The organism is Pseudomonas sp. FYR_2 (genome assembly GCF_043106425.1).
In the GTDB taxonomy this organism is placed as follows: Bacteria; Pseudomonadota; Gammaproteobacteria; order Pseudomonadales; family Pseudomonadaceae; genus Aquipseudomonas; species Aquipseudomonas monteilii.
In genome coordinates, this window is sequence record NZ_JBICMM010000024.1 from 1 (window position 1) to 109,113 (window position 109,113).

The window sequence follows — 109,113 nt, forward strand, 5'->3', positions numbered from 1 at the left end:
CTGATAATCTTTTTGACTATCAGTCCGTACTCACAAGCACCCACACGAATTGCTTGATTCGATTTGTTAAAGAGCGTTTGGTTAAGAGCTTTTCGTCTCAACCGAGGCGCGCATTCTACGCTTTCCTCAGAGCCTGTCAAGCGTTTATTTTGAAGTTTTTTGCGAGAAACTCGTTTAGCTTCAAACACTTGACTCAACAGGGTCGCTAGCTTTGCTTCGCTACCGCGTTGGAGTGGTGCGCATTATAGGGCCGCCTTCAAGGAGGTCAACCCTTAATTTCAATGTTTTGAAATATTTATGCCGAAGGCGCTTCAGGGCTACCACGCGCCCCATCAATTGCGCACTATATTGCTCATCACCCACCCCGCCCAAGGATCGCCGCGCAGAAATGAACACCCAGCCCCGCAGCCTGGCCGCCACCTTCTTCCCGATTGGGCTGCTGCTTATCGCCATGGCATCGATTCAATCGGGTGCCTCCCTGGCCAAAAGCATGTTCCCCATTATCGGCGCACAAGGCACCACCGCCCTGCGCCTGATATTCGCCAGCATCATCATGCTGCTTATATTGCGCCCGTGGCGGGTACGCATGACCGCCAACACCCTGCGTAACGTGGTCATCTATGGCATGGCCCTGGGTGGCATGAACTTCCTCTTCTATATGGCGCTGCAAACGGTGCCCATCGGCATTGCCGTTGCACTGGAGTTCACCGGGCCGCTCGCCGTGGCGATCTTCTCTTCACGCCGGCCAATCGACTTTCTGTGGATTGCCCTGGCCATCGCCGGCCTGCTGCTGTTGCTGCCAGCAGGGCACAGTGGCCAGGCACTCGACCCGGCCGGTGCTATCTACGCGCTGGGGGCTGGCGTGTGCTGGGCCCTGTACATTCTGTTCGGCCAGCGTGCCGGGGCCGAACACGGCATCCAGAGCGCCGCGCTCGGCGTGGTGGTCGCTGCACTGTTCGTCGCCCCCATCGGCATTGTCCACGCGGGCAGTGCGCTGCTCACGCCCGCTGTCATCCCCATGGCGTTGGGCGTGGCGATACTGTCCACCGCACTGCCCTACAGCCTGGAGATGGTTGCCCTCACGCGCATTCCGGCTCGGACCTTCGGCACCCTCATGAGCATCGAACCGGCGTTCGGGGCGTTGTCCGGCCTGCTCTTCCTGGGCGAAGTGCTGACGGTTACCCAATGGCTGGCGATTCTGGCAATTATTACGGCCTCTGTCGGCACCACGCTCTCCATGCGCAAGGAGCCCGCCCCAGCCGTCGCAGCAGACTGATATGAGAAATATTTTCATTTGAGACAGGATTAAAGATTGTAGCGATCCGTCTCGCTGATTAAGCTGTCACAGAATCATCATCTTTACGCTATCTACTGAACCGAACAGGGACGCTGGGGAAATTTCAGGAAGAACCGAAGCGATAACGACAGGGCCAGACGACAGCTGATCGGCCCTGCATTTAAGGACAGGAATGAAACGTATTTTTCTCATCCTGGCCATCTTGGCTATTGCTGGATGTGCCGCCACGGCCAAGACTGAGGTCAAGAGGGGCAAGAAGGGCCTGCATATCAACTGCTCCGGCCTCTCCTCTTCGTGGGACAACTGCTACAGCAAAGCCGCGAGCTCTTGCAGCACACGCGGCTACCGGGTCATCGCACGCTCGGGCGACAGCGATGAAGAAGCCGGCGATTACTTGTTCGGCATCAACCCGGCGGGTTACACCAGCCGCAGCATGATCGTCATCTGCAAGTAGAAAAAAGGGCAGCTCACAAGCTGCCCTTTTCATTTGCCGTTACAGCGGCGCGGTACGCGTCTCTAGCCAGGCCAAGGCGTCACCCTTGAGCAACGGCGCCAGGCGCTCACGCACCGTGGTGTGATAGCGGTTCAACCACTCCACCTCTTCTTTTGACAGCTGTTCGGCTAGCAGGCAGCGGGTGTCGATCGGGCACAATGTCAACGTCTCGAAGTTCAGGAAGCCGCCAAATGCGCTGTTGCCGGCTTCGCGATTGACCACCAGGTTCTCGATGCGTACACCCCATTGCCCCGGGCGATACGTACCTGGCTCGATCGAGCTGATCATGCCCGCCTGCATCGCCGTCTGCGGTGCAGGTGCCGCCTGGTAGGCAATGACCTGTGGCCCTTCATGCACATTCATGAAGTAACCTACCCCATGCCCGGTACCGTGGCCGTAATCCACCTGGTCTGCCCAGATCGGTGCACGAGCAATGGCGTCGAGCAACGGCGACAGCACCCCACGCGGAAAGGTGGCACGCGACAGGGCAATCATGCCCTTGAGTACCCGGGTGCAATCCTGCTTCTGCGGGTGGCTGGGGTTGCCCACCGGCACCATGCGTGTGATGTCGGTGGTGCCGCCCAGGTACTGCCCGCCCGAATCGATCAGCAAAAGCCCGTCGCCCTCGATGACCGCGTGCGACTGCTCGGTAGCGCGGTAATGCGGCATGGCACCGTTGCCATTGAAGGCAGCAATGGTCGAGAAACTCAGCGATACGAAACCCGGGCGCCGAGCACGGGCGGCACTCAGTCGCTCGTCAATCATCAGCTCGGTGATAGTCTCTTTGCCCAGGCTGGCCTCGAACCAGGCGAAGAATTCGCACAAGGCCGCACCGTCCTGCTCCATGACCTGACGGATGTGAACAAGGTCTTCATCACCTTTGCATGACTTGCTCAGGGTGGTGGGGTTGATCCCCTCGATCAGCACAACCTCTGCCGAACGGTTTTCCAGCAGGCCACAGGTGACCCGTGCCGGGTCCACCAGCAACCTGCTACCGGCCGGTACGGCACCTAAAGCCTTGCCAGCCTCGCTGTAGTCGCGCACCTCGATGCCGTCGACTGCCAGCACTTGGCGCAAATGCGCATCCATCTTGTCCTGGCCAACGAACAGGATGGCCTGCTGCTGATTGATCAAGGCAAAGGCCAGGAACACCGGGTTGTAGGAAACATCGCTGCCACGCAGGTTGAACAGCCAGGCGATGTCATCGAGGGTCGCAATGAAATGCCAGTTCGCGCCCTTGGCTTGCATGCCTTGGCGCAACTGCGTGAGTTTTTCCGCCCGGCTCACCGTGGCATGAGGTGGCAAGTGCTGGTACACCGGGTTGCCGGGCAACGCCGGGCGCCCATCCCAGACCTGCTCCAGCAAGTCCTTGTCAGTCACCAACCGCGCACCACGCACTTTCAACCGTTCGACCAACTGGCGTGCCGAAGCCAACGCCATGACCGCACCATCCACCGCGACACTGCCGTTGAGCTCGACGTTTTCACCCAGCCACTCCAGTGCCCCGGGTTTGCCCGGCAAAAGCTTCATCAGCTCAATACCGCTGCCAGCCAACTCATGTTCCGCCTGCTCCCAGTAGCGGCTATCTACCCACAAGCCGGCAAACCCCGGGGTAACTACCAGTGTGCCGACCGAGCCGTGGAAACCCGAGAGCCACTGACGCCCCTGCCAGTAACCGGGCAGGTATTCGGAAAGGTGGGGGTCGGCCGAAGGCACCAGCAAGGCATCGATGCCCTCTGCCGCCATGGCCTGGCGCACGCGTGCCAGGCGCTGTGGCACGCTTTGCTCAAGGGTGGTCTGGACGTTCATGCGCTCTCCTGCGGCAACATCACGGTTGATCCAATGTGCCGATAATGGAACAGCCGCCAGAACCCTGCAATCGCGACGACCAAGACACGGCATGCATTGCCCGCCACGCCTTGCACTAATCAGACACTTCATACAAGGCGCTCAGGACCACCGATCAAGTCCCGCTGAACTTCCGCAAAGGGGCGGCTTCACACACAGTACACTCACTGCCCACAGGCAAATGACCATGCCCAGTGCCTGGCATTCGAAAACCGGCGTGGTGCTGCTCGACACCCGCGAGAAAACGCCCGAGCATGAGCACGCCGTGCACCTCAAGCTTGCCGACGGCCTCGCCCGCCTGCTGGGTTGCCCACATGTGCTCAGGCAGCAGGCCAACACCAACGATAACTACTACTTCGTGCCCACCGAGACCCTGATCGACCACAGGCGCTATGCCGCCCTGGGTATTCTTGGCGAACAGGATCTGTTTGGCGGCCTGGTGTCCTACCCCCACATGGCGACCAAGGCAATCTCCCACCCGCTGCCGGCCAAGGCCAGCTTCCCACCGGGCTGGACCGATGCCTTCGCCCAACAGGCTTGTGATGCACTGCTGCGCGGCTACACCGTGTTCAGCAAAGCCGATGCGCGCACTGCCGCACAGTTGCTGCTGCTCGACGGCCCGCTACGGGTCAAGCCGGTACTGGCGAGCGCAGGCCGCGGACAACATGTCATCAGCACAGCGGACGCACTGGAACCCCTACTGGACGATATGGACGAACAGGCGCTGGCCGTGTGGGGGCTGGTACTCGAAGAAGACCTGAACGACGTAAAAACCTTCAGCGTCGGCCAAGTGCGCGTCGCGGGGCTGACATGCAGCTATCACGGTACCCAACAGCTGACCCATGACCACCAGGGCATCGAGGTGTATGGCGGCTCCGACCTTGTGGTGGTACGTGGCGACTATCAAGCGCTGCTGGAACTCCCCCTGGAAGACCACCTGCGCCTGGCGATCAACCAGGCCATGACCTACGAGCAGGCTGCCGAGCAGCACTTCCCTGGCTTCATCGCCTCACGGCGCAACTACGACATCGCTCGCGGCATGAGCCCTCAGGGCCACCTGCGTAGCGGTGTGCTCGAGCAATCCTGGCGCTTGGGCGGTGCCAGCAGTGCCGAGTTGCTGGCCCTGCAGGCATTTGCCGATGACCCGGCATTGCAGCAGGTGCATGCCTCCACTCACGAAGTGTTCGGCACGCCCGACCTGCCCGCTGATGCCACCCTCTTCTACCAAGGAAACGACAGTGAACTCGGACAATTCAGCAAATTTGCACGGATTCGCGAACATGGCCGTTCAGAGTGAAACCGTTGAACTGCAAGTCGACAACGACAGCATTGTCGGCACCCTGGTCAGCCCCGGCAGCAAGATGCCGGGCATCCTCTTCGTGCACGGTTGGGGCGGAAGCCAGCAGCGTGATCTGGCCCGGGCCCGGCACATCACCGGGCTGGGCTGCGTGTGCATGACCTTCGACCTTCGCGGGCACGAAAAGACCGAAAGCCAACGCCTGACAGTCACGCGTGAACAAAACCTGCATGACCTGATGGTGGCCTACGACCGGCTGCTGAGCCATCCAGCCGTGGACAGTAGCGCCATCGCCATCATCGGCAGCAGTTATGGTGGCTACCTGGCAACGCTGCTGACCCGCCAACGGCCAGTCAAATGGCTGGCCCTGCGGGTACCCGCCATGTATTGGGACGACGAATGGAACACCCCTAAGCAAACCCTCGACCGCCAACGCCTGAACGCCTACCGGCAGCAATCGCTTGGCCCGGCGGACAACCGTGCACTGGCAGCGTGCGCCGAGTTCGACGGGGACGTTTTGCTGGTAGAGTCCGAACAGGACGACTATGTACCGCACAGCACACTGATGAGCTACCGCTCGGCATTCATCAGCGCCCATTCACTCACCCATCGCATCGTCGACGGGGCCGACCACGCGCTGTCCAGCGAACAGAGCCAGAAAGCCTACAGCTCAATCCTGGCAGCCTGGATCAGCGAAATGGTCATCGGTGCCCGACTGGACCGCTACCCGCATTACGCGCCTTGGTATGCCTGAAGCTCGCCTACCTGACAATGCAGGCCGCCATCGGCGCCGCGCACCAGACTGCGCAGCGTCTGGTAGGCTGCAAAGTTCACCCCGCGCGCCTGATGCTGCCCCAGCAGCTCAAGGAAGGGCTCCTCAACGAAGTACACGGCCGCCGCCGACCAGGCCTGGCGTGACCGCCATTGCAGGTATTGCAGCACCCGGCTGCCATCGTCACTGGCCTGGACACTGACACCCTGCAGCCCTTCACAGCGCGCAGCAAGCGCTTCGCTGCGCGCCACCAAGGCCTGAGCCAATGCTTGTTGGCACATGCTAGGCACTTCGTACTCGATCATCTGGGTGAACCAAAGGGCATGAGGGATTGCCGACATCGGCGGTCTCCTGGTAACGGACGCATGCAGCGCGATGCCGAGCAGGGTAAAACCTCAAGTAAAGTCAAGGTCAAGTGGTTTATGCGTCCCCTCACCTGATACCGCAAAACGCCGCCGGTAGTCACTCGGCGTCAGGCCGGTAATGCGCTGGAACACCTTGCGAAACGCACCCGGGTCCTGGTAACCGACACCCCAGGCAATCTGTTCGACGTTGCGCCGGGTGAACTCCAGCAAACGGCAGGCTCGCCCTACCCTCACCTGCTGGCAATACTCGGTCGGCCGCAGCCCGGTGGCGGCACGAAAGCGCCGCAGGAAGGTGCGCGCTTCCAGCCCCGCGCACGCAGCCATCGCCGCAAGGTCAGCATCCTGCCCGCCATTGCCCTGCAACCAATGTTGCACCTTTAACACGGCCTCGTCGCCGTGGTCCAGGCGCGGGCTGAAGAGTGCTCCGGGCAAGGGCACTGTCGTCGGCTCGACTGCCAGGTAGCGAGCGGTCTCTCGCGCCACCGTCGCCCCAAGAAATCGCTCCAGCAGACGCAAGCCCAGGTCAGTCCAGGCCATCAACCCTGCCGAGGTCACGATATCGCCGTCGTCCAGCAACGGCTGCCGGGCCTCTACCCGCACCTTGGGGAAGCGCTGGGCCAGGGCATGTACGTAGTTCCAGTGGGTGCAGGCCGGGCGCCCGTCGAGTAGCCCACTGGCGGCAATGAAAAACACCCCGATGCAAACCGAAGCCAGCACCGTACCGCGCCCGTGCAACTGGCACAGCGACGCGCGGTGACGGTCAAGCAGCTCGGCTTGCGGGGCCGACTCAAGGCTTGGTGGAATGATCAATACACCCAGGCCCGGTGCAGCGGTCGCTGAGCTATCCGGGGTTGGCAGCAACTGCCCTGCTTCATCGGCCTGCCAGAAGCTGACCCGAATGTGCGGCAGCTCGACAGCCCCCAGTTCGGCCGCAACCCGGTTGGCCACCAGGAACAGGTCGGCCAGGCCGTATACGGCCGCGCGCTGCACGCCGGGGTACAGCAGCAGACCGATGTCCAGGCTGGCGGGGATGTCAGTTTTTGCCCGCATAGTGTCGTTCGCGCCAATCCTCAGGTTCGTGCACACAGCCTATAACTAACGCCTACCAACGACTACTGCCACAGGAGGCAGCATGAGCAAGCAGGCGCTGATCATCATCGACATCCAGAACGACTATTTCCCGGGCGGCAAATGGACCCTCGATGGCGCCGACGAGGCGGCCGACAACGCTGCCCGGTTGCTGGCAGCCGCGCGCCAGCGCGGCGACCTGGTGGTGCATGTACGCCATGAGTTCGACAGTGCAGATGCACCCTTCTTTGCACCGGGCTCGCAGGGCGCGGCCATTCACGCCAAGGTCGAACCGGCAGCAGGCGAGCCGGTGGTGCTCAAACACAAGGTCAACGCCTTCCTCGGTACCGACCTTGAGCACACGCTGGACCGGCATGGCGTCGAGGCCCTGACCATCGTCGGCAGCATGAGCCATATGTGCATCGATGCCGCCACCCGTGCTGCGGCCGACCTGGGTTACGAGGTGACCGTGGCGCACGATGCCTGTGCGACCCTGCCGCTGGCGTTCGACGGCAGACAGGTACCGGCGGCGCAGGTTCATGATTCGGCGATGGCGGCGCTGGCATTTGCCTATGCAAAGGTCGTGAAGACCGATGAGTTGCTTGAAGGCTGATCGGCTCGAAAGCTTTGGGGCTATGCATCAGCCCCAAAGCTTGCAGGCTCAAATCACCACATTACGCACGAACCGCACCGCCACCGCCCCATCATTGCGGTATGCATACCGGCAGTTGCTGGGAAACACATGGAACTGCCCAACCAGCAAACGACGCTCGACCCCTTCGATGATCAACGTCAGCTGCCCTTGCGCCACATAAATCTGCTCGCTCCAGCCTTCGGCATCGGCCTCGCTGGAATAGCACTCGCCAGGCGCCAAGGTCCACTCCCACAGCTCCACCTCACGCCGCGCCGGGCTGGTGCCAAGCAACACTGCGCGACTCTGCGGATGCTTACCCGCCCAGGCCAGCTCTTCGATACGCCCGGGATCACGCCGATCAGGCGCCTGGATCAAGGTACTGAATGCCACCCCAAAGGCTTCGGCGATCAAGTCCAGCGTGGTCAGGCTGACGTTCTTTTCCCCCGCCTCGATCGCCACCAGCATGCGCCGGCTAACCCCGGAGCGCTCGGCCAACGTCGTCTGGCTCATGCCGGCCGCGTTGCGCAGGCTGCGCACATTGAGGCTGACATGTTGAAGCACCGATGCGCGGTGCGCGGAATCTTTGTGCACTATATTGCTCACTGGTCGAGATTGCGCAGTATACTGCCCACTTTGCGGCGATTGTGCGCCGCCCCCTTCGAGTGCGCAAGACCATGAGCCAGGCCAGCAACAAACCGACCCCCACCGTCACTTTTCGACTCAGCAAGGCTGAACTGGTACTGGTGTTCATCACCATGCTGTGGGGCGGCACCTTCCTGCTGGTGCACAACGTGATGACCGTCAGTGGCCCGATGTTCTTCGTCGGCTTGCGCTTTGCTGCAGCTGCACTGTTCGTGGGCGTGGTCTCGGCGCGGGCGTTGCCAGGGCTGACCTTCACCGAGCTCAAGGCCGGCATGCTGATCGGCGTATCGATCATGCTCGGCTATGGCTTGCAAACCATGGGCCTGCAAACCATCAGCAGCAGCCAATCGGCGTTCATCACTGCACTGTACGTGCCGTTCGTGCCACTGCTGCAGTGGCTGGTACTGGGCCGACGGCCAGGCCTGATGCCCAGCATCGGCATTTGCCTGGCGTTCATCGGCCTGATGCTGCTGGCCGGGCCGGAAGGCGGCAGCCTGCATTTCAGCGAGGGCGAGGTGGTCACCTTGGTCAGCGCAGTGGCCATCGCCGGCGAAATCATCCTGATCAGCCGCTACGCCGGCCAGGTCGACGTGCGCCGGGTTACCGTGGTGCAACTGGCGACCGCGTCGTTGCTGGCATTTCTGATGATCGTGCCCACCCAGGAGCGTATCCCCGACTTCTCCTGGCTGCTGCTGGGCAGCGCCGTAGGCCTGGGCGCCATGAGCGCAGTCATCCAGGTGGCGATGAACTGGGCACAAAAGTCGGTTTCCCCCACCCGGGCCACGCTCATCTACGCCGGTGAGCCAGTGTGGGCCGGAATCGTCGGGCGCCTGGCGGGCGAACGCCTGCCGGGCGTGGCACTGCTCGGTGGCCTGCTGATCGTGATCGCGGTGGTGGTGAGCGAGCTCAAAGTACGTCGAGCACGCGCCACCGAGGCACGCGATGTACAGAATGAAGGCGAACGCCAGGCGGAGCTGTGAAGTCGCTAACAGCAGCTATGCTTTGTAAACAAATGTTATAAAAAAACAGCTTGTCACAGCCTGTTTGTAGGATTCTGCGACAGCTTGCGTGTTGGTGATCACCCCCTCGGCACGTATGATCTTTGCAAACTTCTCCAGAATAGGCCGCTATGTCATTGATAGTGCTATTGCTTCTGCCGTTCGTGGGCAGTTGCCTGGCAGCCGTGCTGCCGCACAACGCACGTAACGCCGAGTCCATTCTTGCCGGGCTCGTAGCCCTGGTCGGTACCGTCCAGGTAGCACTGCTGTACCCCCAGGTTGCCCATGGCGGTGTGATTCGCGAAGAGTTCCTGTGGCTGCCCAGCCTGGGGCTCAACCTGGTACTGCGCATGGACGGCTTCGCCTGGCTGTTCTCGCTGCTGGTACTGGGCATCGGCACGCTGGTGTCGCTGTACGCGCGCTACTACATGTCACCGCAAGACCCGGTACCGCGCTTCTTCGCCTTCTTCCTGGCCTTCATGGGCGCCATGCTTGGCCTGGTGATCTCCGGCAACCTGATTCAGCTGGTGTTCTTCTGGGAGCTCACCAGCCTGTTCTCCTTCCTGCTGATTGGCTACTGGCACCACCGCGCCGACGCCCGTCGTGGTGCCTACATGGCGCTGATGGTGACCGGTGCAGGCGGCTTGTGCCTGCTGGTCGGGGCCCTGCTGCTCGGCCATGTGGTCGGCAGCTACGACCTGGACAAGGTCCTGGCTGCCGGCGATACCATCCGCCAGCATGCGCTGTACCCGGTGCTGCTGCCCCTGATTCTCATCGGCGCCCTGAGCAAGAGCGCACAGTTCCCCTTCCAGTTCTGGCTGCCCCACGCCATGGCAGCGCCCACGCCGGTATCGGCCTATTTGCACTCTGCCACCATGGTCAAGGCCGGGGTGTTCCTGCTGGCGCGGCTGTGGCCGGTGCTTTCCGGCAGCGAAGAATGGTTCTGGATCGTCGGCGGTGCCGGTGCCCTCACCCTGCTGCTCGGCGCGTTCGCCGCCATGTTCCAGAACGACCTCAAGGGCCTGCTGGCCTATTCGACCATCAGCCACCTGGGCCTGATTACCCTGCTGCTGGGCCTGAACAGCCCACTGGCTGCCGTTGCAGCGGTGTTCCACATTCTCAACCATGCCACGTTCAAGGCCTCGCTGTTCATGGCCGCCGGCATCATCGACCACGAAAGCGGTACACGCGACATCCGCCGCCTCAGCGGCCTGATCCGCCTGGTGCCCTACACCGCGACCCTGGCCATGGTGGCCAGCGCCTCGATGGCTGGCGTGCCGCTGATGAACGGCTTCCTGTCCAAGGAAATGTTCTTCGCCGAAACCGTATTCATCAGTTCCACCGCGTGGGTCGAAGCCACCCTGCCCGTGATCGCCACCCTGGCTGGCACCTTCAGCGTGGCGTATGCCCTGCGCTTTACCGTCGATGTGTTCTTCGGGCCGACCGCCCAGGACCTGCCCCACACCCCGCACGAGCCGCCACGCTGGATGCGTGCGCCGGTCGAACTGCTGGTGCTCACCTGCCTGGTAGTGGGGATCTTCCCTGCCCAGTCGGTCGGCCCACTGCTGGCCGCTGCGGCGCTACCGGTGGTAGGCGGCACCCTGCCGGAGTACAGCCTGGCGATCTGGCATGGCTGGAACGCACCGCTGATCATGAGCCTGGTAGCCATGAGCGGCGGTATCGTGCTGTACCTGTTGCTGCGCAAGCAGCTGCGCCTGGGCCGCTTCCCCTACCCGCCGGTGATCGAGCGCTTCAACGGCAAGCGCCTGTTCGAGCACGGGCAGGTTCACCTGATGGTGCTGGCGCGTCGCGTCGAGCGCCTGTTCACCTCTCGCCGCCTGCAATCGCAGCTGTTCATGCTGGTGGTCGCCGCCTTTCTCGCAGGCCTCACGCCCATGCTCTACAGCGGGCTGAGCTGGGGCGACCGGCCGAAAATTCCGGGCTCGGGCGTGTTCGTCGCACTGTGGCTGATCGCCATTGCCTGCGCCATCGGCGCCGCCTACCAGGCCAAGTACCACCGCCTGGCGGCACTGATCATGGTCAGTGTCTGCGGCCTGATGACCTGCATCACCTTTGTCTGGTTCTCCGCGCCTGACCTGGCCCTGACCCAGCTGGTGGTGGAAGTGGTCACGACTGTGCTGATCCTGCTGGGCCTGCGCTGGCTGCCACGGCGTATCGAAGGCGTATCGCCACTGCCGGGTAGCCTGGAGCGCGCGCGCATGCGCCGCCTGCGCGACCTGCTGCTGGCCGTGCTGGTGGGTGGCGGCATGGCCGTGCTGTCCTACGCCATGCTGACCCGGCCAACGCCCAACGACATCTCATCGTTCTACCTAAGCCGTGCGCTGCCCCAAGGCGGCGGCACCAACGTGGTCAACGTGATGCTGGTGGACTTCCGCGGCTTCGACACCCTCGGTGAAATCACCGTGCTGGTGGCCGTGGCGCTGACCGTGTTCGCCCTGCTGCGCCGCTTCCGCCCACCCAAAGAGAGCATGCAACTGCCGGCGCAGCAGCGCCAGCTGGCACCCGACGTGGTCACCGACCTGATCAACCCACGGCATGCCACCGACACCGCCCTGGGCTTCATGATGGTGCCTGCCGTGCTGGTGCGCCTGCTGCTGCCCGTCGCGCTACTGGTCTCGATGTACCTGTTCATGCGGGGTCACAACCAGCCGGGCGGCGGCTTTGTCGCCGGCCTGGTGATGTCGGTGGCGTTCATCCTGCAGTACATGGTGGCCGGTACCCAGTGGGTCGAAGCGCAGATGAGCCTGCGCCCGCTGCGCTGGATGGGCACCGGGCTGCTGTGCGCGACCCTGACCGGGGTCGGCGCCATACTGCTGGGTTATCCGTTCCTCACTACCCATACTGCCCACCTGCACCTGCCACTGCTGGGTGATGTGCATGTGGCCAGCGCGCTGTTCTTCGATGTCGGCGTATACACCGTGGTGGTCGGCTCGACCTTGCTGATCCTCACGGCCCTGGCGCACCAGTCGGTGCGCGCTTACCGCCCGGGCAACCCGGCGAAAACCAGCCAAGCAGGAGCCGCCTGATGGAAGAAGTGATTGCAGTCGCCATCGGCGTGCTCGCCGCCTCGGGGGTGTGGCTGATCCTGCGCCCCCGTACCTACCAGGTCATCATGGGCCTGTGCCTGCTGTCGTACGGGGTCAACCTGTTCATTTTCAGCATGGGCAGCCTCTTCATCGGCAAAGAGCCAATCATCAAGGACGGCGTCACACAGGACCTGCTGCACTACACCGACCCGCTGCCGCAGGCGCTGGTGCTTACCGCCATCGTCATCAGCTTTGCCATGACCGCGCTGTTTCTGGTGGTGTTGCTGGCCTCACGCGGCCTGACCGGTACCGACCACGTGGATGGCCGGGAGCGTGACGAATGAATGGAATGAGTCAACTGATCGTTGCACCTATCCTGCTGCCGCTGGTCACTGCCGCAGTCATGTTGTTGCTGGGTGAAAAGCACCGGCGGATCAAGGCCCGCCTAAACCTGCTGTCAACCTTCGCCGGCCTGGCAATCGCCGTCAGCCTGCTGCTGTGGGTGCGCACCCAGGGGCATGCAGCGTCGATCGGCGTTTACCTGCCGGGCAACTGGCCGGCACCGTTCGGCATCGTGCTTGTCGTGGACCACTTGTCGGCCCTGCTGCTGACCCTGACCGGGGTTATCGGCTTCAGTGCGCTACTGTTCGCCCGCGCCCGGTGGGACGGTGCCGGGGCAAGCTTCCATGCGCTGTTCCAGATCCAGCTGATGGGCCTCTACGGCGCCTTCCTCACGGCCGACCTGTTCAACCTGTTCGTGTTCTTCGAGGTGCTGCTGGCCGCGTCCTATGGCCTGCTGCTGCATGGCTCGGGCCGCGCCCGGGTGCGGGCCGGCCTGCACTACATCGCCATCAACCTGTTCGCCTCGTCGCTGTTCCTGATCGGCGCCGCCATGCTGTATGGCGTGACTGGCACCCTGAACATGGCCGACCTGGCCCTGAAGATTCCCCTGGTACCAGAGGCCGACCGTGGCCTGCTGCACGCCGGTGCGGCGATCCTGGCGATGGCGTTCCTGGTCAAGGCCGGTATCTGGCCGCTGAACTTCTGGCTGGTGCCCGCCTACGCTTCGGCCAGCGCACCCGTGGCTGCGCTGTTCGCCATCATGACCAAGGTCGGCCTGTATGCCGTGCTGCGCCTGTGGACATTGTTGTTCTCCGGGCAGGCCGGGGCCTCGGCGCATTTCGGCGGCGAATGGCTGGTATACGGCGGCCTGGCCACCCTGGCGGTGGCTGCGGTATCGATCCTGGCTGCACAGCGCCTGGAGCGCATGGCGGCCCTCAGTATCCTGGTCTCGGCTGGCACCCTGCTCGGCGCGGTTGGCTTTGCCCAGGCGCCGCTGACCGGCGCGGCGTTGTTCTATCTGGTCAACTCCACCCTGGCCCTGTGCGCGCTGTTCCTGCTCGCCGAACTGGTCGAACGCTCACGCTCGGCCAATGAGGCGCCCCTGGACGAAGAAGAAGACATGATGCCGCCCCCGCTGGAGTCGCTGCACCCGCCCAAGGGTATCAACCTCGACGACGAGCAAAAGGCGGTGATCGGCCAGATCATCCCGTGGACCATGGCCTTCCTGGGCCTGAGCTTCATCGCCTGCGCGCTGCTCATCATCGGTATGCCGCCACTGTCGGGCTTTGTCGGCAAGCTCAACCTGATCAGCGCGCTGTTCAACCCGCAGGGCCTGGGTGTGCCGGCCGAACAGCCGTTGAGCCCGGCAGGCTGGGGCCTGGTGGCACTGCTGATTCTGTCCGGCATGGCGTCGCTGATCGCCTTTGGCCGCGTGGGCATACAGCGCTTCTGGAAGCCCGAAGAGCGCCCGTCACCCGTGCTGCGCCGCTATGAGTGCCTGCCCATCGTCATCCTGCTCGGCCTGTGCATGGTCCTCAGCCTCAAGGCCGAGCCTTTGCTGCGCTACACCCAGGACACCGCCGCCAGCCTGCAGGCACCGGACGCCTACATCGAAGCCGTGATGGCCGCCCGGCCGATTCCTGGCCCCACCTCGCTCGACGTACAGGTGCAGCCATGAGCCGACTGTTCCCCGCCCCGCTGCTATCGGTTTCGCTGTTCGGCCTCTGGCTGTTGCTGAACCTCTCGGTCAGCCCCGGCAACCTGCTGCTGGGTGCCGCACTGGGTGTGCTGGCACCGCTGCTGATGGCACCGCTGCGTCCGCAGCATGCCCACGTACGTCGGCCGCTGGTCATTGCCCGGCTGATCGGCCGGGTCGGCATTGATGTGATCGTCTCCAACCTGCTGGTGGCTCGCGGCGTACTGCGTGCCGGCAAGCAGCCGCCACGCTCGGCGTTCGTGCACATACCGCTGGCATTGCGCGACCCGCACGGCCTGGCGGCACTTTCGATGATCACCACGGTGGTGCCCGGCACCGTCTGGTCCGAGCTGGCGCTGGACCGCAGTGTCTTGCTGCTGCATGTGTTCAACCTGGACGATGAAGCGGCCTTCATCGAGCACTTCAAGGACACCTACGAACGCCCGCTGATGGAGATCTTCCAATGACAGGCCTGCTCGCCAATGCTGTCCTCGCCAGCCTGTTCATCTTCGCCTTGGCCATGGGCCTGGCGCTGATCCGGCTGTTCCGTGGCCCGTCCGCCCAGGACCGGGTGCTGGCGCTGGACTACCTGTATATCCTGGCCATGCTGACCATGCTGGTGCTGGGGATCCGTTACGCCAGTGACACCTACTTCGAAGGTGCCCTGCTGATTGCGCTGTTCGGCTTCGTCGGCTCGTTTGCCTTGGCCAAGTTCCTGCTGCGCGGAGAGGTGATCGAATGACCGAAACCTTGGTACTGCCCTTCTGGCTGGAGGTGGTCACTGCCGTGCTACTGCTGACCGGCAGCCTGTTCGCCCTGGTGGGTGCCATAGGCCTGGTACGCCTGAAAGACTACTTCCAGCGGATGCACCCACCGGCACTGGCCTCGACCATTGGCGCCTGGTGCGTGGCGCTGGCCTCGATCATCTACTTTTCCTGGCTCAAGGACGCGCCTGTGCTGCACGCCTGGCTGATTCCGATCCTGCTGTCGATCACCGTGCCGGTCACCACGCTCTTGCTGGCACGGGCGGCGCTGTTCCGTAAGCGCATGTCAAAAGAGCCAGTGCCCGAAGAGGTCAGCAGCGGTCGCGACTGCGGTAACTGAAGGTTGCGTCTCACGTTTGGCTGAGGCGCTGCAGCTGCCGCCGGACCATGGCGACATAAGGCGGTGGGCCGAGCCGGTAGAGCTCACCCGCCACCCAGCTCAACCAGGTGCTTTGCAGTTCCTCGCGCCTGGCCAGCAAACGTTCGGCCTCGGCCACGGCATCCGCCTGACGCTGCCGATGAAATTCAGCCCGCGAGGCAGGTGCACCGTCAGCGCCGGTCACTCACTGGCCTTGAAGGTGGTCAGTTCACCCTTGCGCCATTTGGCAACCTTGCCGGTCACCGCCTTGAGCAACTTGCCCAGGCCTTCCTGCACTTGCTGCTGTGCGGCGAACACCAGCATCACGCCCTGGCCCTCACGAAACACGATGCCCTCGCCTTCCGGCACCGAAACGAAGGCGTAATCGCCCACGCCATACACATTCAACTTGATTTCGCGAAAGCGCATTTCCAGCTTGCCACCCTCACGGCTGGGCAATACAGCAGCGCGGAAGTGGTCGCCTACTTTTAGCTCCAGACGTTGCTTGTCATCGACCACCAGTGCACTTTCGGTGTCGATTTCGGCCATGTAAAGGCCTTCTGGATTCTGTTCGGTGACATAGATGAAGCGGCCCTGGAACAGTTGGGCCAATTTACCGCGCAAGTCGCCCAGGGCGAACAATGCATGGGTATCAAGAGTGCTGACTGCCAATGAAGTAATCCTCAACCGGTTACAACCCGCCCTCACCCAAGCTCGGGGAGGCACGGCCATTTCTTATCGATAGGCGAAAAGAGTAATAAAGCGATATACGAAATGTCTGTGCCCGCTGGCGATGCAGCGTGCAGGAATCTTTACTCTGGTTTGCCAGATTCGCCCTCAACCGAAGGCGTTTGGCTCATTCCCGGCGTGGGAAGCGTGATGCCTGAGATCACTCGCCAGAAAGCGCAACCAAGGAAGCGGGCCTGCGAGAACACAAGGCTTGCCATCCCGATGCGCATTACTGTAGGACAAATATGCCCGAAAACACCGAAACCCGTCGAGAGGCAATAAACATTTTCAGGCAGCCAGCCCTTTCTTCAGCTGTTGCTGCCAGGCGGCCTGACATTCCAACGCCTCTTCACGGGTGGCAAATGCAGTACCACGGCGTTCGCCATTGACCAGCACCACCCAGCAGATGCGTTTGCCCAGCGCTTGCAGGGTGGCCGGCACCCCCGAACCAATCATCACGGCTACATCGACTCGGCTATTCATCATTCCCTCCGGAACTTAATTAGCAACCTAACGATATAGCCATGATACGCCTGCTCGTGGCGAGGAAACAGCGCATGCCGGTACAGCAGTGTTACGCACGGGGCAACAAAAACGGCGCCAACGAGAAACGCAAAAAGCCCCAGGGATTGCTCCGTGGGGCTTGGCACCGCGCGCGGGGTTATACCTGGCGCTGGTGGCGGTCGAGCTGCTCGTGGCGCTCCTGGGCTTCGATGCAATACTTGGTGGTCGGGCTGATCAGCAGTCGCTTCAGGCCAATCGGCTCACCGCTGTCATCGCACCAGCCGAAGCTTTCGTCGGCAATACGGTCCAGGGCCATTTCCAGCTGTGGCAGCAGGCGCTGGTCGCGGTCGATGGCATTGACCAGCCAGCTACGCTCTTCTTCGACCGAAGCCACGTCGGCAGGGTCCGACGGAGTGTCCAGGCCTTCGATGGTGGTGCGGCTGAGCTCGATGCGCTCATGGGTTTCGACTTTCATCGCCTGCAGCAGCTCAGTGAAGAAGGCTAGCTGGTCGGCGTTCATGTAGTCATCGGCCGACATGGCCAGCAACTGTTCCTTGGTCATCGATTTCTCTATGAAAAAATGTGCATTTGGGCGATTCATGTGCCGCCGACGCCTTGGCATCGGCAGCGGAATTCTTCAAGCGCCAACCGGCACTCTTTTACAGGGGGCGGCAGTCTAAGGCGCCACGTCGCGTGGAGCAACTGCAAATGGGGCTGAATTTGCCTCAGGTGCTTACAATCCGCTGGTCGGTGCCAGGGAGGTAGCGTTGGGAAAGGCCGTGCTGGCCTGGCGCCGGGCTTCTCCAGGCATGCACCTGGAGGCCCGGCTAAAATCCCCTGCCAGTATTAACGGTCCTTGAACTGCGCCTCGCGCTTGGCGATGAACGCGGCCATGCCTTCTTTCTGGTCTTCAGTGGAGAACGCCGCATGGAACACTCGACGCTCAAAGCGCACACCCTCGCTAAGGGTAACTTCGAACGCCCGGTTGACGCTTTCCTTGACCATCATGCTCACCGGGATCGATTTGCTGGCAATGGTCGCTGCCACCTTCAGCGCCTCTTCCACCAGCTCAGCCTGCGGCACAATCCGCGCCACCAGGCCAGCACGCTCGGCCTCTTCGGCACCCATCAGGCGGCCAGTCAGGCACAGTTCCATGGCCTTGGCCTTGCCCACCGCACGGGTCAGGCGTTGGGTACCGCCCATGCCCGGCAACACGCCGAGGTTGATTTCCGGCTGGCCGAACCTGGCGTTGTCGGCGGCCAGGATAAAATCACACATCATCGCCAGCTCGCAGCCACCGCCCAGGGCAAAGCCAGACACCGCAGCAATGATCGGCTTGCGGCGGTTGGCAATGCGGTCGGCATCGCTGAACAGGTCGTCAACGTAGATCTGCGGGTATTGCAGCCCGGCCATTTCCTTGATGTCGGCGCCAGCGGCAAAGGCCTTGGCCGAACCTGTCAGCACCACGCAGCCGATATTCGGGTCACGCTCCAGCTGGTCCAGGGCCTGGTTGATTTCACCGACAATCTGCGCGTTCAGCGCATTGAGCGCCTGCGGGCGGTTGAGGGTGATCAGGCCGACCTTGCCGTGGATGTCCAACAGGATGGTTTCGAATGCCATGCAGTCTGCTCCTTCAAAGATTGCGCGCAATAACCATGCGCTGAATGTCGCTGGTGCCTTCGTAGATCTGGCAAACCCGAACGTCTCGGTAAATCCGCTCCAGCGGGAAGTCACTCAGATAGCCATAACCGCCCAGGGTCTGCAAGGCATCCGAACAGACCTTTTCGGCCATTTCCGAGGCAAACAGCTTGGCCATCGACGCTTCCACCAGCGCTGGGCGCCCGGCATCACGCAGTGCGGCAGCGTGCAGCACCATCTGCCTGGCTACGGCGATTTTCGTGGCCATGTCGGCCAGGCGGAACGCCACGGCCTGATGCTCGATCAGCGCCTTGCCGAAGCTTTGCCGTTCGTTGGCATAGTCGCGGGCCACTTCGAATGCGGCGCGGGCCATACCCACAGCCTGCGAAGCAATACCGATGCGACCACCCTCAAGGTTGGCCAGGGCGATCTTGTAGCCTTCGCCCTCCGCGCCCAGGCGGTTGGCCACGGGCACACGCACATTGTCGAAAACGATCTGGCACGTGTCGGAGGCATGCTGGCCGAGTTTGTCCTCGACCCGTGCCACCTGGTAGCCCGGCGAATCGGTCGGCACGATGAAGGCGCTAATGCCACGCTTGCCGGCGTCCGGGTCGGTCACGGCAAACACAATCACTACCCCGGCGTTTCGCCCAGAGGTGATGAACTGCTTGCTGCCGTTGAGCACGTAGTGGTCGCCATCAAGCTTTGCACGGGCTTTCAGGCTGCTGGCATCAGAGCCTGCCTGCGGTTCGGTCAGGGCGAAGGCACCGAGCATCGCGCCCGTGGCCAGGGGGGTGAGAAACTGCTCTTTTTGCTGCTCGCTGCCAAAACGCAGAATCGGCACGCAACCTACCGAATTGTGCACGCTCATGATGGTCGAGCAGGCGCCATCACCGGCAGCGATCTCTTCCAGGGCCATGGCATAGGCCACATAACCGGTATCGCTGCCACCCCACTGCTCCGGCACCAGCATGCCGAACAGGCCAAGCTCGGCCATCTCGTCGATGGCCTCTTTCGGAAAGCGGTGTTCCTTGTCCCATTGTTCGGCAAACGGTTTCAGGCGCTCCTGGGCGAAAGCGCGCACGGCGTCGGCGATCTGTTGTTGCTCGTCAGTTACCAGCATGGTTCACCTCAGTACAGGCATTCGACAGCCATGGCCGTCGCTTCGCCGCCGCCAATGCAGATGGCCGCTACACCCCGACGCAGGTTGTTCTGGCGCAGGGCTGACAGCAGGGTGACCAGAATGCGCGCGCCAGAAGCACCGATCGGGTGACCCAGGGCGCAGGCGCCGCCGTGAATGTTGACCTTGTCGTGGGGCAGGTCGAGGTGCTTCATGGCCGCCAGGGTGACCACCGCGAAGGCCTCGTTGATTTCGAACAGGTCGACCTCGGCCAGGTTCCAGCCGGTGCGTTTCATCAGTTTGTCGATGGCCCCGATCGGCGCGGTCGGGAACAGCGCCGGGGTGTCGGCGAATGCGGCGTGGCCATGGATCACCGCCAGCGGCTTGAGGCCACGTTTCTCGGCTTCGGAGCGGCGCATCAGCACCAGCGCGGCAGCACCATCGGAAATCGAGCTGGCGTTGGCTGCCGTCACCGTGCCGCCTTCGCGGAAGGCAGGCTTGAGCTGCGGGATCTTGTCCAGGCGCGCCTTGGGCGGCTGCTCGTCATCCTTGATGACGCGTTTTTCCTTACCCTCGGTGACTTCCACCGGCACGATCTCGGCGGCAAAGCGGCCGCTCTTGATCGCGTCCTGGGCACGGGTCAGCGAGGCGATGGCGAACCGGTCCTGGGCTTCGCGGCTGAAGGCATTGGCTTGGGCGCAGTCCTCGGCGAAGGTGCCCATCAGGCGGCCTTTGTCGTAGGCGTCTTCCAGGCCGTCCATGAACATGTGGTCGATGATCTTGCCGTGGCCCATGCGGTATCCGCCACGGGCTTTGTCCAGCAGATAGGGGGCGTTGGTCATGCTCTCCATGCCACCCGCTACCACCACGTCTGCGGTACCGGCCAGCAGCAAGTCATGAGCCATGATCGCGGCTTGCATGCCCGAGCCACACATCTTGTTCAGGGTGGTGCAGGTGGTGTGCTTGTCCAGCCCGGCGCCCAGCGCCGCCTGACGCGCCGGTGCCTGGCCCTGGCCGGCAGGCAGCACGCAGCCGAACAGCACCTGCTCGACGCTGGCAGCGTCGATGCCGGCGCGCTCCACGGCGCCGCGAATGGCCGCACTGCCCAGTTGTGGCGCGGTCAGGCTTTTAAGGTCGCCCTGCAGGCCGCCCATGGGCGTGCGCACGGCGCTGACGATTACGATTGGGTCATTAGCGAGGGTCATGTTCGCTCTCCTTACTTGGCTGCCATGCGCAGTGCGCCGTCGAGGCGGATCACCTCGCCGTTGAGCATGCTGTTCTCGATGATGTGACGGGCCAGTGCAGCGTATTCCTGTGGGCGGCCCAGGCGTGGCGGGAATGGCACACCGGCCGCCAGCGAAGCACGCACCTCTTCGGTCATGCCGGCCATCATCGGTGTTTCGAAAATGCCCGGGGCAATGGTCATCACGCGGATGCCAAAGCGCGCCAGTTCACGGGCGGCCGGCAAGGTCAGGCTGGCGATGGCGCCCTTGGATGCCGCGTAGGCAGCCTGGCCAATCTGCCCGTCATAGGCGGCAATCGACGCCGTGTTGATGATCACGCCACGCTCCCCACCCTCATCGGCAGACCCTTCGGCCATGGCCGCCGCAGCCAGTCGCAGCAGGTTGAAACTGCCGACCAGGTTGACGTTGATGACCTTGGCGAAGCTGGCCAGGCCATGAGGCCCCTGCTTGCCCAGCACCTTCTGCGCACCGACGATGCCAGCGCAGTTAACCAGCCCATGCAGGCTGCCAAAGCTGCTGACAGCCGCATCGACAGCCGCTTGGGCCGCCTGCTCGTCACTGATGTCAGCCACGGCGAAACGGGCGTTGTCACCCAGCTCCCGGGCCTTGGCCTCGACAGCCTGGGCATTGAGGTCGACCAGCATGACCTTGGCGCCGGCCTCGACCAGCATCTGCGCAGTCGCGGCACCCAGCCCGGAGGCGGCGCCGCTGACGATGAAGTGTTTGTTGGCTATCTGCATGATCGGTTTCCTTTCAGGCGCTGGCAGGGGTGGCCTGTTGCGCGTTTTGTTTGGCGACTTCCTGGTTACGCAGGATGAAGCGTTGCAGCTTGCCGCTCGGGGTTTTGGGCAGCTCGCTGACGAATTCGATTTCTCGGGGGTAGGCATGCGCGTACAGCCGCTGGCGTACGTGCTGACGCAAGGTTTCTTCCAGCTCGGCACTGCCGTTGTAGCCACTGGCCAATACCACGAACGCTTTGATCAGCTCGGTACGCTCCGGGTCGGGCTTGCCGATCACCGCCGCCTCGATCACCGCCGGGTGCTCGATCAGCGCGCTTTCCACATCGAACGGGCCAACCCGGTAACCGGAGGTGGTGATCACATCATCGCTGCGGCCAACGAAGCTGATGCTGCCGTCCTGGTTCAGCTCGACGGTGTCACCGCTGAGGTAGTACTTGCCAATGAAGGACTTGGTCGGCAACCCGTGGTAGCCACCGAACCAGCACAACGGCGATTGCTCACGGTCGACAGCAAGGATGCCCGGCTGGCCGGCCGGCAGTTCGTTACCCTGCTCGTCCACCACCACAATGCGGTGGCCAGGGATGGCAAAGCCGGCCGAGCCCAGGTGCACCGGGTGCTTCAAACCATGGTGGTTGCACAGCACCATGCCCAACTCGGTCTGGCCGTAGTGATCGTGAATGGTCACGCCCAGTTCGTCGGAGAACCAGCGGATCACCTCCGGGTTAAGCGGTTCGCCAGCACTGCTGACCACCCGCAGGCGGCCCTTGATCGGCGCCGAGAATTCATTGCCCGCCGCAATCAGCAAACGGTACGCGGTGGGAGAGCCGGCCAGGTTGGTGATGCCCAGCTTGTCGATCACCCGGGCACAGCTTTCAACACTGAACGGGCCATCGTAGAAGGTGGTGGCGTGCCCCAGTGACAACGGGCCGGTAACGGCGTAGTACAGGCCATACGCCCAACCCGGGTCGGCCAGGTTCCAGAAGTTGTCCTCTGGACGCAGTTCGATGGCATCGCGCATGTAGCCCTGGAACGCGACAATCGCCCGCAGTGGCACTTCCAATGGTTTCGCCGGGCCGGTGGTTCCGGAGGTGAACATCAGCAGGAACGGATCGTTGCCCGAGCGCATCACCGGCTCGCAGGCATCCGCTGCGCGCTCCAGGCATTGCTGGAAGTCCAGCTCACCGCTGCGGGCCCTGACGGTGATGATGGTCGGACAGGCCTGCACATCGTCCAGCTTGGCGCGGTTCTGGCTGTCGGTGACGACCACTCGGGCATGGGATTGCTCAAGCCGGTGCTCGATAGCCTTGGGGCCGAACGCCGTGAACAAGGGCTGGTAAACCGCCCCCAGGCGCCAAGTGGCGAGAATGGTGACCAGCAGTTCGGGCGTGCGCGGCATCAACCCGGCCACCCGGTCTCCGGCCCCCACCCCCTGCGCCTTGAGCACATTGGCAAAGCGGGCTGCCTGCGCCTTGAGCTGATCGAAGCTGTAGCGCGCGCTGTTGCCATCGCGGTCTTCGTAAATCAGCGCCAGCTTGCCGTTTCCGGCATGCCGATCACAACATTCGACACAGGCATTGAGGGCTTCGAGGTTGCCATGCAATGCCGCCGTAACAGCATTGGCATGGTCGAACGCACGGGCGGCCTCGGCGTAATCGCGCATCGTCAGACTCCTGGCTTCTTGTTTTTGGAGTTAAACCATCGGTCCAACGATGTTCGCGCCGCTCAAGCGCGGCGGCAATGGCCAAAGTTGTCAATCTGGATGACCGGTTTGGCCGCCACTCGTTACCCTTGCCCGCGCTCGGCTGCACGCAGGTAGGACTGGGTGAGCGCCACGACCAGGCGCTCGATATCGACGCCCTGTTGCTCTCGTAGTCGCGTTTGCTGCTGCTCAAGGGCCGTCGCCGACAAGGCAGGCCGCTGAGCCTGCAGCCGAAGCAGGCGCTGCGAGTAGTCTGCACGGATGGCATCAAACATGCGGCCATGCTGCTGGCGCAGGTAACGGTTCCAGAACGCGCGCTGACTCAGGCTATCGGCCAAATTCTCGAGGATCTGCGCGTGGTTAACCCGCCGAAATGCATCCTCTATCCGGGCCTGTGCAAGCGTGACAGCGTCGGGATAGCGCATGGCGTACGGCTGACCAGGCAGCTGCAAACGGCTGCGAAGGCGGATCCTGTAGGCAAGTCCCAATGCCAGTTCATCAACGGGCTCACCGGCGGCCAGACGCTGCCGGTAATCCTGGCGGGCAATTCCTTCCACCTGATCCAGCCGGAACAGTTGCCGGCCCAGTTCCAGCAGCTGGTTGCCGCTTTCAGGATTGACCGCGTTTGCCTCAGCCTGCGCCTGGCTGGCCTGTACCCTCAATTCACTGAACCGGCTGGCGACAGCATCCGAACACGACAGCGGCGCGTCAGCCCGTTCAAATATTCGCCGGCAGAGCACGGGATCGTTGTCCAGCGCGCCCAGCAGCACCCATACTCCGTCAACCAGCGCAACACGTCCGTCGCCAGCGCCCGTGTAGTCAGCCGTCATTTCCAGGCGAGCCAACAACCTGAAGAACCCACTGCTATTCGCTTGCGCCAGCAAACGCTGCCACAGGGCCTCTCGCGTCGCCCGAACCGCCGTATCGTCATGCTCGGCCAAGAGCGTGCGAGTCCGGGCCAGGTCAAATGTCCATGACGGCTCAGGCGAGTGCCGATGCTCCTCAATCACATCGAGCGCGTAAAATCTACGGAGCTGCATGGACGACAAGGGGTTGCGCTCTATCAGAATGGAACGCCGAAACGCATGAGGCATCTGCTGGATTTGCGCCGGCACCTCACGCAATTGGTTGTCGCGCAGGTCAGCACACTCAAGCAGGCCACACAGCTCCAGGCGTCGCGGCCAGGCGCCGAGACGGCAATGGCGCAGGTTCAGGTTTTTCAGTCGGGAGAGTTGATCGAAGCTCATGTCCAGCGCTTCCAGCCGGTTGTAGCTCAGATCAAGAAGCGTAAGGTTTGGCAGCCCATGCAGAATACCGATTGCCTGGGCGTCAAGCCGTAGCTGGTTACGCGCCAATCTGAGCGCTTGAATACCTGGGAGGTACGCAAGCCCCGTCGGCATGCGCATCAAACCGTTGTTGTTGAGATTCAGGTGCGTCAGTGCAGTGAAAGGACGAAGGAAATCGACCGGAATGTCAGTGACCAAGGTGTCGTTCACGCTGAGCAGGGTAATGCGATGGAAGTCGATTTGTGGTGGCAGTTCCGGCAGCGTACGCAAGTGCAAACCGCTCAGCGACAGGCGCTGCTCCTGTGTTTGCGCTTGACCGGTCGAGACAGGCTCGCCCTGCAATCGCCAGGCGCGCAATATGCTGTCGGCCGTCAACCTGCGTGCGGCTTGCCGCCCCTCCCCCAACTCGGCACTGACCCAGCGGTTCAGGTGCTGCATCAGCTGATCATGGTCATCCTGCAGCGCCACGAGGCGCTCCAGCACGGGCTGCGCGCTTTCCTGCAAACGCGCCAGCTCCACGTCAAGCGCGGCCTCATCCAGGCCAGGATAAAGCGATCGCAGCTGGTTACGAGCGATTGCCCGCTCATCGCGGGGCGCAGCTGAAGCGCGGCCACTGAGCGTGTAACCCACGCGCCCGTCCTCCAGGCGGCGCCCCGGATTGAACCAGGCACCTTGCTCCGGCCAACCGAGCATGCGTGCAATACCCCAATGGGTACCGGGTAACCGCTCCAGAAGCTGCGTACGCAGTTGGCCGGCCAAACCACTGCCCGTCAACTGCATCGCCGCGCGCTGTTCAGACGTGAGGGCGGCAACGAGTGCCTCGAAGATACAGCCAGGCTCGCCGGGCGGAGCCGCTTGTTGCTCACCTAACCCGTTGTAGACCTGAAACCTGCCTTCATGGCGAACCAGTACCCTTTCCGCCTCGCTCTGCCCGCCGCTACCGAGGTGCTTGACAGACCGCCCATCCAGCGCGCTGTCACGCAAGTCGATGTCGAGCTGGTCAAGCTCGAAGGAATCCAGCAACGCAAGGGCCAGCTCGCCGGTGACGTCACTATAGGCTGTACTCAGATACAACCCGGCCAGCCCCCGGTTCAACCGCGCCAGGCGCAGGAGCGAACGGGCGTGCTTCGCGCACGACAAAGGCAAGCGCTGCTCGACCCGCGCCATTTCGTGCTCAAGCTCACCTGCCTGGCCGACAAGCTCGTTTATGTAGGCGGCAGGCAGGCCGGGGAAGTCGCGCTTGACCAACAGGCTCAAGGGGCCTTGCACAAGCGGCTGGTCTGTCAGGTGGGCAAACAGTTGCGGGCGCAACTCGGCCTCGTGCGCCAGTAACGGCTCCAGCCCCACCCCAACATCTGGTCGGCCTTCACTCCAGGTCAACAGCTCACTGTCGGATGGCATCAATGCCTTCAGCCGAACGCGCTCGAAAAATGTCTGAATACGCGCATGTGCCTGGAAGGCGCGCAGGGTTTGCCCGAGGTTCACGGGGGCCGCTCGGTTCTCCACCAGCACCGCGCGTAACTCATCTTCATCCATATCAGCGACCCGCAGTATCTGCTCGGCCTGATGCGCATCGACAGCGGGATGCTGTGGCCACAACGCATCCAGCATGCGCGCAGGGTCCTGCCAGCCAAGCGGTTGCTCGCGCATTAGGCACCAGCCACGCTCACCGTTGTGCAACACGACCGGCCCGTAGCCACCCTCACCCGCGGCATGACGCAAGCGATAGGGGCCGCCAGGGACCGGCTGATGCACTTCGTGATAGCGCCCGTCGATACGAACCCAGCGACGCGCATCCTCACCATACCGTCCCTCTTCCAGCAGACCGATAGAGCCCGGCATGGAGCGATAATTCGCGGGATCGAAATGCCATAGCCGACCGCGCCCATTCCCAAGGCTTACCGGCTCAAGGCGCGCGACAAACGCACTGCGCACAAAACTGACCGCCGCCACTGTCGCAGCCGTGGCCGCCAAGGTCTCGGCCACCCCTAGCAAATGCTCCAGCGCTTCATGTTGGTGCCCGCTCGACCAGTCCCTTATCCCTTCGAACACGTCCGAGCAGGTCTGGGCAACCAACTGACCCAACAACAAGGCGCCCACGACGGGAATGAACAATCCGGCGAGGTTTATCAGGTCCAGACCCGCAGCCTTCCATTGCGCGTGTCTGGCGCTTATGGCCTGGCTATCAGCATCGGCGGTTGGTACCAGCAACAAGCGGGCATCATGCTTGACCCTTTGCACTTGCCGGGTAGCCAGTTCCGTGAAAATCCCCCCGCCCGGTGCCGTGCCTTCAAGCGCCAGGTCCGGTAGTGCATCCTTCAGGCGCTTGCCAAGGGTGCTGACAAACGCGGCGCGGTGCTCAATGCTGATCAGCTGCGTGAAGTACTGCCTATACGATGGCTCCTTCAACAGCGATGCCAGCCTGCTGTTCATGGATGGCGCATCATCGAAAAAACGCAGCGCTTGCCGAGGATCACTCGCCAGGTAAAGGACGATGCCCCGTTCATTCCCTGCCTTGTCACGCAGGCGAATCAGCAACCCATCGGCCACAGGTTGCCCTAGCGCCTTCAGCAGCATGGGGTCGCCCGTCAACCCTTGCTGTCGGTGCGACTTACCGTGGTCCACCACCTCACGCAAGGCGATCTGTACATCGGCGCTTATGTTTCCCTGCAAAGCTGCAATTTCGGTGGCCAGTTTCAACCCCGAACGTTTGTCTGCAGCCAGCATCGCTTGAGTAGCCGGATGAAAGATCCTTTCCAGCTCGTCCTGATATTTCTGGCCAACGTCCAGATCGCGACAAGCCGCAATCAATGCGTCCAGCGATGCATTCAAGGGCTTATCGCTGCCGGGCAGAACCAGCCCGGTACCTATGTAATAGCTTGTATTCGCAGCGAAGTTGCGCATCAGCCGCAGCAACCCGTTTTCACGTGTCTGGCTGTACGCGTACGTCTGCTGCAATGTGCCTGGCAGAGTGCCGAACCGCGGAGCAACCCTCAGCCATTCGAGCTGGGCAAACGCCTGCCCATCAGGCAACGGTGCATCCAGCAGTGCCAGCAGGTGTTTCTCGGCAAACGGCTGGAGCGGCAGTAGCTCGACGGTGAGCCCACGCAGGCGCGCCTGGCTGGCATGATGCGCGTTCAGGCTGGTACGCAAGGTATTGATCTGGCCCTTTGAAGCACGTTTGAGCCACTCAGGTAATCTGGCAGCCATGAATTGATCGTGGCCAGTCGCGTTGGTGGTCATGGTTGGTTCCCCAGCTATTGGACGAAGCCAACCATGTTGCTCAACTGCCTGACCAGGATGCAGAGGGAACGGGTGCGGGCAGCTCAGACGCCTTGGTGCGGCTGCCCCTGCAACGGCAGGTTCAGTTCCTGCTCGGTAAGCTGCAAGGCAAGCGCCTCGAACGCCTGTTCCGTTTCCCGTTTAAGCTGCTCACAGCGGTGCACATACTCACCACTGCCGGGCTTCCTTTTCCTGACCCAGGGTATCCATCCGCGTGTCGAAATCGTCGGAGATACGCGCATACGCCTCGGGATACCTGGCACCCAGGTACGGCGCCCAGAAAAATGTGCCGTCATGCAGGCCCGCAGCAACGCCAGTGGTTTTGGTCCGGCACCCCTCAGCCAGGCGGGCAACTGCTCGGCGATATCATGCATGATTCGACCTGCCACCTTGCCCTTACCGCTTGCCGCGCTACAGCCGGAAGCGTTAGTCCCTCAGTGCCCTGCCCCGCGCGCCTGAATCAATGCCCGATAATGCCCAGGGTTGCAGCCAAACCATTTGCGAAACGCCTTGTAGAACGAACTGTTGTCGGCAAACCCCAACTGCTCGGCAAGCTCGCCCATGGCCACGTCTTCCCGGCTTAGCCAGGCGATCGCCAACTCTCTGCGTACACTGTCCTTCAACCCCTGGTAGTTCTGCCCCTCTTCGGCCAGGCGCCGGCGTAGAGTCGAAGGCGACAGGCACAGCTGCCGTGCCAGGCTGTCGGCATCTGGCCAATGTTCAGGGGCCAGGCCCAGCAGGTCGGTACGTATGCGTCGCCCGAGGCTGGCCGGATCACGGTACTTGACCAAGATATTGCCCGGCGCTTCGGCAAGAAATCGCTGCAGTTCCTCCTCGTTGCGCTTCAGCGGCAGGTCAAGGCACGCCGAGGCAACGATCATGCGTGTGCGCGGGCGCTCAAAATGCAGGTTTTCCGAAAACATCACCCGATAGTCGTCACAAAAGGGTGGCTCGGCACAACGCAGGTCAATGCTCAGGATCGGGATACGCCGCCCAGCCAGCCAGCACGCCACCCCATGCACGATCATCCAGAACGTGAAATAGGTGAACGCGCGGCGCGGTTCGTCACGCGGCTCATTGATGACAATCTCGGCCAGACCTTCCTGGCGCACCAGGCTGGGCTGCATGTCCTGAAGCATCAGCGAAAGGAATGCCAGCGCGGTTTCCAGCCCCGCGCCCAAGGTCGGTTGGCCCATGCTGGCACGGCACATGAACGCCAGGCTGCCACTGCGAAGGCCGCGTGGGTCCATGGCGAAGAACTCGTCGTTGCAGCGGCGTGCCAGCAGGCGCCACAACCGGGCATAGGACTCTGCACTGACACGCGCCTCTGGCAATTGCAAGTGTTCAACGGCGATTCCCGCCCGGGCCAGCAAGGCGCTATCGGGCTCACCGGCGGGGCAGGTCTGCAACAGCGCTTCACGAACCAGCTGCATGGAAATAGTGTCTTTTTCGCTCATCGACGGTCCTGTCGGCGGGTTGCCGGCCATCTTAGGCCGCCTTGCTGAAAACAGCCATCACAGCCCCACCGCCAGGCCCAGGAACGCCTGGATCAGGCGCAATTCGCGACGGCGCTCCAGGCAACCGATCAGGTGTTGGTTGACCAGGCCCTCGCCAGACAATGGCCGTGCCACCACCCGCGGATCATTGGCCACTTCTGTAGAAGAAACAACACCAATACCCAGCTCCGAAGCCACCGCCTCGGTCACCGCCTCACGGCTGTCCAGTTCCAGCAGTACACGCGGCTGCACGCCCGCCGTGATGCAGGCTTTGTCGAAGGTGCGCCGCGTGGTGGAGCTGGGCTCGCGCAGCACCATGATCTGCTGGTGCAGTTCGGCCAGGGGCAAATCGCCGTCGCCGTGGGCCCAGCCATGCCCCGCAGGCAACAAGGCACACAGGCGTGATTCGCAGAGGTTCTGCAGGTACAGGCCCTTGCGCGGCTCGATCTCGGTCAGCACCGCCACGTCGGCATGCTCGGACAACAGCGCAGCCAGCGTCTCCTGAGCATTGCCCAGCCGCAAGTTGACAGTGATGCCGGGGTAGCGCTCACGCAGCTGCGCCAGCATGGGCATGACCCGGTGCGGGCCATCGGCCGCCACCTCCAGCCGCCCGGTCAGCAATTGCCGGTTGGCTTCGAGCATGGCCTGTGCTTCTTCGGCGAGGCCGAACATGGCGCGGGTGATGGCCGCCAGCCGGGTGCCCTCTTCGGTCAATTCCACCCGCCGTGCGGTGCGCCGCAGCAAGGTGATCTGGTAGTGCTCCTCCAGCGCCTTGACGTGCCCGGTCACGGCCGGCTGGCTGATGAACAGCCGCTCGGCGGCACGGGTAAAGCTGCCCTCGCGGGCCACGGCATCGAAGGCGCGGAGCTGGAACAGGTTCATTTCTATCGGCCTGACTTATAGCTGAGATAACAACAAACAATTTGATTGATAGCAGCGCGAATTGCAACCTAGGCCCCGTCGTTTCAGCCCACCGCTTGTGAGGAATAACGGAATGAGCAACGCCCCGATTCTGCTGACCCCAGGTCCACTGACCACATCAATCCGCACCCGCCAAGCCATGCTGGTGGACTGGGGCTCCTGGGACCGCGATTTCAACCAACTGACGGCCAGCGTGTGCGAGCAGCTGCTGGCGATCATCGACGGCAGCGCCAGCCACCACTGCGTGCCCCTGCAAGGCAGCGGCACCTTCGCCGTGGAAGCGGCCATCGGCACTCTGGTACCACGCGATGGCAAGGTTCTGGTGCTGATCAACGGCGCTTACGGCCAGCGTCTGGCAAAAATCTGCAAAGTGCTGGGCCGCACGTACAGCACCTTCGAAACCGCCGAAGACCAGCCAACTACCGCCGCTGATGTCGACCGCCTGCTGGCTGCCGACCCGTCCGTGACCCACGTGGCATTGATTCACTGCGAAACCAGCACAGGCATCCTCAACCCGCTGCCCGAGATCGCCCAGGTCATCAAACGCCACGGCAAACGCCTGATCATCGATGCCATGAGCTCGTTCGGCGCCTTGCCAATCGACGCCCGCCAAATCCCCTTCGAAGCACTCATCGCCGCCTCCGGCAAGTGCCTGGAAGGCGTACCCGGCATGGGCTTCGTCTTCGCCGAAAAAGCAGCCCTGGCCGCCGCCGAAGGCAATGCCCACTCGCTGGCCATGGACCTTCACGACCAGCACGCCTACATGGCCAAGACCGGTCAGTGGCGCTTCACACCGCCCACCCACGTGGTCGCGGCCCTGCATGAAGCACTGCAGCAATACAACGAGGAAGGCGGCCTGCCAGCGCGCCACCAGCGCTACGCCGACAACTGCAAGACCCTGCTCGACGGCATGGCTGCCATCGGCCTGCGCAGCTTCCTGCCGGCCGAGATCCAGGCGCCGATCATTGTCACGTTCCATGCACCCAACGATGCCCGCTACCAGTTCAAAGACTTCTACGAGCGGGTCAAGGCCAAGGGTTTCATCCTTTACCCAGGCAAGCTGACCCAGGTCGAAACCTTCCGTGTCGGTTGCATCGGCGTGGTCGGAGCCGACGGCATGCAAGCCGCCGTGAATGCCGTGGCCCAAGTGCTGCGGGAAATGGAAGTGCTGGACATCTGACCCCTTTGCCCACCCGACTTCAGGAATTAGCCACATGAACTACAACAACCCTACCCAGCTGCAAGCCGCCATCCTCGACTGGGCCGGCACCGTGGTCGACTTCGGCTCCTTCGCGCCGACCCAGATCTTCGTCGAGGCGTTCGCCGAATTCGACGTGCAAGTGACCATCGAGGAAGCCCGAGGCCCGATGGGCATGGGCAAATGGGACCACATCCGCACCCTGTGCGACGTACCGGAAATTGCCGAGCGCTACCGCAAAGTGTTCGGCCGCACCCCCACCGACGATGATGTCACCGCCATCTACAACCGCTTCATGCCGCTGCAGATCGAGAAAATCGCCGTGCACTCGGCATTGATCCCTGGCGCCCTGGAAACCTTGACCAGCCTGCGCCAGGACGGCCTGAAGATCGGCTCCTGCTCGGGTTACCCGAAAGTGGTGATGGACAAGGTGGTGGAGCTGGCCGCGCAGAATGGCTACGTGGCCGACCATGTGGTAGCCACCGATGAAACCCCGAACGGTCGCCCATGGCCAGCCCAGGCCTTGGCCAATGTGATTGCCCTTGGCATCGACGACGTAGCGGCCTGCGTGAAGGTGGACGACACCGTGCCGGGCATTCTCGAAGGCCGACGCGCCGGCATGTGGACCGTGGCCCTGGTGTGCTCGGGCAATGCCCTGGGGCTGACCTGGGAAGGCTACCGGGCACTGAGCGCCGAGAAGCTGGAAAGCGAGCGCACGCGCATCCACGCACTGTTTGCAGGCTCCCGCCCGCACTACCTGATCGACACCATCAACGAGCTGCCCGAAGTGATCGCCGACATCAACCGGCGCCTGGCCAAGGGTGAAATGCCGCAATCTTTCTGATCCGGCCAGTGGGGCTGCTTTGCAGCCCCCGTGCACGTTCTACTGCGGCAACTGCACTTGCGGTTTGGTCGAGGCAAAGATTGCCCAGCTGGACACGAACAGCGCCGCAATCAATGGCCCGATTACGAAGCCGTTGAGCCCGAACACTGCCAGCCCACCCAGCGTCGACACCAGGATCAGATAGTCCGGCATACGCGTGTCCTTGCCCACCAGGATCGGCCGCAGCAGGTTGTCCACCAGGCCGATCACCAGCACACCGAACGCGCTCAGAATCACCCCCGGCAATATGGCCCCGGTCAGTAGGAAATACGCTGCAACCGGCGCCCAGACGATGCCAGCGCCCACTGCCGGCAGCAGCGACAGAAACGCCATCAGCACCGCCCACACCAACGCACTGGGGATATCCAGCGCCCAGAAGATGAAGCCGCCCAGCGCCCCTTGGGTAATGGCCACCAGCACGTTGCCTTTCACCGTCGCCCGCACCACCCGGTTGAATTTCAGCTGCAAACGGCGCTTCTGGTGTTCGGGCAGTGGCACGGCCAGGCGCACACGGCGGGCCACCTCGGCGCCTTCTCTCAGGAAGAAGAACAGCAGGTACATCATGATGCCAAAACTGATCACGAACTCGAATGTACCCTGACCGAAGCTGAACGCCTGGCTGGCCAATACCTGGCTACCCTGGGTTGCCCACTTGGTGATTTTTTCGCGCAACCCGTCGAGGTTGCCCATGCCTATGTTGTCCAGGCCATGCTGGGCAAACGCCGGGAGCATGTCCTTGCCACGCTCGATGTAACCGGCGATGTCCAGTTGCCCGCTTTCGATACGCTGGTACAGCGTGGCCCCCTCCTGCACCAACAATGCACTGGTGATGATCACCGGCAGGATCGCCACCAGCAGGCACACCAGCGTCGTGGTGGCAGCGGCCAGGTTGCGCCTGCGCCCAAAGCGGATCAGCAGGTGCCGCTGCAGCGGGGCAAACAGAATGCCCAGTATCACCGCCCAGAAGATCGCACCGTAGTAAGGCAGCAATATCCAGAAAAAGGCGATGGTCACCAGCGCCAAAAGTACGGCCAGGGCTTTGTTCTGTAGCGCAGCTTCGTTCATCGCAGGTCCTCGAATGGCTTCTGGGATATTAGTGCGCGCCGCTTGGGTAAAAGTGCCACCACTCCCTTGATGTAAATCAATACGTGTATTTTCCGCCGGCTATAGCATCCGCGCCTTTTGCCCCGGTGCGCACATGAACCCGACCGCCAAGCCCGAACTGCTGGCCCCCGCCGGCACCCTCAAGACCATGCGCTATGCCTTTGCCTACGGTGCCGACGCAGTCTATGCAGGACAGCCGCGCTACAGTTTGCGGGTGCGTAACAATGAGTTCGACCATGCCAACCTGGCGCTGGGCATCCAGGAGGCGCATGCGTTGGGCAAGCGCTTTTACGTGGTGGTCAACATTGCCCCGCACAACGCCAAGCTCAAGACCTTCCTCAAAGACCTGGCGCCCGTGATCGACATGGCGCCGGATGCACTGATCATGTCCGACCCCGGCCTGATCATGCTGGTGCGCCAGCACTTCCCGCAGATGCCGGTGCACCTGTCGGTGCAGGCCAATACGGTCAACTGGGCCAGCGTGCAGTTCTGGCAGCAACTGGGCCTGAGCCGGGTCATCCTGTCACGCGAGCTGTCGCTCGAAGAAATCGAGGAAATCCGCCAGCAGGTGCCGGGCATGGAGCTGGAGGTGTTCGTCCACGGCGCCCTGTGCATGGCCTACTCCGGCCGTTGCCTGCTGTCGGGCTACCTCAACAAGCGTGACGCCAATCAGGGTACCTGCACCAACGCCTGCCGCTGGAAGTACGACGCCACGCCGGCCACCGAGAACGCCACCGGCGACATCGTACGCGAAGTGCAGCCCACCCTTGGCCTGGGAGCCCCGACCGAGCAGGTGTTCCTGCTGCAGGAAAGCAACCGCCCCGGCACTGAAATGCCCGCTTTCGAGGATGAACACGGCACCTACATCATGAACGCCAAGGACCTGCGTGCCATCCAGCACGTCGAGCGCCTGGCCACCATGGGCGTGCATTCGCTGAAGATCGAAGGGCGCACCAAGTCGCATTTCTACTGTGCCCGCGCGGTGCAGTCGTATCGCCAGGCCATCGACGACGCGGTGGCCGGGCGGCCGTTCGACCGCACCTTGATGGGCAACCTGGAGTCCCTTGCGCAACGAGGCTACACCGAAGGGTTCCTGCGCCGTCACGTACACGATGAGTACCAGAACTACCAGCGCGGTAATTCGGTCTCGGAGCGCCAGCAGTTCGTTGGCGAGCTGACCGGCGTGCGTGTCGATGGCCTGGCCGAGGTCAAGGTGAAGAACCGCTTCGCCGTGGGTGACCACCTGGAGCTGATGACCCCGCGCGGCAACTACCACTTCGACCTGCACCGCCTGTGCAACCGCCAGCAGCAGGCCATCGAGGTGGCGCCGGGCGATGGCCATGTGGTGTACCTGCCCATTCCGGAGCAGGTCGCGCTCGAGCATGCTCTGCTGATGCGCGACCTCGGTGCCGACGAGGCAGCAAGCTGACAGTAGTGTAACGTGCAACTCAGCGACCAGCCGCTTACGCTATGCTGCTGAACCCATGCTGGAAGGAGTGCTTTACCATGCTGCGCAAACACCTGCTGACCCTGGGGCTGCTGGCCATCACCGGCCTGGCCCAGGCCGCCGAGACCATCGATGTCTACCGTGACCCCAACTGCGGCTGCTGCAAGGCCTGGATCAGCCACCTGCGTGACAACGGGTTCACCGTCAATGACCACGTCGAGCCGAACATGAGTGCGGTGAAGCAACGCCTGGGCGTGGCGCCACGCCTGGCGTCGTGCCACACGGGGGTGATCGACGGCAAGTTCGTCGAAGGCCACGTTCCGGCCGAGCAGGTACGCCTGCTGGCCAAACGCAATGACCTCAAGGGCCTGGCCGTACCGGGCATGCCCATGGGTTCGCCAGGCATGGAAATGGGTGACCACAAGGACGCCTACCAGGTTATTGGTATGACCCAGGATGGGCAGGACACCGTGGTCGCCACCTACTGATGCTCAGCCTGTGGGCGCTGTTTCTCAGCGCCTTTGGCGCCGCCACCCTGCTGCCGCTGCAATCGGAGGCCGTGCTGGTCGGCCTGTTGCTGCGCCAGCCCGAGGCCTGGGCGACCCTACTACTGGTGGCCACCTTGGGCAACGTGCTGGGTTCGGTGGTGAACTGGCTGTTGGGCCGGGCCATCGAGCACCTGCGCGACAAGCGCTGGTTCCCGTTCAGCGCAGCCCAGCTGGCGCGTGCGCAGGAGCGCTACCAGCGCTGGGGCCAGTGGTCGCTGTTGCTCAGCTGGATGCCAGTGATCGGGGACCCGCTGACGCTGATCGCCGGGATCATGCGCGAACCGTTCTGGCGCTTTCTGCTGCTGGTCACCCTGGCCAAGGCTGGCCGCTATGCAGTGCTGGCGATGATTACCCTGGGCTGGTTTCACGCCGGCTAACACTGAACCCGTGCGGTGGGGCCGCTTTGCGGCCCTTGCACCATTCAGCCAAACCGCTGCAGTTGCATCTCCCGCAGGCGGCTGAGGGTTCGTTGGTAGGGAAACGCCAGATACCCCTGCGTATACAACGCTTCAAGCGGTACCTGCGCCTCCAGGTACAACGCCACCCGGCGGTCGTAGCACTCGTCGACCAGGGCAATGAAGCGGCGCACTGCGTCGTCCTTGGGCGACAGTGCCGGCAGCTCGCGATCACCGGCCACCACCCGTGCGGCAGCATCTTCAGTGCCACGGGCAATGCGCCCGGCCCGCTGCTCGCCACCCAGCGCAGGAATGCCCGACACCAGGACGGCGGGATAACGATCGCACAGGGCCATGAACTCCATGGCTGCCAGCGGTTGCTCACACAGGTCGGCGAAACGGCACCAGATCGCCTGCTCGCTGCGCCGCACGACTTGAATGTGCCTGGAGCCAATAACCAAGGGCTGATCAGTGCCGGCGTCATCCGGGCTAAGCTGGCGGAAAACCTCGGCCAACTGGCTGGTCTGCCCCACTTCGGCCACCCAATAGCGCTGCCGCGCTGCACCAGGGTGCAGGCGGTGGTCCTGTTCGCCCGCCACTGGCAGCACCTGCATATGCCGCTGGATAGCGGCGATGGCCGGCAGGAACCGCTCGCGGTTGAAGCCGTCGCGGTAGAGCTGCTCGGGTGGCTGGTTGGAGGTGGCGACGATCACCACGCCCTGGTCGAACAGCACCTGGAACAGGCGGCCGAGGATGATCGCATCACCGATGTCGTTGACGAACAATTCGTCGAAGCACAGCACGCGGATCTGCCCGGCCAGTTCCCGGGCCAAGGCCAACAGCGGGTCGGCCGTGCCGTTCAGCTGGAACAGGCGCTGATGGACCCAGGCCATGAAGTGGTGGAAGTGCTGGCGCAGGCTGGGCAGGCGCAGGCAGCGGTGGAACTGGTCCATCAGCCAGGTCTTGCCGCGACCGACCGGGCCCCAAAGGTAGATGCCCTGGGTGGAGCGGCCCTGTTCGACGGCCAGGAAGCACGCTTGCAGCGCCTCGACGGCGCGGGCCTGTGCAGGGTCGGCGACATAGCCCTGAGTGGTCAGGGCTTGCTGGTAGAGGGATTGGGGATCTATGGCCATAACGAATTCTACACGGCTAACGCTATCCGTGTAGGAGCGTCAGTTGGCCAGGCCTACCTTCAGCAACGCGCCGTCCTTGTCATCGGTCAGCACATACAGGTACCCATCCGGCCCTACCCGCACATCGCGGATGCGGGCCTTCAGGTCCCCCAGCAGGCGCTCTTCATGCACCACCTTGTCGCCGTCCAGCTGCAAGCGAATCAGCTCCTGCGTTGCCAGCGCACCTATGAACAGGTTGTGGTCCCAGGCCTTGAACGTGGGGCTGTCGTAGAACGCCATGCCGCTGATGCCTGGCGACTTCTCCCACACATGGTGTGGGTCGACCATGCCGTCCACATGCTTGCCCTTGGCCTCGGGGATCGGCAGGAGCGAGTAGTTGATGCCGTGGGTCGCAATCGGCCAGCCGTAGTTCTTGCCGGGCTCGGGGATGTTGATTTCGTCGCCACCTCGCGGGCCGTGCTCGTGGGTCCACAGCTTGCCGGTCCATGGGTTGAGCGCGGCGCCTTGCTGGTTGCGGTGGCCGAACGACCAGATTTCCGGTCGCACGTTGTCGTTGCCTACAAAGGGGTTGTCCTTGGGTACATCACCATCGGGAAGGATGCGCACGATCTTGCCTTGCAGCTTGTCCAGGTCCTGGGCAGTGGGGCGCTGGTTGTTCTCGCCCAGGGCGATGAACAGGTAGCCGTTGCGGTCGAACACCAGCCGCGAGCCGAAGTGGTTACCCACCGACAGTTTGGGCTGCTGGCGGAAGATCACGGTGAAGTTTTCCAGCCGGGCCCGGTCTTCGGACAGCTGGCCACGGCCGACCGCGGTGCCGGCCTTGCCGTCACTGCCCTCCTCGGCATAGGACAGGTATACGGTACGGTCTTTGTCGAACGCCGGCGACAGCACCACATCCAGCAGGCCGCCCTGCCCCTCGGCCCAGACCTTGGGCACACCGCTGATCGGCGGGCCGACCTTGCCTTCGGCGTTGACCAGCCGCAAATTGCCGGCACGCTCGGTCACCAGCATGTCCTTGCCGCCCGGCAGAAATGCCAACGCCCAAGGGTTGCGCAGGCCGTCGGCCAGGGTACTGACTGTCAAGGTGCCTTCTTCACTGCGAAACTGTTGCTCGGCCGCCGCCTGTGCCAACAGGGGCATGAGTGCGGCGGCGGTCACGGTGACCAGCCAGGTTGCTCTGGGCATGCAGGATTCCTTTCGTATGGGCTTAGGGCGCACGCGTGCTGTCGCGCGGCGGCCGGGTAGGTTCCAGGTTCGGGGTTTGCTGCTGGCGGCGCAGGTTGTCGCCATTGCCAATGCCCCGGTTGTCCAGGCTGGGCGTGCGTTGGTACGGGTCGGTGGAGGGGCCACGCACGGGCGGCGCGGTAGGCATGCTGCCTTGGCGGCTGTTGGGGTTGGCGCGCTGGATCGGGCTGTTGTAGGGGTTATTGTTGCCGGCAGCGAGCTGCAACGGTGGCTGCGGAGCAGCGTGCGCGGGCAGGCACAAGGCCAGGCCAAGCGCCAGGATGGGCAATGACGGGTTCATGCTTCACCTCCTGTACGAAAATGCCGCGCCTTGGGGGTTTTGATAGCCTAAGGCGCGAAGGGTTCGCGGCAAAAGTGTGAATGCGGGTCGAGTTGATTCCTGATATTTCAGTATGGACCTTGAGGCCGCTTCGCGGCCCCCGATTACTGGCCTTTGTCTACCTTGTGCCGCGCCGCATACAAGCACAGCATCTCCATCGCCAACGTCGCCCCGGCCAATGCGGTGATATCGGCATGGTCATAAGCCGGTGCCACCTCCACCAGGTCCATGCCCACCAGGTTGATACCACGCAGCCCGCCCAGAATTTCCAGCGCCTGCACCGTGGTAAGCCCACCACACACCGGAGTACCCGTGCCAGGCGCATAGGCCGGGTCAAGGCAGTCGATATCGAACGTGAGGTACACCGGCCGGTCGCCCACCCGCTGACGAATTGCCGCAATGATCGCCTCGGTGCCCTGGCGGTGTACCTGCCGGGCATCCAGGATGGCAAAGCCCTGGCTGTCGTCGTTGGTGGTGCGCAGGCCGATCTGCACCGAACTGCCCGGGTCTACCAGGCCTTCACGGGCGGCATGCCAGAACATGGTGCCATGGTCGATTCGCTTGCCCTCCTCGTCCGGCCACGTATCGCTGTGGGCATCGAAGTGAATCAGCGCCAGCGGGCCATGGCGGCGAGCGTGAGCTTTGAGCAGCGGGTAGCTGATGAAGTGGTCGCCGCCCAAGGTGAGCATGGCGCAACCGGCCTGAAGGATGTGCTCGGCATGGGCCTCGATGCTGTCCGGCACCGACTCCGGCGTGCCGCTGTCGAAGGCGCAGTCGCCGTAGTCGATCACTGCCAGGTGGTCGAACGGGTCGAACGCCCACGGCCAGTGCCGGGCCCAGGCCTGCTGCACCGAGGCAGCGCGGATCGCGCGCGGGCCAAAACGTGCGCCAGGGCGGTTGCTGGTGGCGGTATCGAACGGCACACCGCTGACGACCACATCCACACCACGCAGGTCGCGGCTGTAGCGTCGGCGGGAGAAACTGGTAATGCCGGCGTAGGTACTTTCTGCGGCAGTGCCGTACAGGCTGTCGCGGGTCATCGCCTGGTCATTGCTTGCGGCTTGGTCCACGGTCGGGCTCCTGGGTTGTTATGCGTTATTGCCGGGTGCGGAAGGCCGTCCACAGGCGGTTGCGCTGGCGCAGGTCGGACAGCGCCATGCTGCGGTCGGCGAACAGCCGCTGGCGCACTTCGGCCGGCGGGTAGATGTCGGGGTCGTTGCGCACCGCTTCGTCCACCAGCGGCGTGGCCGCCCGGTTGGCGTTGGCAAAAAACAGCGTGTTGGTCAGCGCAGCCACCGACTCTGGCTTGAGCATGAAGGCGATGAACGCACGCGCTGCCTCGGGGTGCGGGGCGTCTTTGGGGATGACCAGGTTGTCCTGCCACACCAGCGTGCCTTCCCGGGGAATACGGTAAATCAGCTCGAACGGCTTGCCGGCACGGCGCGCCTGGTCGGCGGCCATCGCCGCATCGCCGTTGTAGGTCAGCGCCAGGCACACACTGCCATTGGCCAGGTCGCTGATCTGCCGGCCATTGGCGACGTAGCTGATCGAGGGTTGTAGTTGGCTCAGCAGGCGCTGCGCAGCCGCCAGATCATCCTTGCTCTGGCTGTACGGGTCCTTGCCCAGGTAGTTGAGGGCCACGCCAATCACCTCCTGCGGTGAATCGGGCATGGCAATGCCGCAATCCTTAAGGCGGCTGGCGTATTCGGGCTTGAACAGCAGGTCGAGGCTGTCCAGCGGCACATCACCCAGGCGCTGGCGCACCGCTTCCACGTTCACACCCAGGCCCAAGGTGCCCCAGGTGTACGGCACAGCGTGGCGGTTCCCGGGGTCGGCCTCGGCAAGCTTGGCCAGCAGGTCCTTGTCGAGGTTGCTGTAGCCGGGCATGGCCTGGGGGTCGAGCGGTTGCAGGGCGTTGGCCTTCAGCGCCCGGGCCAGTACGGTCGACGATGGCACCACCACGTCGTAGCCACTGCCACCGGTCAGCAGCTTGGTTTCCAGTACTTCGGTGGTGTCGAAGGTGTCGTAGCGCACCTTGTAGCCGGTTTCCTGCTCGAAGCGCTTGAGGGTTTGCGGGGCAACGTAGTCGGCCCAGCTGTAGAGGTTGACGACCTTTTCTTCGGCTTGCAGCGGCAAGGCCAGAACCAGGGACAACAGGCACAACGATCGACGCATGGCGGACACCTCGGCAAATGGGTGGATGCCGCGAGCATGCCAGCCGGGTTACATTGCAGGAATGGCAAGTTTGCAAAGCTGACATTCAACAGGAGCAATGTAATGCTCGGACAAGTGCACGACCCCGACCTGCACCTGCTGCGGCTGTTCGTCACTGTAGTCGAGGCCGGCGGCTTCAGCGCCGCACAAGGCGTGCTAGGCCTGAGCCAGCCCACTATCAGCCAGCGCATGGCACAGCTGGAAGCACGCCTGGGTTATCGCCTGTGCAGCCGGGGCAAGGGTGGCTTTCACCTCACGGAGAAAGGCACGTTGCTATTGGAGGCGGCGCGCGGGCTGCTGCTGAACATCGAGCAGTTTCGCCAGCAGGCCAATGGGGTTGCCGGGCGGTTGCTGGGGACCGTGCGCATCGGCATGGCGGAGAACCAGGACAAGGCGGTGAGCCTTAAGCTGGCCGCAGCCATTTCGGCATTTCGCACACGAGAGGAAGCAGTGCAACTGGAACTGATCAGTGCGCCGCCAGCGGAGCTGGAACGGCTGTTGCTGGAGCAGCGGCTGGACTATGCCATCAGCTACTTCTCCGGCAACCAGGCGGCCTTTGATTACCAGCCACTGTTCGAGGAGCGACAACGGCTTTATTGCGGGAAGCAGCATGTGCTGTTTGGTGTTAAGGACGTTGAACATGAGCGGCTGCTGGACATGGATCAGGTGTGCCACCCGTACCGGTTTCTCAAAGGCGGCGAACCGTTTCAGAGCCGGCGCAGCATGGCCGTGGCGGAGCAGATCGAGAGCGTGCTGACGTTCATTTTGTCGGGGCGGCATATTGGCTATCTGCCACGCCATTGTGCGCTGGGGTGGGAAGCCGAAGGGTTGTTGTGGGCGCTGGACCCGGGGCTGGATTTTGTGGTGCCGTTTACCCTGGCTCGGCACCGGGCACAAGCGGTGGGCGAGGCCCAGCAGGCGTTTGCGCAGGATTTGCTGGCCGCGTTTGCCTGAACCGGCCTCTTCGCGGGGTCACCCGCGAAGAGGCCAGAACAGACAACATCAATCAGTAAGCCATGCTCCAGGTCAAGGTGTAGGTACGCCCACGCCCTTGATAGTCATACAGATACGCCGGCCCATAAGTCGGCGAATAGAACAACGTCGCACGCTGGCCCCAGACCGTGCTGTACTGCTTGTCCAGCAGGTTCTGGATGCCGGCGCTGAAGGTGCCGAAGCCGGTGTCCTGGCTACCCAGCAGGTCGAAGGTGGTGTAGCCGTCAATCTCGTGGTCGGCATCGTCCTTCAGGCTGAAGGCATGGTTGGCCTGCAGCCGCGCACTGCGGCCATCGCCCTTCCAGCCGACAAATGCAGTGGCCTTGGACAACGAGGCATACCGGGCATCACGCTTGATCCAGCCACCGTCGGCAGCCTCTTCCTCGGAGCGCGTCAGGTGCAAGGTACCACCCGCCTCCCAGCCGGTCTGGAAATGCCGGGTCAGCTCACCTTCAAAGCCAAAGTCGCGGCTCTTCTGCTCTTCCACGTTGATGGTCAGCGTTTGCGAATCGACGTTGATGATCTTGTCCGACCAGATGTAGTACAGCGCCGCCTGGGCATCCCAGTCCAGATCTGCATAGCGCCAGCCCAGTTCCACCTGGCGGCTCTTGATGCCGGCCAGCGGGTTGTCGGCCACACTCAGGCCTGGCTTGCCGTAGTACTTGGCCGGGTCCGGCAGGTCGAAGCCTTCGCCGTAGTTGGTCCACACCTGATGGCCGTTCTTGAAGTCGTAAATGGCACCGACGTTGAACAGGTTGACTTGGTAATCGTTGCTGCCGCCCGGCACGCCCTTGAAGTCGCTGACGTCCACGTCCATCTGCTGGCGGCGGGCGCCGCCGGAGAAGGTCAGGTTATCGGTGGCATGCCAGTCCAGCTGGGCGTACGCCGACACACCATCAACCCGGTAGCTGGGATAGCGCGCGGCCTTGCTGTCCTTCTCCATCTCCAGACCGCCCGACTCGGACGAAGTCAGGGCATTGAACGTGGTCTGCTCGGCGTTGAAACGCTCACGGTCCAGGTCGACGCCGTAGGTCAGCTTCAGCGTGTCCCACTGCTTGGCGAACAGGCCCTTGAGGCTGGTGACCTCGAAGTTTTGCTGCGAAGCGGCGAAGTACACCCCGCGCGACCCGGTGGGCGTGGCGCGGTTGTAGTAGGGGAACGGATAGAAGTTGTCGTCTTCCTTGCGGTACGAGGCCTGCAGGTAGAAGTCCTGGCCCAGCACATCGGTGTGGTGGTAGTTGGCGTTGAGCAGCAGGCGCCGGGTACGCGGCTCCAGGTCGGACGAGTAGCCGCTGCGCAGTTCGGCATCTTCCAGGTCGGACGGTGCGTTGTAGTTGAGGTTGGGGAAGTAGATACCCGTGCTGCCGTGGTTGCCCGAGTCGTAGTACTGGGCCAGCAGGTCGAGGCTCTGCTGGTCGTTCAATTGCAGGCCCAAGGTACCGAGCACATCGAGGGTGCGGTTGTACTGCAGGTCGGTCTGGGTGTTGTCGATGAAAATCTGGTCGCCGGCACCGTCGTAGAAGGCTTCGTTCTGCTCACCGGAGATACCCAGGCGGGCATTGACCCGTTCGTTACCGCCGCTGATCGACTGGGCGAAGCGGGTGGCCAGGTCATCGCTGTTGTTGAAACCGCTGCTGGCACCCAGCTGTGTTTCGAAGCGCGCCGGGCCGGGCTCGCCCTTCTTGGTGACGATGTTGATAATGCCGCCGGTGGCTCCGCCGCCGTAGATGGCGCTGGCGCCAGACAACACTTCGACACGCTCGACGTTGAACGGCGAAATGCTGTCGAACTGGCGCGACAGGCCACGCGAGCTGTTCTGGCTGACCCCGTCGATCATCACCAGCACGTTGCGCCCGCGCATGTTCTGGCCGTAGTTGGTGCGCCCTTCCGGCGCCAGGTCGAGGCCGGGTACCAGCTTGCCGATGGCTTCCTTCAGGCTGACGCCGCTGTCGATCTGTTCGCGCAATTGCTGCTGGTCGACTACCCAGACCGTGCCGGGGATTTCGCTGATTGCAGTGCTGGTACGCGAGGCCACGTTGACTTCGATCGGCTTGAGGTTGACCGCCTGCGGCGCAGCCTCGGCCTTGCGCAGGGTGACCGTGCGGGCATCGCTGAACTGCCAGCCCATGCCGCTGCCGGCCAGCAACTGCTGCAGGGCCTGCTCGACGTTGTAGCTGCCGTGCAACGCAGGGCTGGCCAGGCCTGCAACATCGCCCGTGGTGTACAACAGGTGCAGGCCGGCCTGGTCGGCGAAGGCAGTCAGGGCCTGGTCCAGCGGCTGGGCGGGCAGGTCGAGCTGAACCTGACGGGCCTGGACCTGGGCCTGGTCGGCAGCGGTCGACGCCCATGCCGACAACGGGCCGGCCAGCATGGCCAGGGCGCTGCAGGACATCAGGGCATGGTGAAGTGAACCGCGACGGCGGTGCAGGGGCTTGAGCATCAGAGGCACGAATGAGCTTCCTGACAAGTCGTAAATGAGAATGGGTTGCTGATCAGTCCCACTACGACGATCTGGCTTGCAGGAACTTGCAGTCGCAAATGGAAATTATTTTTCCTGTACCGGCCCCTTCGCGGGCAAGCCCGCTCGCACAAGTACATCACAGTCCTTGAATTCTGTGGCGTACCTGTGGGAGCGGGCTTGCCCGCGAAGAGGTCGGCACAGGCTGGTCAATGAACCACGGCCAACCACGGCAGGTAGGTCACCTTCAGGCCATACCGCTGCTCCAGCGTGCGCAACAGCGCCTCCGGCTCGTCAAGGTCAAACACCCCGCTCACCTCCATCGCTGCCAGCTTGCTATCGGACAGCACAATCCGCCCATGCCGGTAACGCTCAAGTTCCGCCAGCACCTGCCCCAGCGGCTTGCCGTTGAAGATCAGCTTGCCGCGCTGCCAGGCCATCTGCGTTCCGGCATCGGCGGCTACCACCAATGAACGTTCGCCAACCTTGGCCTCACCACGCGCCAGCACCACACGGCCATCGCGGCGCACGCTGAACGTGGCTGCACCACCCTGCACACGCTCACCCGCCGTCTCGACCACAAACGGCCGCGCCTCATCAGCGGTCTCGAACAGGGCCTCACCGGCATCCAGCACCACCCGGCGTTCGTGCGCGTTGAACACCACGCTCAGCGCACTGGCGCTGTTCAATGTCACCCGCGTGCCATCCGCCAGGGTGATCACCTGCCGCTCGCCCACTGCAGTGTGGTAATCCGCCAGCAGCATCGGCGCCTGTTGCCAAGCCGCCATCGCGGCGACCAGCAACACCACGGAGGCCGCCACACCCGCCTGTTTGAGCCAGTCGCGGCAATGGCGCAAGGCTTGGCCGATGTACTTGGCCACCATGCTCTCGGAAACCCCCAGCCGCTGTGCAATCTGCGCCTGGGTCAGGCCTTCGACGCGGTTCAGCAACAACGCCTGGCGGGCATTGTCGGGCAGTTTCAGCAGCGCATCGTCAAGAATTTGCAAGCGCTCCCGGGCCAGCAACATCGCCTCGGGTGCTGGCGCCGGGCAGGCCAGTTCCGCTGCCCCGTCACAGTCGTCATGGCTGGCCGCCAGGCGCTGTTCGCGGCGCAAGGCATCGATTGCCAGGTTGCCGGCCACGCGGAAGATGAAGCTGCGCGCATGCAGCACCGGCAGCGCTTGCTCATCGATCTTGACCAGCTTCAGGTAGGTTTCCTGGGCCACGTCGGCGGCGCGCTGGCGGTCGCTCATGCGCCGGGTCAGAAACTGCAGCAGGTCGTCGTAGTGCTCCTGGAAACTCGCCAGCAGCCCCGACACGGGTGACGTCAGCATGGGTTTGGGAACAGCCAGTAGGAGGAGTTATCGGGCGTTAATGAGAAACAGTATCTTTCATCCTGTGGGGCACTTTCAACGCCCACTTGCATTTGCCACACTGACACTTCGCTCACTCTGGCAAGGTCGCCCTCATGACTGCCCGCCTGTACCGCTTTACCCGGTTAATGCTTGTGCTACTGATGGCCTACGGCCTGAACGCGTGCGCACTGTTCCAGCCACGTGACCCGGTCAATATCAGTGTGATCGGCATCGAACCGTTGCCCGGCCAGGAACTGGAACTGCGCATGGCCGTGAAAATGCGGGTGCAAAACCCCAGCGAATCGCCCATCGACTACAACGGCATTGCCCTCAACCTGGAAGTGAACGGCCAGCCGCTGGCCGCCGGGGTCAGCGACCAGCAGGGGCACATCGGCCGTTATGACGAAGCGGTGATCGTGGTGCCGGTAAGCATCACGGCATTTTCCTTCCTGCGCCAGGCCTATGGACTGGGCAAGGTGGACTCGCTGCAGGGCCTGCCCTACAAGCTGCGCGGCAAGCTGGCCGGTGGTCTGCTGGGGACTGTGCGCTTTACCGACGAGGGCAAGCTGGACCTGCCCAAGGGCGCCTACTGGTAAGCACCTGGGGGGTGTTCAGCGGCTGGCGCTGGCGGCGGCCATCAGCTTGTTGACTTCGCTGCGCACCATGCTGGCGTATTCGGGGGGCGTCATGCCGTCCAGCTCGGCGCGTACCCACTCGGCCCACTTGCCCTTGCGACGCGGTTTTTCGGCAATCAGCCGGGCCGCTTCGCCCTTGGCCTTGCCCAGGTTGTTCTGCCACAGCTCGAACAACCGCGCCTTCTCTGCCTCGATCTGCGCCCGTTCCTCGAAGCTCATGTTGGCCAGATTAAAACTCATGAAGGTACCTGCAGGTTTGAAAATGGCCGCTATCTTACACCCAGGCAACGCAACATCAGTAAGCCGGCGCAACTTTCCCGACGCGGCGGCATCCATTGTTCAAACCACCCCATCGACGAGGACGAGTTCATGGCCCGGAAAAACGCCGCACTGGCAGACAGCGATCAGATCAAGGACCAGGTATTCAGCGAACTGCAATCGCTGATCGAAGAATCGGAAAAACTGCTGAACGACAGCGCCGCCCTGGTGGGCGAAGAAGCCGAAACGTTACGCGCGCAGGTCAACCTGAAGCTGCGCCAGGCCGGCCAGGCGGCCAGCAATATGCGCAGCAAGGCGCAACCGGTGGTGGACGCTACCCAGGACTACATAGGTGGCCATCCGTGGCAGACCGTGGCCATTTCCGCAGGCCTTGGCCTGGTGGTGGGCCTGCTGCTGGGCCGGCGCAACTAACGGCTGGGCCGCCTGGTGCGAATCAGGCGGCCAGCGCTTGCGGGATGCCGCTGTGGAAGCGCAGTTCCTGGTCCGGTGACTGGATCAGCTCGACCTCAGCGGCACGCACCAGCTCCACCCGGCGGGCGATGTCTGCCTCATCACCGTAGTTGTGCGCCAGTTTCAGGTAGCCTTGGTAGTGGCGTGCTTCGCTTTTCAGCAGGCCGTGATAGAAGCGGCCCAGTTCCTCATCCAGGTGCGGCACCAGCGCGGCAAAGCGCTCGCAGCTGCGCGCTTCGATAAATGCCCCCACCACCAGCGTATCCACCAGCTTGACCGGCTCGTGGGCGCGCACCAGGCGGCGCAGCCCCGACGCATAGCGCCCCGCCGACACCGGGCGCAGTGGCACGCCACGGCGCTTCATCAGCCGCAGCACCTGTTCATGGTGCACCAGCTCTTCACGGGCCAGGCGCGACATCATGTTGATCAGGTCGAGGTGGGTGTTGTACTTGGCCATCAGGCTCAAGGCCGTGCTGGCAGCCTTGAATTCGCAGTTCTTGTGGTCGATCAGCAGGGTTTCCTGGTCGGCCAGCGCCGCTTCGATCCAGGCATCTGGCGTCGGGCAGCCAAGAAAGGCGTCGATTTCGGGGATCAGGGACATAAGCGTGCAACCACACAGAACAGGCAGGGCCGGCGATTATAGCGGCGGCGGCGGGCGGCGTCAGTGACTATGCTTCTTGATGTACATCAAGCGCCAGCGGGGGCCGCGCCGTCTATAGTCAGGCATTGGTCGCCACCTTTGAAGGGAGCTAACGCCCATGCAAGCCGTCCGCAGCATCCTTGTCGTCCTCGACCCCGAGCACGCCCACAGCCGGGCGCTGACCCGGGCCAAGCTGATTGCCGGCGTGACCGGCGCACGCCTGCACCTGCTGATGTGCGACAAACGGCATGACCACCATGCGCTGCTGAGCCTGTTAAGTAGTCAGCTGCACGATGACGGCTACGACAATGTCACCCATGAAGAGGCCTGGCGCGGCAACCTGCACGACACCATCATCTACGTGCAGCAGGCCGAGGGTTGCGAGCTGGTGATCAAGGAACACCGCCCGGACAACCCGCTGAAAAAAGCCCTGCTCACCCCCAGCGACTGGAAGCTGCTGCGCCAGTGCCCGTGTGCGGTGCTGATGGTGAAGAGTGAGCAGCCCTGGACGGGTGGCGTGATCCTGGCGGCGGTGGACGTGGGCAACCAGGACGAGGATCACCGCCGCCTGCATGCCAGCATCATTGACCATGGTTTCGAGATTGCCAAGCTGGCCAAGGGTGAACTGCATGTCATCAGCGCCCATCCGTCACCGATGCTGTCGGCGTCGGACCCGGCGTACCAGTTGAGCGAAACCATCGAAAAGCGTTACCGCGAGGCGTGCAAAGCGTTCCAGGCCGAGTACGACATTAGCGAAGAGCGTTTGCATGTGGCCGAAGGGCCGGCGGACGTGCTGATCCCGCATACCGAGCAGAAGCTGGGGGCGGTGGTGACGGTGATCGGCACGGTGTGCCGCACCGGGATTACCGGGGCGTTGATTGGGAATACTTCGGAGGTGGTGCTGGATGCTCTGGAAGGCGATGTGCTGGTGCTAAAGAGTGAAGAGGCCATCGCCCACCAAGCCGAGTTAGCCCACGGTTAAACCTACTGTTTCGCTTCACCGCACTATTACTGGGGCTGCTGCGCAGCCCCAATCAGCACCAGACGCTAGCCCAACGCCTCCCGCACCTTGGGGTCCAGCCCCTCCCCAGCATTGGCCTCGATCCACTCCGCCAATTGCCGGCGCATCGCCGGTGTCCAGAAGCTCTGCAAATGCTGCCGCACCCCTTGTACCGCCAAGGCCCGGTCCGGCTCGCTGTCGAAGTAATGGGCAATCTGGTTGGCCATCTTGACCAGGTTGTCGCTGCTCATCGGCGCACCTCGGCGTTCTCCTGAGTACGGCGCTCCTTCAGCAAACGCCGCTGCTCATCACTGAAGTCCTGATAACGCTTCTGCCACTGCGACGGCTGGAACACTTTCACCACTTCCACCGCCGTTACCTTGTACTCGGGGCAGTTGGTGGCCCAGTCGGAGTTGTCGGTGGTAATCACATTGGCCCCCGACTCGGGGAAGTGGAAGGTGGTGTACACCACGCCCGGTGCGACCCGCGCGCTGACCTTGGCGCGCAGTACGGTCTGCCCAGCGCGGCTGCCGATGCCCACCCAGTCACCGTCCTGGATGCCACGGCTTTCGGCATCGGTCGGGTGAATTTCCAGGCGGTCGGCGTCATGCCAGGCCACGTTGCCGGTACGGCGGGTCTGTGCGCCGACGTTGTACTGGCTGAGGATGCGCCCGGTGGTCAGCAGCAGCGGGTAGCGGTTGTTGACCTTCTCGTCGGTGGGCACGTAACCGGTGAGCATGAAGCGCCCCTTGCCCCGCACGAACTGGTCGATGTGCATGGTCGGCGTGCCATCGGGTGCGGCGTCGTTGCACGGCCACTGCAAGCTACCGTGGCGGTCGATTTCGGCATAGCTGACGCGGCGGAAGGTCGGCGTCAGGCGGGCGATCTCGTCCATGATCTCGGACGGGTGACGGTAGTTCATCGGGTAGCCCAAGGCGTTGGCCAAGGCCACGGTCGCTTCCCAGTCCGCCTTGCCTGCCAACGGTTCCATCACCTTGCGCACCCGCGAAATCCGGCGTTCGGCATTGGTGAATGTGCCGTCCTTTTCCAGGAACGAGCTGCCTGGCAGGAACACGTGGGCAAACTTGGCCGTTTCGTTGAGGAAAATATCCTGCACCACCACGCACTCCATGGCGTGCAAGGCCGCCGTGACATGCTGGGTGTTGGGGTCGCTCTGGGCGATGTCCTCGCCTTGGCAGTACAACGCCTTGAAGCTGCCGTCCAGCGCGGCTTCGAACATGTTGGGAATGCGCAGGCCTGGGTCAGGCTGCAGGGTCACTCCCCAGGCGCGTTCGAACTCCGCACGCACATTCTCGTTGGAAATGTGCCGGTAGCCCGGCAGTTCATGGGGGAAAGAGCCCATGTCGCACGAGCCCTGCACGTTGTTCTGCCCGCGCAGCGGGTTCACCCCTACCCCTTCACGGCCGATGTTGCCGGTGGCCATGGCCAGGTTGGCAATGCCCATCACTGCGGTGCTGCCCTGGCTGTGCTCGGTCACGCCCAAGCCGTAGTAAATTGCCGCGTTGCCACCTGTGGCATACAACCGGGCAGCGGCACGGATCTGTTCGGCGGGCACGCCGCAGACCGGGCCGAGCACTTCAGGGGCGTTGTCTGCCAGGCTGACGAAATCACGCCAGCGGGCAAAGTCTTCTGTTTCGCAGCGCGCATCGATGAAGCGCTGGGCCAGCAGGCCCTCGGTGACGATCACATGAGCCAGGGCGTTGAGCATCGCCACGTTGGTGCCTGGGCGCAGTTGCAGGTGCAGCTCGGCGCGGGCATGGGGCGAGTCGACCAGGTCGATGCGCCGTGGGTCGATCACGATCAGCCGCGCGCCCTGGCGCAGGCGGCGCTTGAGCTGCGAGCCGAACACCGGGTGGGCATCGGTGGGGTTGGCGCCTATCACCAGCACCACGTCGGCCTGCATCACCGAATCGAAGCTTTGTGTGCCGGCCGATTCACCCAGGGTTTGCTTCAGGCCATAGCCGGTGGGTGAATGGCACACCCGCGCGCAGGTATCGACGTTGTTGTTGCCGAACGCCGTGCGCACCAGCTTTTGCACCAGATAGGCTTCTTCGTTGGTGCAGCGGCTGGAGGTGATACCGCCAATCGAGTCACGCCCGTACTTGAGCTGGATGCGGCGGAACTCGCTGGCGGCATACGTCACCGCCTCGTCCCAGCTCACTTCCTGCCACGGGTCTTCCAGCCGCTTGCGGATCATCGGCTTGGTAATACGGTCCGGGTGGGTGGCGTAGCCCCAGGCGAAACGGCCCTTGACGCAGGCGTGGCCATGGTTGGCGCCGCCGTTCTTGTCCGGGACCATGCGCACCAGTTGGTCGCCTTTCATTTCGGCGCGGAACGAACAACCGACACCGCAATAGGCGCAAGTGGTGATGACCGAGCGCTCAGGTTGGCCAAGCTGCACCAGGCTTTTTTCCGTCAGGGTTGCGGTCGGGCACGCCTGCACGCAGGCGCCGCAGGAGACGCACTCGGAAGCCAGGAAGTTGTCTCCGCCCGCCGCCGCCACCCGCGACTCGAAACCGCGCCCGGTAATGGTCAGGGCGAAGGTACCCTGGATGTCCTCGCAGGCGCGCACGCAGCGGCTGCACACAATGCACTTGCTGGGCTCGTAGTCGAAATACGGGTTGGAAACGTCCTTTTTCTCGGCCAGGTGGTTGGCGCCATCGTAGCCGTAGCGCACCTCGCGCAAGCCCACCTGGCCCGCCACGGTCTGCAGCTCGCAGTTGCCGTTGGCCGAACAGGTCAGGCAGTCCAGCGGGTGGTCGGAGATGTACAGCTCCATCACGTTGCGGCGCAGGCCAGCCAGGCGTGGGGTTTCGGTGCGTACCACCATGCCTTCGCTGACGGGCGTGGTGCAAGACGCCGGGTAGCCGCGCATGCCTTCGATTTCCACCATGCACATGCGGCACGAGCCGAAGGCTTCGAGGCTGTCGGTGGCGCAGAGCTTGGGAATACTGGTGCCAAGCATGGCGGCAGCGCGCATGACGGAAGTGCCGGCGGGCACGCTGATGGCACGGCCATCGATGCTCAGGCTGACCTGCACGTCGCTGTCACGGGCCGGGGTGCCGAGGTCGCCGCTTTTATCCAAAGCGGGGTCGAAGAAATTGATCACTGCGCGGCCTCCGTGGTGGTCAGCCCGAAATCGGCGGGGAAGTACTTGAGGGCGCTGGCCACCGGGTAGGCGGTCATGCCGCCCATGGCGCACAGCGAGCCGTACTGCATCGTGTCGCACAGGTCGCGCAGCAACAGGGCCTGGTCGTGGCGTTCAGTGAAATCCTGGGTCGCCATCAACCGGTCGACCACTTCCATGCCACGGGTAGAGCCGATGCGGCACGGGGTGCATTTGCCGCAGGACTCTTCAGCGCAGAACTGCAGGGCAAAGCGCGCCATGCTGGCCATGTTCAGGGTGTCGTCGGCCACCACTACACCGCCATGGCCAAGCATCGCGCCCATGGCGGCGAAGGCTTCGTAATCCAGCGGGGTGTCGAAGTGGCTGGGCGGTACCCAGGCGCCGAGCGGGCCACCGACCTGCGCAGCTTTCAGCGGTCGGCCACTGGCGGTGCCGCCGCCATAGCCTTCGACCAGTTCACGAAGGGTCAGGCCGAATGCGCGTTCCACCAAACCGCCCTGGCGGATATTACCGGCCAGCTGGAACGGCAGGGTGCCCAGCGAGCGGCCCATGCCGAAGTTGCGGTAAAACGCTGCCCCCTTGGCCAGAATGATGGGCACCGAAGCCAAGGTGAGCACGTTGTGTACGAGTGTCGGCAGGCCGAACAACCCTTGCAGCGCGGGCAGTGGAGGCTTGGCGCGGACGACGCCCCGCTTGCCTTCGATGGATTCGAGCAATGCGGTTTCTTCGCCGCAGATATAGGCGCCGGCGCCCACCCGCACTTCCAGGTCGAAGGACTGGCCGCTGCCGGCCACGTCAGTGCCGAGATAGCCGGCATCGCGGGCGATGGCCAAGGCCTGGTCAAGCACACGAATGGCATCGGGGTATTCCGAACGCACGTAGATGTAGCCTTTGTCGGCGCCCACAGCGAGGCCGGCAATGCTCATGCCTTCGATCAACAGGAACGGGTCGCCTTCCATCAGCATGCGGTCGGCGAAGGTACCGGAGTCGCCTTCGTCGGCGTTGCACACCACATACTTTTGCCCGGCGCCGGCGTCGCGTACGGTGCGCCACTTGATGCCAGCGGGGAACGCCGCGCCGCCACGGCCACGCAGGCCGGAATCGAGCACGGCAGCGACCACATCGGCGCCGCCCATTGCCACGGCAGCTTCCAGGCCGGCGAAACCACCCTGGGCGCGGTAGTCGTCCAGCGACAACGGGCGGGTGATACCGGCGCGGGCGAACAGCAGGCGCTGCTGGGTTTTCAGGTAAGGAATGTCTTCGACCGGCCCCAGCGCCAGCGAGTGGCCACCGGGTTCACCGGCCAGGGCATCGAGCAGCGAAGTCACCTCCTGCGGGGTGACCGGGCCAAAACCCAGGCGCCCTTGTGCGCTGTCGCACTCGACCAGCGGCTCCAGCCAGTAAAGCCCGCGTGAACTGGTGCGCTGGATATCCAGCGGTAGCTGGCGACGCTCGGCCTCGCGCTGCAAGGCATCGGCCACCTGGTCGGCCCCGACGGCACGGGCCACCGAGTCGCAGGGGATATAGAGCTTCAGCATGCTGCGTCCTCCCGGCAACCGTTGACCAATGCGCGCAGGCGCTCAGGGGTGAGCCGCGCATGCACCTGGCCGTCCAGCTCCAGCGCCGGCGAACAGGCGCAGGCACCCAGGCAGTACACCGGGCGCAGGCTGATGGCACCGTCGGCGCTGGTGCCGTGGTCGTCCAGTGCCAGCTGTTCGCGCAATTGCGCGGCCAGGGCCTCGGCGCCACGGCTCTGGCACGACTCAGCGCGGCACAGGCGCAAGGTGTGGCGCGCAGGCGGCGTGGTGCGGAAGTCGTGATAGAAGCTGATCACCCCGCGCACCTCGGCCAGGCTGAGGTTGAGGGCATGGGCGATTTCGGGAACAGCGGCATCGGGGATATAGCCGATGTCGTGCTGGATGGCATGCAGGATCGGCAACAAGGCGCCTGGGGTAGCCTTGTCACGGGCCAGAATGCGCTGGATAACGGGCAGGTGGAGCAATTCATCAGGCATACAGCGGACCTCGGCATCACGGACCCTGCCTGAATTATTGTGGGGGCAGGTGTCCGGCGTGTTCTGCTGCGGCGCGCCGGCCACGTCACGGTTGCGCGGTCTGGCGGCCTCCTTGCCGACGGCCGTGCATCTGCGTGCACTGGTCCGAGGCATCCTGCAAGCATGGCACTTGTGGCGCCAGGAGGTTGCGTGCGAACGACCAGGCGCGTCCTGAAACCGACCTGCGGTTAAGGCTTAGCGGTTTCAATCAGCTTGTCGAACTTGCGGTTCAATTGCGCAAACTTCTCGTCACTCTTCGCCCGGGCCTTGATGTTCCCGACCGAGCTGGCCTTGTCGGCAATGGTCACCACGGTCCAGTCCCAGTCTTTGGAGACCCAGTACACCAGCTCTCCCTCTGCAGAAAACGCTTCCAGCCGGCCACCGGTATTTGGCACCCGTTTGGCCTGCTTCGTCATCGGCAGCAGTTGCTGGACCCGCGCCTCGTCAGTGGTATCCAGCCGTACCTCAACCTGGCGAAGCTGGTCGGCTTCATTGAACGACGCTTTCACCTGTGAAACGGGAACACCGCCCAGGCTGTAGTCGTTCTTGGGGTTGGCGCCCTGATAAAATTCGGTGGGCACCTGATAGTGATAGCCCGTGAAATGCTCAACCTCGCCGAACTGCTGCTGCAGAATGGCCAGGACCTGAGCCTTGGGCATACCGAGGGTAAACTGGCCAACTTCAAGCGCCGACCAGGCTTGCAAGGGGAAAATCGCGCAGGCGAACAGGAGCGGTAAGGTCCGTTTCATGGGGTAGTCTTCCTTGAAGTAAGCCCGTCAACCTAACCCCTGCACGACAATCCGACAATACTGGCAGGGTGCCAAGCCCTCCCTGCCCACGGCCTCAGGCTACTGCTTTGTCCAGGCCACGCTCGGCTTCCAGCGCCCGCACCAGCGGCAACACGTGCTCGCCGAAGTACGCCACTTCCTCCTGGAAATGCAGGAAGCCGGAGAGGATCAAATCCACCCCCACCGCCTTCAACGCGACGATGCGTTCGGCAATTTGCTGCGGTGTGCCGATCAGGTTGGTCTTGAAGCCGTCGTTGTACTGCACCAGGTCCTCGAAGCTGGACTTCGCCCAGTTGCCCTCGCCCTCCGGGCTGGCCGAACCGGCATGCTTGACCTCCTGGCCAAACGCTCGCACCGCCTCGGGGTTGGCCTTGTCGATGATTTCTTGCAGCACTGCCCGCGCTTCTTCCTCGGTATCGCGGGCAATGATGAAGGCATTCACCCCGATCTTTACCGAGTGGCCGTTGGCCGCCGCCTTGCTGCGGATGTCGTCCACTTGGGCCTTGATCCCTTCCACGCTGTTGCCGTTGGTGAAGTACCAGTCCGACACACGCGCAGCCATGTCCCGTGCCGCACGCGAGCTGCCGCCCTGGAAGATTTCCGGGTGCGGTTGCTGCAGCGGCTTGGGTTTGAGGTTGTAGTTACGGAAGCGGTAAAAGTCGCCGTTGAAGGTGAAGTTGTCCTGGGTCCAGATGCCCTTCAACGCGCGGATGAATTCTTCAGAACGGCGATAGCGCTCGTCGTGATCCAGCCAAGGCTCACCGATGGCATGGAACTCGCCCTTGAACCAGCCCGAAACCACGTTGATGGCGATACGGCCCTGGGTGAACTGGTCGATGCTCGCCAGCTGCTTGGCCGCCAGCGCCGGGTTCCACGGGCCTGGCAGGATGGCGGCGATGACCTTGAGTTTTTCCGTGGCAGCCAGCAGCGCGTGGCTGATGGTGACGGACTCATGCTGGTTGTCGGCGCCATAGCCCGCTGTGAAACGGATTTGCGACAGGGCGTAATCGAAACCGGATTTTTCCGCAATTTGCGCCAGCTTGCGGTTGTAGTCGATGTCCCAGCTGGTGCGCTGCTCGATGGTGCTGACCACCAGGCCACCGCTGACGTTGGGGACCCAGTAGGCGAATTTGATTGGGGCGTGGCTCATGGGGAGGCTCCTTGGTGATTCGTGAGATACAAGGAGGTAAGAGCAGCAACTGTGCCAATGCTTTAATGTCTTTATTTTCAACTGGTTATTGAGAACGAAAGGCGATGTTGGGTGCATATGACCAAACAATCTGTGGGATCACTGTTGCCTGCGCAACATCACCACTAGCGGTTAGGTTATGCGGGCCTGCGAGGGTGATGAGCTGAGCGTGATTCAGGTAAGCTCGACCGCTGCAATGCAACCATCAAGGACGGTACCCATGCATTCACTGACCGATGAGCAAGTGCTGGAGAGCATCCATGAAAACCCGGTAAACCGGGCGCTCCTGACGATCCTGCCAACGCTGGATGTTCCCCAGTGCATGTTGACTGCGGGCGCCCTGTTCCAGGCCTTCTGGAACCAGCGCGCGGGACTGCCTGCCGACTGGGGGATCAAGGACTACGACATCGCCTATTTCGACACTGACCTGTCCTGGGAAGCAGAGGACCGGATGATTGCCAGGGTGCAGCAGGCCTGTGCGCACCTTGGCGTCAATGTCGAGGTCCGCAATCAGGCCCGCGTTCACCTGTGGTACCAGGCCAAGTTCGGCGGCACTTACGCGCCTTTACACAAGGTGACCGATGGCATCGACCGCTACCTGATCCGCTCGACCTGCCTGGGCGTTGATGCACACACAGGCGCGCTGTACAGCACGCATGGCCTGGAAGACCTGCAGAACAACCAGCTGAGGATGAACGCGTTGAATCCTCGCCCCGATTTGTTCAAGGCAAAAGCCGGCAGTTATCGCGAGCGCTGGCCATGGCTTGCCTTGGTCGAGTGAAGGCCTATGCCATTACCTTACTCACGTTGACCTTGCACCAGGCAAGCCGCCCGGGCGTGTCAGTCGGCGGCGGGAGCCGCTGCTGTGTCGGTGGCGGGGGCCGGAGCCTGCGCTTTCGACTTCGCACGGTTGCGACGGTCCTGGCTTCGCTGCCGCGATGCCTGCTGCTTGGCATGCAGTGCCTGAGCGGCGGTCACAGTGCCAGCGGCTTGGCCGGTCAAGTCCAGGCGTGGAGCGTTCTCGACCATACTTGCCCAGTACCGGGCACCCCGGCACCAAGTCGAGATGCCCAGCTTGAGCTGCTCACGGGTTAGCCCGAGCAGCTCCAGGTGTTGCTCGGCATCCTTGAAAATACCCTCTTTGAGCGGCACCTTGGGGGCCGGGTTGACCGGGAAGGCCAACGGAAAATGCTTCTGCAATGGCCAAATCGCCGCGACCGCCGGATCCTGCTCGCGCGGCTTCGCCTGCGGGGACGGTTTGCGCTTGGGCTGCTTCGGGCTCTGGGCCTTTTCCTGCTGTTTTTCCGCGCGCAGGCGGTCGCGTAGCGCTGCTAGTTGTTCAAAACCCATCGTTCAGTTCACTGCTTCGAAGTTGATTGCGTGGCGCAAGGATACCCTATGCAGCCCGTACAGTGTTTACAGGTCATCTTTCCTGGCCAACCGAGACACGCCGAGCGGGCCTTTCAGCTGAACACCCAGAGTACCCGTGTGGGCTTGTCGGTGAGGTTGGCGTAACGAAAGCGGGCGTGGGGTTGCAGCTGAAAGCTGTCACTGGCGCGCAGCGTTACCGGCTCACCGCCGCCCAGCCACACGGTCAGTTCACCTTCGAGCACGAAGCAGCCCTGCTCCGAGCTGTCGTCCAGGTACTCCTCGCCGCTGCTGGCCCCCGGCTCCAGATGGCTATCGAGCATGGAGAACGCGCCCGATATGGTGGGGGATGCCAATACATCGGTGATGCCGCCCGCCAGGTGAAGCGTGCGACGCTCGTGCGGGCGGGTGACCCAGTCGAGCTCGCGGGGTTTTTCCAGCTTGTAGAAGTAGGCGGTCGAGACACCCAGCGCTTCACTGATGGCGGTAAGGTCGGCCACGGTCGGGCGTGATACGCCCCGCTCGACCTGGGACAGAAAGCCCACCGAACGGCCAATTCGCTGGGCCAGATCGCCCAGGGTCAGGCCTTTGAACTTGCGCAGGTCGCGAATCAGTACTGCCAGGCCTTCGATTTCTTCGTGCACTTTCATAGTTGAATCGCGACTTTCAGACAGGAAATGAATGCCCTGAAAAGTACATGATCCGACTCGCAAAGCAAAATGCTTCACAGGTGTACGTCTTGCCAGCCGGGCAAACCGGGGCCGCCTTGCGACCCCGGTGCAGCCAACGGCCGCTTAGCGAACAGCCTCGTACGTCAGGTCCAAGCACTTGCGGGCCTTTTCCACCAGTTCGTCAATCTCCTCAAGGCTGATCACCAGCGGTGGCGCGATGATCATGGTGTCGCCCACGGCGCGCATGATCAGGCCGTTGTCGAAGCAGTGCTGGCGGCAGATCATGCCCACGCCCTTGCCTTCGTAACGGGCGCGGGTGGCCTTGTCTTTCACCAGCTCGATCGCACCGAGCATGCCCAGGCCACGTACTTCGCCTACCAGCGGATGGTCGGCCAGCTCGCGCAGGCGTTGTTGCAGGTAGGGCGCGGTTTTATCGTGCACTTGCTGGATGATCTGCTCGTCACGCAGGATGCGCAGGTTCTCCAGGCCCACCGCCGCCGCCACCGGGTGGCCGGAATAGGTGAAACCGTGGTTGAAGTCGCCACCTTCGCTGAGTACCTGGGCCACTTCGTCACGCACGATCACCCCGCCCATGGGGATGTAGCCAGAGGTCAGGCCCTTGGCGATGGTCATCAGGTCGGGTTTGAGGCCGTAGTAGTCGGTACCGAACCACTCTCCGGTACGCCCGAAGCCGCAAATCACTTCGTCGGCGACGAACAGGATGTCGTACTTGGCGAGGATCTCCTTCACCTTCGGCCAGTAGGTCTGTGGCGGAATGATCACGCCACCGGCGCCCTGGATCGGCTCGGCGATGAAGGCAGCGACGTTGTCTTCGCCGACTTCAAGGATTTTCTTCTCCAGCTGCTCAGCCGCCCACACGCCGAATTCGGCCTCGGTCATGTCGCCGCCTTCCCCGAACCAGTAAGGCTGCGCAATGTGCACGATATCCGGGATCACCCCGCCCTGCTGGTGCATGCCGCTCATGCCGCCCAAGGCTGCGCCCGCCACGGTAGAGCCGTGGTAACCGTTGATGCGACCAATGATCACCTTCTTGTTCTTCTGGCCCTTCAGCGCCCAGTAATGGCGGACCATGCGCAGCACGGTGTCGTTGCCTTCGGAGCCGGAACCCGTGAAGAACACATGGTTCATGCCTTGCGGGGCCACATCGGCGATCGCCTTGGCCAGCTCCAGCGCAGGCGGGTGAGCGGTCTGGAAGAACAGGTTGTAGTAAGGCAGTTGCTTCATCTGCTGGCTGGCGACTTCGGCCAGCTCATCGCGACCATAGCCAACCGCCACGCACCACAAGCCGGCCATGCCATCGAGAATCTTGTTGCCTTCGCTGTCCCACAGGTACACGCCCTTGGCCGAGGTGATGATGCGCGGGCCTTTCTCGGCCAGTTGCTTCACATCGCTGAACGGCGCCAGGTGGTGGTCGCGGCTCATGGCCTGCCAGGCCAGGGTTTGCGGATTCTGTTCACTCATTGCTTTCGCTCCATCGCGTTGCGCAGCGAGGCTGCGCAGGTACTTTTTCTAGTTGGGAAAGGTCGCTTTCAGGCAGACAGCAACAGCTTCTGGCGCAATACCGAGCGCTGCCGGCAGGCCTTGCCGAAGGACTGGAAGAGGGTCAGGTAGTGCGGGTTGTCCATGACCTGGAACTCAGGGTGCCATTGCACCGCAAGGGCAAAGCCCTTGCCGTTCTCGACCGAAATCGCTTCCACCAGGCCATCGGGTGCCAGCGCTTCCACCCTCAGCCCCGGGGCCAGTACATCGATGCCCTGACCATGGATGGAATTGACGTCGAAGATCGCCGGCAAACCCATGCGGTCGAGCAGGCCACCAGGCTCTACATGCATGGTGTGGCGCGGGCCATACTGCTTTTCGATGGGCTCGCCCTTGCCTTCACGGTGGTCCATGAACACCCCGGCCTCGTGCACCTTCTGGTGCAGGGTGCCGCCCAGTGCCACGTTCATTTCCTGAAAGCCACGGCAAATGCCGAGTACCGGCACACCGGCAGCGATAGCCGCACGCATCAGCGGCAACGTGGTGGCATCACGCAGCGGGTCGTGATGGGTGCCCTCGGCACTGGCCGGGCCGTTGTAGTGAAACGGCTCGATGTTGGACGGCGAGCCGGTGAAGATCAGCCCGTCCACCACGTCGAGAATATCGGCGCTGTCCACCAGCTCACCGAGGCTGGGTATCACGATGGGCAAGCCACACGCCGCCTTGGCCGCCGCGCGTGCATACTTCTCGGCGATGGTCTGGGTGGCATGCTGCTCAATCATGCTGGTGCATGCGGTAATGCCAATAACGGGCACACGTGGCATATCTTCCTCCGGCAAATCGGTATTGCGCGTGGTGTTTGAACGTTGGAAAGGCGTCGCTGTACGAACGGCGCCAGCTACAGGAACCAGCGGTATTCGCGGGCATCGATGTGGCGCATGAAGTCCAGTTGCTCCTGGTATTTGTTTTCGCAATACACCATCACGAACTCACTGCCCAAACCCTGGTTGACTACCGGGTGGTGACGCATGGCGGCTAGGGCGCTGAGGGCATCCTTGGGGAAGTCGATGCCGCTCTGGCGGTTGTCGTTCAGCGGGGCGATGGGCTCAACGCCGCGGTCCAGGCCGTGCTCCATGCCGGTCAGGATGGCCGCCAGCACCAGGTACGGGTTGGCATCGGCACCCGCGAGGCGGTGTTCGATGCGCAGGTTGCGCGGGTCGGACTCGGGGATGCGAATGCACGCATCACGGTCTTCGAAGCCCCAGCTGGCCTTGCTCGCCGCGTTGACCATGGCGCCATAGCGGCGATAAGCATTGTGGTTAGGGGCGAAGATCGGCATGCAGTGCGGCAGCAACTCCAGGCACCCGGCTACCGCATGGCGCAGCTTGCGCTGTTCGGCACCGGAAAGGATGTTATTGCCAGCGGTGTCGTACAGGCTGACGTGCACATGCATGCCGCTGCCTGGCGCATCCAGGTAGGGCTTGCTCATGAAGCTGGCACGGTAGCCGTGCTTCATCGCGATACCCCGGGTGCTGCGGCAGAACAGCGCCGACCAGTCCGCCGCGCTCAGGGCATCGTCGCTGTGGGAGAAGTTTATCTCGAACTGGCCTGGGCCCAGTTCCGCCGTGATGACGTTCGCTGGCACACCCTGCTCATTGGCGCCATCCACCATTTCGTGCAGCACTGACGAGAAGCGCGACAGCCGCTCGATGTGCATGTTCGGCTGGTCGTCTTCATCCCCGGTCGCCGTGTCGCGTGGGTACTGCGGCAGGCCGTTATCCAGCTGGCGGTCGAACAGGTAGAACTCCAGCTCGAACGCCACCACCGGGCGAATGCCACGCTTGGCCAGGCGTTCGATAACGCGGGCCAGCACCTCGCGGGGCTCGAACTCGATCGGCTGGGCGGTGCCGTCGGAGGTAATCAGCATCTGGGCGATCACTTCCTTTTCCCAGCGCACCGGTTTCAGGGTGCCTGGTACCAGGCGCCGGGCGGCGTCCGGGTCGCCGTCGGCGAAGCAGTAGTCACCAATCGGGTAGAGCCCACCCTGGGTGCCGAGCAGCACGCAGTTCTGTGGCAGCTTCAGCGGCGCGCCGGCGGCGACCTTTTCCAGCATGTCCATGGGGTAACGCTTGCCGTAAAAGTGCCCGGGGATATCCAGCGCAATCAGGTCGACATAACGTATGGCCGGGTGCTGCGCTCGAAACGCGCGCACTTCAGTCAGCAGATCCGGAAAGATGACACTCATCTTCTTATCCTTGTGAGTTGAACGAATTCAATTGAAGACCCAGAGCACGCGGGTGGGCTTTGCCGTCAGGTTGGCGTAACGGAACTGCGCGTGGGGTTGCAGCTGGAAACAGTCATTGGCCTGAAGGGTCACGGCCTCGCCTTGGTCCAGCCATACCGTGAGTTCGCCTTCGAGCACGAAGCAGCCCTGCTCGGAGCGGTCACTCAGGTACGCCTCGCCACTGGTGGCGCCGGGCTCGAGATGACTGTCGAGCAGGGAGAAGGCACCGGCGATGGTGGGCGACGCCAGCACATCGGTGATGCCCGACTCCAGGTACAGCGTGCGCCGCTCGTGGGGGCGCGTGACCCAGCCGATGCTGCGGGGCTTGCTCAGGTTGTAGAAGTACGCGGTCGACACGCCGAGCGCTTCGCTGATGGCGGTGAGGTCGGCCACGGTCGGGCGCGAAACACCGCGTTCGACCTGGGAAAGGAACCCGACCGAGCGGTTGATGCGCTCGGCCAGCTCACCCAGGGTCAGGTTCTTGAATTTGCGCAGGTCGTGAATAAGGATCGCGAGGGCTTCAACCTCTTCGTGCATCTTCATCGTTTCGGACTGCCGTGAAATTTTTAGAGTTATTTTTCATGAAAAATTACATGAAAAATTTCACGCGTCAAGCACAGAGATGCAAATGTGTAGCCGACAACGACGTGGCTTAAGCGAAACAGCGCTGGATTGGCTGCGGTGGCGTGGGTTTCTTTAATGGTGCTCAGGGAGTAGCCTCGGCGTTGAATCTTTGCAGCCCGGCCCCCCATCGTCATGCCAAACGGTTTCCCTGACTTACCCTCACTCAACGCGCTACGTGTGTTTGAAGTGGTTGCCCGCCACCTCAACTTCCGCTTGGCTGCCGAGGAGCTGGGTGTTACCCAGGCCGCCGTTGCTCAGCAAATACGCGGGCTGGAAGCGAGCCTGAACCTTCGTTTGTTCGAGCGCCTGCCCCGGGGCCTGGCACTGACCGATGCGGGCCTGGGCTATAGCGGCAGCATTCGCAGTGCCTTGGCGATGATCGATGAGGCAACCCGCCTGTTGCGCCCGCAGACGTCTCACCTGACGGTCAGCGTTACCCCCACCTTTGCCTCGAAATGGCTTATTCCCAGGCTCGGCAACTTTGCGCAAAGCCACCCGGACATCGATCTGCGAGTGCTGGCCACCGATCGGCTGTCTCACTTCAGTACCGACGGCGTGGATATCGCGGTGCGCTATGGCAAGCCCGAAATTGGCGCGGGGTTGAACAGCGAACTGTTGATGGAACAGTACATCGTCGCCGTGGCCAGCCCAGCGTTGTTCGAGGGCACCCACATCCCCACCTGCTTCGAACAGCTGCAAGCCTTCATCATGCTTCACGATGCCCATGACTTCTGGCCCCGGTATCTTGCAGCCGTGTTCCCGCACCACGCCCAACCGACCGCCAGAAACCTGCGGTTCAACCAGACTTCATTGGCTATTGATGCCGCCATCAGTGGTCAGGGCATTGCGTTGGCCAGCCTGGCATTCGTCAGTGACGACATTGCCGCAGGCAGGCTGATTCAGGTCTTCGACCAGCCGCTGCGGCTGGACAAGTCGTTCTACCTGGTATGGCCCCGCAAGCTGCAGCAGCCTGAGTCGCTTGACGTGGTTCAACACTGGCTCAAGCAGCAGGCTGACAATAGTTAATCTACTGTTACGGTAAAGCTTGCCTGTCTCCCTCGCCCCTAAGGCTACTGCTAAGGTGAGTGCACCTAACCAATCAGCCGTTTCAGTTCTGGAGGCAGCATGTCAGTAGAAAAAGTTGCGATTATTACCGCCGGCGGTAGCGGCATGGGCGCTGCAGCAGCACGCCGCCTGGCCGCTGAGGGGTTCAAGGTTGGCATCCTTTCTTCATCGGGCAAAGGTGAAGCGCTGGCTGCCGAGCTTGGCGGCATTGGTGTAACCGGCAGCAACCAGTCGGTCGAAGACCTGCAACGCCTGGTCGACGCCGTGGTGGAAAAATGGGGCCGTATCGACGTGCTGGTCAATAGCGCCGGCCATGGGCCGCGCGCGCCGATCCTGGAGATCAGCGACGAGGACTGGCACAAGGGCATGGACACCTACCTGCTCAATGTCATTCGCCCGACGCGTCTGGTAACGCCTTTCATGCAGCGCCAGAAGGGCGGCGTGATCATCAACATTTCCACCGCCTGGGCGTTCGAGCCGAGCGAGCTGTTCCCGACGTCTGCTGTTTTCCGCTCGGGCCTGGCCGCATTTACCAAGATCTTCGCCGACAACTTCGCCGGGGATAACGTACGGATCAACAATGTCCTGCCCGGCTGGATCGACAGCCTGCCGGCCACCGAACAACGCCGCGACAGCGTGCCGCTCAAGCGCTATGGCACCAGCGAGGAAATCGCCGCCACCATTGCGTTTCTTGCCAGCGACGGCGCGGCCTACATCACGGGGCAGAACATCAGGGTTGATGGAGGTGTGACGCGTAGCGTTTAGGGGCTCATGCAGCTCTTCCGCTGGACGGACAGGGTTGGCCCGCCACTTCCCCTACTTGCTGGCAATCGACTGATTCGCCAGCGGGCAGCTCTGGGCGTTAAGAAAACGCGATGTTTTCAGCCAGTCCTGCTGCGGATAATAGGCGAACACATAGCTACCGCGTTGCAGCGTCTCGATCAGCTTGCCGGCAATGGCCGGCCGAACAGCCGGGCACCCCTGGCTGCGCCCCAAACGACCGAGGCCCGGCACCACCTTGGGGTCGGCATATGCGGCGGCATGCATCACAATCGCCCGCGACATGCTGTTGTCATTGAACCCCGGCTCCAGCCCCTGCAGGCGCAGCGAGCGGCCGTGCTTGCCACTGTAAGTCTGGCCGGTCTCATACAAGCCGATAGACGACTGGTAGCTGTTCGGTGCGTTGGAAAACGCAGTCGGTACATCGGCGCCGCTGTTCTTGCCATGGGCGACCCATTCCTCGAACAACAGCTTCCTGGCACGCAGGTCGAACACCCACAAGCGTTTGTCACGCGAGGCCTTGGAGTAGTCGATCACCGTCAGCAACTTGTCCGCGTCGCTGTGACTGGCGCATGCGTAGGCGGTGAGTGCCAGGGCCAGGGTCGACAGGCTGGCGCTCGGGGCCAACTGCTGCAGCTCGGCGGCACTCGGCAGCGGTTGCGCGTGGGCGGCTTGCCAGGCGCCGAGGAAAAACAGGCCAATACTGGCCAACGAGAGCCGCGCGGCTCCCCGCAATGGTTTGAAGATCGACATGGATTACCTTGATGAAAACGTGACCGTTGTTGCCATGATTGCAGCCAAAAGCGGCTACTTTGCTTGATTCCTGCGGCATTGCCGATCATTTCTTGACCAATGGTTTAACATCTTCACTGCCTTCGGTGCTGATTACCGTGAATTGTCCATTGCTGCGGGTATCCCGGGTGGACGCCCAGTCGGTGATCACCAGCATCGTGCCAACGTCCATCGCCGCCCGCAAATGGCGGCGGAATTCCGGGCTGATGCTCAATTGGCCCAATTGTTCATAAGGCGTGTTCCCGTACTCCGGGTTGCTCAGGCCCACCACCGACCAATGCAAGGGTAGCGCGCCATCGAGTGCCGGGGCGGATGGCTTTTGCAGCAGGGAATACACCGCCATGCCGCTGCGATGCTGGCTGCTTTCAAGCGAAAGTGCCGGTGCCGAGCCAACCAGCTGGCCACCGCGAAACACATAGGCGCGCAAGTCGGCGCGGCTGATCAGGATCGACAGCGGCCCTGCCGTCGGGTCGGGGTCGTTCCAGAACTGTTGGTTGCTCAAGACCAACGGGCCTTGGGCTTTACCCTCGCTGACCGTGGGCGCCAGCACCCCGGGGTGGTAGACCTCCACCGGTGCACTGTGGGTGTCGGAAACGATGACCGTGGTCGAACTGAAACCGGTCACTTCGTACAGCTTTTTGGCAAAGTCCATGGGCAGCCGCACGCAACCATGCGAGGCGGGGTACCCCGGCAGGTGGCCAGCGTGCAGGGCAATGCCGTCCCAGGTCAGGCGCTCCATGTAAGGCATCGGCGCGCTGTTGTAGAGGCTGGATTTATGCTCGACCTTTTTCTGCAGAATGCTGAATACCCCGGTGGGGGTTTCGCGGCCTGGCTTGCCGCTGCTCACGGTGCTGACGCCGATGGCGATGCCGTTGCGGTACACATAGGCACGTTGCTCGGTAAGGCTGACCACGACAGTCACCGGCCCCACCGGCGAGACCTGCGGGTACCAGAGAAACTGCCCAGGTTTGAGGCTGTCGAGCTGGCTCCTGAGTTGGGCCGGGGTGGGGACCTGCAGGGGGGCCGCTTCAACCAAGGCGACGGCCAGTAACAGACCCAGTCCGAGCGGTACATGCAACATCGAACAGCCCCCGTTAGAACCCTGCCCCCAGCTTAGTCGGAACATTCCCCGCAAAGCCAGCCGTTCACAGCACCAACCTGCGCGGGTGGTAACAACTGCGCCCAAGAATGTGCACGAGCTTCCCACTTCAAGGCCCGGTTCATCACGACAAAAGGCAGCAAAACGGCGCGGAAACGGCAAACTCGATGAAACCTGCGGGTTGGTACGAATCTTGTTTGTATACAAGTCCAACAATAAAAGTACACAACCATCATGGAGTTCCGATGGCGTCGATTTCACGTTCCGATGTTGGCCACCTTGACGCGATACCCGTCGAAACGGCCGAGCCCGTTCAACTGGCATTGAGCCCGCGCCTGTACAGCGCCGACCTCGCGCCAACCCGCGCGGCAAATCGCACCTGGGGGCGCTACAGCCTGTTTGCGCTGTGGACCAACGATGTGCACAACATCGCCAACTACTCCTTCGCCATCGGCCTGTTCGCCCTGGGCCTGAGCGGCGCGCAAATCCTTGGCGCCTTCGCCCTCGGCGCGCTGGTGATTTACGGCCTGATGAACCTGTCTGGCTACATGGGCCAGAAAACCGGCCTGCCCTACCCCGTCCTGTGCCGGATCAGCTTCGGCATCCACGGTGCACAGATCCCGGCCCTGATCCGCGCGGTGATCGCCATTGCCTGGTTCGGTATCCAGACGTACCTCGCCTCGGTCGTGCTGCGCGTGCTGCTCACCGCCATCGTGCCAGACCTCAAGGCATACGATCAGAACGCAATCCTTGGCCTGTCGACACTGGGTTGGGTCACCTTCCTCGGCATCTGGTGCGTGCAGGTGGCGATCTTCGCCTACGGCATGGAAATGGTCCGCCGCTTCGAGTCCATCACCGGGCCGATCATCCTGGTCGCCTTCGCCTGCCTGGCGGGCTGGATGTACTGGCGCAGTGGCTTGTCGATTGCCTGGTCCAGCGGCAACGCACCGACCGGCTCGACAATGTGGTTGAAAGTGCTCGGTGCCGCCGCCCTGTGGGTCTCGCTGTACGGCACCATGATCCTCAACTTCTGCGACTTCACCCGCAACTGCCCAGACCGGCGCACCATCAGCGTGGGCAACTTCTGGGGCCTGCCCGTGAACATGCTCGGCTTCGCGCTGATTGCCGTGGTACTCGCCGGTGCGCAGTTCAGCATCGACGGCAAGCTGGTGCAGGGCCCCACCGAAATCGTCGCCGCCATCCCCAACACCGCCGGCTTGGTGCTGGCCTGCCTGGCCTTCCTGATCGTCACCGTGGCGGTGAACATCATGGCCAACTTCGTCGCCCCGGCCTACGTGCTCGCCAACCTGGCCCCGAACCTGCTGAACTTCCGCCGCGCGGGCCTGCTCAGCGCCGGCATCGCGGTGGTGATTCTGCCTTGGCACCTGTACAACAGCCCGTCGGTGATCGTGTATTTCCTCGGCGGCCTGGGCGCCCTGCTCGGCCCGCTGTACGGCATCATCGTCACCGACTACTACCTGGTGCGTCGCAGCCGCGTGAACCTGCCGCAGCTGTACAGCGAAAGCACCGAGGCCGCCTACCACTACAAGGGCGGGGTCAACCTGCGCGCCGTAGCGGCGTTCATCCCCGCTGCGCTGATCGCCATCGTGCTGGCGCTGGTGCCGGCGTTCGACACGCTGTCGCAGTTCTCGTGGTTCTTCGGCGCCGGTTTGGGCGGGTTGATTCATTACGCCATTGCCGATCGCAGTGCCAGGCATGCCGACGTTTCCGGTGAAAGCATCGCGGTGGATAGCGCGCAGCACTGAAAAGCGGCCAACAGGCCGCCCTGGCCAGTCGACGGATCAAGCCGGGGCAGTTACGCTGGCGCTTTCCACCTGCACGGAAGCGCCAGTGAAAGAGGCCTATCAAGGAAGCTGCCTGTGTGCAGCGGTCAGTTACCTGCTACTTACCCCACCCAAGGCAGTAAGCCATTGCCACTGCAGCCAGTGCCGCAAAAGCCACGGGGCCGCCTTCGCCTCATACGGCAGCGTTCCACGCAGCGGGCTGCGAATACTGCGCGGCGCTGCCAGCCTCAAGGCCTTTGCCTCCTCACCCACCGTAGTGCGCGAGTTTTGCGCCGAGTGCGGCTCTAGCCTGTTCTGGTCACGTTCCCAGGGTGAGTTTGCCGATTGGGTTTCAATCGCGCTGGGCACGCTTGATACACCGTTTCTGCCCAAGAAGCAGAAACACCTTCATGTCGACTCTGCTGCCCCTTGGTACACAGCCTGTAGTGCTGACGGCTGACTGACCGGCATTGCGGTTAATCCGCCACCCCACAAAGCCAGTATCATCCAACACGATGGTCAAGCCCCTCCCTGATTGAGCAATCACGGCTAGGCACTTCGATGCCTGAACAACGGATGCTAGCGCTCACCGCACCTTCCGGAGATTCCGTTCGTTGACTGACTCACAGCACAACCCGACCTACGCAAAACGGTTCGAAGCCGTGCTTGCCTATATCGACAGCCACCTTGAAGGCGACCTGTCGGTGAATGCCCTGAGCCGCATCGCCAACTTCTCGCCGTTTCACTTTCATCGGCAATTCACGGCATACATGGGCGTTCCGGTTACACGGTATGTGCAACTGATGAGGCTTCGACGTGCGGCGCATCAACTGGTCGCCTCGCCCACAACGCCCGTACTGGAAGCCGCATTCGGCGCCGGCTTCGAAAGCCCCGAAGCCTTTTCCAGGGCGTTCAAGCGTGCCTTCGGCATGGCGCCGAGCGTTTTTGCCAAGGCCCCGAACTGGCAGGCCTGGAGTGCGGTGTTCGTTGTGCCTCACTTAACCAGGAGTATCACCATGCAGATCCGTATCGTGGATTTCGCCGAAACCCGCGTGGCCGCGCTTGAACACCGAGGGGCGCCAAGCCTGGTCGGCGAAAGCGTTGCGCGCTTTCGCCAATGGCGCATGCACAGCGGCCAATCGCCCGTCGCGACCAGCCGCACCTTCGGCATCCCCTACGACAACCCCGACACCACCCCCGCCCACGCCTTTCGCTTTGCCGTGTGTGGCGAGATGGACGAGGCTGTAAAGCCCAATGATTTCGGCGTGCACGAACGGGTCATCCCAGCGGGGCGTTGTGCCGTGATTCGGCATACCGGCTCGCCTGACTACATTGGTGAGACCATTTATCCGCTTTATCGGGACTGGTTGCCGTCGAGTCATGAAGAGCTGCGGGATCATCCGTTGTTCTTTCAGTACCTGAGTGTGTATCCGGAAACGCCGCTGGAGCAGTGGGAGACGGATGTGTATGTGCCGTTGAAGTAAGTCTGGCCTTGGGTAGCGGGCAACGCAAACCATCACAGGGCCAGACGCATCGCAGGCCAAGCTGTTATGCCCATTCCCCAACACTCCCGGCGTCGGGCAACCACGCCGGGTATCAGATACGTGTGTCAGAGGCCTCAAGAATCAGCTGAGATGCAATGTGCGAAGCCGTTCCGACGGTTCAGCGTTGCCCCTATGATGGATTGGGCTGATTCTTCTCTAACACCTGATTTTCTGGGCCCTGTGTGAGCTACCGCTTGGGCGCGTACCATTTTTGTACCATTCGCTAGGCTATGCCCACCTACTCTTCACCGTTTCGTAACCCAGCGGCCTGCCAACAACCACGCTCAAAGCATGGGTAAGTGAAATCTTTTGCGCCAATGAGACGGCGCAAGCTAAGCTCACACGATATCCGGCGTTAGGTCTCGACATGGACTGGCTCACCTTCATCGCTAGCCTCATAGAATCGTTGGTATGGCCGACGGCGACCACCATTATCCTGCTGACGTTCAAGAGCGAATTGAAGAGCATCGTTCCCTTCCTCAGCAAGTTTAAAGCTGGCCCGGTTGAAGCTGAATTTGATCGAGATATTCAACAACTCAGAGCTCTAGCTCGTTCAACCGGAAGTGCTCAAACGATTAGCCCGATAGCTAAGGCATCAAGTGAGTTTTTAATTCAACTTGGCCAGCTTCATCCGCGCTCTGCAATTTTAGAATCATGGGTACGACTGGAGGCGGCAGCCCGCGCCACCATTTTAAATTCTCAAAGTGCTGCGGACTCGGATCAAACAAGGTACATACCAGCTGCCAGCTTACCAAAAGCCTTGGTGAGCATTGGGAAGTTTGATCAAGACGATGCCACCCTATTTCATGAGTTACGCCGCCTAAGAAATGATGTCGCACATCTTGTCGCGCCCGAACCAACCCAAGAATCTGTACGCTCTTATATTGATTTAGCCACGAAGCTTCAAAACCAGTTGGAGCGCGCCAACTTCAAACAAAATTTGACGGACTAACTGCTAGCGACCTTTAGCTTGACAGTTAATTTCAAATCACTTCAGAGTAAGGAATGCTTGTGAACTCCCCTTATGAAATGACAATTGATCTCAATGTTCTGGATCATTTGGGAATCAATCTTTACAGCAACGTAGCTGCTGTTCTGACAGAAATCGTTGCGAACGCCTGGGATGCCGACGCCCTTAAAGTAACCATTGATTACGACCAAAGCAAACAACAAATCACAATTACAGATGATGGCATCGGCATGACCATCAAAGACATGAACGACAAATTCTTGAAGGTTGGATACAGACGACGAATTCAAGAAAGCACCACTACCGCGCTTGGGCGACATGTCATGGGACGAAAAGGCCTGGGCAAGTTGTCATTATTTTCAATTGCGGAAAGTGTATCCGTTCAATCGATTAAAAATAACGAGCGCCACGGATTACGCATGGCCGTCTCTAACATCAGAGAAGCGATAAACGGTAAAGAAAGTCGCTATGTTCCAGACGCGATGACAGAAGCAGAACTAAACGTCACCACTGGCACAAAAATTGTTCTATCCGAACTAAAAAAAGGAAGAGTCCCTTCCACTCTGGTTGCTCTACGCCGTCGACTCGCCCGACGCTTTTCCGTAGTTGGCAGTAGCGATTTCTCGGTCTTGATCGACGGATCTCCCGTTACAGCGGCAGATAGGGACGATATACGTGCAGTAGAATACATCTGGCACATCGGTGAAGTAGATGTGTCCCGTAGTGCTGCCGCCCCAAGCCTCAAAGCAGAATCCACTCTCCCCAACCGTTTAGAAGGTTGGGATCCAGCATGGGTCGTACGAGGATGGATTGGCACTGCCGTGAAACCCAAGATGCTGGTTGATGCTGACAATAACAACTTAAACTCAATAGTACTCATGGCGCACGGCCGCCTAATTCAAGAAAACATTCTTGACAACATAAACGATGGACGCCTCTATACAAAATATCTCACTGGTCAATTAGAGGCAGATTTCTTAGACTTTGACAGCGATGACGATATAGCAACAAGCGACCGTCAACGCATTCAAGAAAGCGACCCCAGATCTGCGGCTATGTCCGCCTACCTAAAAGCTCTACTTTCCAAAATCGAACCTCAATGGGCTAAATGGCGCCGAGAGTTTGGCGCCCTAGAAATCGCTGAAGAACATCCGGTTATCAAAGAGTGGTTTGATTCGCTTGACGAGAGTTATAGAGACCAAGCCAAAGCGCTCCTATCGAAGGTCAACAGCCTTCCTATTGATGACGCTGAAGACAGAAGAATGGTGCTGAGAGATAGCATCATGGCATTCGAACGCCTCAAATTAAAGGGCACAGTCCACGAACTTATAAATGCGGTTGAAATCGGCGCAGACAAACTTATCCCACTCATTGCTCAACGAGATACCCTTGAGGCATCTCTATATCGCGACATAATCAAGTCAAGAATTGAGGTGATAAGAGTCTTCAATAAAATCGTAGACGAGGATCAGAAAGAAAGAGCCTTACAACAACACCTCTTTGATCACATGTGGCTTCTTGACTCCACCTGGGAACGCGCGGACGGGTCCGAACTTATAGAGACACGCCTAATGCAGGAGGGAGTGGTAGTTGAAGACCTGACTGTTAAAGAAAGCTTAGGGCGCGTCGATATAAAATACCGCACTGTTCTGGGCACGCACATAATTGTGGAGCTAAAGCGCGCTCACAGACGAATGGGTATTCTTGAACTGCAACAACAAGGAATGCTCTACGTTGACAAGCTTCAGAAAATTCTAGCCGCGCAGGGGAGGCATGGAGAAAAGATCGAAGTCGTATTTGTCATCGGCCCTCCCTTGGTTGACGAGGGGTATAACCAGCAACGTGTGACCAATATGCTAGAGGCGATCTCACCGGGCTCACGCATAGTTCATTTCGACAATCTTATCGACAGTGCGCTAAAAGCTTATCAAGCGTACATAGATAGCAACAAAGAGCTAGATCGGATCGACAAGGTTGTGGCTCGACTCTCTTGACAAAAATATTCTGATCACATGCACCCTATTGGGTGCATGTCGCTCCACTAAGGCTCATGTAGCTGGCGCACCATATTTTTTCACATGGCTCATCAAGCTTTCTCCAATCACTTCACCTAGCCGAACCGGCACGGCATTACCGATCATACGACCAACTGCTTTGAATGTTATCTCTTGGGGAGGTAGGAAAACATACTCAGGGGGGAATGATTGCAATATTGCTGCTTCGCGGAGCGAGATCGCCCTTGCTTGATCAGGATGTCCGAAACGCCCATTGCCAAAACCGTAGCAAAGCGTCGTCATTGTTGGGCTTGGCTCATCTGCACGCATACGACCATAAACGCTCGCATAAGTTTTCCCGCTAGCTTTTTTATGACACTCTGCCACTAATTCAGCTGGCCAGTCCCGCCACGTCCCCCCGGGCATAGAACGAAGAATTCGCTTCATATTTAAAGGGGATAATGTGGCCGCTCGATGGAGCGGGTCATTTTTATCACACTCACCCGCCGCGATTCTGGGCAGACTACCGATCACATCTGCCACAGTAACCGGCCGATCTGAGTGGGTAGGCGCGATCATTTCTATTTCACCCAATTTGGATGCCAATAGAACATGTCGACGACGCCGCTGTGGAAGCCCGTAGTCCGTGCAAGAGATACGCCCCTCCCACACATGATAGTTCAAGTCCTTTAGACCATAAACGAAATCATGATAGACCTCATGCTTAGTTACATCAGGGACATTTTCCATTGTAACTAGATGCGGCTCCGTTTCGCGAATCAACCGGCGAAACTCGTACAAAAGAGGCCACTTACGATCATCGCGAGTGTCTTTACCTTGATTATAAGTTGAAAAAGGCTGACAAGGCGCGCAACCAGCGAGCAGTCGATATTTCTCGGAACGATACCATCCGATCAACTCCTCAGCCGTTACATTTTTTACATCCTTCGCAACGAACGCCGCATTGTTATTTTCCCTATAAGCAAACTCGCACTGACGCTCAATGTCGTATCCCGCATGGACTGTAATGCCGGTCTTTCTCAATCCGGCAGTGAGGCCGCCGGCGCCACAGAAAAGGTCAACTGCATCAATCATGGGAATAGGCCCTCCTAGCGGACGGCATTCTACGCTAACCCTTGTCTAGAACGGACACTGTATTTCACTTTTTCAGCCCTTCCATCGGGGAATCTCTCCACATCCGGCGCTCTCATCGCACCCGCCATAACTGATTGATCTGCGTGGTATAGGATAGGCTCATCATCTCACGACGCATCCCCCAATCGGGGGTGTGGGGGACGCTGGCCGAACGCATCGTCCCCCGGCCATACCTCCCATTTATCTCGTCTAGCACCGACATCAGCCGGTCGCAGGCCACCGGCTGCGTCACCGCGAATAAGTCATCGGTGAAATCGCCTGGCTGCCGCAGATCTACCAGCAGCACCTCAGCTTTACTGTATCGATACCCTGGCCGGTAGACCTGCTCGACCGCTTCGGTAGCCGCCCTAGTGAGCAGCAACGTATCATTGGTGGGATACGGCAGCTCCACCAGAACGCCCTTGGCGTACTTGGCTTCGTCCGGGTTAAACATGCCCGTGCGGATGCTCACTCGTATACGCTTGCACACAGAACCCTGCCTCCGTAGCTTCTCGGCCGCCCGACCGGCATAGCTGGCTACCGCCTGCTTGATCGGCGCCAATTCAGTCAGGCGCTTGCCGAACATTCGGCTGCAGCAGATCTCCTGCTTAGGCGGGGCAGCCTCCTCAAGTTCAAGGCACGGTGTGCCGGCCAGCTCCCTGGCTGTCTTCTCAACGACCACGCTGAACTTCTGGCGCAGCGCCCACGGGTCCGTCTTGGCCAAGTCCATCGCGGTGCGAATTCCCATCGCCTCAAGATGCGCCGTCATCCGCCGGCCTATCCCCCAGACTTCCTTGACCTCGGTGTTACGCAACACCCAGTCCCGCTTGAACGGGTCGCAGATATCGACCACGCCTCCGGTCTGCGCCTGCAGGCGTTTCGCGGTGTGGTTGGCCAGCTTCGCAAGCGTCTTGGTACGGGCAATACCTATCCCTACCGGGATGCTGGTGCACTTGAGCACCTTGGCCCGGATTTGGCGACCGAACGCGGTAAGGCCGCCCTGAACCCCGGTCAAATCGGCAAAGCACTCATCGATCGAATACACCTCTACCGCCGGTACCATTGATTCAATCAGCGACATCACACGCTCGCTCATATCGCCGTAGAGCGCATAGTTTGATGAAAAGGCCACAATGCCGTGCCGCTGCAGCTTGTCCCTGCACTGGAAGTAAGGCTCGCCCATTTTGACGAACGGCTTCGCATCATACGACCTGGCGATCACGCAGCCGTCGTTGTTGCTCAGCACCACGATGGGCGTCCTGGCCAGATCTGGCCGGAACACTCGCTCACAGCTCGCATAGAACGAGTTGCAGTCAATCAACGCAAACACTTGGTCACTGCGCATGATCGCGCACGCTGTAGCGGACCACGCCCCAGATCACCAGGTCATCACCTTCCATCACATACCTCGGTGGATAGGCTGGGTTTTCAGACTGCAGGATCACCACACCATTACGCCGGTATAGCCGCTTACACACCGGCTCCGTGTTGATGGCCGCTATCACGATGTCACCGTGCTCGGCATCACGACTACGGTCTACGATCAGCAAATCCCCGGAATAAATGCCGGCACCCTGCATGCTGTCACCCTCAACCTGCACGAGGTACATATGCGGTGCCCGAAGATCAAATAGCTCGTCCAGGGAAATGTGCCGCTCAAGGTGATCCGCCGCCGGCGAAGGGAAGCCTGCCGGCACGCGGAACGAATACACCGGTAACTGCGTGGGACCACTGATTGGCGTTCCCAGAAATGTGATGGACATGATGGACGGACTCGGCAAACTGTATAAACATACAGTTAACTGATAGATCGCGCTCCGGTCAATGTCTGAGCGAGAGGATCCCGATAAACGTTAGAGGTGGGTATGTGCGGAAGGTACTCGATCTACGAGGCAATGGATGTTTACCTCAGGCAGCTGGCACTCGACCTGGTGGTGATCAATGGCTATGACCATGAGCGGATCAACCGCTATAACGTCGCGCCATCAACACGGGTCGAGCTGATCCGGCATAGCGCTGCAGGGCTGCGGGTGGATCAAGTCAAATGGGGATGGGCGCCCTTTTGGGCGAAGGGGAAGCGTCCCGACCCGATTAATGCAAGGGCCGAGACAGTGATGACGGGGAAATTTTTCAAGGCGCTATGGCCAGTAGGCCGTGCTCTCGCACCGGCTAACGGCTGGTTCGAGTGGATACCCGACCCAGCCGATCCGAAGCGGAAACAGCCCTATTACATTACGGCTGCAGACGATGAGCCGCTGTTCTTCGCAGCACTGGCTGAAGTGCATGAAGGGATTGAGCCCGACGACCGCGACGGGTTTGTGATTATCACCGCCGCAGCCGACCAAGGCATGATCGATATCCATGACCGCAAGCCACTTGTCCTAAGGCCCGAGCTGGCCAGGGAATGGATAGATCCAACTACAACAGCAGCGCGCGCCGAAGAGATCGCACAGCTGGGCTGCCGCCCAGCCGGCGACTTCAAGTGGCATCCAGTGAGCAAGCTGGTTGGCAATGTGCGCAATCAGGGAGCTGAGCTCATTGAGCCTGTGCAGGTATCAGAACAGTTGCCCTAGCGGGGCTGGGTCCCAATTCATGATAACCAGTTCTCCCGTCACATCGGCCTTACCCTGACGCTGGTTCGTATTGCTGTAGCGGATATCCAGACACTTGAAGTGGAAGCCTTCAAATGCACGCCGAATGTCTGGATGGTCGTTGATGCTGACCATCACCCTGCCCTTGCAGCGCCGCATGAATTCCGCCATGCGCTCGTATTCCTCGAACGGGAAATCGACGCCATAGCCGGCGGTCTGCCAATAAGGCGGGTCCATGTAAAAGAACGTGTGCGCTCGATCGTAGCGCTCGGCGCAAGCAAGCCAAGACAGGTTCTCGACGTATGTGCCGGCGAGTCGTTGCCACGCGGTGGATAGGTTCTCCTCGATACGCAACAGATTGATGGCCGGCCCGGTGGTTGCAGTACCGAACGTCTGCCCTGTGACTTTGCCACCGAAAGCGTGCTGCTGCAGGTAGAAGAACCGGGCAGCACGTTGGATGTCCGTCAGCGTTTCGGGACGGGTCATCTTCTGCCACTCGAAGATCTGGCGAGAGCTGAGTGCCCACTTGAACTGGCGAACGAACTCCTCCAGGTGGTTCTGCACAACGCGGTAAAGGGTGACTAGGTCACCATTGAGATCATTCAGCACCTCCACCGGGGCGGGCTGGGGACGCATGAAGTACAACGCGGCTCCGCCGGCGAAGACTTCGACATAGCATTCATGAGGGGGGAAAAGAGGGATCAAGCGGTCGGCCAGGCGGCGTTTGCCACCCATCCAAGGAATGATTGGAGAGGTCATAGGCATGCAAGTCTTTACTGTATGGATAAACAGGTGTTAGGCTCGCCGCGCTTTGTGCACAAGGCAGAGGCCACGGCTGGACTTGCAGGAAGGGTCTGCGGGTTCGGCGGGCCGGGCTGGATGTTGGCGCATCCACCCGGCTCGCCTCTTTTCACTTTGTGACTTCGCGGACGTAGGCCTGGCAGGCCTGCAGCGCGATCAGTCCGCGGTCGCCTTCATCGGTGATGGCGACAATTCGTTGAGCATGCGTTCGGTCAAGTTGGGCGCGTATGGCGCCATGTACCACGCCTCCGGTGCTGGTGGCTTCTCGCATCCCACGGTCACAACCCTGGGCGGCAAGGGCTCCGGTGTCGACAAGGACTGACAACCGCAGATCAGCGGTAGCAAGCCGGTCACGCAGACGAGCCTGAGCTTGTTGAGCATCGTTCATTTCCTTCCAGTGCGTTTTGGTCTGATCCTGCAGGCGAGCCTCCAGCACGCGGCGCGCATCCTGCTGCTCTGCCAGTTGGTTGAGCGCAGCCGCAGCAGCCTCCTCACGTTCACGGCCGTGGAGGCGATCCTTCGCCGCCAGCTGCTTTCGGTAGTCGTCAGCCTGCTCGGCGAGCTTCTTCCCATAGGCGTTCGCCTGCCATATCCAGACTGCCCGGGCGCCGATGGCACAAGCGAGCGCCAAGGTCGCCACGGCGATCAGGCGACCGCCCCAACCGATCAATGCAGCACCTCAAGGGCTCGCTTGTAGATCGCCATGCGATCATCCAGGCCGTTGGTACCGCCGTTGATCCGCTTCGTGATGGCCAGCATGTCGCCCTTGTCGGCCAGGCTGTTCAGCCCCTCCTTCTGCCAGAACCAGCCGGCCGACATTGATGCATAGACTGGATGCTCAAGCAGCTCCGGTGTATTGAGCAGACGGCTGTCACCGAACAGAGCCTCGCTGCAGGCTTCGTAGTTGAACCGGCCTGTTACCTGGATGAGGCCACGCCCTCGAAAGAGCTGGCCATCTCCATCTGCGTCAGGCGTGTTGCCCAGACGCTGGGCCAAACGCCCGGTGTCGTACTTCGACAGGTACCTGTCACTGCCGAGCTCACGCACGTACTGCAGCTGGCCCGACTCATGCCCTATCTGGGCCAGGAACGCAGCCATACGCAGGCGTGTGATGATGGCGAACTTACCCATGGTGGCGTTGAGGCCGGGAACAAAATCGCCGGCTTTCGGGCCGGCGTTCGGGTAGATCTTTTGTAACTGTTGAACTGAGATAGCCATGGGTTTCTCCAGTGAGGGCCGAAAGTGGCCGAGGGGATTAGAGCTGCTCAACCTTGAGCGGCTTGGTGTCGTCTTTCTTCTTCTTGCCCGAGGCCTTGGCCTTGCCCTTCTTGCCGCCGTTGCACTCCACCGTCGTGGTCCACCCGGACTGGGTAAACGTCTGCTCGACGCTGTCCACCAGATACTCGCCATCTAGGCCGACCTTGAAGCCCTGGGCGTTGATCGTGCATTCCGCGAACAGATCAGTACGCCCTGCCATTTCCAGGCGCACACTGGCGGTGCTGCGGTTGAACGCTGCCAGACGCGCCTTGGCGGCCTGCTCGGCGGCGGTCTTGTTGGGGTAGATATGGCGGTCGGTATGGACCGGGGGCAGGCCGCTGGGCGCCTCGCCGTTGTCCAGCTGGACCACCTGCAGGGCACCGGTTTTCTGGTCCTGGTGCTGGGTCTTCACAGCCTTTTGCGTGCTACGGTCACCGAGGCGGAATTGGTACCGCTCTACATCGGTCTTGTTGATGGGCACGACCTGCAGCGCCTTGCCGCTGGTGCTTTTTCCGTCCTGCCGGGGCATGACCAGCAGCCGCCCCTCGGCCACCTTGGCGGTGCTGTCGTACTGCCTGGCCAGGCGCGTGACAAAGTTAAAGTCCGACTCGTTGCGCTGGTCGACGCGCTCGACTTTGGTAGTGACCGGGCACACCGGCTCCCAGCCGTTGCGCTTGGCCACCTCGTTGACGATCTGCGACAGCGACACGTTTTCCCAACTGCCGCTGCGCACGGTCTTGCCACTGCCGCGCATGTCGCTGGCCTTGCCGCGAATGGTCAGGGTGTCCGGCGGGCCGGACAGCTGCACCTCATCGACCGTGAAGGCACCCATGCGCTTGATGGGCTTTCCCTCATAGCCCAGCAGCACCTCCACCCGGCCGCCACGGCCCGGTAGTGCAACGGCCTGGTCGCGGTCGTCAATGCGCAGCTCGAACTCGTCCGACTCCATGCCAGGCTTGTCCGAAATACGCAGCAGCAACAGGCGGTCATTGATCAGCGGGGTAATGTCCTTGTTATCCGCGATGATTCGATACGTCGGTTTCATGCTTGCTCCAGGAACAAAAAAACCCGCACGGGGCGGGGTTCGTTACGCGTAACGCGGATCAGTCGAACAGCTGCAGCAGCTCGACCGCAGGTGCCGACAGGTCGGGTAGCTGGATCAGCAGGCCGGCGCGGTACGGCTGCGCCTCCCTGGCCAGATCCGGGTTGGCCTCCAGCACAGCCTCGACGGTGCCGTTGAGGTTGCCGTAATAATGCTGGCAGATCACATCCAGCAGATCCCCGTCAGACGTTCTGCAGGTCGTTGCCATAGCTCACAAACTCCAGGGTGAAGCCTTGTTTCCGGGGGATACCGCCGGACAGCAGGTGGCTTTGTTCCTCGTCCACGCTCACCAGGCACCAGTCGCCCAGCACCTCGCCATAGCCCGTGACCAGCTTCAACGCCTGCAGGTTGCGGCCGATGCTGCGCAGCACGTTCAGTTGCTTAATGCCGCCCTTGTGGTGCGGGAAGATCGCGCCCTTGAGCGTGATTTTTTCCTCACCCAGGCCGACCGCCTGCTGCGCCACACTGCGGCGCAGGCGCTCCTGGCCAGCCCAGCGGAACGACGCCTGCCGGCGCAATTCGTCAAAGGCTGCGGTGTCCAGGTTGAAGTAATACGGATGCTTTTTCGGGTCATGCGGCTGGATAATCAGCAGGTGCGGGAACGGCGCCACCGCCTCGGGCAGCGGCGTGGACGAACCCAGCAGCCCGCCCGTGGGCAGGATGTTGGCCAGTGACGGGCTCACCAGCCCCGCCACCCGCCCGGCCTCGGCCGTGACCTTGGCCGCCATCGTCTTGAACGTGCCGAGGCGCTCCTGCACCTGGGCAGCGCCGGTGACGGCTCGACTATAGGTCGACGCCACTTTCCCCACCTGGGACTGCGCCACGTTGATACTGCGCACGATCCGGCCCAGCTTGGCACCGGCCTCGCCACCCACAAACGGAATGTTTTCCAGCTCCGACGCGGCGCCGGTGATGCTGCCAATGGCGCCATTGAGCGGGGCCAGCATGCCGTCCATGCCCTTGCGCCCAGCCTCCCCAGCTGCAACCAACCCGGAAAGGGATGATTCCAGCTGCTCCATGTAGGGCATAACCCCTCCTTAAACGTGTGGTTGGTCGTACAGCTGGACCGATGCAATGCGCGCCTGCACTTCCCGCGCCCATTCATCGAACTTGCGACGCAATGGCGCCTCAATCTCACGCACGACCTGTTCGGGTTCTTTGACATCACCATGCACCGTGATGGGCATATGCGGCGCGAAGGTAAAGGTCATGTCCACCTTCGGCGCAGGCGGCTTCACCGGGGTAGCCGTGGCCGGCTTGGCTGGCTCTGGTAACCGAGGTGCCGGTGGCTTCGACCTAGCCGCCAAGTCGCGAACCAGGTCGCCCAACCCATCCGCCCGGGGTGCCGGCTGTGGGGCTGCTTGAGCGGGTACGCTCTGAGCGGCCTTGGGCGCAGGCGCGACCAGCACCAGGGGCGCCACCGGTGCCGCCTTGGCCATTGGCTCGCGCGGTGCCGGCATGACAACTGGATTGACCAGCAGCGGCACAGGGGCCGGCATGCTGGGCTTGGGCTGGCTGCGCACTGCATCGCCCAATGCGGGCGCCGCCGGCGCCGGCAGTGGCGAGGCGACCGGATCCCGGTTGTCGACCACCACAGGTGCTGTCGGCGTTGTCTTGGGCGCGGGCGCGGTCACTCGCACTGCAGGTGCGGTCGCAGGCGGCACCACCACCGGCGCGGACGCCGGCTCAACAGTCTTGGCCTGGCCACGCACGGCATCGCCCAGGGCAGGCGCCGCCAACGCCGGCGATGGCACGGCGACCGGATCCCGGTTGTCGATCACCACTGGCGCGGTCGGCGTTGCCTTGAGTGCTGCCACACGCACTGCAGGCGCGGCCGCAGGTGGGACCACCACCGGCGCGGACGCCGGCGGAACAGGCTTGGCCAGGGTGCGCATGGCATCGCCCAAGGCGGGAGCAACCGGCACCGGCGATGGCGCGACAACCGGACCCCGGCTGTCGACCACCACAGGCGCTGTCGGCGTAGCCTTGGGCGCTGTCACACGTAGTGCAGGCGCTGCTGCAGGTGGTACCACCACCGGCGCGGCCGCCGGCGCAACAGGCTTGGTCTGGGGGCGCACGAAATCGCCCAGGGCGGGCGCCGCCGGCGCCGGCGATAGCACGGCGACCGGATCCAGGTTGTCGACCACCACAGGCGCTGTCGGCGTTGCCGTGGGTGCTGTTACGCGTACTACAGGCGCGGCCGCAGGTGGCACCACCACCGGCGCGGCCGCCGGCGCAAAAGGCTTGGCCTGCCCACGCACGGCATCGCCCAAGGCAGGCGCGGCCGGCGCCGGCGATGGCACGGCGACCGAATCCCGGTTGTCGACCACCACAGGCGCTGCAGGCGTTGCCTCGGGCGCTGTCACGGGTACTGCAGGCGCTGCAGATGGCACGACGACCGGATCCTGGTTGTCGACCACCACTGGCGCGGTCGGCGTTGCTTTGGGCGCTGTCACGCGTACTGCAGGCGGCGCTGCAGGTGGAACCACCACCGGCGTAGCCGCCGGCGAAACAGATTTGGCTTGATCACGCTCCGCAGCATCTAACACGGGGGCAACCTGCCTGCCCTCCCCTTCGAGCTGCTCATCACCAAACCAGCGCTTGCCGAGCCAAATACCGAACGACTCGCCACCCATGCCGCCCAACACAGCACCAACAGCGCCGCCAACAGCGGTACCGATGACGGGTACAACCGAACCGATTGCTGCACCTGCAGCTGCTCCCGCAAGCGTGCCTGCCAAGCTGCCAGCGGCTCCGCCGTAGCCTTCGGCCTTTTCATCCTTGGTCGTTGCATTGAGTGCCACATCGATCGCCGCTGCGCCCGCATCCACGACATTGCCGCCAGGCAATCGCCTTGCGAGACGTGCCACACCTCGAACCGAGCGAGCGACTTTCCCCAGCTCGTTGGTTTCAGCCAACACGGTTGCGGCCACCGGAAGAGTCGATGATCTAGCGGCAGGTACCGGAGGCAAGTCGGCCTTTACAGCAGGCCGGGCTGGGGCGCCTTTCTTCGCTCGACGGCGTTCACGGCGACGACTTCTGCGACTACCCCTAGCAGGCCCGGCAGGGCCGCTACTGCCGACAGCCCCACCGATCTTGCTAAAAGCATCGGCATTAACCACAAACACGCGCTGCGGAACGTTACCCCCCACTACTGGATCATTGGCGGGCTCGGCACCTGTCGAGCGAGGGGCAAACACCTTGCCCAATGCATCCAGGCCAGCGTCAACCACCTTGCTGCCGGTTTTGGGCAAGTCAGCAGCCACATTGTCTTGACTACTCGCACGCCCCAGCCGGCGGCCGCGCGCGATATTGAGCACACCACGCCCGATTTTGAACGCACTGGACGCCGTCTTGAACGCCAAAATGGACGCCACAACGCCGCCAATGCCCATCACTACCGCCGGGAACCCGTCCGACAGTTTCGTAATGCCTTGGGCAACAGCGGTCAGCCCCTTGGCCGCCATGTCGGTGGCCGGGCGGATGGCATCGCCGATGCTGCGCATGGCGTCGTCGGCCGCCTGGACCGTCTCTGCCCATTGCTGGGCCGAGGTTTCACGGCGCTCCGCCAGGTTCTTGTCGAGGATGCCCGAGGCTTTTTGAGAGTCGGCCTTTAGTTCCTCATACAGCCCCCGGTTTTGCCCGTAGGCGGTCAGCGCCGCCTTGACCTGCATGTCAGCAAAAATATCGCCGGTGCGCAGGGTTTTCTCCAGAGCCTCCAGCGCGGCCCTGGCTTTCTCCGGGTCGACTTCCTTATTGATGTTGGCCTTGGCCGCCTCGATCTTTTTGGCCTTAGCCGGATCGGTCGCCTCGACGTATCTCATGGCCAGGGCCATGGACGCCTCAATGACGTTCATGCCCTTCTGCAGGCCAGTATTCAGCGAACCCTGGTAGTCAATGCCGGCGTCTTTGTAGGCCTTGACCACGTCGCCGGCGCCGATTTTCTCAATCCAGTTCTTGAGGTTGTTGGCGGCCTCGTCCGAGCTACCGGCGGTCTTCATCTGCACCTGCAGCATGGAGCCCAGCGAAGTCACCGCGTCTATTCCGGTGATGCCGCTTTTTTCCATGTTGGCCAGCAGCTGCGGGAACCATCGGGCCATGTCGCTGGCCTCAAAGCTCCCCGCCTGGCCCTGGTAGGCGATGGCCTCCAGCGCCTGCTGCATAACCTTCGGGTCGCTGATTTTGGCGTTTTGTTCCAGCGCCTGAATCATCGACGCCGTATCAACGCCCGACGCGCCTTGACCGATGGCGAACTTAGCCGCCACCGGCGCATAAGACAGCGCCTTATCCAGCTCCATGCCGGCGCCGACCAGTTGGTTGACCAAGTCGGCAACGCCGTTACGGGCCATGCCGGTATCGGCCGCCGTATCGATCACCGTCCGGGTGAGGTGCTGCTCCTGGGGCTTGTTGGCAATGTCAGCCTTGATCGCAATGTCACGGATGATCGCCTGGTAGTTCGCGCTAATCATCGTTGGCGCAGCGACAGCGGCCGTGGCCGCCACCGTCTTGCCAATGTTTGACTTGAACGAATCCTTGCCCGCCTGCAGCTGCTGGTGGCCCTTCACCTGCAGATCGGCAGCTCGCGCCTCTCGGCCCAGGCGCTGATACTCGCGACTGAGTCGGCCAACCTCGACACCCTGCTTGCGCAGGGCATCCAGATTGCTGTCCAGCTTGCGTAACAGCTTGTCGGCGCCTGCAGCACCACTGTCGTGCGCGCGCTTCCATTCTTCGCGCAGCTTGATGGTTTCGCCAATGGTGCTTTTCAGCACCTTGGCCCTGTTGCCCTTGGCCTCCAGCTTCTGGATGCCGTTTTCAACCGTCTTGAACGCGGCGCCTACCGATGAGGCGACCGTGCCGCCGATCACCAGCGCTAACGCTAGTTTGCTTGCCATCGGAGCCCCCTATGCAAGCTCAGTCTGTAAGCCACCAGACCACGTCGGCATACGGCATGGTCATGATTTCCTCGGCCGAGAAATTCAGTTCGGCCGCCAGTCGCTTGGCGGCCGTCTTCATGCTCTCGGGATTACAGTGCGTCTTCTCGCACCAGAAAGGTGTATCCGGTCGAGACGCGGTTGTAATCCTTGTACGTAAGGCCCTCCAGGTCTTTGACGCCGACCTCGGCCAGGGAGGCGAACAGGTTCAGTTCGCGCTGTTCGTCGTCGCCATCTGAGGTCTGGCTGGAAATGCGCATGTCGCGCACGGTCGGCGCGCGCAGGGTGATGGTGTCAACCTTGATGCCGTTCATCTCGGTTGGCTTGGTCAGGGTCACAGTGACGCTCTCAGCGGTCAGCTTGAGGTACTTCGGGGCGGGCTTGCTCATGACTCGGTATCCTTGAATCGGAAAGAAATGCGGAAAGGTTGCAGAGGGTTACAGGCCGAGGTCGCGGCGCTGGCTGGCCAACTGGTCGACGCCGTTGATAACGCGCTTCATGCCGGGCGGATCAATCTCGTAAATAGTCTCGCCGCCGACCTCCAGCTTGTAGTAGGTCAGGGCAATGCCGTGCTTGTGCTCGGCCTTGTCGCCCGGCTTCCAGTCGCCCATATCCAGCTCTTTCAGGGTGCCGCGCTGTGTGACGATGACGGCCTTGGTTTCGCCTTTCTGACCCTTGAGCGAGCCACGGAAAACGCCGCTGAAGGCATTACCGTCGGCCAGGCCGAAGAACTTCAACGCCTCTTTACGCATGCCGGTGGTGGTAAAGCTGGACTCCAGCTTCTCCATACCCACGTCCATCTCAATCGGCATATCCATGCCGCCGGGGCGGTACTCTTCCATCTTGAGCGCCAGTTTCGGCAGGGTCAGGGACGGGACATCGCCCTGAAAGCTGATGCCATCCACGAACAGGTTCAGGTTGGCGAGAATTTCGGGAATCATTGCCATTTGATGCGCTCCTTAGGCGGCTTGGTCGAGGACTTCGGTCAGCCATTGGTTGGTGACTTCAATGCGGAAATTCGGGTTTTCCGCCGGCGGAACGTCGGTGAAGCGGATGTTCCAATACACCTTGCCCTGCTCCAGCTGACTGGCGGTGTTAAGCGCCGGGTCGGCGTAGACCTCGAAGTTGATGATTGCCCCCTGGGCTTTCAGGTCGCGCATGAACGCTTGCAGGCCTTCAGTCACGTCGCGGATATAGGTCGAGGTAATGCCCCGGTCCACCGCCCACTTGTGGCCGTACAGGATCGCGTCCATGACCATGTCCAGGGTGCGCACGCGGGTGACGAACGCCCATTTCGAATCGCTCGACAGGGTGCGGTTGCCCCACAGGCGGAAACCGTCGTCACGAATGATGGTCGCGATGTTGGCGTTGTTCAGCAGGTTGGCCCGGCAGGTCTCGTCGCCGTCCAGGTACTCGATGGCACGGGTGGTGCCGGTGATGCCGACAAACTCCTTGTTCGATGGCGAGGCCCAGAAACCGTATTCGCTGTCGGTGTAGGCAAACACACCGGCAGCCCAGGCCGAGGCCGGCGCGTCTACGGTCGCGCCAGACGCACCGGACGTGGCATCCCACACCTGCACGCCCGGGTCGACCATGTAGAGGCGCTTGGAACCGAACAGCTTGGCGTAGGTGGTGGCCGCCTCGTCAGTGGTGTTGGGGCCGTCGATGATCGCCACGGCGCGCAGCTTGGCCGCGATGGCATCCATGGCGGTGGCCACCGCCTGGGTCGCGCTGTGCTTGGGCGCGATGATCAGGCGGGGTTGCGCGTTGAAGCGGCTCTTACCGTCCAGCAGCGCCTGCAGGCCGGTACGCTTGCCATTGGCCTGCACGCCGCCAATGATCGCGGAAGTTTGCGCGGCCGCGTCGGCGCCCTTGGCCACGCCCGTGGCGACGATCACCGCCTTGGAACGCGCGTAAATGGCCTGGCAGGCCTTGGTGATGGCAGCGCCTGCGCCGAATGCGGCGACGGCCTCGCGCTCGTTGGTGATCAACAACACGTCGCCAATCTTGGCTGTGGCGCCTGCGCCCTCGGTGAAGGTGTCGACCAAGCCAATGATCGAGGAAGACGGCAGCGAGACATTGCGCGCGCCAGTGTCGACGCTCGTTACGGTAACGCCGTGAAAGAATCCAGCCATGGGATAGCTCCAAAAGAAAGGGCCGCACGCGGCGGCCCAACAGAAACGAAAACGCCCCGAAAACGGGGCGCTCAAGGGGTGGAATAGCAGGGAGGTCAGGCGTTACCGACGCCCACCACGCTTGCGCGGATGGCAGCAATTGCCGTATCGGCAGCCAGCTCAGCCTCAGCATGAGTCTCCGCCTTGAGCGCCGCCTGCTTGCCTTTCAGGCGAGCAGCACGGATTTCATACAACGCCCCACGCCAGGCCGAGGCCTCCATCAGGATGCTGTCGGTAGCCTCCTTCGGGGTCACGCCGGCGGCGTCGACTTGAGCTTGGACGGTCGGGGGCACGGCGCCCTGATAACCGGCCGCCTTGAAGGCCTGGGCCTCACGCTCGGCCATTTCGTACTCCACGACGCGCAGAGCATCACCAACGACGGCGGCGCGCGCCTGGTCGGCAGTGAAGTCGACCTGCTGGGCGGCAGCGCGCAGGGCTGCAGGCAACGGCAGGGCCTCGTAGTTGAAACCGGTAAACATCGTATCGCCGTAAACAATGGACAGATTCTGCTTTTGCATGGAGCGGTCCTCACAAGGTGGCCAAGTTGGTAACTACGTTGGAAAGGGTGTTGGATGCAGTGCCGCTGGCCACGCCCGAGATATAACGACCACCAAAACCAGACGGATAGCTGGTGGCCACCGACTCCAATACCGCCGCGTTGTTTGCGTAGGGCATCAGGGAGCCCGCGAAGTCTGCGGCCGCTTGCACTTCGCAAGAGTCCAGCTTCAAGGACAGGATGCTTGTAATAGCCGAGCTATACGTCTTGATAAAGACGTTTGCCGAACCGATTGGAACAGGAACCACCCCAGCAGGACTTGGCAGAACCAGGATGATTTCACGAAGCCCGAGCCCGCCGAAACTCGGCAGACCGAAACCAGCCAGAAAAGAGGTGGTCCCGTCGGATTGGTAGGTCAGCGTGAGCTTGCGCTTAACGCCTGTAATGTCGTTCATGATGTTCAATACACGCACGTTCGACACGATAGCGGTATTGTGCACATAGTCGGCCTGCAGGCGAACGGTGCAAATGCCGCTGGCCGGCGTATTGGCCAAAGCCTTGTCGATGGTTTTAAGCGGCGCATTGATCGTGCCCGCCGCCGAGTCGTCGCCAGTGACCTGGTTAACGTACCAAGTACGTTCGTTATTCGGGACCGCAGCAATCGCCGCCGATACTGCTGCAGCAATGGAATTCTTCTGCCCCTGGAACCAGGCCAACAGGGCATTGGTTTGCGTCACCAGGTTGGCAACATCGCTTTCGAGACTCATAGAGGCTTACGCTCCGTTAATGTGTTGAACAAGTTGGTTTTGCAGACTGATAACGGCTGCCGCATTGGCAATGGCCACGCTCAGCAAGCCGTCGTGATCACTCTCTTGGCGCTGCTCGACCGCCTTCATGCGCTGCATCAGGTTGGCGATTTGCTCGCCGGCGATTCGTTGCACCTCCCCTTGGGCTTCGGCCCGTTCTTGCGCCTGCAAGCTGCGCAACTGCTCGGCAATCGCTGCGGCTGCCATCTGCGCAAACGGCGCCGCCATGGTCAGGCTCAGGCCAGCCGGCGTGGTGTTGATGGTCACGCTGCCAGCCGGTAGCGCCGACAACGAAACGTCGTAGGCCAGTAACAGCTCTTCGCCGGACGCCTTGTACGTCAGTGGCTCGCTGGAACTCGACCAGACCGCCAGCAGGGTCCCGTCACTCAGCAGAAAGCCGACCTCACGCACCCAAAAGGCCGCCGGGCCATCCGCTAGCGCAGTCAAGTGCAACAGGGTGCTACTCATCTGTTCGCCACCCGCAATCGGGTACTTGCCCACCTGGGTGCGTAGAGTCGTCTGGTCGGCGCTCGGCGTGTAGGCCGAGGTGCCAAGTACAACGTGGGTGATTTCTGCAGAAAGGCCGGTTTTGCTCTTATTCCAGATCGCGGCCAGGCCGACCTTGGTAATCACAGGTTGTAGCGTGGTACTCATAAAACAGCCTCCATCGTGCAGCGCACGACGCGGCGGGCCTGGACCGCATTAGCGACCACATAGCCCGCTTCACAATGAATCGGCACGCCCTGCGCCTCGACTTTTCGCCGGTAGACGCTAAGCGCGGTTGTGGCGTTGGCAACCTGCAGGCCCTGCACCGAGGTATCAAGCGGCACACCTTGGGCCTTCATTGAGCGGCGTTGAACCGCCCATGACTGCACGGCATTGCCCATTACAAAACCGCCGTCATAGCGCGCGCCCAGCCGAAACTCGTAGTGGCTGCGCTCGTTCTTCGCAGCATCGACCAGGGCACGCAGGCGCGCCCCCAGCTCGGGCGAGATAATCGAACCCTCGCCCGCCCGGTTGTCGTTGGCCCAGGCCGTGACCTGGAACGTGTACGGCGCGGAGTTCGGGATCTGGTGCCACTCCTTGAACTCCGCGTTTACCCGCACCGCCCTCAGCACGCACCGGATTGCGCCGACGGTGCCCTTGGTCTTGTGAACCGGGATGGCCTCGCGGATCAGCTCGCGACGTTGGTCGTCGGTGTAAGCGGCCTCCCAGCCCTCGACCTTGAGCGCCCAGCCCAACCAGGGCAGGAAGTTGGGCGGGCACCGTGCCGAGTCGGCCACGCCCCGGATAATTTCCGGGTCAACGCCCAGCTCGCCGGCGCGCTCCAGCGAGCGCTCCAGCAGCGTAGCGTTGTTCGGTAGCAGGCTCATCTGATCACCTTGGTGGTCAGGGCGATGGAGGTGGCGCGCGGGTAATGCCGCTTGTCACACACCACCCCTTCCACCGGCTTGGCCAGGTCGACGCGGCTAATGCCCGTTACGTGTAACGCGGCGTAGATGGCCGAGACGGGCAGCTGTCCCTCCAGCCGGCGGGCGTCGGCAATGGCGGCCTCCAGACTGGCCCTGGCTGCCGCAAGGACAACGTCAGGGTCTGGCCCGTCCTCCACCCACAGCACCGCCTCCACCTTGAAGTCGGTCGGGATACCGCCCTGCACACGCGGCCGATCCGTCACCGGCCGAACGTCCTCGGCCGACAGCGACTTCAGCACGGTGGCCACCAGCTGCGCCTCGGGCACGGTGCTGCTAGGCCCCGCCAGCACCGCCAGCGACACATCGCCGGGCAGCGGATTGGCAAGGCCGGCGTCGTAGTCACAGACCACGACAATGGCCCCGGCCGGCAGCTGCGATTTAACCGCGGCTGGCACCGCCACCCCGGAAAACCGGGGAGAATCGACCGACACATGCACCAGCTCGGCCGACGCACTCAGCGCGTGATACTCATAGGCGCCGCTGCTGCCGGCGACCGAAAGCGCCTCCAGCGACAGCCGCGTGCGGTAGCGCAACGCCTCGTCGCTTTCCACCAGCGCTGTAACCGGCGGCACCGCGTCGGGGTTCGCCGCGCGGATGGTCAGCCGCTGCACGCCATAATCGGCGGCGCGGTTGTCCAGGTCGGCGCCCTTGGCATAGGCCAACAAGCTGGCCTTGGCCGCCGCGTTGACGCGGGCACGCATAACCAGCTCGCGGTAGGCCATGACCTCCAGCAGCTTGACCACCGGGTCGGACTCCAAAAGCGCGGTCCACTGGTCGCCCATATGGGCGCGGTAGATGCCTAACACCTCCTGATACAGCGTCTCAAAGTCCAGGTTTTCCACCACGTCGGGCGGGGGCAGCAAAGACAGGTCAATCATGCGCTCACCTCCACGACGGCCGAGCTGCCCAGGTACTCGCCCGTCAGCAACAGGCCAATCTGGCCTTCGATCACAGAAACGACCTTGACGCGCTCCAGCTGCAGACGCGGCTCCCAGCGGCCCAGGGCGCGGGCCACCTCGGCCTGCACGGCACTTTTCCAGCCCTCGTTAACCGGCATGTCGACAAAGCGGCGCAGGTTGCAGCCGTATTCGGGGCGCATGCGCCGGCTGCCCAAGGGCGTGGTCAGAATGTCCTCGACCGATTGCTTCAAGTGGTCAAGGCCGGTGGACTGCTGGCCGGTCCTGCGGTCCAGGCCGATCATGCTTAGCCGTCCAGCTGCTGCAGGTCGGCATGCTCACGCAGGAACGCCAGCGCCTCGGCATCGTCGGCCTGGACGGTCACGCGGCCGCCCTGCACCTTGAACTCGCGCAGGTCGTCGCCGGACTGCAGGAACAGTGAGCGGGACATGTAAGCGCGGTCGGTGAATGTCACCCGGGCCGCAGCAGCGACCACAACAGAGGTGCCAGTGCCAGCGCCATCGGCACCAGGTACAACTGCGGATTCGTCCGTACTCGCTGCCGCGTCTGTCTCGTCGGTTTTCTTGACTGCCATAAGTGATGCTCCAGAAAAGACAAAGCCCGCGAAGGCGGGCTGTCAGTGTTTGTGGTTCGGCGTGTTGCCGGTGGTGTCGATGACTTTTCCAAGGCCGAAAATGTCGAGCGTTACGAGTAACGCGCCCTCGATCCTTACATTGCCCCGCAGAAGGATCTCAGGCGCTATAGCCGTATACGTCTCGGCCTCGGCGGTGATCGCCTTTGACTTGGCACTGATTGCATCGTCGGTGATCGTCGCCTTGCTGCTACCGACCTCGATGTTGACCGTGCCGGTGGGCAGCTTGATGGTGTAGCTATTGGCCGCCCAGTCGTAGACGATTGAACCGCCATCATCGAAGCGCCACACCTCGACGTGGTCGCGGTTGTCCGGCCGGTCGCCGGCGTTGCCGTACAGCCCAGGAACGAACGTCCCTTGCGCAGGCTCGCCGCTCGGGCTCACCAGCATGCCCTGCTCGCCAATGCTCGGCGCACGCCAATGGCGGGCCTTGCCGGCGGCCAGGGAATGCCAGCGCACCCAGGCACTCGTCCAGTCGCCGCCGTCAGTGACACGCACTTTGGCGTCGACCAGGTCGACCGCCACGACGTAACAGGGGATCACGACGCCGGCTAGCATGCGGTCCAGCTGCGCTAGCGGATAACTCATGCCAGCGCCTCGGGCGATTGATACAGGCCTTCATTGCCCGGGCCGCTGTCCGGGTCGAAGGCGAACTTTAATGGGCCGGGCTCTCGGGGCCAGGGCCACTCTTCCTCGCCCAGGTAGATAACCTGAGTCCATTCAACGACCCAGACTGCAAAGCTGTCCAGCTCGGGCCGACTCCAGTCCTGCTCAGCGCGAACGAACTTCGCCGCTTCCACAGCGATGCCCCATGTCTGGATACGAAGCAGCGCAGCCAACTGCGCGGCTACGAAAGCGGCAACGTGTAGGCAATCATCCAACTCGCTACCCACGATCACTCGTGCCTCAAAACGCGCATCCACCGCCGTCTCGCCGGTACCAGGATCATGCTCAGCCGCCTCAAAACCCGCAAGCTCCACCACAACTGCCGGCGGCGTGACAGTCTCAAGGCGCCCCGGCATGGTGCCAACGTAGGCCAGGGCAGGAATGGCCTGGTGTATACCCTGCTCAATCGCGGCGTACACCTGCGCCAGCGGTATCGGGTCATCAGTCACTGTCCCAGTCTCCGAAGGTGTTTCTGCATCTCAAAATTCAGCTCCTGCTCCATCACTACCAGCAGCCGCTGGTGAGCCTTGTTCGTCCATGATTCGAAATGTGGCCTCACGTCATCGAGCGATATCTTCGCCTTGGCAAGCGGAAAGCGGCTGCCGTTCTCACCAACCCAGCCCGAACTGGCTCCGCCTCTTCCAGAGACTTCGCTGTCCGGGTAATCGTCTGCGCTGAAATGCTTACTGGCCGTGCGGATCCAGATATCCGGCTTGCTGCCATACACCGTTCTGAAAAACGCCCCTTGGTACTTGCGACCGGCCACTGACACACCCGAGCGGGTTTGTCGAGGCCGACCAGCACGACTTGCTTCGATGGGATTCAAACCAAACCAAAGCTTGCCCTGTCCATTGCCGGTGACGGGGTAAGCCAGCAAACGCTGCCTTACCGTAGATGCAGCGATGCGCTCTTGCTTGCTCACAGACCTGGCAATGTGCGTGCGCAGCCAACGAACGGTCTTGTTGATCGCCCGTCGCTCTGCAGCCTTGATAGCCTTGGGCAGCAACTCTCCAAACTCAGAGAAGTTCTTGACCTGCCGTGGGTTCGCCTGAAGGGTGATGAGGCCAGCGCTGGCCGATTGCTTCTGATAGCTACCTACACTCATGCCGACTTCCTCAGCACCAGGGTTACCAGCCCGTCGCCACCCGGCTCAATGCGGGTGACGATGTAACTGCCCCCTCCGTCCTCAAGCGGCAGATCAATCACCACGCTCTGCCGCGCCTCTACACCCGCGTTATCACTGACCCGGATCACCAGGTGCGGCTCACGCAGGCCGGTATTGATCTGGCCTAGCTTGGGCTGCAGCCACGGCGCCGAGAACATCCCGAGAACGTCGCGACCCTCGATCTGCACCGGATCGCCCAGGACATCGAATACCACCTCGTCTACGTCATCGATCAGGTCCCGAAAGCCCATGATCAAATCGTCAGGCGAATAACAGCGCGAGGTCGCGTGCAGATGTGCAGCGGGTTGGACTGCGCCTCACCCGCTACGCCCTTACCGAACGGCATTTCTTCCAACTTGCTGTAGTACGGCAGGCCCTCGGTGTTGACGGTTTCCATGTAATCCGCCGGCGCATAGACCGACAAGAACAGGTCCGACACACCTTCGGGCACCAAGCGGGCTTCATCATCAGCAACGAACGGAACGCCCGATACCTTGCCGCGATAGCGCTCCCAGCTGATGCCACCGAAATCGAATGTCTCGCGGCCGTCACCGCGCAGCGCGGCGGCCTGCTGACTGCCCTTGTAGGTTTCGACTACCGAAGGGTGGGCGATCAGCTTCTTCCAGTAGGTCTTGCCGCAGAAAGCCCGGGCACCGGTAGTGGTGACGTTGCCGAGCGCGTCTTCCTGCATATCCAGTGCATCCACGCACTGCGCTTGAACGTTCGCGTTCGGATCGTTCAGCCCCATCGGCAGCTTCTGCTGGGAAACGCCGAATACTTTGTAAATGTCCAACAGCACCGAAGAACCGTCGGCATCGAGCACCTTGCCGTTGATTGCCCCCATGCGATGAAACTCGTGGGTAGCATCCAGCTGACGCTTTGCCTTGGCCAAACGCTTGTTCACCACATCCTGGACAGCCTGCAGCTCGGTCAGCGTGCCGAAAGCGCGGATACCCTGAATCTCGTCCGCCTTGATCGCGAAGCGCTGCGGCAAGTGCACGGTGTTGAAGGGGATCAGGGTGCGTTTGCTACCGCCGACCACCAGGCCAGAGGTGCCACGCTCCCCTGCAGGCACCAGAGCGAGCGTGTCGCCGTCCTTCTCGATCTGCACGGTGAGGGTCGCAACACCCTCTTCTTGGAACAGGCCGAGAGCCGCCAAGCGACCGGGCACGTATTCCTGATCGTTGATGGCTGCGGTCAGAGCGGCAACGCCGAAAGCATCGTCTTGAAAAATGGCAATCTCAGCCATGGGGGTACTCCAGAAAGTAAGAACCCAGCTCAGGGCGGGGTGTGAAATAGGAAAAGTACAAGTCAGCGCAGGATGATGAAGTGCGCCGCCAGGGCCTGCTCGGCATCGGCATCAACACCCGTCAGCAAGGCCTCGCTAACCTCCGCCAGCCGCACAACAGCCCGGCCACGGCGAACCGTGTCGGACTCACCGAGAGAGGCATAAAGAATGCAAACGGCCTTCTCGCTTCCATCCTCGGCTGCGGGGTCATACGCCGTGAACTGGCCGGTAGCGGTGACCAAACCGAGCAGTTGCCCAGCAACCAGGCCTGGCCCTGCGGCTACGTCGATGGCTTCGCGGGAAATCTTCCCCGGTCCTTCGGAAAGCAGGAATTCACCGGTGTGGACCGGCTCCTGACGGATGGTGCTCATGGTCGTGCTCCTTTATTGGCGGCCTGCCGGCGGGCGGCCCAGATACTGGATGGATTGGGGAACTTTGCCTTGACCTTCTCCTGATCATCGTCGGCCGGTGGCAAGGCGTTGTTGATCTCGAAGCCCTTACCGGAGCTGACAATCTTCTCGAACAGCCGCGCCCGCACCGCGTCAGCGTCCAGACCGGCGGCGACGTATTCCTTCGTCAGCTCGGGCAACCGCGCCGCGACACAGAGATCGTGTACACCCTTGGCCTGCTTCAGCGCAGCCTGCACCGTGGTCGTGTCAGTCAGCTTGGTCGAAGCAATCAGCGTTTCAGCCAGGTTGCTGATACCGGCCTTGGCGCAGTCCTGGGTGATCATGAGCGCCAGCGCCGTGGAGTCGGCGACGTCACGCTTGGTCGACGCAGGCGTCTTTACCGGGTCTTCAGCCGGCGGCTTGCTGGCCAACTGATCAAGCAACGCCTGCGGTGTTTTCTGATAGCGGGCCATGGCCGCGCCATTGCCCAGACAAGCGCGGACTTGCACGCCACTGCCGATCTCATCGACGAGCCCGAGCGCGAGCGCCTCCTCGGCGGTGAGCCAACTTTCAGCGTTGACCAGGCGACGCAGCTCAACTTCGTCAATGTCAGGCGATTTAGCCTTGTAAGCCGCGATGATCACCTCGAAGGCTTGGTCGAGCACATCGGCCACCCGCCGCAGTTCTTCGGCGTCGCCTTCGATCCAGGTGTAGGGGTTGTGAATCATTAGGATCGCGTTGGATGCCATCACCACCCGGTGTGCACCGCATACCGCTACGCTACCTGCGCTGGCAGCCAGCGCATCGATACGGGCAGTGCAGCGTTCGCCCAGCCGGTGCAGCGCGTTGTGGATAGCCACGCCCTCGAACAGGTCGCCACCGTTGGTGTTGAAGGCCACGTGAACCGGCGAGACACCGTCATCGACCGCCTTCAGGTCGCGGAGGAACTGGTTGGCGGTGATGCCCCAGCCACCGATCTCGCCATAGATGTAGATCTCGATTGGCATTGGCTCGTCGTCAGCAACGCCTTCGGCCTTGGTGGCGGCGCTGATACGGTACCAGTGCTGTTCGTTTCCGGGCTGCTGCTTGGGCGCCTTGTTGAAGATCCGGAGGGGTTTCAAAGGGATCATGGTTTCTCCTTCTCGTCGGGGTCGTCATCGACCGCCGACAAAGTGCTGTACTTGATACCCAGGACCTTAGCCCTGGCGAGATCGGCGGCATTCTCTTCGTCCACCACTTCGGCATCGGTACCGTTGCGCAAGCAGGTCTCGCTGCGAGTGGTGAATCCGGCGGAGATTTCCATCTGCCGGGACTGGACGTCTTGAACGGGGTGAATGTAGGCCCAGCCTTGTGGCACCCAGCGGGTGCGCTGGTATTCGCGGCGTCGCTGCGAGTAGTCCGGCAGGTCGAGCGCCCCGGCCAGCACAGCCATGTCTAACCAGGCTTGCCGCACAGGACGGCACAACTGGTGGACGTAGACCTGGAACTGGAGCTGCTCTAGCCTGCGCCGGAACTCGTTCAGCACCACGCGTATCGCCCGGTCGTTCACGCCTTGCATGTCGCCGGTCATCAGCTCGTAAGGCAAGCCGGTACCGGCAGCGGCAGCCATCAACTGCTGCCGCATGAAGTCGCGGTAGTTGTTGCCTGCGTCCGGCGGGTCGGAGAATTCGATCTCCTCGCCTGCCCCCAGCTCCTGCACCGTGCCGGGCTCCAGCCCCACCATTGGGGTGAACCCGTCCCGGTCGAGGTCGACCGGCGCCCCGGTGATAGGATCAAGCTGTGGCCTACCGTCCGGCGCAGGCTTTCGCACGAAGCCTGCGAACAGGTTGGCCACTTCCTGCCGGAACAACACCGCATCGTCGAAGTTGTCCAGGCTACGCAAGCGCTTCAGGACAGGCGCCAGGCGGGGCACACCGCGCAGCTGCCCCGGCTCCAGTGGCTCGAAGATGTGCAGCATCTGCTCAGCAGGGACACGCACCAGCTGGTTGTAGCCGACATTCAGCGAGGACTTGTCGCTGGGATGGACGCGATAGCACCAGTACGCCACCCGCCGCCCCATGCCGTTGAACTCGATCCCTGCGCGGATGACATTGCCGAAGCGGGTCACCTCGAACTTGTCGTGCGGGACGAACTCCGGTGCCAGGCACTGCAGCTGCAGCGGTACGGCGTAGCCATCCTCCAGCCGGCGCGGACGCAAGCGGACGAAGCATTCCCCTGACTGCTCCACCGTTCGGGCCACCAAAGCCTGCAAGCCGTAGAAGTCGGTGAGCTGATCGGCATCAGCCTCATCCACCCAGTCCTCCCACAGGACCTGCATCGCCTTGCGTACCTCTTTGTCGACAAGCTGCGGATGCGGCGTAATACCGGTGCCGATCAGGTTGCTGACACGCTTGTCGATAACGTTGGCAGCGTATGGGTCATTGCGCACCGCACTGCGCGAGCGAGAACGCAGGTTGCGCAAGGCCGGCATGATCAGGCTGTTCACACCGGTATCCGGCGCATCCCACCCTGACGAGCGCCGCCCCTCGGCGGCGCCTTCGTAGCTGGCTTTGATCCGCTCGGGCACCAAGATGCCCGAGCGGCCGATGGACATGTAACGCCCGCTCATATTCCCTTGCCCCCGTGGTAGAGGCGTGTAACGCGCGAGCGCGGCCCTGCGATCTTGACCAGTTCGGACTGGATCAGATCGCGGGCCTTGATCAACTCGTCGACCGTTCGATACTCGACGGTGCGGTCCGAGTACCGAACGATCTTTTCACCACGCGCGATCGCACGCTCGACGGTGGCGAGGTCTGCTTTCGTGTATGCCATGTCAGCGTCTCTTCAGGTAACCGCTGCTGGAGCTGCGGCGTTGCATGGGTTGTGGCGCAGCCCAAGGGGCCGGCTGGGGTTTCGGCGGATCGCTGCGCCTGACCGGCGCCGGCGGAGGTGCAGACCTCGGCGGTGTATCGTCTTCGTCCTGGTCGTCAGCGTCCGGCTCGGCGGCCTGGGGCCGGGCTGTCTGCGGTTCGCCCTGCTCGAAGAGGCTGGCCTGGGCGAGCGCCTGCCGCAGCTTGTCCCAGTCGTGCTCGACGTAGCGGTGCAAGCCGAGGAAATAGGCCATGGCCAGGTTGTACACCATGAGGTCGAGCGCCTCGTTCCGCTCAGCTTTGCTCTTGATCCATTCGAACCGCTCATGCCCCTTCACGTATCGGACGACCTTGCGCTCGGCGACACACTGCTGGAAGAACTCATCGGGCAGGTCCTTGGCGAAATGCAGCGCGCCAGGCCCTTTTTCGAAGTTGTAGCGGTTGTAGATCCAGTCTTTGGCCGTGTCGGTACCAACAATCCACAGTTCGGCACCATTGCGTTCGGTCTGGCCCTTCCAGGTGACGTCAACCTGCGACGGGCGCTGGGCGATGACAGCCTTACCCGGCTTGCTCGCCCCCTTGAGCGCAAACACGTTGCGCCATCGACGCACACGGGTGAACTGGTAGACCTCATGCGTATGGTGACCGCCGGAGTCAATGCCAGTAGCCAGGATCGCGAGGCTTACCCCACAAGGGTGCCGGTACCGATGCTTCAAGCGGTCATCCAGCAAAGCCCAGGTACGTTCGTCGGCCGGGTCGCCAGGGATCACCTGGTGATCGACCACCCACCGCTCCATGCCAGCGCCCCAAGCCATAACCATCATCTCCAGGCGGTTGGCCTGGACATCAACGGATGCCGTCAGCGCCAGTGCTCCGACAGGCAGGGTGCCCAGCACGTAGTCCTCTTGCAGCGCGCGGGCCTGCAGCACCTCGGCCTTGGTCTGCTCAATTGCGCTATCCCAGACCTCAGCCAACCGGGTGTTGTAGAAAACCTGCATGGGGTGCAGATTGCCGCGATTCTGAGCAAGCTTGGCCTCTTCATACTCTCGAGCCAGCGTGGCCCAAGATTGCCAACCTAAAGGGGCATACAACGCGCTTAGGTGGAAGCTCACCGTCTCGCCATCACCTTGCGCATGAGCGCGCCACTCACCTTTGGTCAGCATGTCTGCCTTGTGGTGCTCCTCAATGAGCACATCGCACTCAGGTCCCGCGCACTGGTAGTGCGTGGTGCTGAAATCAGCCGAGTACAACAGTCGCTCCCAGACCAACACCTGCATGTGCCCGCAATGCGGGCAAGGCACGTAGTAGTGCCGCTGATCCCCCATCATGTAGAGGTCATCAATTCGTGACATGCCCTTGATAAGCGGAGAGCTAGAAAAGTAGAACTTGGCGTTACGTCCAAACGTACTCCCCCTGGCTTCGGCCAGCTTGATCGGGTCACCTTCCTGGTTGACGTCCACTTCCCATCGATCAACCTCATCGCCGTACACATACCGAGCCGAAAGCTCAGACAGGTTGGCCGCCGAGCCGGCCGTAGTGGCAAACAGCGCGCCACCATCAAATTCCTTGGTGTCCAAGGTATTACGGGAATCCCGGGACCGGACCGCCGCCACCCGTGCTTTCAGTTCAGGGACTGAATCGATGGTCTTGCCGATCCGTGAAGACACCCGCTTCGCCAAGCCCCCGGTGGGCAGCAGCGTCAAGATGTTGGCCGGAGCCATGTGGATCAGCGCTCCGATCCAGTTCAGGGCGATCTGCGTTTTCATCAGCTGCGAGGCGATTTTGGTTACCACCCGCTTGCACGGGTGAGCAGGTGAAAGGCAGCGCATAGGTTCGCGGGCATATGGCGTGCGCGCGGTACGATACTTGCCAGGCTCTGCGGCACCAGTACCACGGGGGATCCGCATGTACTCATCTGCCCACTCGTCGACCCAAAGATCAGGGTCAGGCGTAAGCCCTCGGCAAAACGCTTCGCGGTAGACCTCTGCACCGTCTGCGTATCCGGTGGGCATAGGCTCAGCTCTTGTTAGTGGATTGTTTCAGGCCAATAGCCTGTTCAAGGTCGGTGCTGTTCATGTTGGCGGCCTCAGTGAAGACCCGCCGAAAAGTGTCAATGAGGTGCCTCTCGACTTCCCACAAGTCGGTCATCCCGACGACCTCGCCAGCTAGCTGTGGGACTAAGCCGAAAAACTGCTCACGAAGCAGCCTTCCCGCAGCGAACGCGGCGTCTTCGACTGCGGCCCGTTCAACCAGATTGCCTCGAACCTTGTAGAACTCGGTCTCGGCCAGACCAGCAAGGTAGAACTCGCGATGAGCCTTCGACCGCTGGAAGTTGGGACCGCCAGAAGGCGACAGTTCCGGTTGCTGCACCGCAGGTGTGTCACCGCCAGGTTGGAGGTGACTTCGCACATCCCGTTCGACTCGGTTTTCTTCATGCCGGGCCGCGACGGCGGCCTTGCTCGGATCGGCCGATTCGGCCAGCAGCGCCTCGGTGGCTTCGACATCGACCTTGCCGTCCGAACAAAGCACCAGGCGCTCTTGCTTGCCGAGTTTTGACACGTAGGATTTCGACCATCCGTGGCGAGCGGCGAACTCCGATTTGGTGAGATAAGTCATGTCGGAAAGTCCAGTTCACCCAATGAACTCAAGGGGTTAACCAGTTCACCGCAGTTCACTAAGCTGGTGAACTGTCCGCTAGCGAAGAGCTGCGGGTTTCCTGCCCCGTACCCCGGCCATATCGCCAGGGTCCCCCGCCCCGCCGGGGCTGCCGGCCGGGTCATTGCCCCGGCTCGCCGGCCTGGGGCGGCGCCTGCTCCAGCCCCAGCCGCTTGGCGGCCCAGCGCATGTAAAGGTTGATCGCGACATCGGCGCCGGCCATCGCAGCCAAGCAACCAACCGCTGCTGCCGCCCATACCGAAACGCCGAGAGCGTACAGCAGCATGTTGGTCGAAAGACCGCAGGTCACGCAGGCACCAGAGCGCAACGCCAACCGGCGAATCAGCCCCCAACCGCGAGCGCCCGCCATGTCCGCCCGCCACATCTCTCCCGAAACACCGCCGACCAGGGACAGCACGATCACCATCCAGATTGGCAGTTCGGCTAACGTTTGTTGCTCGCTGTTCATGTAAGCCTCATTGGCAAAGCACGGCGCCGGAAAAAGAAAACCCCGCCAGTTGGCAGGGTTCTCGATGCGCCGAAAATTCGGAGCGGCTTGCACAGCACAGTGCTTGTGGGGGAAGCGCCTAAGCGCACTTTTGATATCGTGGCGCCTTTTTACATGCCACCGGAAAAACCGAAAAGGGCCTATTTTCGGTTCGTCGCCATGTGGTGGCTATGTCTCATCAATGTTGCACGCAAGTCGCATATTCACCCGACGAACGGTCTGCTGGCGGACGCGGCCAGCGCGGGCGGCCAGGATGGCAAACACCTGCAGGTGAAGGGCCTTAACCCAGTTTCGGTAGGTGCGGTCGGCGTCCTCAGCCAGCCCAACCTCGCGCATCTGCTCGCGCACCGTGGCCCCATACAGGTAGCGCAGTTGGGCCAGCTTGGCCAGCGTAGCCCCGCGCGGATCACGCCGCTCCAGCTGGACCACTGCCGCGTCAACCTCTGCTGCCGCGTGATCAAGGCCTGCACCGCTGACCAAAATTCGCGAACCGGATGAGCCTCCGCGCGGTGCAGCCCCCTTCCATTCCATGATGCTGCCCATCTGACTGCCCAAGCCGGCATCCAGCCCAAGCTGTCCACGCCGCTCTCCCCAATGCTTCATCAGCTCGGAAACCAGACGCAGGCGTTCGGACTGGTCGATAAGTGCCGCCATATCGATGCGGTGCAGCGCGTGATCCACCTGCCCCTGTAGGCGCAATCCTTGGTCCTTCGTCATCGCCAGCCCTCCCCGGCCAGTACCCAACACGCATTTGGCAAACCCAACACAAACCCAACACACTCAAAACTCAATGAATTCAATGGATTGGAAGTAACTGTGTTGAGTGTGTTGGGTGTGTTGGGTTTTTCAGGGTTCGCATAGAGATTTCTTCCCCCTTCTATTTCAGCGATTAAAAAAAATCGCGCGCGCGCGCGTGCGCACAAACCCAACACACCCAACACACATACCCCCAAAGCCACAGATTCCGGGGCCTGAATGTGTGTTGGCTTACTGAAACCAACCCAACACAAACCCAACACACCCAACACACTTAATGGCAGAGTCATGCCGCAAGCCTCTTGATGTGGTCCCAACTGTCCACGCTCCAGCCCGCCAGCTTTGCTCGGGCACGCCACTCGACAACGGTCTTGCCCAGCTCGGCCGACTTCATGGATGGGGGCAGGGAAGGATCACCTTCGCTGGGCACAAAGAACGCCGCAAATCGGCGAGAACTGCCATCAGTCCAGGGGATAGGGCGTGTCTTCTCCACCTTCGCGCTTAACATCAGCGAGAACTTCGTGTGGCTCATGGAGTTCTCTTTGTTGTGGGAGCACCACTCAAGGAACATGGCGTACACATCGGAAGTCAGGCAGCAGCCCCATAGACCGTGCCCCAACTCGCCGTTTCGCCAGAGGTAGAAGAAGGTCTGCCAAGCCGTGCGACTCAGCTCAACAAGCCTCTGGCGGGCTTCAGTCTTTGGCGGACGCGTGCGCTGGTTGAAATCCCCAAGGTCGACATCGAGCAGCCACCCGTACAAGGCTGCCACCCCACCGTTGGCCAACTCTCGGGCGATAGCCTTTTGCCTTTCGGCGGGCAGAGTCTCCATTGGCCACATCACTAGCATCCGGCGGTCGTCTTCACTGATCGGCCACGGCATGATCTCGTTGCTCAAGAACGCCGAGTTCATGTGGTTGGATTCTTCCCAGCCGTTGATGAACTTGGATTCCATGCGCACCGTCTTGCCGGTGATCATGTGCTTGATCTTGCCTACCTGGTTGTAGCGCTGATCACGGCTGACCACCTCTTCAAACACGGCCCAAAGCTTGCCGCTTTGCCAGGCGTTGAAATTGCCCTCCAGCTGCGCCTGGCCAACCGTGGCACCGTAACGACCGTACAGCTCGCCCATGATGTCCGCGAACAGCAGGCTTTTGCCCGAGCCCTCCATGGTTGAGTGGAACAGAATCGCGGTGTCCATCTTTGCGCCCATGTGCTGCAGCGGGTAGGCCAGCCACTTGACCAGCCAATCCAACGCTTCGGCGTCATTGTTGCAAAGGAACGAGATCAGCCACCGCAGGTTCTCGCACGCAGCATCGTCACGGACCGGCTCAAGCGGCAAGCCCTCAAAAGTGTTGATGTAGATCGCCGGGTCCTTGGTCATCGTTGGGTCGAACACGATGTGATCGACGTCCACCACCCGCCGCTCCGGGCTGTTCAGCCAGAGCTGATAGGCATCCCCCAAGGCCATCTTGACGCTGCCCTCGGGCAACCGACGCTTCTTCTCACGATCCCAGGCCTCTTTTGTCCCATCGATGTAGATGTACCGGTCGAGCGGTTCAAGCTTCAGCGCCCCACCCTTCTTGCTGGACATCTTCCGGGCCTGCTCAAGCTCTTGCACCTGCTCGGAGGCGATGAGCTTCTTGTCGGTCCGCTCCATCCACGCTTTCGAGAGTGGCTTGCCGACCAAGGCCTCGAAGCCTGTCCGCTTCATCGACCGTCGCTTGTCGAAGTCCCATACGTTCGTGGAACCTTCGACCAGCGCAAATCGGCGCATCGCAGCATCAATGTCCAGGGCATCCCCCCCCGGCCCCCCGGTGGCCGAGGAGCCGGCCGGGCTGATGGCCTCGACGTCTGATGGGGTGCGGGGAAGATGCTCGACATTGCTATCGACGACCGGAGGTAACTCGGCCGGCTCCGCCACCGATGGGGCACGGGGAAGTTCGCCCAATGGCGGCGGTGCCGGCGGACGGGACTTCGCGTCAATACCCAGGATCCGGGCTGCCGCCCTAGTCGCAGCCTTCTGGTCGCCGTCGTGCTCCAGGATGCAGAACACATCGAAAGCATCATTCTTGTGTCCGTTCGCCAGCGGGTCCGAGGTGTGATGCGAGTAGAGCTTGCCCTCCGTGATTGTCACACCGGGTAGGCCTGAGCTGCTGTGCGGGCTCAACCACTTCCCATCGACGCGCTTGTAACCGTGCGCCTCAATCATCGTTGCGATGTCATGGGTACGATTGAATTCAGGGATAACCTCGGGGAGCCGATCACGAGATTGTGCTGTAGCTGTTGATGGTTTGGCCATGGGACGAGCTGCAGGCGTAGGCGTTGCCGCCTTCGGTTTCCACGGGCAAACGCCCTCCCCCTTCGGCTTGAACTCATCCCAATCCTGCCAGATGGCCAACAAGTCGGCAGGCAGCTCTGGCAAGCCTTCAGATGCCGGAGGGGTACGCCATATGTAAGGTTTGCGAGTGCCTGGGTGAATGGAAGGTGGCAATACGTCCTGCACCAGGCCACCTCGCAACTCGAAGACCGTCACTTTCTTGAAAGGCTCAGCCGCCATGCGGAAGGCGGCCTCGCGGTCTTCATCACCCTCGTCCATGGCAGCCTTCACTTGCGCCATGAGCCCTTTGTAGATGGTGCCATCCGGGTCGTTTTTGTTTGGCCAAACCAGGGCATGGCGACTCAGCTCCACCCCCTCAGGGACGCGGAACATCACGCGGAATCGTTCAGGGTTGCCCACGGAGGTAGGGTATGCGTCAGCGAGTGCATCGACATCGAGTCCAAGCGTCTGCTGCAGCACCTGTCGGGTCAGCTCGACATCATCAACATCGAGCGAGCAGACACCACTCGGCCCGAGCACAACACCGAGGTTGTGATTCGGGCTCGTGGTCCAGAACGCTTCCGCCTTCGAGGCATTCGTGAAATAGCCACCAGGCTTGTTCCATCCGGCCCCCTTCGGCCCCTTTTCACCCGGTTCGATAGGAACCAGAGCCAGACCGAAGGTTTCAATGTAACGCCGCGCCCAATCAGCTGTGGTAGGAGTTGGGCGGTCGCTCATCTCCGGCGCTCCCGCAACTCTTGGCAATCGATGCAGGTTTCGCAACCGGAGACTGACAATTGACGGGCCAGCGGGATGGGCTCATCGCAGTCTTCGCAGATTTGCGCGCTTGGCTTGACCGGGAGCCGCGCAAGACGCTGCAGCGACAACTGGAGGAAATACTCAGCGCGGTCATTGGCAAAATCGACGGCATCAGCCATGGCTTACGTCCTCCATGGCTTCGCGCGCGCCCGCCATGATGGCAAGAACTTGGCGAATAACTTCCATGCCACGCTGCTCCAGATTCAACACCTCCGACAAGGTCCAAACGTTGTCCGAGGCACCATCATGCAGGCTACCCACGAACTGACCGGACTCGGCCAGAAGCTTCGCAACCGCCTGCAAGGCATCGTTGGTAGCAGGCACAGGCTTGGGGCGATACCAAACCGCACCGGCAGGACGAACCAGTGCATCGAGCAGCCGCGGATCAGCGGTCCACTGCACGATCTCTTCCAGTTCGTCGGGGGTTGGCCAGCGGCGGTCGTCGGCATGGTGCAACTTCTTCTGCAGGGCATCCACCTCGAGCCCCATGTCAAAGGCCAGCCTGGTGATACCGCCGTGATAATCACGACCCGCGCGATAGAGCGCTTGTCGCAAAGTGAGAACCGGACCTGCGCCCGGCAAAAGATCAATCCTGCTCATAACCGTAAATCCTCGGTTTACGGCCTAGTCATAGGATCATGTAAGACCTATCCTACGACCACGACCTGTGTGCTGTGCCTTGCGTGCTGTGCGGGCATGGCATTTGGTAATAGTCGTCCGGCTGAACTTGTGAGAGAGGCCACCGGCCGACGAGAGTGATGGTGCTTCGTACTGTCATAGCTGGGCTGGGAGGTGAGAGTCCTGGCTCAGCGTTCTAACCCCTTTCCTTGCCTTAAGTATCCCCAGTCAATGTCCGGTCGCAGCGACTCACAAGTAACCTCCCCTCCCGTTTCTCGATCCAAATTGACAGCCAACCCCGCACCTGCACGGCGGTTTCCATAAGCCACTTGCTTCAGTTGGCCGACCGATGTTCCGCAGTGCCGTGCGAGGGCGTCGACCCCTTCCTTGTCTATCGTTTTCAAATATTCGCTAAGCGTCATAGACACCTCCAATGCCCAGCAGATTAGCAATTGCTAATTATGAAGGCAATAGCAACTCGTAATTTACTGTTTGCTAACGGAAAGCAATCATCTGCAGATGGACATTAACGAAAGGCGCATCGCCTCCCTCCGTACGATCATGGGGAACCTGAGCCAGAAGGAATTCGCCGAGGCTCACGACCTAGACGCGTCGTACCTGTCGCAACTGCTCAACGGCCACCGCAAGCTGGGGGAAAAGGCTGCGCTTAATCTCGAGCTCAAGATTGGGCTTGTAGCAGGGACGCTGACATCTCCTCCAATGGAGGAACCCTCCATCGCAGCCCCAACCAACGTGGTTCGCCTGCCCACCAGGGCAGCAAAGGACAAGAACTACGTTCTGATTCCGCATCTCGATGTCGCGGCTTCTATGGGGCATGGCAAGGCAGCCCCGGAAATGCACATTGAAGTCATCCGCGACATGACGGTTCACCTAGACTGGCTCAGGATGCAGGGCCTAAGTTTCTCCAACATCGACAACCTGGCGATCATCACTGGCGACGGCGACAGCATGTCTGGCACATTCGCAGACGGTGATGCCCTGCTTGTGGATCGCGGGATCACCGAAGTGAAGACAGACGCAATTTATGTCTTCACCCTCGATGGCGATCTCTACATCAAACGCCTGCAGCGTCTGACTGGAGGCCAGCTCCGAATGATCTCCGACAATCCTATCTACCCGCCGATTACCATCGACGAGTCGATGATCGAGCGGATGCATATCCAGGCCCGTGTCCTACTGGCCTGGAACGCGAAAAAGCTCTAACGCCTTCTCGGGTTGTGTCCTACCGGCCATCCGCCGGGGCGCGACCACGCCCATACAGTTTAGCATCTGCTATTGAACAATTATTTAGCTTTTGCTAATTTCAACTTCGTGCCCCTCTCTCACATCAAGGACACGAAGAATGAAATCAGCACAGCACAACGGATCGGTGGCAATTCTGATCCATCCAACCGCCTGCAGCAGCGTGGCGAAAATACAGGCATTCCAGCGCAGCACCGGCTTGCAGCTGGTCGTCACGCTCGAAGGTAAAGCCCATGCTGTACCTGCCAATGGGGGTGCTGCATGAGCGAATTCAGGATCTCCCTTCGCCAGATCATGCTGCTGCAACGCACCTTGGATAACGGCGGCACTGCGACCTGCAAATTGCAGCGCCCTGAAGCCTCGGTCGATGCACAGATCGAGATCGAAAATGACAGCACCCATCACAGCATCAAGGTGACCCTTGGTCCGCTTTGCAGCAGCCTGAAACTTCCGCGCGCCCTCTCCACCAAGTGCCAGTCCTTAAGAGATTTTGTGCAGGACATCGCGAATGGCCGAGCTGACTCCGCAGCCCAGACGGAAGAAGCGCTTGCTCTCATGGAGGCGCAAGTCAGCGTTGAAGAGGTCCTGCAGACAGGTCAGACAGCCTACGTTATCGCCACCGTCAACCGACAGCTTCCCCTTGGCGCTGTCGTGACTGACGACCAGGGCAATGTCTGCGCTGCAGTTACGGGAGCCAGTAAAGAGCAGCTCGCAGCAGCAGTCCGCGCGAAGCTTCGGCCCAGCCCTGACAGTATCGGGAAATGCGCATGAGTACGCTGGAACAGCTCCGCAGCGAGTGGACCACCCCCTGCCCAACGCTCACTGCTGTCAGAGAGCGATATTTCCCCCACATCGGGTCAGACAGGCGGTTCAAAGAGCTGATCAACAAAGGCCGTATTGACCTTCAGCTGAGCAAGATCGACAGCTCGAAGAAAGCCCAGCACGTGATCTACCTGCACAACCTTGCCGCATATCTCGACCGGCAGGCCGAACGCTCGACCCAATCTGCTTGACCAGGCGGCCCCGGCCATCAGGGGCTTATAGCCCCCGCCGACTCTCACACCAACGGCGGAGGGCTACTTTTGGAGCACAGCACATGCAACCGCATCAACAAGTTCTTTCCCTGGGCATCATCTTCCTAGTCACCCTGGCCATCCTGCCTTTCCTGTTCGCGAAAGCTCGGCATCGTGCCTTCAACAGGGGCTTGGAAATCGGGAAACAGCGTCTGCAAGCCGATCTGAAATTGCAGATACAAAGCCTGCAAGTGGACCTGGACGAAGCCCGAGTTCAAGCCGAGGCGAGCCAGCGCAAGCACCACATGGCTGTAGCACATCTCAAAGGCAACGTCCGCGAGCTCGAAGCCAGAATCATGTCGTATACCGGACTGGCAGTGACCAGGGCGGATTACGAGCTGCTCATCAGCGCCATGGAAACCCTGAGCCTGACCGAGCGGACGCTAAACGCAATGAAGGCAACACAGCAGGCATCACGCGCCAAGCAGCAAGCTGCAGGACTGGAGGGTCTGGCTAAACGCATCCACACCCAACTGCGCGAAACGCCAGCCAGTGCCGCGAGCGCAGAGGTGGCAGCATGACAAACCAAAGTCCACGCAGCTGCCTTGTTCACGGCCCATCTGGCTGCGGGAAGACAACCTATGCCCAGGCCATCGCCAAAGCTCTCGGCCTGCGCGACGTGCTCGATAACTGGGCACCAGGTAAGCCAGCGCCCCTGCTCAACACGCTGCTCCTGAGCTGTGAGTGCGACCCGAACTGGCACTTTAAAGGCCGTGCAATGACCTTCGACCAGGCGATGCAGATCGCACGCCAGCAGGGGACAGTCGTATGAGCAACGACCAGACTCTTGCCCCCTGCCCGTTCTGCGGCAGCCCTGCGAATCGGTTCACGATAGAAGACGACCGCGACCCGAACCACGGCGGCGATGTGATCGCCTGCAGCAGCTGCGACGCCTGCACTCGTGTCGTGTTTGGCGAGAAGGCAGGCCTCGCGGACCTCTGGAATAGCCGAGCAGCCAGCCTTGGCGCTTGGCTCGGCCAGGCCGGGCTGTATCGCACGCGGTTTGATGCCGTGCGCAACTTCGAGCAGTCCGTAACGCCGGTTTCCGCCGACGAATTGTTCGAGTTGGCCAGCAAGCAGGTGCTCAGCCAGCTCAATGAGGGCCGCCAACATGCCTAACCCGACACGCACTTGGAAGCTGATCAGCCTTGCGCTCGCCGTGGCGCTGATCGTCGCACTGGCCGAGTTGCACCGCAGCAGCACTGCCAGCCACCCAGCGACAGGCACGTTAGCGACCGCAAACAACGCCACGAACCTTGAGCGTCTGGTCTTGAGCCCCAACGCCCGCCGAGTACATGAGAGGTATTCGCTGTGACCCACACATCGACCTACACCCCAGCCACTCGCACTCGCAAGGGCATGCAACCGATGCTTCGCCCAGCCATGTCGTTCATCTGCGACATCTGCGGCAACGCTCGCGTCAAAGGCAACCACAACCGGTGCTCCAAGGCACGCCAAGCAGCTGGCTTCATCATCAGCCGGAGGGCTACAGCATGACAATCGACATCATCAGACTGAAGGCACTCGCCACAGCTGCTGCGGCAAACCAATACGACTCCGTCGCCCTGAATGACTACGGTACCGCATTACCGCCCGCGACGGTGCTGGGCTTGATCGCCGAGATCGAGCGCCACCGCCAGATAAACGCAGAGGGCTGCAAGCCCGACCTCAACATCTTACCTGCACAGACATCGCCAACTGCACTCGACCTCCTCACCCCTGAGCAGGCGTCCCAATTGTTAGGCTTATCGGTCAAGACCCTGGCCACCTGGCGCTCCACTGGGAAGCACGCCCTACCCTTCATCCGCTGCGGCGCACGTATCCGTTATCAGCGCACCGAATTGGTCGCCTGGCTAACAGGTCGGAGCGTGAGGTAGACCATGACTGAGCGCATCCGGCCCCCTATGGCTTCACACAGCCTCGACCTGCCCGCCATCTGTGATATCTGCGGCAAAGGCAGGTCGACCAGACGACACTCGAAATGCAGTCGGATCCGCCAACTGCGCGAAAACGATAATTGGGCAGCCTACATGGCCAATGTGGCCGCAAAACGAGCACTGGGGAGGCGCGCGTGAACACTGCTTTCGTTCTGATGGCGCAATACAACGGCAAAGCGATCATCTCGATTGAGCAGGTGTGCACCGATTACTTCACACACCTGACTCCGGAGATGTTTCAACGCAAGGTGCTGGCCGGGCAGATCAAG

General features: G+C 61.9%; 118 protein-coding genes (1 of these 118 only partly in view). 40 read left to right on the forward strand and 78 right to left on the reverse strand.

Translation table 11 applies throughout. From position 1 onward, the window contains the following. Positions 1-388: 388 nt before the first annotated feature. Together rhtA and ACF8R4_RS11845 are read left to right on the forward strand one after the other, a co-directional pair. The gene (rhtA, locus tag ACF8R4_RS11840) at positions 389-1,276 is read left to right on the forward strand and encodes a threonine/homoserine exporter RhtA (RefSeq protein ID WP_392492464.1); all 888 of its coding nucleotides are present in this window, start codon (positions 389-391) and stop codon (positions 1,274-1,276) included. 193 nt (positions 1,277-1,469) lie between these two features. Continuing rightward, positions 1,470-1,751, forward strand: coding sequence for a hypothetical protein (locus ACF8R4_RS11845; RefSeq protein ID WP_016714998.1), 282 nt, complete (start codon positions 1,470-1,472; stop codon positions 1,749-1,751). Between the two features lie 39 nt (positions 1,752-1,790). Here the strand turns inward: ACF8R4_RS11845 and ACF8R4_RS11850 are convergent, their stop codons facing one another. Next, positions 1,791-3,599, reverse strand: coding sequence for an aminopeptidase P family protein (locus ACF8R4_RS11850; RefSeq protein ID WP_392492466.1), 1,809 nt, complete (start codon positions 3,597-3,599; stop codon positions 1,791-1,793). A 220-nt stretch (positions 3,600-3,819) separates the two neighbouring features. Between ACF8R4_RS11850 and ACF8R4_RS11855 the strand changes: the two genes are divergently transcribed. Together ACF8R4_RS11855 and ACF8R4_RS11860 are read left to right on the forward strand one after the other, a co-directional pair. Next, on the forward strand, positions 3,820-4,935 hold the full coding sequence (locus ACF8R4_RS11855; RefSeq protein ID WP_060500567.1) for a DUF3182 family protein: 1,116 nt from the start codon (positions 3,820-3,822) through the stop codon (positions 4,933-4,935). Beyond that, positions 4,919-5,689, forward strand: coding sequence for a S9 family peptidase (locus ACF8R4_RS11860; protein WP_060500565.1), 771 nt, complete (start codon positions 4,919-4,921; stop codon positions 5,687-5,689). Before ACF8R4_RS11855 ends, ACF8R4_RS11860 begins: the two co-directional genes overlap by 17 nt. Here ACF8R4_RS11860 and ACF8R4_RS11865 read toward each other — a convergent pair. Continuing rightward, positions 5,668-6,048, reverse strand: a complete 381-nt coding sequence (locus ACF8R4_RS11865; protein ID WP_060500563.1) for an antibiotic biosynthesis monooxygenase — start codon at positions 6,046-6,048, stop codon at positions 5,668-5,670. The two genes, ACF8R4_RS11860 and ACF8R4_RS11865, sit on opposite strands and share 22 nt — an antisense overlap. A 54-nt stretch (positions 6,049-6,102) precedes the next feature. Further along, positions 6,103-7,122 (reverse strand): GlxA family transcriptional regulator, encoded by a 1,020-nt coding sequence (locus tag ACF8R4_RS11870; protein ID WP_104835191.1) that lies wholly within the window; start codon positions 7,120-7,122, stop codon positions 6,103-6,105. 82 nt (positions 7,123-7,204) lie between these two features. Here ACF8R4_RS11870 and ACF8R4_RS11875 point away from each other — a divergent pair, with 82 nt between their 5' ends. Then, positions 7,205-7,753, forward strand: a complete 549-nt coding sequence (locus tag ACF8R4_RS11875; protein ID WP_060500558.1) for a cysteine hydrolase family protein — start codon at positions 7,205-7,207, stop codon at positions 7,751-7,753. 48 nt (positions 7,754-7,801) lie between these two features. On the opposite strand, the gene ACF8R4_RS11880 is transcribed toward ACF8R4_RS11875, so the two are convergent. Beyond that, positions 7,802-8,365, reverse strand: coding sequence for a helix-turn-helix domain-containing protein (locus tag ACF8R4_RS11880; protein ID WP_392492469.1), 564 nt, complete (start codon positions 8,363-8,365; stop codon positions 7,802-7,804). An 83-nt stretch (positions 8,366-8,448) separates the two neighbouring features. Here ACF8R4_RS11880 and ACF8R4_RS11885 point away from each other — a divergent pair, with 83 nt between their 5' ends. The 7 genes from ACF8R4_RS11885 to ACF8R4_RS11915 all read left to right on the forward strand — a co-directional run bounded on the left by ACF8R4_RS11885 (position 8,449) and on the right by ACF8R4_RS11915 (position 15,603). After that, entirely contained in the window at positions 8,449-9,396 is a 948-nt protein-coding gene (locus tag ACF8R4_RS11885) for a DMT family transporter (protein WP_060500548.1), read from the forward strand. Positions 9,397-9,545: 149 nt separating this feature from the next. Continuing rightward, entirely contained in the window at positions 9,546-12,461 is a 2,916-nt protein-coding gene (locus ACF8R4_RS11890; protein WP_104835194.1) for a monovalent cation/H+ antiporter subunit A, read from the forward strand. Further along, positions 12,461-12,805 carry a Na+/H+ antiporter subunit C gene (locus tag ACF8R4_RS11895; protein WP_003250128.1) on the forward strand — a complete coding sequence of 115 codons (345 nt, stop codon included), beginning with the start codon at positions 12,461-12,463 and terminating at the stop codon, positions 12,803-12,805. Before ACF8R4_RS11890 ends, ACF8R4_RS11895 begins: the two co-directional genes overlap by 1 nt. Next, complete coding sequence (locus ACF8R4_RS11900; RefSeq protein ID WP_392492472.1) at positions 12,802-14,481, forward strand: monovalent cation/H+ antiporter subunit D; 1,680 nt, start codon at positions 12,802-12,804, stop codon at positions 14,479-14,481. The genes ACF8R4_RS11895 and ACF8R4_RS11900 overlap by 4 nt, the downstream gene beginning before the upstream one ends. Continuing rightward, positions 14,478-14,966: a Na+/H+ antiporter subunit E gene (locus tag ACF8R4_RS11905; RefSeq protein WP_060500536.1), complete on the forward strand. Its 489-nt coding sequence runs from the start codon at positions 14,478-14,480 to the stop codon at positions 14,964-14,966. The genes ACF8R4_RS11900 and ACF8R4_RS11905 overlap by 4 nt, the downstream gene beginning before the upstream one ends. Beyond that, positions 14,963-15,241 carry a K+/H+ antiporter subunit F gene (locus ACF8R4_RS11910; protein WP_003250109.1) on the forward strand — a complete coding sequence of 93 codons (279 nt, stop codon included), beginning with the start codon at positions 14,963-14,965 and terminating at the stop codon, positions 15,239-15,241. Before ACF8R4_RS11905 ends, ACF8R4_RS11910 begins: the two co-directional genes overlap by 4 nt. Further along, complete coding sequence (locus ACF8R4_RS11915; RefSeq protein WP_060500534.1) at positions 15,238-15,603, forward strand: Na+/H+ antiporter subunit G; 366 nt, start codon at positions 15,238-15,240, stop codon at positions 15,601-15,603. The genes ACF8R4_RS11910 and ACF8R4_RS11915 overlap by 4 nt, the downstream gene beginning before the upstream one ends. A 10-nt stretch (positions 15,604-15,613) precedes the next feature. Here the strand turns inward: ACF8R4_RS11915 and ACF8R4_RS11920 are convergent, their stop codons facing one another. The 13 genes from ACF8R4_RS11920 to ACF8R4_RS11980 all read right to left on the reverse strand — a co-directional run bounded on the left by ACF8R4_RS11920 (position 15,614) and on the right by ACF8R4_RS11980 (position 30,241). Further along, positions 15,614-15,826: a hypothetical protein gene (locus ACF8R4_RS11920; protein ID WP_392492473.1), complete on the reverse strand. Its 213-nt coding sequence runs from the start codon at positions 15,824-15,826 to the stop codon at positions 15,614-15,616. Next, positions 15,823-16,293, reverse strand: a complete 471-nt coding sequence (locus ACF8R4_RS11925; RefSeq protein ID WP_060500527.1) for a hypothetical protein — start codon at positions 16,291-16,293, stop codon at positions 15,823-15,825. The genes ACF8R4_RS11920 and ACF8R4_RS11925 overlap by 4 nt, the downstream gene beginning before the upstream one ends. A gap of 345 nt (positions 16,294-16,638) precedes the next feature. Continuing rightward, positions 16,639-16,833: a hypothetical protein gene (locus tag ACF8R4_RS11930; RefSeq protein WP_012271507.1), complete on the reverse strand. Its 195-nt coding sequence runs from the start codon at positions 16,831-16,833 to the stop codon at positions 16,639-16,641. Positions 16,834-17,011: 178 nt separating this feature from the next. Then, complete coding sequence (locus ACF8R4_RS11935) at positions 17,012-17,416, reverse strand: TraR/DksA family transcriptional regulator (RefSeq protein WP_003250099.1); 405 nt, start codon at positions 17,414-17,416, stop codon at positions 17,012-17,014. 284 nt (positions 17,417-17,700) lie between these two features. Then, on the reverse strand, positions 17,701-18,474 hold the full coding sequence (locus tag ACF8R4_RS11940; RefSeq protein ID WP_060500526.1) for an enoyl-CoA hydratase: 774 nt from the start codon (positions 18,472-18,474) through the stop codon (positions 17,701-17,703). Positions 18,475-18,487: 13 nt separating this feature from the next. Next, complete coding sequence (locus tag ACF8R4_RS11945) at positions 18,488-19,615, reverse strand: acyl-CoA dehydrogenase (RefSeq protein WP_392492476.1); 1,128 nt, start codon at positions 19,613-19,615, stop codon at positions 18,488-18,490. An 8-nt stretch (positions 19,616-19,623) separates the two neighbouring features. Then, the gene (locus ACF8R4_RS11950) at positions 19,624-20,817 is read right to left on the reverse strand and encodes an acetyl-CoA C-acyltransferase (RefSeq protein WP_060500524.1); all 1,194 of its coding nucleotides are present in this window, start codon (positions 20,815-20,817) and stop codon (positions 19,624-19,626) included. A gap of 11 nt (positions 20,818-20,828) precedes the next feature. Beyond that, positions 20,829-21,596 (reverse strand): SDR family NAD(P)-dependent oxidoreductase, encoded by a 768-nt coding sequence (locus ACF8R4_RS11955; protein WP_060500522.1) that lies wholly within the window; start codon positions 21,594-21,596, stop codon positions 20,829-20,831. A 13-nt stretch (positions 21,597-21,609) separates the two neighbouring features. Next, positions 21,610-23,256 carry an acyl-CoA synthetase gene (locus tag ACF8R4_RS11960; RefSeq protein ID WP_060500519.1) on the reverse strand — a complete coding sequence of 549 codons (1,647 nt, stop codon included), beginning with the start codon at positions 23,254-23,256 and terminating at the stop codon, positions 21,610-21,612. 122 nt (positions 23,257-23,378) lie between these two features. After that, positions 23,379-27,824, reverse strand: coding sequence for an NEL-type E3 ubiquitin ligase domain-containing protein (locus tag ACF8R4_RS11965; RefSeq protein WP_392492479.1), 4,446 nt, complete (start codon positions 27,822-27,824; stop codon positions 23,379-23,381). Between the two features lie 83 nt (positions 27,825-27,907). Continuing rightward, positions 27,908-28,237 carry a hypothetical protein gene (locus tag ACF8R4_RS11970; RefSeq protein ID WP_125474438.1) on the reverse strand — a complete coding sequence of 110 codons (330 nt, stop codon included), beginning with the start codon at positions 28,235-28,237 and terminating at the stop codon, positions 27,908-27,910. A gap of 60 nt (positions 28,238-28,297) precedes the next feature. Beyond that, a complete protein-coding gene (locus ACF8R4_RS11975) occupies positions 28,298-29,320 on the reverse strand; it encodes an AraC family transcriptional regulator (RefSeq protein WP_164524347.1) in 1,023 nt (340 codons plus the stop codon). A 57-nt stretch (positions 29,321-29,377) separates the two neighbouring features. Then, the gene (locus ACF8R4_RS11980; RefSeq protein ID WP_060500512.1) at positions 29,378-30,241 is read right to left on the reverse strand and encodes a LysR substrate-binding domain-containing protein; all 864 of its coding nucleotides are present in this window, start codon (positions 30,239-30,241) and stop codon (positions 29,378-29,380) included. Positions 30,242-30,353: 112 nt separating this feature from the next. On the opposite strand from ACF8R4_RS11980, the gene ACF8R4_RS11985 reads away from it, so the two are divergent. Together ACF8R4_RS11985 and phnX are read left to right on the forward strand one after the other, a co-directional pair. Further along, complete coding sequence (locus ACF8R4_RS11985) at positions 30,354-31,460, forward strand: 2-aminoethylphosphonate--pyruvate transaminase (RefSeq protein ID WP_060500510.1); 1,107 nt, start codon at positions 30,354-30,356, stop codon at positions 31,458-31,460. Positions 31,461-31,494: 34 nt separating this feature from the next. After that, the gene (phnX, locus tag ACF8R4_RS11990; RefSeq protein ID WP_060500508.1) at positions 31,495-32,322 is read left to right on the forward strand and encodes a phosphonoacetaldehyde hydrolase; all 828 of its coding nucleotides are present in this window, start codon (positions 31,495-31,497) and stop codon (positions 32,320-32,322) included. A 39-nt stretch (positions 32,323-32,361) separates the two neighbouring features. Here phnX and ACF8R4_RS11995 read toward each other — a convergent pair whose 3' ends face one another. Next, entirely contained in the window at positions 32,362-33,426 is a 1,065-nt protein-coding gene (locus ACF8R4_RS11995) for an AI-2E family transporter (protein WP_104835202.1), read from the reverse strand. Between the two features lie 133 nt (positions 33,427-33,559). On the opposite strand from ACF8R4_RS11995, the gene yegQ reads away from it, so the two are divergent. The 3 genes from yegQ (at position 33,560) to ACF8R4_RS12010 (ending at position 35,837) form a co-directional block, all read left to right on the forward strand. After that, positions 33,560-34,894, forward strand: coding sequence for a tRNA 5-hydroxyuridine modification protein YegQ (yegQ, locus tag ACF8R4_RS12000; protein WP_060500503.1), 1,335 nt, complete (start codon positions 33,560-33,562; stop codon positions 34,892-34,894). A 77-nt stretch (positions 34,895-34,971) separates the two neighbouring features. Continuing rightward, a complete protein-coding gene (locus ACF8R4_RS12005; RefSeq protein WP_060500502.1) occupies positions 34,972-35,400 on the forward strand; it encodes a DUF411 domain-containing protein in 429 nt (142 codons plus the stop codon). Further along, the gene (locus ACF8R4_RS12010) at positions 35,400-35,837 is read left to right on the forward strand and encodes a YqaA family protein (RefSeq protein WP_060500501.1); all 438 of its coding nucleotides are present in this window, start codon (positions 35,400-35,402) and stop codon (positions 35,835-35,837) included. The genes ACF8R4_RS12005 and ACF8R4_RS12010 overlap by 1 nt, the downstream gene beginning before the upstream one ends. A 44-nt stretch (positions 35,838-35,881) precedes the next feature. Here ACF8R4_RS12010 and zapE read toward each other — a convergent pair whose 3' ends face one another. From zapE to ACF8R4_RS12035, 5 genes are all read right to left on the reverse strand, one after another. After that, complete coding sequence (gene zapE, locus ACF8R4_RS12015; protein WP_060500499.1) at positions 35,882-36,988, reverse strand: cell division protein ZapE; 1,107 nt, start codon at positions 36,986-36,988, stop codon at positions 35,882-35,884. A 39-nt stretch (positions 36,989-37,027) separates the two neighbouring features. Beyond that, positions 37,028-38,173: a PQQ-dependent sugar dehydrogenase gene (locus ACF8R4_RS12020; protein WP_186723370.1), complete on the reverse strand. Its 1,146-nt coding sequence runs from the start codon at positions 38,171-38,173 to the stop codon at positions 37,028-37,030. 22 nt (positions 38,174-38,195) lie between these two features. Next, positions 38,196-38,513 carry a hypothetical protein gene (locus ACF8R4_RS12025; protein ID WP_156867313.1) on the reverse strand — a complete coding sequence of 106 codons (318 nt, stop codon included), beginning with the start codon at positions 38,511-38,513 and terminating at the stop codon, positions 38,196-38,198. A 143-nt stretch (positions 38,514-38,656) separates the two neighbouring features. Then, a complete protein-coding gene (gene speB, locus ACF8R4_RS12030; protein WP_060500494.1) occupies positions 38,657-39,622 on the reverse strand; it encodes an agmatinase in 966 nt (321 codons plus the stop codon). Positions 39,623-39,647: 25 nt separating this feature from the next. Next, entirely contained in the window at positions 39,648-40,727 is a 1,080-nt protein-coding gene (locus ACF8R4_RS12035; protein ID WP_104835210.1) for a polyamine ABC transporter substrate-binding protein, read from the reverse strand. Positions 40,728-40,829: 102 nt separating this feature from the next. On the opposite strand from ACF8R4_RS12035, the gene ACF8R4_RS12040 reads away from it, so the two are divergent. Further along, positions 40,830-41,720: a LysR family transcriptional regulator gene (locus tag ACF8R4_RS12040; RefSeq protein WP_060500490.1), complete on the forward strand. Its 891-nt coding sequence runs from the start codon at positions 40,830-40,832 to the stop codon at positions 41,718-41,720. A 52-nt stretch (positions 41,721-41,772) separates the two neighbouring features. On the opposite strand, the gene ACF8R4_RS12045 is transcribed toward ACF8R4_RS12040, so the two are convergent. Together ACF8R4_RS12045 and ACF8R4_RS12050 are read right to left on the reverse strand one after the other, a co-directional pair. After that, complete coding sequence (locus ACF8R4_RS12045; protein ID WP_392492588.1) at positions 41,773-44,199, reverse strand: TonB-dependent receptor; 2,427 nt, start codon at positions 44,197-44,199, stop codon at positions 41,773-41,775. A gap of 227 nt (positions 44,200-44,426) precedes the next feature. Then, on the reverse strand, positions 44,427-45,551 hold the full coding sequence (locus tag ACF8R4_RS12050; protein ID WP_060500485.1) for a sigma-70 family RNA polymerase sigma factor: 1,125 nt from the start codon (positions 45,549-45,551) through the stop codon (positions 44,427-44,429). Positions 45,552-45,685: 134 nt separating this feature from the next. Here ACF8R4_RS12050 and ACF8R4_RS12055 point away from each other — a divergent pair, with 134 nt between their 5' ends. After that, a complete protein-coding gene (locus tag ACF8R4_RS12055) occupies positions 45,686-46,168 on the forward strand; it encodes an LEA type 2 family protein (protein WP_186723372.1) in 483 nt (160 codons plus the stop codon). A 15-nt stretch (positions 46,169-46,183) separates the two neighbouring features. Here the strand turns inward: ACF8R4_RS12055 and ACF8R4_RS12060 are convergent, their stop codons facing one another. Next, the gene (locus ACF8R4_RS12060) at positions 46,184-46,447 is read right to left on the reverse strand and encodes a hypothetical protein (protein WP_060500481.1); all 264 of its coding nucleotides are present in this window, start codon (positions 46,445-46,447) and stop codon (positions 46,184-46,186) included. A 129-nt stretch (positions 46,448-46,576) separates the two neighbouring features. Between ACF8R4_RS12060 and ACF8R4_RS12065 the strand changes: the two genes are divergently transcribed. After that, positions 46,577-46,897, forward strand: a complete 321-nt coding sequence (locus tag ACF8R4_RS12065; protein WP_200929236.1) for a YqjD family protein — start codon at positions 46,577-46,579, stop codon at positions 46,895-46,897. Positions 46,898-46,919: 22 nt separating this feature from the next. On the opposite strand, the gene ACF8R4_RS12070 is transcribed toward ACF8R4_RS12065, so the two are convergent. After that, positions 46,920-47,537 carry a tRNA-(ms[2]io[6]A)-hydroxylase gene (locus ACF8R4_RS12070; RefSeq protein WP_016714954.1) on the reverse strand — a complete coding sequence of 206 codons (618 nt, stop codon included), beginning with the start codon at positions 47,535-47,537 and terminating at the stop codon, positions 46,920-46,922. A gap of 157 nt (positions 47,538-47,694) precedes the next feature. Between ACF8R4_RS12070 and ACF8R4_RS12075 the strand changes: the two genes are divergently transcribed. Continuing rightward, positions 47,695-48,558, forward strand: a complete 864-nt coding sequence (locus ACF8R4_RS12075) for a universal stress protein (protein ID WP_060500477.1) — start codon at positions 47,695-47,697, stop codon at positions 48,556-48,558. A gap of 65 nt (positions 48,559-48,623) precedes the next feature. On the opposite strand, the gene ACF8R4_RS12080 is transcribed toward ACF8R4_RS12075, so the two are convergent. From ACF8R4_RS12080 to sfnG, 6 genes are all read right to left on the reverse strand, one after another. Further along, positions 48,624-48,827 (reverse strand): formate dehydrogenase subunit delta, encoded by a 204-nt coding sequence (locus ACF8R4_RS12080; RefSeq protein WP_060500475.1) that lies wholly within the window; start codon positions 48,825-48,827, stop codon positions 48,624-48,626. Further along, entirely contained in the window at positions 48,824-51,706 is a 2,883-nt protein-coding gene (fdhF, locus tag ACF8R4_RS12085; RefSeq protein WP_060500473.1) for a formate dehydrogenase subunit alpha, read from the reverse strand. Before fdhF ends, ACF8R4_RS12080 begins: the two co-directional genes overlap by 4 nt. Next, on the reverse strand, positions 51,703-53,262 hold the full coding sequence (locus ACF8R4_RS12090) for an NADH-quinone oxidoreductase subunit NuoF (RefSeq protein WP_156867310.1): 1,560 nt from the start codon (positions 53,260-53,262) through the stop codon (positions 51,703-51,705). Before ACF8R4_RS12090 ends, fdhF begins: the two co-directional genes overlap by 4 nt. Then, complete coding sequence (locus ACF8R4_RS12095; protein ID WP_019098738.1) at positions 53,256-53,738, reverse strand: formate dehydrogenase subunit gamma; 483 nt, start codon at positions 53,736-53,738, stop codon at positions 53,256-53,258. Before ACF8R4_RS12095 ends, ACF8R4_RS12090 begins: the two co-directional genes overlap by 7 nt. Before the next feature lie 227 nt (positions 53,739-53,965). Beyond that, positions 53,966-54,526, reverse strand: coding sequence for a hypothetical protein (locus ACF8R4_RS12100; protein ID WP_060500469.1), 561 nt, complete (start codon positions 54,524-54,526; stop codon positions 53,966-53,968). Between the two features lie 94 nt (positions 54,527-54,620). Continuing rightward, the gene (gene sfnG, locus ACF8R4_RS12105) at positions 54,621-55,715 is read right to left on the reverse strand and encodes a dimethylsulfone monooxygenase SfnG (RefSeq protein WP_060500467.1); all 1,095 of its coding nucleotides are present in this window, start codon (positions 55,713-55,715) and stop codon (positions 54,621-54,623) included. Positions 55,716-55,974: 259 nt separating this feature from the next. Here sfnG and ACF8R4_RS12110 point away from each other — a divergent pair, with 259 nt between their 5' ends. Continuing rightward, positions 55,975-56,535 (forward strand): nucleotidyltransferase family protein, encoded by a 561-nt coding sequence (locus tag ACF8R4_RS12110; protein ID WP_104835217.1) that lies wholly within the window; start codon positions 55,975-55,977, stop codon positions 56,533-56,535. A 59-nt stretch (positions 56,536-56,594) separates the two neighbouring features. On the opposite strand, the gene ACF8R4_RS12115 is transcribed toward ACF8R4_RS12110, so the two are convergent. From ACF8R4_RS12115 to ACF8R4_RS12140, 6 genes are all read right to left on the reverse strand, one after another. Continuing rightward, positions 56,595-57,104, reverse strand: a complete 510-nt coding sequence (locus ACF8R4_RS12115; protein WP_060500463.1) for a ProQ/FinO family protein — start codon at positions 57,102-57,104, stop codon at positions 56,595-56,597. A 113-nt stretch (positions 57,105-57,217) separates the two neighbouring features. After that, positions 57,218-57,772, reverse strand: coding sequence for a helix-turn-helix domain-containing protein (locus ACF8R4_RS12120; protein ID WP_060500461.1), 555 nt, complete (start codon positions 57,770-57,772; stop codon positions 57,218-57,220). Positions 57,773-57,916: 144 nt separating this feature from the next. After that, a complete protein-coding gene (locus ACF8R4_RS12125) occupies positions 57,917-59,275 on the reverse strand; it encodes an aspartate aminotransferase family protein (protein WP_392492490.1) in 1,359 nt (452 codons plus the stop codon). 68 nt (positions 59,276-59,343) lie between these two features. Beyond that, positions 59,344-60,117, reverse strand: a complete 774-nt coding sequence (locus tag ACF8R4_RS12130; protein ID WP_200929234.1) for a gamma-glutamyl-gamma-aminobutyrate hydrolase family protein — start codon at positions 60,115-60,117, stop codon at positions 59,344-59,346. A gap of 74 nt (positions 60,118-60,191) precedes the next feature. Continuing rightward, positions 60,192-61,538 (reverse strand): glutamine synthetase family protein, encoded by a 1,347-nt coding sequence (locus ACF8R4_RS12135; protein WP_164524341.1) that lies wholly within the window; start codon positions 61,536-61,538, stop codon positions 60,192-60,194. Between the two features lie 27 nt (positions 61,539-61,565). Continuing rightward, positions 61,566-62,120, reverse strand: a complete 555-nt coding sequence (locus tag ACF8R4_RS12140; RefSeq protein ID WP_060500453.1) for a helix-turn-helix domain-containing protein — start codon at positions 62,118-62,120, stop codon at positions 61,566-61,568. Between the two features lie 213 nt (positions 62,121-62,333). Between ACF8R4_RS12140 and ACF8R4_RS12145 the strand changes: the two genes are divergently transcribed. Both ACF8R4_RS12145 and ACF8R4_RS12150 read left to right on the forward strand, forming a co-directional pair. Further along, positions 62,334-63,227, forward strand: coding sequence for a LysR substrate-binding domain-containing protein (locus ACF8R4_RS12145; protein WP_060500451.1), 894 nt, complete (start codon positions 62,334-62,336; stop codon positions 63,225-63,227). A 99-nt stretch (positions 63,228-63,326) separates the two neighbouring features. Continuing rightward, a complete protein-coding gene (locus ACF8R4_RS12150; protein ID WP_060500448.1) occupies positions 63,327-64,031 on the forward strand; it encodes an SDR family oxidoreductase in 705 nt (234 codons plus the stop codon). Between the two features lie 51 nt (positions 64,032-64,082). Here the strand turns inward: ACF8R4_RS12150 and ACF8R4_RS12155 are convergent, their stop codons facing one another. Then, entirely contained in the window at positions 64,083-64,799 is a 717-nt protein-coding gene (locus tag ACF8R4_RS12155; protein WP_060500446.1) for a murein L,D-transpeptidase catalytic domain family protein, read from the reverse strand. Between the two features lie 85 nt (positions 64,800-64,884). Then, positions 64,885-65,919, reverse strand: coding sequence for a L,D-transpeptidase (locus tag ACF8R4_RS12160; RefSeq protein WP_198750010.1), 1,035 nt, complete (start codon positions 65,917-65,919; stop codon positions 64,885-64,887). A gap of 263 nt (positions 65,920-66,182) precedes the next feature. Here ACF8R4_RS12160 and ACF8R4_RS12165 point away from each other — a divergent pair, with 263 nt between their 5' ends. The 5 genes from ACF8R4_RS12165 to ACF8R4_RS12185 all read left to right on the forward strand — a co-directional run bounded on the left by ACF8R4_RS12165 (position 66,183) and on the right by ACF8R4_RS12185 (position 72,229). Continuing rightward, positions 66,183-67,703 carry an NCS1 family nucleobase:cation symporter-1 gene (locus ACF8R4_RS12165; RefSeq protein ID WP_392492493.1) on the forward strand — a complete coding sequence of 507 codons (1,521 nt, stop codon included), beginning with the start codon at positions 66,183-66,185 and terminating at the stop codon, positions 67,701-67,703. Between the two features lie 85 nt (positions 67,704-67,788). Next, positions 67,789-68,181 (forward strand): GFA family protein, encoded by a 393-nt coding sequence (locus ACF8R4_RS12170; RefSeq protein WP_164524338.1) that lies wholly within the window; start codon positions 67,789-67,791, stop codon positions 68,179-68,181. A gap of 154 nt (positions 68,182-68,335) precedes the next feature. After that, positions 68,336-69,205, forward strand: coding sequence for a GyrI-like domain-containing protein (locus tag ACF8R4_RS12175; protein WP_392492494.1), 870 nt, complete (start codon positions 68,336-68,338; stop codon positions 69,203-69,205). 427 nt (positions 69,206-69,632) lie between these two features. Then, the gene (locus ACF8R4_RS12180) at positions 69,633-70,217 is read left to right on the forward strand and encodes a hypothetical protein (RefSeq protein WP_392492496.1); all 585 of its coding nucleotides are present in this window, start codon (positions 69,633-69,635) and stop codon (positions 70,215-70,217) included. 59 nt (positions 70,218-70,276) lie between these two features. Beyond that, the gene (locus ACF8R4_RS12185) at positions 70,277-72,229 is read left to right on the forward strand and encodes an ATP-binding protein (protein ID WP_392492498.1); all 1,953 of its coding nucleotides are present in this window, start codon (positions 70,277-70,279) and stop codon (positions 72,227-72,229) included. A 54-nt stretch (positions 72,230-72,283) separates the two neighbouring features. Here ACF8R4_RS12185 and ACF8R4_RS12190 read toward each other — a convergent pair whose 3' ends face one another. From ACF8R4_RS12190 to ACF8R4_RS12200, 3 genes are all read right to left on the reverse strand, one after another. Then, positions 72,284-73,324 (reverse strand): DNA cytosine methyltransferase, encoded by a 1,041-nt coding sequence (locus ACF8R4_RS12190; RefSeq protein WP_392492499.1) that lies wholly within the window; start codon positions 73,322-73,324, stop codon positions 72,284-72,286. Between the two features lie 112 nt (positions 73,325-73,436). Further along, positions 73,437-74,708, reverse strand: coding sequence for a translesion error-prone DNA polymerase V subunit UmuC (gene umuC / locus ACF8R4_RS12195; protein ID WP_392492501.1), 1,272 nt, complete (start codon positions 74,706-74,708; stop codon positions 73,437-73,439). Then, complete coding sequence (locus ACF8R4_RS12200) at positions 74,698-75,126, reverse strand: LexA family protein (RefSeq protein ID WP_392492503.1); 429 nt, start codon at positions 75,124-75,126, stop codon at positions 74,698-74,700. Before ACF8R4_RS12200 ends, umuC begins: the two co-directional genes overlap by 11 nt. Before the next feature lie 102 nt (positions 75,127-75,228). Here ACF8R4_RS12200 and ACF8R4_RS12205 point away from each other — a divergent pair, with 102 nt between their 5' ends. Further along, positions 75,229-75,936: an SOS response-associated peptidase family protein gene (locus ACF8R4_RS12205; protein WP_392492505.1), complete on the forward strand. Its 708-nt coding sequence runs from the start codon at positions 75,229-75,231 to the stop codon at positions 75,934-75,936. Here the strand turns inward: ACF8R4_RS12205 and ACF8R4_RS12210 are convergent. From ACF8R4_RS12210 to ACF8R4_RS12375, 34 genes are all read right to left on the reverse strand, one after another. Next, entirely contained in the window at positions 75,919-76,713 is a 795-nt protein-coding gene (locus ACF8R4_RS12210; RefSeq protein WP_392492507.1) for a DNA adenine methylase, read from the reverse strand. The genes ACF8R4_RS12205 and ACF8R4_RS12210 overlap by 18 nt on opposite strands. Before the next feature lie 151 nt (positions 76,714-76,864). Further along, positions 76,865-77,425, reverse strand: coding sequence for a lysis protein (locus ACF8R4_RS12215; RefSeq protein WP_392492508.1), 561 nt, complete (start codon positions 77,423-77,425; stop codon positions 76,865-76,867). Beyond that, complete coding sequence (locus ACF8R4_RS12220) at positions 77,422-77,973, reverse strand: glycoside hydrolase family 19 protein (protein ID WP_392492510.1); 552 nt, start codon at positions 77,971-77,973, stop codon at positions 77,422-77,424. Before ACF8R4_RS12220 ends, ACF8R4_RS12215 begins: the two co-directional genes overlap by 4 nt. 37 nt (positions 77,974-78,010) lie before the next feature. Further along, the gene (locus ACF8R4_RS12225) at positions 78,011-79,057 is read right to left on the reverse strand and encodes a phage late control D family protein (protein WP_392492511.1); all 1,047 of its coding nucleotides are present in this window, start codon (positions 79,055-79,057) and stop codon (positions 78,011-78,013) included. 58 nt (positions 79,058-79,115) lie between these two features. Next, complete coding sequence (locus ACF8R4_RS12230; RefSeq protein ID WP_392492513.1) at positions 79,116-79,322, reverse strand: tail protein X; 207 nt, start codon at positions 79,320-79,322, stop codon at positions 79,116-79,118. Beyond that, positions 79,297-80,142 (reverse strand): phage tail protein, encoded by an 846-nt coding sequence (locus ACF8R4_RS12235; RefSeq protein ID WP_392492515.1) that lies wholly within the window; start codon positions 80,140-80,142, stop codon positions 79,297-79,299. Before ACF8R4_RS12235 ends, ACF8R4_RS12230 begins: the two co-directional genes overlap by 26 nt. Before the next feature lie 9 nt (positions 80,143-80,151). Continuing rightward, positions 80,152-84,006 carry a phage tail tape measure protein gene (locus ACF8R4_RS12240; RefSeq protein WP_392492517.1) on the reverse strand — a complete coding sequence of 1,285 codons (3,855 nt, stop codon included), beginning with the start codon at positions 84,004-84,006 and terminating at the stop codon, positions 80,152-80,154. A gap of 131 nt (positions 84,007-84,137) precedes the next feature. Further along, positions 84,138-84,434: a phage tail assembly protein gene (locus ACF8R4_RS12245; protein WP_392492519.1), complete on the reverse strand. Its 297-nt coding sequence runs from the start codon at positions 84,432-84,434 to the stop codon at positions 84,138-84,140. 48 nt (positions 84,435-84,482) lie between these two features. Beyond that, positions 84,483-84,992 carry a phage major tail tube protein gene (locus ACF8R4_RS12250; RefSeq protein ID WP_392492521.1) on the reverse strand — a complete coding sequence of 170 codons (510 nt, stop codon included), beginning with the start codon at positions 84,990-84,992 and terminating at the stop codon, positions 84,483-84,485. Positions 84,993-85,004: 12 nt separating this feature from the next. Next, the gene (locus ACF8R4_RS12255; protein ID WP_392492523.1) at positions 85,005-86,180 is read right to left on the reverse strand and encodes a phage tail sheath subtilisin-like domain-containing protein; all 1,176 of its coding nucleotides are present in this window, start codon (positions 86,178-86,180) and stop codon (positions 85,005-85,007) included. A 95-nt stretch (positions 86,181-86,275) separates the two neighbouring features. Beyond that, the gene (locus tag ACF8R4_RS12260) at positions 86,276-86,737 is read right to left on the reverse strand and encodes a hypothetical protein (RefSeq protein ID WP_392492525.1); all 462 of its coding nucleotides are present in this window, start codon (positions 86,735-86,737) and stop codon (positions 86,276-86,278) included. Between the two features lie 10 nt (positions 86,738-86,747). Beyond that, entirely contained in the window at positions 86,748-87,482 is a 735-nt protein-coding gene (locus ACF8R4_RS12265; protein ID WP_392492527.1) for a hypothetical protein, read from the reverse strand. Positions 87,483-87,488: 6 nt separating this feature from the next. Beyond that, positions 87,489-88,175: a phage tail protein gene (locus ACF8R4_RS12270; protein ID WP_392492528.1), complete on the reverse strand. Its 687-nt coding sequence runs from the start codon at positions 88,173-88,175 to the stop codon at positions 87,489-87,491. Beyond that, positions 88,172-88,894, reverse strand: a complete 723-nt coding sequence (locus ACF8R4_RS12275) for a phage tail protein I (RefSeq protein WP_392492529.1) — start codon at positions 88,892-88,894, stop codon at positions 88,172-88,174. The genes ACF8R4_RS12270 and ACF8R4_RS12275 overlap by 4 nt, the downstream gene beginning before the upstream one ends. Continuing rightward, positions 88,891-89,871: a baseplate J/gp47 family protein gene (locus ACF8R4_RS12280; protein ID WP_392492531.1), complete on the reverse strand. Its 981-nt coding sequence runs from the start codon at positions 89,869-89,871 to the stop codon at positions 88,891-88,893. Before ACF8R4_RS12280 ends, ACF8R4_RS12275 begins: the two co-directional genes overlap by 4 nt. Further along, positions 89,868-90,194, reverse strand: a complete 327-nt coding sequence (locus ACF8R4_RS12285) for a GPW/gp25 family protein (RefSeq protein ID WP_392492533.1) — start codon at positions 90,192-90,194, stop codon at positions 89,868-89,870. The genes ACF8R4_RS12280 and ACF8R4_RS12285 overlap by 4 nt, the downstream gene beginning before the upstream one ends. Before the next feature lie 2 nt (positions 90,195-90,196). Continuing rightward, the gene (locus ACF8R4_RS12290) at positions 90,197-90,484 is read right to left on the reverse strand and encodes a hypothetical protein (RefSeq protein WP_392492534.1); all 288 of its coding nucleotides are present in this window, start codon (positions 90,482-90,484) and stop codon (positions 90,197-90,199) included. A 42-nt stretch (positions 90,485-90,526) separates the two neighbouring features. Then, on the reverse strand, positions 90,527-91,129 hold the full coding sequence (locus ACF8R4_RS12295; RefSeq protein WP_392492535.1) for a phage baseplate assembly protein V: 603 nt from the start codon (positions 91,127-91,129) through the stop codon (positions 90,527-90,529). Beyond that, entirely contained in the window at positions 91,126-91,656 is a 531-nt protein-coding gene (locus tag ACF8R4_RS12300) for a hypothetical protein (RefSeq protein ID WP_392492537.1), read from the reverse strand. Before ACF8R4_RS12300 ends, ACF8R4_RS12295 begins: the two co-directional genes overlap by 4 nt. Continuing rightward, the gene (locus tag ACF8R4_RS12305) at positions 91,653-92,312 is read right to left on the reverse strand and encodes a hypothetical protein (RefSeq protein WP_392492538.1); all 660 of its coding nucleotides are present in this window, start codon (positions 92,310-92,312) and stop codon (positions 91,653-91,655) included. The genes ACF8R4_RS12300 and ACF8R4_RS12305 overlap by 4 nt, the downstream gene beginning before the upstream one ends. Further along, complete coding sequence (locus ACF8R4_RS12310) at positions 92,309-92,623, reverse strand: hypothetical protein (RefSeq protein ID WP_392492540.1); 315 nt, start codon at positions 92,621-92,623, stop codon at positions 92,309-92,311. Before ACF8R4_RS12310 ends, ACF8R4_RS12305 begins: the two co-directional genes overlap by 4 nt. Before the next feature lie 2 nt (positions 92,624-92,625). Next, positions 92,626-93,621: a major capsid protein gene (locus ACF8R4_RS12315; protein ID WP_070087215.1), complete on the reverse strand. Its 996-nt coding sequence runs from the start codon at positions 93,619-93,621 to the stop codon at positions 92,626-92,628. Between the two features lie 62 nt (positions 93,622-93,683). Further along, positions 93,684-94,031, reverse strand: coding sequence for a head decoration protein (locus ACF8R4_RS12320; RefSeq protein ID WP_070087214.1), 348 nt, complete (start codon positions 94,029-94,031; stop codon positions 93,684-93,686). Continuing rightward, the gene (locus ACF8R4_RS12325; protein WP_392492542.1) at positions 94,028-95,179 is read right to left on the reverse strand and encodes a head maturation protease, ClpP-related; all 1,152 of its coding nucleotides are present in this window, start codon (positions 95,177-95,179) and stop codon (positions 94,028-94,030) included. Before ACF8R4_RS12325 ends, ACF8R4_RS12320 begins: the two co-directional genes overlap by 4 nt. Further along, entirely contained in the window at positions 95,176-96,657 is a 1,482-nt protein-coding gene (locus ACF8R4_RS12330; RefSeq protein ID WP_392492544.1) for a phage portal protein, read from the reverse strand. Before ACF8R4_RS12330 ends, ACF8R4_RS12325 begins: the two co-directional genes overlap by 4 nt. Next, the gene (locus ACF8R4_RS12335) at positions 96,654-96,860 is read right to left on the reverse strand and encodes a phage head-tail joining protein (RefSeq protein WP_070087211.1); all 207 of its coding nucleotides are present in this window, start codon (positions 96,858-96,860) and stop codon (positions 96,654-96,656) included. Before ACF8R4_RS12335 ends, ACF8R4_RS12330 begins: the two co-directional genes overlap by 4 nt. A 1-nt stretch (position 96,861) precedes the next feature. Continuing rightward, complete coding sequence (locus ACF8R4_RS12340) at positions 96,862-98,910, reverse strand: phage terminase large subunit family protein (RefSeq protein ID WP_392492546.1); 2,049 nt, start codon at positions 98,908-98,910, stop codon at positions 96,862-96,864. 4 nt (positions 98,911-98,914) lie between these two features. After that, complete coding sequence (locus tag ACF8R4_RS12345) at positions 98,915-99,514, reverse strand: terminase small subunit (protein ID WP_392492548.1); 600 nt, start codon at positions 99,512-99,514, stop codon at positions 98,915-98,917. 160 nt (positions 99,515-99,674) lie between these two features. Next, positions 99,675-100,022, reverse strand: coding sequence for a phage holin family protein (locus ACF8R4_RS12350; protein WP_125854740.1), 348 nt, complete (start codon positions 100,020-100,022; stop codon positions 99,675-99,677). Between the two features lie 207 nt (positions 100,023-100,229). Next, complete coding sequence (locus ACF8R4_RS12355) at positions 100,230-100,778, reverse strand: hypothetical protein (protein WP_313853619.1); 549 nt, start codon at positions 100,776-100,778, stop codon at positions 100,230-100,232. Positions 100,779-101,103: 325 nt separating this feature from the next. Further along, positions 101,104-103,872, reverse strand: a complete 2,769-nt coding sequence (locus ACF8R4_RS12360) for a bifunctional DNA primase/polymerase (RefSeq protein WP_392492550.1) — start codon at positions 103,870-103,872, stop codon at positions 101,104-101,106. Next, the gene (locus ACF8R4_RS12365; RefSeq protein WP_019096614.1) at positions 103,869-104,072 is read right to left on the reverse strand and encodes a TraR/DksA C4-type zinc finger protein; all 204 of its coding nucleotides are present in this window, start codon (positions 104,070-104,072) and stop codon (positions 103,869-103,871) included. Before ACF8R4_RS12365 ends, ACF8R4_RS12360 begins: the two co-directional genes overlap by 4 nt. Further along, positions 104,065-104,553 (reverse strand): phage regulatory CII family protein, encoded by a 489-nt coding sequence (locus ACF8R4_RS12370; RefSeq protein ID WP_056806589.1) that lies wholly within the window; start codon positions 104,551-104,553, stop codon positions 104,065-104,067. Before ACF8R4_RS12370 ends, ACF8R4_RS12365 begins: the two co-directional genes overlap by 8 nt. A gap of 206 nt (positions 104,554-104,759) precedes the next feature. Next, positions 104,760-104,993 carry a YdaS family helix-turn-helix protein gene (locus tag ACF8R4_RS12375; protein ID WP_082477177.1) on the reverse strand — a complete coding sequence of 78 codons (234 nt, stop codon included), beginning with the start codon at positions 104,991-104,993 and terminating at the stop codon, positions 104,760-104,762. Between the two features lie 97 nt (positions 104,994-105,090). Here ACF8R4_RS12375 and ACF8R4_RS12380 point away from each other — a divergent pair, with 97 nt between their 5' ends. From ACF8R4_RS12380 to ACF8R4_RS12425, 10 genes are all read left to right on the forward strand, one after another. Then, entirely contained in the window at positions 105,091-105,795 is a 705-nt protein-coding gene (locus ACF8R4_RS12380) for a S24 family peptidase (RefSeq protein WP_392492553.1), read from the forward strand. 139 nt (positions 105,796-105,934) lie between these two features. Further along, positions 105,935-106,099 (forward strand): hypothetical protein, encoded by a 165-nt coding sequence (locus ACF8R4_RS12385; RefSeq protein ID WP_156676014.1) that lies wholly within the window; start codon positions 105,935-105,937, stop codon positions 106,097-106,099. Next, complete coding sequence (locus ACF8R4_RS12390) at positions 106,096-106,605, forward strand: hypothetical protein (RefSeq protein ID WP_070087206.1); 510 nt, start codon at positions 106,096-106,098, stop codon at positions 106,603-106,605. Before ACF8R4_RS12385 ends, ACF8R4_RS12390 begins: the two co-directional genes overlap by 4 nt. Then, complete coding sequence (locus ACF8R4_RS12395) at positions 106,602-106,847, forward strand: pyocin activator PrtN family protein (protein ID WP_019096608.1); 246 nt, start codon at positions 106,602-106,604, stop codon at positions 106,845-106,847. The genes ACF8R4_RS12390 and ACF8R4_RS12395 overlap by 4 nt, the downstream gene beginning before the upstream one ends. 83 nt (positions 106,848-106,930) lie before the next feature. Further along, positions 106,931-107,428, forward strand: a complete 498-nt coding sequence (locus ACF8R4_RS12400; protein WP_156867275.1) for a hypothetical protein — start codon at positions 106,931-106,933, stop codon at positions 107,426-107,428. Next, positions 107,425-107,679, forward strand: a complete 255-nt coding sequence (locus tag ACF8R4_RS12405; protein WP_014755609.1) for an AAA family ATPase — start codon at positions 107,425-107,427, stop codon at positions 107,677-107,679. Before ACF8R4_RS12400 ends, ACF8R4_RS12405 begins: the two co-directional genes overlap by 4 nt. Beyond that, positions 107,676-108,026, forward strand: a complete 351-nt coding sequence (locus ACF8R4_RS12410; RefSeq protein WP_156867274.1) for a Lar family restriction alleviation protein — start codon at positions 107,676-107,678, stop codon at positions 108,024-108,026. Before ACF8R4_RS12405 ends, ACF8R4_RS12410 begins: the two co-directional genes overlap by 4 nt. After that, positions 108,019-108,222 carry a hypothetical protein gene (locus tag ACF8R4_RS12415; RefSeq protein ID WP_156867273.1) on the forward strand — a complete coding sequence of 68 codons (204 nt, stop codon included), beginning with the start codon at positions 108,019-108,021 and terminating at the stop codon, positions 108,220-108,222. The genes ACF8R4_RS12410 and ACF8R4_RS12415 overlap by 8 nt, the downstream gene beginning before the upstream one ends. Positions 108,223-108,400: 178 nt before the next feature. Next, entirely contained in the window at positions 108,401-108,784 is a 384-nt protein-coding gene (locus ACF8R4_RS12420; protein WP_156867272.1) for a helix-turn-helix domain-containing protein, read from the forward strand. Between the two features lie 194 nt (positions 108,785-108,978). Beyond that, positions 108,979-109,113: the beginning of a pyocin activator PrtN family protein gene (locus tag ACF8R4_RS12425; protein ID WP_332311292.1), read on the forward strand. Its footprint extends 141 nt past the window's final position; the window shows 135 of its 276 coding nt (coding positions 1-135); its start codon is at positions 108,979-108,981; its stop codon lies off the right edge, out of view.

Bases quoted from the DNA above. Each gene is read 5' to 3' on its own strand.
- rhtA (WP_392492464.1), top strand. From the start codon at position 389: ATGAACACCCAGCCCCGCAGCCTGGCCGCCACCTTCTTCCCGATTGGG.
- ACF8R4_RS11845 (WP_016714998.1), top strand. From the start codon at position 1,470: ATGAAACGTATTTTTCTCATCCTGGCCATCTTGGCTATTGCTGGATGT.
- ACF8R4_RS11850 (WP_392492466.1), bottom strand. From the start codon at position 3,599: ATGAACGTCCAGACCACCCTTGAGCAAAGCGTGCCACAGCGCCTGGCA.
- ACF8R4_RS11855 (WP_060500567.1), top strand. From the start codon at position 3,820: ATGACCATGCCCAGTGCCTGGCATTCGAAAACCGGCGTGGTGCTGCTC.
- ACF8R4_RS11860 (WP_060500565.1), top strand. From the start codon at position 4,919: ATGGCCGTTCAGAGTGAAACCGTTGAACTGCAAGTCGACAACGACAGC.
- ACF8R4_RS11865 (WP_060500563.1), bottom strand. From the start codon at position 6,048: ATGTCGGCAATCCCTCATGCCCTTTGGTTCACCCAGATGATCGAGTAC.
- ACF8R4_RS11870 (WP_104835191.1), bottom strand. From the start codon at position 7,122: ATGCGGGCAAAAACTGACATCCCCGCCAGCCTGGACATCGGTCTGCTG.
- ACF8R4_RS11875 (WP_060500558.1), top strand. From the start codon at position 7,205: ATGAGCAAGCAGGCGCTGATCATCATCGACATCCAGAACGACTATTTC.
- ACF8R4_RS11885 (WP_060500548.1), top strand. From the start codon at position 8,449: ATGAGCCAGGCCAGCAACAAACCGACCCCCACCGTCACTTTTCGACTC.
- ACF8R4_RS11890 (WP_104835194.1), top strand. From the start codon at position 9,546: ATGTCATTGATAGTGCTATTGCTTCTGCCGTTCGTGGGCAGTTGCCTG.
- ACF8R4_RS11895 (WP_003250128.1), top strand. From the start codon at position 12,461: ATGGAAGAAGTGATTGCAGTCGCCATCGGCGTGCTCGCCGCCTCGGGG.
- ACF8R4_RS11900 (WP_392492472.1), top strand. From the start codon at position 12,802: ATGAATGGAATGAGTCAACTGATCGTTGCACCTATCCTGCTGCCGCTG.
- ACF8R4_RS11905 (WP_060500536.1), top strand. From the start codon at position 14,478: ATGAGCCGACTGTTCCCCGCCCCGCTGCTATCGGTTTCGCTGTTCGGC.
- ACF8R4_RS11910 (WP_003250109.1), top strand. From the start codon at position 14,963: ATGACAGGCCTGCTCGCCAATGCTGTCCTCGCCAGCCTGTTCATCTTC.
- ACF8R4_RS11915 (WP_060500534.1), top strand. From the start codon at position 15,238: ATGACCGAAACCTTGGTACTGCCCTTCTGGCTGGAGGTGGTCACTGCC.
- ACF8R4_RS11930 (WP_012271507.1), bottom strand. From the start codon at position 16,833: ATGAATAGCCGAGTCGATGTAGCCGTGATGATTGGTTCGGGGGTGCCG.
- ACF8R4_RS11935 (WP_003250099.1), bottom strand. From the start codon at position 17,416: ATGACCAAGGAACAGTTGCTGGCCATGTCGGCCGATGACTACATGAAC.
- ACF8R4_RS11940 (WP_060500526.1), bottom strand. From the start codon at position 18,474: ATGGCATTCGAAACCATCCTGTTGGACATCCACGGCAAGGTCGGCCTG.
- ACF8R4_RS11945 (WP_392492476.1), bottom strand. From the start codon at position 19,615: ATGCTGGTAACTGACGAGCAACAACAGATCGCCGACGCCGTGCGCGCT.
- ACF8R4_RS11950 (WP_060500524.1), bottom strand. From the start codon at position 20,817: ATGACCCTCGCTAATGACCCAATCGTAATCGTCAGCGCCGTGCGCACG.
- ACF8R4_RS11955 (WP_060500522.1), bottom strand. From the start codon at position 21,596: ATGCAGATAGCCAACAAACACTTCATCGTCAGCGGCGCCGCCTCCGGG.
- ACF8R4_RS11960 (WP_060500519.1), bottom strand. From the start codon at position 23,256: ATGCGCGATTACGCCGAGGCCGCCCGTGCGTTCGACCATGCCAATGCT.
- ACF8R4_RS11965 (WP_392492479.1), bottom strand. From the start codon at position 27,824: ATGACCACCAACGCGACTGGCCACGATCAATTCATGGCTGCCAGATTA.
- ACF8R4_RS11970 (WP_125474438.1), bottom strand. From the start codon at position 28,237: ATGCATGATATCGCCGAGCAGTTGCCCGCCTGGCTGAGGGGTGCCGGA.
- ACF8R4_RS11975 (WP_164524347.1), bottom strand. From the start codon at position 29,320: ATGAGCGAAAAAGACACTATTTCCATGCAGCTGGTTCGTGAAGCGCTG.
- ACF8R4_RS11980 (WP_060500512.1), bottom strand. From the start codon at position 30,241: ATGAACCTGTTCCAGCTCCGCGCCTTCGATGCCGTGGCCCGCGAGGGC.
- ACF8R4_RS11985 (WP_060500510.1), top strand. From the start codon at position 30,354: ATGAGCAACGCCCCGATTCTGCTGACCCCAGGTCCACTGACCACATCA.
- phnX (WP_060500508.1), top strand. From the start codon at position 31,495: ATGAACTACAACAACCCTACCCAGCTGCAAGCCGCCATCCTCGACTGG.
- ACF8R4_RS11995 (WP_104835202.1), bottom strand. From the start codon at position 33,426: ATGAACGAAGCTGCGCTACAGAACAAAGCCCTGGCCGTACTTTTGGCG.
- yegQ (WP_060500503.1), top strand. From the start codon at position 33,560: ATGAACCCGACCGCCAAGCCCGAACTGCTGGCCCCCGCCGGCACCCTC.
- ACF8R4_RS12005 (WP_060500502.1), top strand. From the start codon at position 34,972: ATGCTGCGCAAACACCTGCTGACCCTGGGGCTGCTGGCCATCACCGGC.
- ACF8R4_RS12010 (WP_060500501.1), top strand. From the start codon at position 35,400: ATGCTCAGCCTGTGGGCGCTGTTTCTCAGCGCCTTTGGCGCCGCCACC.
- zapE (WP_060500499.1), bottom strand. From the start codon at position 36,988: ATGGCCATAGATCCCCAATCCCTCTACCAGCAAGCCCTGACCACTCAG.
- ACF8R4_RS12020 (WP_186723370.1), bottom strand. From the start codon at position 38,173: ATGCCCAGAGCAACCTGGCTGGTCACCGTGACCGCCGCCGCACTCATG.
- ACF8R4_RS12025 (WP_156867313.1), bottom strand. From the start codon at position 38,513: ATGAACCCGTCATTGCCCATCCTGGCGCTTGGCCTGGCCTTGTGCCTG.
- ACF8R4_RS12035 (WP_104835210.1), bottom strand. From the start codon at position 40,727: ATGCGTCGATCGTTGTGCCTGTTGTCCCTGGTTCTGGCCTTGCCGCTG.
- ACF8R4_RS12040 (WP_060500490.1), top strand. From the start codon at position 40,830: ATGCTCGGACAAGTGCACGACCCCGACCTGCACCTGCTGCGGCTGTTC.
- ACF8R4_RS12045 (WP_392492588.1), bottom strand. From the start codon at position 44,199: ATGCTCAAGCCCCTGCACCGCCGTCGCGGTTCACTTCACCATGCCCTG.
- ACF8R4_RS12050 (WP_060500485.1), bottom strand. From the start codon at position 45,551: ATGCTGACGTCACCCGTGTCGGGGCTGCTGGCGAGTTTCCAGGAGCAC.
- ACF8R4_RS12055 (WP_186723372.1), top strand. From the start codon at position 45,686: ATGACTGCCCGCCTGTACCGCTTTACCCGGTTAATGCTTGTGCTACTG.
- ACF8R4_RS12060 (WP_060500481.1), bottom strand. From the start codon at position 46,447: ATGAGTTTTAATCTGGCCAACATGAGCTTCGAGGAACGGGCGCAGATC.
- ACF8R4_RS12065 (WP_200929236.1), top strand. From the start codon at position 46,577: ATGGCCCGGAAAAACGCCGCACTGGCAGACAGCGATCAGATCAAGGAC.
- ACF8R4_RS12070 (WP_016714954.1), bottom strand. From the start codon at position 47,537: ATGTCCCTGATCCCCGAAATCGACGCCTTTCTTGGCTGCCCGACGCCA.
- ACF8R4_RS12075 (WP_060500477.1), top strand. From the start codon at position 47,695: ATGCAAGCCGTCCGCAGCATCCTTGTCGTCCTCGACCCCGAGCACGCC.
- ACF8R4_RS12080 (WP_060500475.1), bottom strand. From the start codon at position 48,827: ATGAGCAGCGACAACCTGGTCAAGATGGCCAACCAGATTGCCCATTAC.
- ACF8R4_RS12090 (WP_156867310.1), bottom strand. From the start codon at position 53,262: ATGCTGAAGCTCTATATCCCCTGCGACTCGGTGGCCCGTGCCGTCGGG.
- ACF8R4_RS12095 (WP_019098738.1), bottom strand. From the start codon at position 53,738: ATGCCTGATGAATTGCTCCACCTGCCCGTTATCCAGCGCATTCTGGCC.
- ACF8R4_RS12100 (WP_060500469.1), bottom strand. From the start codon at position 54,526: ATGAAACGGACCTTACCGCTCCTGTTCGCCTGCGCGATTTTCCCCTTG.
- sfnG (WP_060500467.1), bottom strand. From the start codon at position 55,715: ATGAGCCACGCCCCAATCAAATTCGCCTACTGGGTCCCCAACGTCAGC.
- ACF8R4_RS12110 (WP_104835217.1), top strand. From the start codon at position 55,975: ATGCATTCACTGACCGATGAGCAAGTGCTGGAGAGCATCCATGAAAAC.
- ACF8R4_RS12115 (WP_060500463.1), bottom strand. From the start codon at position 57,104: ATGGGTTTTGAACAACTAGCAGCGCTACGCGACCGCCTGCGCGCGGAA.
- ACF8R4_RS12120 (WP_060500461.1), bottom strand. From the start codon at position 57,772: ATGAAAGTGCACGAAGAAATCGAAGGCCTGGCAGTACTGATTCGCGAC.
- ACF8R4_RS12125 (WP_392492490.1), bottom strand. From the start codon at position 59,275: ATGAGTGAACAGAATCCGCAAACCCTGGCCTGGCAGGCCATGAGCCGC.
- ACF8R4_RS12130 (WP_200929234.1), bottom strand. From the start codon at position 60,117: ATGCCACGTGTGCCCGTTATTGGCATTACCGCATGCACCAGCATGATT.
- ACF8R4_RS12135 (WP_164524341.1), bottom strand. From the start codon at position 61,538: ATGAGTGTCATCTTTCCGGATCTGCTGACTGAAGTGCGCGCGTTTCGA.
- ACF8R4_RS12140 (WP_060500453.1), bottom strand. From the start codon at position 62,120: ATGAAGATGCACGAAGAGGTTGAAGCCCTCGCGATCCTTATTCACGAC.
- ACF8R4_RS12145 (WP_060500451.1), top strand. From the start codon at position 62,334: ATGCCAAACGGTTTCCCTGACTTACCCTCACTCAACGCGCTACGTGTG.
- ACF8R4_RS12150 (WP_060500448.1), top strand. From the start codon at position 63,327: ATGTCAGTAGAAAAAGTTGCGATTATTACCGCCGGCGGTAGCGGCATG.
- ACF8R4_RS12155 (WP_060500446.1), bottom strand. From the start codon at position 64,799: ATGTCGATCTTCAAACCATTGCGGGGAGCCGCGCGGCTCTCGTTGGCC.
- ACF8R4_RS12160 (WP_198750010.1), bottom strand. From the start codon at position 65,919: ATGTTGCATGTACCGCTCGGACTGGGTCTGTTACTGGCCGTCGCCTTG.
- ACF8R4_RS12165 (WP_392492493.1), top strand. From the start codon at position 66,183: ATGGCGTCGATTTCACGTTCCGATGTTGGCCACCTTGACGCGATACCC.
- ACF8R4_RS12180 (WP_392492496.1), top strand. From the start codon at position 69,633: ATGGACTGGCTCACCTTCATCGCTAGCCTCATAGAATCGTTGGTATGG.
- ACF8R4_RS12190 (WP_392492499.1), bottom strand. From the start codon at position 73,324: ATGATTGATGCAGTTGACCTTTTCTGTGGCGCCGGCGGCCTCACTGCC.
- umuC (WP_392492501.1), bottom strand. From the start codon at position 74,708: ATGCGCAGTGACCAAGTGTTTGCGTTGATTGACTGCAACTCGTTCTAT.
- ACF8R4_RS12200 (WP_392492503.1), bottom strand. From the start codon at position 75,126: ATGTCCATCACATTTCTGGGAACGCCAATCAGTGGTCCCACGCAGTTA.
- ACF8R4_RS12205 (WP_392492505.1), top strand. From the start codon at position 75,229: ATGTGCGGAAGGTACTCGATCTACGAGGCAATGGATGTTTACCTCAGG.
- ACF8R4_RS12210 (WP_392492507.1), bottom strand. From the start codon at position 76,713: ATGACCTCTCCAATCATTCCTTGGATGGGTGGCAAACGCCGCCTGGCC.
- ACF8R4_RS12220 (WP_392492510.1), bottom strand. From the start codon at position 77,973: ATGGCTATCTCAGTTCAACAGTTACAAAAGATCTACCCGAACGCCGGC.
- ACF8R4_RS12225 (WP_392492511.1), bottom strand. From the start codon at position 79,057: ATGAAACCGACGTATCGAATCATCGCGGATAACAAGGACATTACCCCG.
- ACF8R4_RS12230 (WP_392492513.1), bottom strand. From the start codon at position 79,322: ATGGCAACGACCTGCAGAACGTCTGACGGGGATCTGCTGGATGTGATC.
- ACF8R4_RS12235 (WP_392492515.1), bottom strand. From the start codon at position 80,142: ATGCCCTACATGGAGCAGCTGGAATCATCCCTTTCCGGGTTGGTTGCA.
- ACF8R4_RS12240 (WP_392492517.1), bottom strand. From the start codon at position 84,006: ATGGCAAGCAAACTAGCGTTAGCGCTGGTGATCGGCGGCACGGTCGCC.
- ACF8R4_RS12245 (WP_392492519.1), bottom strand. From the start codon at position 84,434: ATGAGCAAGCCCGCCCCGAAGTACCTCAAGCTGACCGCTGAGAGCGTC.
- ACF8R4_RS12250 (WP_392492521.1), bottom strand. From the start codon at position 84,992: ATGGCAATGATTCCCGAAATTCTCGCCAACCTGAACCTGTTCGTGGAT.
- ACF8R4_RS12255 (WP_392492523.1), bottom strand. From the start codon at position 86,180: ATGGCTGGATTCTTTCACGGCGTTACCGTAACGAGCGTCGACACTGGC.
- ACF8R4_RS12260 (WP_392492525.1), bottom strand. From the start codon at position 86,737: ATGCAAAAGCAGAATCTGTCCATTGTTTACGGCGATACGATGTTTACC.
- ACF8R4_RS12265 (WP_392492527.1), bottom strand. From the start codon at position 87,482: ATGAGTCTCGAAAGCGATGTTGCCAACCTGGTGACGCAAACCAATGCC.
- ACF8R4_RS12270 (WP_392492528.1), bottom strand. From the start codon at position 88,175: ATGAGTACCACGCTACAACCTGTGATTACCAAGGTCGGCCTGGCCGCG.
- ACF8R4_RS12275 (WP_392492529.1), bottom strand. From the start codon at position 88,894: ATGAGCCTGCTACCGAACAACGCTACGCTGCTGGAGCGCTCGCTGGAG.
- ACF8R4_RS12280 (WP_392492531.1), bottom strand. From the start codon at position 89,871: ATGATTGACCTGTCTTTGCTGCCCCCGCCCGACGTGGTGGAAAACCTG.
- ACF8R4_RS12285 (WP_392492533.1), bottom strand. From the start codon at position 90,194: ATGATCGGCCTGGACCGCAGGACCGGCCAGCAGTCCACCGGCCTTGAC.
- ACF8R4_RS12290 (WP_392492534.1), bottom strand. From the start codon at position 90,484: ATGGCAGTCAAGAAAACCGACGAGACAGACGCGGCAGCGAGTACGGAC.
- ACF8R4_RS12295 (WP_392492535.1), bottom strand. From the start codon at position 91,129: ATGAGTTATCCGCTAGCGCAGCTGGACCGCATGCTAGCCGGCGTCGTG.
- ACF8R4_RS12305 (WP_392492538.1), bottom strand. From the start codon at position 92,312: ATGAGTGTAGGTAGCTATCAGAAGCAATCGGCCAGCGCTGGCCTCATC.
- ACF8R4_RS12310 (WP_392492540.1), bottom strand. From the start codon at position 92,623: ATGGGCTTTCGGGACCTGATCGATGACGTAGACGAGGTGGTATTCGAT.
- ACF8R4_RS12315 (WP_070087215.1), bottom strand. From the start codon at position 93,621: ATGGCTGAGATTGCCATTTTTCAAGACGATGCTTTCGGCGTTGCCGCT.
- ACF8R4_RS12320 (WP_070087214.1), bottom strand. From the start codon at position 94,031: ATGAGCACCATCCGTCAGGAGCCGGTCCACACCGGTGAATTCCTGCTT.
- ACF8R4_RS12325 (WP_392492542.1), bottom strand. From the start codon at position 95,179: ATGATCCCTTTGAAACCCCTCCGGATCTTCAACAAGGCGCCCAAGCAG.
- ACF8R4_RS12330 (WP_392492544.1), bottom strand. From the start codon at position 96,657: ATGAGCGGGCGTTACATGTCCATCGGCCGCTCGGGCATCTTGGTGCCC.
- ACF8R4_RS12335 (WP_070087211.1), bottom strand. From the start codon at position 96,860: ATGGCATACACGAAAGCAGACCTCGCCACCGTCGAGCGTGCGATCGCG.
- ACF8R4_RS12340 (WP_392492546.1), bottom strand. From the start codon at position 98,910: ATGCCCACCGGATACGCAGACGGTGCAGAGGTCTACCGCGAAGCGTTT.
- ACF8R4_RS12345 (WP_392492548.1), bottom strand. From the start codon at position 99,514: ATGACTTATCTCACCAAATCGGAGTTCGCCGCTCGCCACGGATGGTCG.
- ACF8R4_RS12350 (WP_125854740.1), bottom strand. From the start codon at position 100,022: ATGAACAGCGAGCAACAAACGTTAGCCGAACTGCCAATCTGGATGGTG.
- ACF8R4_RS12355 (WP_313853619.1), bottom strand. From the start codon at position 100,778: ATGACGAAGGACCAAGGATTGCGCCTACAGGGGCAGGTGGATCACGCG.
- ACF8R4_RS12360 (WP_392492550.1), bottom strand. From the start codon at position 103,872: ATGAGCGACCGCCCAACTCCTACCACAGCTGATTGGGCGCGGCGTTAC.
- ACF8R4_RS12365 (WP_019096614.1), bottom strand. From the start codon at position 104,072: ATGGCTGATGCCGTCGATTTTGCCAATGACCGCGCTGAGTATTTCCTC.
- ACF8R4_RS12370 (WP_056806589.1), bottom strand. From the start codon at position 104,553: ATGAGCAGGATTGATCTTTTGCCGGGCGCAGGTCCGGTTCTCACTTTG.
- ACF8R4_RS12375 (WP_082477177.1), bottom strand. From the start codon at position 104,993: ATGACGCTTAGCGAATATTTGAAAACGATAGACAAGGAAGGGGTCGAC.
- ACF8R4_RS12380 (WP_392492553.1), top strand. From the start codon at position 105,091: ATGGACATTAACGAAAGGCGCATCGCCTCCCTCCGTACGATCATGGGG.
- ACF8R4_RS12385 (WP_156676014.1), top strand. From the start codon at position 105,935: ATGAAATCAGCACAGCACAACGGATCGGTGGCAATTCTGATCCATCCA.
- ACF8R4_RS12390 (WP_070087206.1), top strand. From the start codon at position 106,096: ATGAGCGAATTCAGGATCTCCCTTCGCCAGATCATGCTGCTGCAACGC.
- ACF8R4_RS12395 (WP_019096608.1), top strand. From the start codon at position 106,602: ATGAGTACGCTGGAACAGCTCCGCAGCGAGTGGACCACCCCCTGCCCA.
- ACF8R4_RS12400 (WP_156867275.1), top strand. From the start codon at position 106,931: ATGCAACCGCATCAACAAGTTCTTTCCCTGGGCATCATCTTCCTAGTC.
- ACF8R4_RS12405 (WP_014755609.1), top strand. From the start codon at position 107,425: ATGACAAACCAAAGTCCACGCAGCTGCCTTGTTCACGGCCCATCTGGC.
- ACF8R4_RS12410 (WP_156867274.1), top strand. From the start codon at position 107,676: ATGAGCAACGACCAGACTCTTGCCCCCTGCCCGTTCTGCGGCAGCCCT.
- ACF8R4_RS12415 (WP_156867273.1), top strand. From the start codon at position 108,019: ATGCCTAACCCGACACGCACTTGGAAGCTGATCAGCCTTGCGCTCGCC.
- ACF8R4_RS12420 (WP_156867272.1), top strand. From the start codon at position 108,401: ATGACAATCGACATCATCAGACTGAAGGCACTCGCCACAGCTGCTGCG.